The 115,343-nt window shown below is 71.2% G+C and carries 91 protein-coding genes, 1 tRNA gene, 1 pseudogene and 1 riboswitch (2 of these 94 running past the window's edge); of the genes and pseudogenes, 66 read left to right on the top strand and 27 right to left on the bottom strand.

The window, feature by feature from the left end:
• Positions 1-348 carry the 5' portion of a penicillin-binding transpeptidase domain-containing protein gene (locus tag ACZ6S6_RS14225; RefSeq protein WP_469705810.1) on the bottom strand. Its footprint begins 1,302 nt before the window's first position, so only the first 348 of its 1,650 coding nucleotides appear in the window; the start codon lies at positions 346-348; the stop codon falls past the left edge of the window.
• A 288-nt stretch (positions 349-636) separates the two neighbouring features.
• Here ACZ6S6_RS14225 and ACZ6S6_RS14220 point away from each other — a divergent pair, with 288 nt between their 5' ends.
• Positions 637-930 (top strand): hypothetical protein, encoded by a 294-nt coding sequence (locus ACZ6S6_RS14220; protein ID WP_362955125.1) that lies wholly within the window; start codon positions 637-639, stop codon positions 928-930.
• Between the two features lie 71 nt (positions 931-1,001).
• Here ACZ6S6_RS14220 and ACZ6S6_RS14215 read toward each other — a convergent pair whose 3' ends face one another.
• Positions 1,002-2,780 carry a dolichyl-phosphate-mannose--protein mannosyltransferase gene (locus ACZ6S6_RS14215; protein WP_469705809.1) on the bottom strand — a complete coding sequence of 593 codons (1,779 nt, stop codon included), beginning with the start codon at positions 2,778-2,780 and terminating at the stop codon, positions 1,002-1,004.
• Positions 2,781-2,833: 53 nt separating this feature from the next.
• Between ACZ6S6_RS14215 and rsmI the strand changes: the two genes are divergently transcribed.
• The 5 genes from rsmI to ACZ6S6_RS14190 all read left to right on the top strand — a co-directional run bounded on the left by rsmI (position 2,834) and on the right by ACZ6S6_RS14190 (position 7,170).
• On the top strand, positions 2,834-3,727 hold the full coding sequence (gene rsmI, locus ACZ6S6_RS14210) for a 16S rRNA (cytidine(1402)-2'-O)-methyltransferase (RefSeq protein ID WP_362955121.1): 894 nt from the start codon (positions 2,834-2,836) through the stop codon (positions 3,725-3,727).
• 160 nt (positions 3,728-3,887) lie between these two features.
• On the top strand, positions 3,888-4,283 hold the full coding sequence (locus ACZ6S6_RS14205) for a hypothetical protein (protein WP_362955119.1): 396 nt from the start codon (positions 3,888-3,890) through the stop codon (positions 4,281-4,283).
• Positions 4,284-4,316: 33 nt separating this feature from the next.
• Positions 4,317-5,183, top strand: coding sequence for a TatD family hydrolase (locus ACZ6S6_RS14200; RefSeq protein WP_469705808.1), 867 nt, complete (start codon positions 4,317-4,319; stop codon positions 5,181-5,183).
• A 122-nt stretch (positions 5,184-5,305) separates the two neighbouring features.
• Entirely contained in the window at positions 5,306-6,280 is a 975-nt protein-coding gene (rsmA, locus tag ACZ6S6_RS14195) for a 16S rRNA (adenine(1518)-N(6)/adenine(1519)-N(6))-dimethyltransferase RsmA (protein ID WP_469705807.1), read from the top strand.
• Positions 6,277-7,170, top strand: a complete 894-nt coding sequence (locus ACZ6S6_RS14190; RefSeq protein ID WP_469705806.1) for a 4-(cytidine 5'-diphospho)-2-C-methyl-D-erythritol kinase — start codon at positions 6,277-6,279, stop codon at positions 7,168-7,170. Before rsmA ends, ACZ6S6_RS14190 begins: the two co-directional genes overlap by 4 nt.
• A 30-nt stretch (positions 7,171-7,200) precedes the next feature.
• On the opposite strand, the gene ACZ6S6_RS14185 is transcribed toward ACZ6S6_RS14190, so the two are convergent.
• Positions 7,201-7,851 carry a lipoprotein gene (locus ACZ6S6_RS14185; RefSeq protein WP_469705805.1) on the bottom strand — a complete coding sequence of 217 codons (651 nt, stop codon included), beginning with the start codon at positions 7,849-7,851 and terminating at the stop codon, positions 7,201-7,203.
• A 211-nt stretch (positions 7,852-8,062) separates the two neighbouring features.
• Here ACZ6S6_RS14185 and ACZ6S6_RS14180 point away from each other — a divergent pair, with 211 nt between their 5' ends.
• The 8 genes from ACZ6S6_RS14180 to galK all read left to right on the top strand — a co-directional run bounded on the left by ACZ6S6_RS14180 (position 8,063) and on the right by galK (position 20,580).
• A complete protein-coding gene (locus tag ACZ6S6_RS14180) occupies positions 8,063-9,889 on the top strand; it encodes an ABC-F family ATP-binding cassette domain-containing protein (protein ID WP_469705804.1) in 1,827 nt (608 codons plus the stop codon).
• Positions 9,890-10,083: 194 nt separating this feature from the next.
• Entirely contained in the window at positions 10,084-11,916 is a 1,833-nt protein-coding gene (locus ACZ6S6_RS14175) for an outer membrane protein assembly factor BamB family protein (RefSeq protein WP_469705803.1), read from the top strand.
• A 258-nt stretch (positions 11,917-12,174) separates the two neighbouring features.
• On the top strand, positions 12,175-14,061 hold the full coding sequence (locus ACZ6S6_RS14170; RefSeq protein WP_469705802.1) for an outer membrane protein assembly factor BamB family protein: 1,887 nt from the start codon (positions 12,175-12,177) through the stop codon (positions 14,059-14,061).
• A gap of 110 nt (positions 14,062-14,171) precedes the next feature.
• Positions 14,172-16,049: an outer membrane protein assembly factor BamB family protein gene (locus tag ACZ6S6_RS14165; protein WP_469705801.1), complete on the top strand. Its 1,878-nt coding sequence runs from the start codon at positions 14,172-14,174 to the stop codon at positions 16,047-16,049.
• Between the two features lie 208 nt (positions 16,050-16,257).
• Positions 16,258-16,956, top strand: coding sequence for a response regulator transcription factor (locus ACZ6S6_RS14160; RefSeq protein ID WP_362955104.1), 699 nt, complete (start codon positions 16,258-16,260; stop codon positions 16,954-16,956).
• Between the two features lie 419 nt (positions 16,957-17,375).
• A complete protein-coding gene (gene galT / locus ACZ6S6_RS14155; RefSeq protein WP_362955102.1) occupies positions 17,376-18,419 on the top strand; it encodes a galactose-1-phosphate uridylyltransferase in 1,044 nt (347 codons plus the stop codon).
• On the top strand, positions 18,416-19,396 hold the full coding sequence (galE, locus tag ACZ6S6_RS14150; RefSeq protein ID WP_362955100.1) for a UDP-glucose 4-epimerase GalE: 981 nt from the start codon (positions 18,416-18,418) through the stop codon (positions 19,394-19,396). The genes galT and galE overlap by 4 nt, the downstream gene beginning before the upstream one ends.
• Entirely contained in the window at positions 19,393-20,580 is a 1,188-nt protein-coding gene (galK, locus tag ACZ6S6_RS14145; RefSeq protein ID WP_469705800.1) for a galactokinase, read from the top strand. The genes galE and galK overlap by 4 nt, the downstream gene beginning before the upstream one ends.
• Positions 20,581-20,593: 13 nt before the next feature.
• Here the strand turns inward: galK and ACZ6S6_RS14140 are convergent, their stop codons facing one another.
• Positions 20,594-21,037 (bottom strand): GNAT family N-acetyltransferase, encoded by a 444-nt coding sequence (locus tag ACZ6S6_RS14140; protein WP_469705799.1) that lies wholly within the window; start codon positions 21,035-21,037, stop codon positions 20,594-20,596.
• A 271-nt stretch (positions 21,038-21,308) separates the two neighbouring features.
• On the opposite strand from ACZ6S6_RS14140, the gene ACZ6S6_RS14135 reads away from it, so the two are divergent.
• Positions 21,309-22,127 carry a LuxR C-terminal-related transcriptional regulator gene (locus ACZ6S6_RS14135; RefSeq protein WP_469705798.1) on the top strand — a complete coding sequence of 273 codons (819 nt, stop codon included), beginning with the start codon at positions 21,309-21,311 and terminating at the stop codon, positions 22,125-22,127.
• Here the strand turns inward: ACZ6S6_RS14135 and ACZ6S6_RS14130 are convergent.
• The gene (locus ACZ6S6_RS14130; RefSeq protein ID WP_362955091.1) at positions 22,086-22,583 is read right to left on the bottom strand and encodes a MarR family winged helix-turn-helix transcriptional regulator; all 498 of its coding nucleotides are present in this window, start codon (positions 22,581-22,583) and stop codon (positions 22,086-22,088) included. The two genes, ACZ6S6_RS14135 and ACZ6S6_RS14130, sit on opposite strands and share 42 nt — an antisense overlap.
• A gap of 89 nt (positions 22,584-22,672) precedes the next feature.
• Here ACZ6S6_RS14130 and ACZ6S6_RS14125 point away from each other — a divergent pair, with 89 nt between their 5' ends.
• Positions 22,673-23,470, top strand: a complete 798-nt coding sequence (locus ACZ6S6_RS14125) for a trans-aconitate 2-methyltransferase (RefSeq protein WP_469705797.1) — start codon at positions 22,673-22,675, stop codon at positions 23,468-23,470.
• Positions 23,470-23,835, top strand: coding sequence for a VOC family protein (locus tag ACZ6S6_RS14120; protein ID WP_362955088.1), 366 nt, complete (start codon positions 23,470-23,472; stop codon positions 23,833-23,835). The genes ACZ6S6_RS14125 and ACZ6S6_RS14120 overlap by 1 nt, the downstream gene beginning before the upstream one ends.
• An 83-nt stretch (positions 23,836-23,918) precedes the next feature.
• Here ACZ6S6_RS14120 and ACZ6S6_RS14115 read toward each other — a convergent pair whose 3' ends face one another.
• The 3 genes from ACZ6S6_RS14115 to ACZ6S6_RS14105 form a co-directional block, all read right to left on the bottom strand.
• Positions 23,919-25,676: an FG-GAP-like repeat-containing protein gene (locus ACZ6S6_RS14115; protein ID WP_469705936.1), complete on the bottom strand. Its 1,758-nt coding sequence runs from the start codon at positions 25,674-25,676 to the stop codon at positions 23,919-23,921.
• 222 nt (positions 25,677-25,898) lie between these two features.
• Positions 25,899-26,582 (bottom strand): TetR family transcriptional regulator, encoded by a 684-nt coding sequence (locus tag ACZ6S6_RS14110; protein WP_469705796.1) that lies wholly within the window; start codon positions 26,580-26,582, stop codon positions 25,899-25,901.
• Entirely contained in the window at positions 26,579-27,553 is a 975-nt protein-coding gene (locus ACZ6S6_RS14105) for an acyl-CoA desaturase (protein ID WP_362955084.1), read from the bottom strand. Before ACZ6S6_RS14105 ends, ACZ6S6_RS14110 begins: the two co-directional genes overlap by 4 nt.
• A gap of 339 nt (positions 27,554-27,892) precedes the next feature.
• On the opposite strand from ACZ6S6_RS14105, the gene ppc reads away from it, so the two are divergent.
• The gene (gene ppc, locus ACZ6S6_RS14100; protein WP_362955082.1) at positions 27,893-30,622 is read left to right on the top strand and encodes a phosphoenolpyruvate carboxylase; all 2,730 of its coding nucleotides are present in this window, start codon (positions 27,893-27,895) and stop codon (positions 30,620-30,622) included.
• Positions 30,623-30,648: 26 nt separating this feature from the next.
• On the opposite strand, the gene ACZ6S6_RS14095 is transcribed toward ppc, so the two are convergent.
• The 6 genes from ACZ6S6_RS14095 to ACZ6S6_RS14070 form a co-directional block, all read right to left on the bottom strand.
• A complete protein-coding gene (locus ACZ6S6_RS14095; protein ID WP_362955080.1) occupies positions 30,649-31,119 on the bottom strand; it encodes a hypothetical protein in 471 nt (156 codons plus the stop codon).
• A gap of 98 nt (positions 31,120-31,217) precedes the next feature.
• Positions 31,218-31,811 carry an aminoacyl-tRNA hydrolase gene (pth, locus tag ACZ6S6_RS14090; RefSeq protein ID WP_362955078.1) on the bottom strand — a complete coding sequence of 198 codons (594 nt, stop codon included), beginning with the start codon at positions 31,809-31,811 and terminating at the stop codon, positions 31,218-31,220.
• A 128-nt stretch (positions 31,812-31,939) separates the two neighbouring features.
• Positions 31,940-32,524, bottom strand: coding sequence for a 50S ribosomal protein L25/general stress protein Ctc (locus tag ACZ6S6_RS14085; protein ID WP_469705795.1), 585 nt, complete (start codon positions 32,522-32,524; stop codon positions 31,940-31,942).
• Between the two features lie 186 nt (positions 32,525-32,710).
• Positions 32,711-33,685 carry a ribose-phosphate diphosphokinase gene (locus ACZ6S6_RS14080; RefSeq protein ID WP_362955075.1) on the bottom strand — a complete coding sequence of 325 codons (975 nt, stop codon included), beginning with the start codon at positions 33,683-33,685 and terminating at the stop codon, positions 32,711-32,713.
• Between the two features lie 120 nt (positions 33,686-33,805).
• Positions 33,806-35,254 (bottom strand): bifunctional UDP-N-acetylglucosamine diphosphorylase/glucosamine-1-phosphate N-acetyltransferase GlmU, encoded by a 1,449-nt coding sequence (gene glmU, locus ACZ6S6_RS14075; RefSeq protein WP_362955073.1) that lies wholly within the window; start codon positions 35,252-35,254, stop codon positions 33,806-33,808.
• Positions 35,255-35,362: 108 nt separating this feature from the next.
• Positions 35,363-35,434 (bottom strand) — tRNA-Gln (locus tag ACZ6S6_RS14070).
• Between the two features lie 277 nt (positions 35,435-35,711).
• Here ACZ6S6_RS14070 and ACZ6S6_RS14065 point away from each other — a divergent pair.
• Entirely contained in the window at positions 35,712-37,019 is a 1,308-nt protein-coding gene (locus ACZ6S6_RS14065; protein WP_362955070.1) for a sensor histidine kinase, read from the top strand.
• A gap of 81 nt (positions 37,020-37,100) precedes the next feature.
• Here ACZ6S6_RS14065 and ACZ6S6_RS14060 read toward each other — a convergent pair whose 3' ends face one another.
• Together ACZ6S6_RS14060 and ACZ6S6_RS14055 are read right to left on the bottom strand one after the other, a co-directional pair.
• Entirely contained in the window at positions 37,101-37,634 is a 534-nt protein-coding gene (locus ACZ6S6_RS14060; RefSeq protein WP_469705794.1) for an SUKH-3 domain-containing protein, read from the bottom strand.
• 8 nt (positions 37,635-37,642) lie between these two features.
• A complete protein-coding gene (locus ACZ6S6_RS14055) occupies positions 37,643-38,176 on the bottom strand; it encodes a YwqJ-related putative deaminase (protein ID WP_362955066.1) in 534 nt (177 codons plus the stop codon).
• Between the two features lie 303 nt (positions 38,177-38,479).
• Between ACZ6S6_RS14055 and ACZ6S6_RS14050 the strand changes: the two genes are divergently transcribed.
• The 3 genes from ACZ6S6_RS14050 (at position 38,480) to ACZ6S6_RS14040 (ending at position 42,954) form a co-directional block, all read left to right on the top strand.
• Positions 38,480-39,457 (top strand): SMI1/KNR4 family protein, encoded by a 978-nt coding sequence (locus tag ACZ6S6_RS14050; protein ID WP_362955064.1) that lies wholly within the window; start codon positions 38,480-38,482, stop codon positions 39,455-39,457.
• A 5-nt stretch (positions 39,458-39,462) separates the two neighbouring features.
• Positions 39,463-41,856 carry an SUKH-4 family immunity protein gene (locus ACZ6S6_RS14045; protein WP_469705793.1) on the top strand — a complete coding sequence of 798 codons (2,394 nt, stop codon included), beginning with the start codon at positions 39,463-39,465 and terminating at the stop codon, positions 41,854-41,856.
• Positions 41,857-42,060: 204 nt separating this feature from the next.
• Positions 42,061-42,954 (top strand): cellulose-binding protein, encoded by an 894-nt coding sequence (locus tag ACZ6S6_RS14040; RefSeq protein ID WP_469705792.1) that lies wholly within the window; start codon positions 42,061-42,063, stop codon positions 42,952-42,954.
• Here ACZ6S6_RS14040 and ACZ6S6_RS14035 read toward each other — a convergent pair.
• Complete coding sequence (locus ACZ6S6_RS14035) at positions 42,923-43,432, bottom strand: MarR family winged helix-turn-helix transcriptional regulator (RefSeq protein WP_469705791.1); 510 nt, start codon at positions 43,430-43,432, stop codon at positions 42,923-42,925. The genes ACZ6S6_RS14040 and ACZ6S6_RS14035 overlap by 32 nt on opposite strands.
• A gap of 171 nt (positions 43,433-43,603) precedes the next feature.
• On the opposite strand from ACZ6S6_RS14035, the gene ACZ6S6_RS14030 reads away from it, so the two are divergent.
• Positions 43,604-45,061: an MFS transporter gene (locus ACZ6S6_RS14030; protein ID WP_469705790.1), complete on the top strand. Its 1,458-nt coding sequence runs from the start codon at positions 43,604-43,606 to the stop codon at positions 45,059-45,061.
• A 52-nt stretch (positions 45,062-45,113) separates the two neighbouring features.
• Here the strand turns inward: ACZ6S6_RS14030 and ACZ6S6_RS14025 are convergent, their stop codons facing one another.
• Positions 45,114-46,715, bottom strand: a complete 1,602-nt coding sequence (locus tag ACZ6S6_RS14025) for an MFS transporter (protein ID WP_469705789.1) — start codon at positions 46,713-46,715, stop codon at positions 45,114-45,116.
• 401 nt (positions 46,716-47,116) lie between these two features.
• On the opposite strand from ACZ6S6_RS14025, the gene ACZ6S6_RS14020 reads away from it, so the two are divergent.
• The 13 genes from ACZ6S6_RS14020 (at position 47,117) to ACZ6S6_RS13960 (ending at position 67,202) form a co-directional block, all read left to right on the top strand.
• The gene (locus ACZ6S6_RS14020) at positions 47,117-47,905 is read left to right on the top strand and encodes an ABC transporter ATP-binding protein (RefSeq protein ID WP_469705788.1); all 789 of its coding nucleotides are present in this window, start codon (positions 47,117-47,119) and stop codon (positions 47,903-47,905) included.
• Positions 47,902-50,481, top strand: a complete 2,580-nt coding sequence (locus ACZ6S6_RS14015) for an ABC transporter permease (protein WP_469705787.1) — start codon at positions 47,902-47,904, stop codon at positions 50,479-50,481. The genes ACZ6S6_RS14020 and ACZ6S6_RS14015 overlap by 4 nt, the downstream gene beginning before the upstream one ends.
• A gap of 196 nt (positions 50,482-50,677) precedes the next feature.
• Positions 50,678-50,821 carry a hypothetical protein gene (locus ACZ6S6_RS14010; RefSeq protein ID WP_469705786.1) on the top strand — a complete coding sequence of 48 codons (144 nt, stop codon included), beginning with the start codon at positions 50,678-50,680 and terminating at the stop codon, positions 50,819-50,821.
• A gap of 9 nt (positions 50,822-50,830) precedes the next feature.
• Positions 50,831-52,612, top strand: coding sequence for an AfsR/SARP family transcriptional regulator (locus ACZ6S6_RS14005; protein WP_469705935.1), 1,782 nt, complete (start codon positions 50,831-50,833; stop codon positions 52,610-52,612).
• 4 nt (positions 52,613-52,616) lie between these two features.
• Positions 52,617-54,842: a TOMM precursor leader peptide-binding protein gene (locus ACZ6S6_RS14000; RefSeq protein WP_469705785.1), complete on the top strand. Its 2,226-nt coding sequence runs from the start codon at positions 52,617-52,619 to the stop codon at positions 54,840-54,842.
• Positions 54,832-56,808, top strand: a complete 1,977-nt coding sequence (locus tag ACZ6S6_RS13995; protein WP_469705784.1) for a TOMM precursor leader peptide-binding protein — start codon at positions 54,832-54,834, stop codon at positions 56,806-56,808. The genes ACZ6S6_RS14000 and ACZ6S6_RS13995 overlap by 11 nt, the downstream gene beginning before the upstream one ends.
• 28 nt (positions 56,809-56,836) lie before the next feature.
• A complete protein-coding gene (locus tag ACZ6S6_RS13990; protein WP_469705783.1) occupies positions 56,837-58,423 on the top strand; it encodes a nitroreductase family protein in 1,587 nt (528 codons plus the stop codon).
• A gap of 48 nt (positions 58,424-58,471) precedes the next feature.
• Positions 58,472-61,195, top strand: coding sequence for a lantibiotic dehydratase (locus ACZ6S6_RS13985; RefSeq protein WP_469705782.1), 2,724 nt, complete (start codon positions 58,472-58,474; stop codon positions 61,193-61,195).
• Positions 61,192-62,250 (top strand): lantibiotic dehydratase C-terminal domain-containing protein, encoded by a 1,059-nt coding sequence (locus ACZ6S6_RS13980; protein WP_469705781.1) that lies wholly within the window; start codon positions 61,192-61,194, stop codon positions 62,248-62,250. The genes ACZ6S6_RS13985 and ACZ6S6_RS13980 overlap by 4 nt, the downstream gene beginning before the upstream one ends.
• A complete protein-coding gene (locus ACZ6S6_RS13975; RefSeq protein ID WP_469705780.1) occupies positions 62,247-63,389 on the top strand; it encodes a site-2 protease family protein in 1,143 nt (380 codons plus the stop codon). The genes ACZ6S6_RS13980 and ACZ6S6_RS13975 overlap by 4 nt, the downstream gene beginning before the upstream one ends.
• Positions 63,390-63,432: 43 nt before the next feature.
• Positions 63,433-64,395 carry an ABC transporter ATP-binding protein gene (locus tag ACZ6S6_RS13970; protein WP_469705779.1) on the top strand — a complete coding sequence of 321 codons (963 nt, stop codon included), beginning with the start codon at positions 63,433-63,435 and terminating at the stop codon, positions 64,393-64,395.
• Between the two features lie 66 nt (positions 64,396-64,461).
• Positions 64,462-65,217, top strand: a complete 756-nt coding sequence (locus tag ACZ6S6_RS13965; RefSeq protein ID WP_469705778.1) for an ABC transporter permease — start codon at positions 64,462-64,464, stop codon at positions 65,215-65,217.
• Positions 65,214-67,202 (top strand): TOMM precursor leader peptide-binding protein, encoded by a 1,989-nt coding sequence (locus tag ACZ6S6_RS13960; RefSeq protein WP_469705777.1) that lies wholly within the window; start codon positions 65,214-65,216, stop codon positions 67,200-67,202. Before ACZ6S6_RS13965 ends, ACZ6S6_RS13960 begins: the two co-directional genes overlap by 4 nt.
• A gap of 95 nt (positions 67,203-67,297) precedes the next feature.
• Here the strand turns inward: ACZ6S6_RS13960 and ACZ6S6_RS13955 are convergent, their stop codons facing one another.
• On the bottom strand, positions 67,298-67,474 hold the full coding sequence (locus ACZ6S6_RS13955) for a thiazolylpeptide-type bacteriocin (RefSeq protein ID WP_073790073.1): 177 nt from the start codon (positions 67,472-67,474) through the stop codon (positions 67,298-67,300).
• A gap of 208 nt (positions 67,475-67,682) precedes the next feature.
• Here ACZ6S6_RS13955 and ACZ6S6_RS13950 point away from each other — a divergent pair, with 208 nt between their 5' ends.
• Positions 67,683-69,008, top strand: a complete 1,326-nt coding sequence (locus tag ACZ6S6_RS13950; RefSeq protein ID WP_469705776.1) for an amidohydrolase — start codon at positions 67,683-67,685, stop codon at positions 69,006-69,008.
• Positions 69,009-69,522: 514 nt separating this feature from the next.
• Here the strand turns inward: ACZ6S6_RS13950 and ACZ6S6_RS13945 are convergent.
• A complete protein-coding gene (locus ACZ6S6_RS13945; RefSeq protein WP_362955029.1) occupies positions 69,523-70,521 on the bottom strand; it encodes a helix-turn-helix transcriptional regulator in 999 nt (332 codons plus the stop codon).
• Between the two features lie 378 nt (positions 70,522-70,899).
• Here ACZ6S6_RS13945 and mfd point away from each other — a divergent pair, with 378 nt between their 5' ends.
• On the top strand, positions 70,900-74,430 hold the full coding sequence (gene mfd, locus ACZ6S6_RS13940; protein ID WP_362955027.1) for a transcription-repair coupling factor: 3,531 nt from the start codon (positions 70,900-70,902) through the stop codon (positions 74,428-74,430).
• Positions 74,431-74,516: 86 nt separating this feature from the next.
• Here mfd and ACZ6S6_RS13935 read toward each other — a convergent pair whose 3' ends face one another.
• Positions 74,517-74,909 carry an ATP-binding protein gene (locus ACZ6S6_RS13935; protein ID WP_362955025.1) on the bottom strand — a complete coding sequence of 131 codons (393 nt, stop codon included), beginning with the start codon at positions 74,907-74,909 and terminating at the stop codon, positions 74,517-74,519.
• Positions 74,910-75,060: 151 nt separating this feature from the next.
• On the opposite strand from ACZ6S6_RS13935, the gene ACZ6S6_RS13930 reads away from it, so the two are divergent.
• The 5 genes from ACZ6S6_RS13930 (at position 75,061) to ACZ6S6_RS13910 (ending at position 79,308) form a co-directional block, all read left to right on the top strand.
• Positions 75,061-75,609 carry a UTRA domain-containing protein gene (locus ACZ6S6_RS13930; protein ID WP_362955024.1) on the top strand — a complete coding sequence of 183 codons (549 nt, stop codon included), beginning with the start codon at positions 75,061-75,063 and terminating at the stop codon, positions 75,607-75,609.
• Positions 75,606-76,379, top strand: a complete 774-nt coding sequence (locus ACZ6S6_RS13925) for a GntR family transcriptional regulator (protein WP_362955023.1) — start codon at positions 75,606-75,608, stop codon at positions 76,377-76,379. The genes ACZ6S6_RS13930 and ACZ6S6_RS13925 overlap by 4 nt, the downstream gene beginning before the upstream one ends.
• Positions 76,380-76,533: 154 nt before the next feature.
• Complete coding sequence (locus ACZ6S6_RS13920; protein ID WP_362955021.1) at positions 76,534-77,289, top strand: HNH endonuclease family protein; 756 nt, start codon at positions 76,534-76,536, stop codon at positions 77,287-77,289.
• 142 nt (positions 77,290-77,431) lie between these two features.
• On the top strand, positions 77,432-78,040 hold the full coding sequence (locus ACZ6S6_RS13915) for an ArsR/SmtB family transcription factor (protein WP_469705775.1): 609 nt from the start codon (positions 77,432-77,434) through the stop codon (positions 78,038-78,040).
• Positions 78,037-79,308, top strand: a complete 1,272-nt coding sequence (locus ACZ6S6_RS13910; protein WP_362955016.1) for an MFS transporter — start codon at positions 78,037-78,039, stop codon at positions 79,306-79,308. Before ACZ6S6_RS13915 ends, ACZ6S6_RS13910 begins: the two co-directional genes overlap by 4 nt.
• A gap of 114 nt (positions 79,309-79,422) precedes the next feature.
• Here ACZ6S6_RS13910 and ACZ6S6_RS13905 read toward each other — a convergent pair whose 3' ends face one another.
• Together ACZ6S6_RS13905 and ACZ6S6_RS13900 are read right to left on the bottom strand one after the other, a co-directional pair.
• Positions 79,423-80,910, bottom strand: a complete 1,488-nt coding sequence (locus ACZ6S6_RS13905) for an FG-GAP and VCBS repeat-containing protein (RefSeq protein WP_469705774.1) — start codon at positions 80,908-80,910, stop codon at positions 79,423-79,425.
• A gap of 227 nt (positions 80,911-81,137) precedes the next feature.
• Positions 81,138-82,139 (bottom strand): hypothetical protein, encoded by a 1,002-nt coding sequence (locus ACZ6S6_RS13900; RefSeq protein ID WP_362955012.1) that lies wholly within the window; start codon positions 82,137-82,139, stop codon positions 81,138-81,140.
• A gap of 20 nt (positions 82,140-82,159) precedes the next feature.
• On the opposite strand from ACZ6S6_RS13900, the gene ACZ6S6_RS13895 reads away from it, so the two are divergent.
• From ACZ6S6_RS13895 to ACZ6S6_RS13845, 11 genes are all read left to right on the top strand, one after another.
• Positions 82,160-83,377: a CapA family protein gene (locus ACZ6S6_RS13895; protein WP_469705773.1), complete on the top strand. Its 1,218-nt coding sequence runs from the start codon at positions 82,160-82,162 to the stop codon at positions 83,375-83,377.
• 487 nt (positions 83,378-83,864) lie between these two features.
• Positions 83,865-86,099 carry a cache domain-containing protein gene (locus tag ACZ6S6_RS13890; protein ID WP_469705934.1) on the top strand — a complete coding sequence of 745 codons (2,235 nt, stop codon included), beginning with the start codon at positions 83,865-83,867 and terminating at the stop codon, positions 86,097-86,099.
• A 6-nt stretch (positions 86,100-86,105) separates the two neighbouring features.
• Entirely contained in the window at positions 86,106-87,911 is a 1,806-nt protein-coding gene (pgsB, locus tag ACZ6S6_RS13885; protein WP_469705772.1) for a poly-gamma-glutamate synthase PgsB, read from the top strand.
• Positions 87,908-88,390, top strand: a complete 483-nt coding sequence (locus tag ACZ6S6_RS13880; RefSeq protein ID WP_362955007.1) for a poly-gamma-glutamate biosynthesis protein PgsC/CapC — start codon at positions 87,908-87,910, stop codon at positions 88,388-88,390. Before pgsB ends, ACZ6S6_RS13880 begins: the two co-directional genes overlap by 4 nt.
• Positions 88,391-88,399: 9 nt before the next feature.
• Positions 88,400-89,479 (top strand): NlpC/P60 family protein, encoded by a 1,080-nt coding sequence (locus ACZ6S6_RS13875; RefSeq protein WP_362955005.1) that lies wholly within the window; start codon positions 88,400-88,402, stop codon positions 89,477-89,479.
• Positions 89,480-89,648: 169 nt separating this feature from the next.
• Positions 89,649-90,290, top strand: coding sequence for a hypothetical protein (locus ACZ6S6_RS13870; protein WP_469705771.1), 642 nt, complete (start codon positions 89,649-89,651; stop codon positions 90,288-90,290).
• Entirely contained in the window at positions 90,287-91,819 is a 1,533-nt protein-coding gene (locus ACZ6S6_RS13865; protein ID WP_362955001.1) for a serine/threonine-protein kinase, read from the top strand. The genes ACZ6S6_RS13870 and ACZ6S6_RS13865 overlap by 4 nt, the downstream gene beginning before the upstream one ends.
• A gap of 92 nt (positions 91,820-91,911) precedes the next feature.
• Positions 91,912-92,880, top strand: coding sequence for a glycosyltransferase family 2 protein (locus tag ACZ6S6_RS13860; protein WP_362954999.1), 969 nt, complete (start codon positions 91,912-91,914; stop codon positions 92,878-92,880).
• Positions 92,877-93,278, top strand: coding sequence for a GtrA family protein (locus ACZ6S6_RS13855; RefSeq protein ID WP_469705770.1), 402 nt, complete (start codon positions 92,877-92,879; stop codon positions 93,276-93,278). Before ACZ6S6_RS13860 ends, ACZ6S6_RS13855 begins: the two co-directional genes overlap by 4 nt.
• 202 nt (positions 93,279-93,480) lie before the next feature.
• Entirely contained in the window at positions 93,481-94,137 is a 657-nt protein-coding gene (locus tag ACZ6S6_RS13850) for a SurA N-terminal domain-containing protein (RefSeq protein WP_362954995.1), read from the top strand.
• A gap of 31 nt (positions 94,138-94,168) precedes the next feature.
• Positions 94,169-95,143, top strand: coding sequence for a nucleoside triphosphate pyrophosphohydrolase (locus ACZ6S6_RS13845; RefSeq protein WP_469705769.1), 975 nt, complete (start codon positions 94,169-94,171; stop codon positions 95,141-95,143).
• On the opposite strand, the gene ACZ6S6_RS13840 is transcribed toward ACZ6S6_RS13845, so the two are convergent.
• Positions 95,118-96,398 (bottom strand): cytochrome P450 family protein, encoded by a 1,281-nt coding sequence (locus ACZ6S6_RS13840; RefSeq protein WP_362954992.1) that lies wholly within the window; start codon positions 96,396-96,398, stop codon positions 95,118-95,120. The genes ACZ6S6_RS13845 and ACZ6S6_RS13840 overlap by 26 nt on opposite strands.
• A 181-nt stretch (positions 96,399-96,579) precedes the next feature.
• Between ACZ6S6_RS13840 and ACZ6S6_RS13835 the strand changes: the two genes are divergently transcribed.
• The 10 genes and pseudogenes from ACZ6S6_RS13835 (at position 96,580) to ACZ6S6_RS13790 (ending at position 108,257) form a co-directional block, all read left to right on the top strand.
• Complete coding sequence (locus ACZ6S6_RS13835) at positions 96,580-98,130, top strand: recombinase family protein (protein ID WP_469705768.1); 1,551 nt, start codon at positions 96,580-96,582, stop codon at positions 98,128-98,130.
• Between the two features lie 148 nt (positions 98,131-98,278).
• Positions 98,279-98,557, top strand: a pseudogene (locus ACZ6S6_RS13830) (hypothetical protein); the annotation flags it as partial.
• 105 nt (positions 98,558-98,662) lie between these two features.
• Complete coding sequence (locus ACZ6S6_RS13825; RefSeq protein ID WP_469705767.1) at positions 98,663-99,637, top strand: transglycosylase family protein; 975 nt, start codon at positions 98,663-98,665, stop codon at positions 99,635-99,637.
• 312 nt (positions 99,638-99,949) lie between these two features.
• A riboswitch (cyclic di-AMP (ydaO/yuaA leader) is annotated at positions 99,950-100,121 on the top strand.
• A gap of 4 nt (positions 100,122-100,125) precedes the next feature.
• Entirely contained in the window at positions 100,126-100,854 is a 729-nt protein-coding gene (locus ACZ6S6_RS13820; RefSeq protein ID WP_362954987.1) for a transglycosylase family protein, read from the top strand.
• A 275-nt stretch (positions 100,855-101,129) separates the two neighbouring features.
• Positions 101,130-102,416 carry a phosphopyruvate hydratase gene (gene eno, locus ACZ6S6_RS13815; protein WP_362954985.1) on the top strand — a complete coding sequence of 429 codons (1,287 nt, stop codon included), beginning with the start codon at positions 101,130-101,132 and terminating at the stop codon, positions 102,414-102,416.
• A 154-nt stretch (positions 102,417-102,570) separates the two neighbouring features.
• A complete protein-coding gene (locus tag ACZ6S6_RS13810; protein WP_362954984.1) occupies positions 102,571-103,041 on the top strand; it encodes an FtsB family cell division protein in 471 nt (156 codons plus the stop codon).
• Between the two features lie 64 nt (positions 103,042-103,105).
• A complete protein-coding gene (locus tag ACZ6S6_RS13805; protein WP_362954982.1) occupies positions 103,106-103,645 on the top strand; it encodes a DUF501 domain-containing protein in 540 nt (179 codons plus the stop codon).
• Between the two features lie 64 nt (positions 103,646-103,709).
• On the top strand, positions 103,710-104,651 hold the full coding sequence (locus ACZ6S6_RS13800) for a Ppx/GppA phosphatase family protein (protein ID WP_469705766.1): 942 nt from the start codon (positions 103,710-103,712) through the stop codon (positions 104,649-104,651).
• Between the two features lie 498 nt (positions 104,652-105,149).
• A complete protein-coding gene (locus ACZ6S6_RS13795) occupies positions 105,150-106,535 on the top strand; it encodes an NAD(P)/FAD-dependent oxidoreductase (protein ID WP_362954978.1) in 1,386 nt (461 codons plus the stop codon).
• 417 nt (positions 106,536-106,952) lie between these two features.
• Positions 106,953-108,257: a class I SAM-dependent methyltransferase gene (locus tag ACZ6S6_RS13790; RefSeq protein ID WP_469705764.1), complete on the top strand. Its 1,305-nt coding sequence runs from the start codon at positions 106,953-106,955 to the stop codon at positions 108,255-108,257.
• A 75-nt stretch (positions 108,258-108,332) separates the two neighbouring features.
• Here the strand turns inward: ACZ6S6_RS13790 and ACZ6S6_RS13785 are convergent, their stop codons facing one another.
• The 3 genes from ACZ6S6_RS13785 to ACZ6S6_RS13775 form a co-directional block, all read right to left on the bottom strand.
• Positions 108,333-110,861, bottom strand: a complete 2,529-nt coding sequence (locus ACZ6S6_RS13785; protein WP_362954975.1) for an ABC transporter permease — start codon at positions 110,859-110,861, stop codon at positions 108,333-108,335.
• A 108-nt stretch (positions 110,862-110,969) separates the two neighbouring features.
• Positions 110,970-111,740, bottom strand: a complete 771-nt coding sequence (locus ACZ6S6_RS13780; protein ID WP_362954973.1) for an ABC transporter ATP-binding protein — start codon at positions 111,738-111,740, stop codon at positions 110,970-110,972.
• A 304-nt stretch (positions 111,741-112,044) separates the two neighbouring features.
• Positions 112,045-113,064: a LacI family DNA-binding transcriptional regulator gene (locus ACZ6S6_RS13775; RefSeq protein ID WP_362954971.1), complete on the bottom strand. Its 1,020-nt coding sequence runs from the start codon at positions 113,062-113,064 to the stop codon at positions 112,045-112,047.
• 222 nt (positions 113,065-113,286) lie between these two features.
• Here ACZ6S6_RS13775 and ACZ6S6_RS13770 point away from each other — a divergent pair, with 222 nt between their 5' ends.
• Positions 113,287-115,020, top strand: a complete 1,734-nt coding sequence (locus tag ACZ6S6_RS13770) for an ABC transporter substrate-binding protein (RefSeq protein ID WP_469705760.1) — start codon at positions 113,287-113,289, stop codon at positions 115,018-115,020.
• A gap of 118 nt (positions 115,021-115,138) precedes the next feature.
• Positions 115,139-115,343, top strand: the 5' end (the start) of a protein-coding gene (locus tag ACZ6S6_RS13765) for an ABC transporter permease (protein WP_362954968.1). It continues 791 nt past the right edge of the window; 205 of the gene's 996 nt are visible here — the first part of the coding sequence; the start codon lies at positions 115,139-115,141; its stop codon lies beyond the right edge, outside the window.

Here is a 115,343-nt window from a genome sequence, read left to right as displayed (position 1 = left end):
CTTCGAGCCGGTCGGCGTGCCGGGGGTGATCACGGCCTTGGTCACATGCGCCGACTCGCTGTACTGCGTCAGAAGCGATTCGGCATCGCCCGCGTTGTTCGTGAGCTGGGACGCGACGGCCGCGTCGCCCTTCGCCCACGCCGCGAGGAACTTCTTCGAGGTCTCGGCTATCTCCTGCTTGGTGACCGGGCCGGTCCGCACCTCCTGCGAGGTGGTTTCGGTGTTCGTGCCGCCCCCGACGCCGCTGTCCCCGAGCCCGTCCAGGATGTTGTACGCCCCGTAGCCCACGCCGCCGACCACGACCGCGAACACTCCGCCGATCACGGCCACTTTCACTCCACTGCGCATGTGCGCGGTCCCCTCCCCAGGAGGCCCCCTTGAACAGGTTCAAGGGGGCTTTTTCGGGGACCCTACGGGACTGCTCCGACAGCGGAGTCGGTTGTTATCGGAAAGCGATCCGTTGTGGTGTGAACAGACCGGTCATATCCGGGTATCCAGCCCGTTCTTTTCCTTCCCCGTCAAGGAGGCACGCGGGCCCACCCGTTGGGATGACCATCCGGGTGCCTGGCACAACCGGCGGTGATCATGGTGAGTGAGGGCACACAGAAAGTGCCCCTGACATAGGAGACCCCCCACATGCGCCGAACCCTGATCTCCCTCGGCAGCGTTGCCGCTGCCGGAATGCTCGCCTTTGCCGGCACCCAGTCGGCATTCGCCGCGAGTGGCACGTTGATCGTCAACGGAGTGGCATACGACAACCCCGGCCCCGGCTGCTACGCGGCGGGCGACAGGGGCGCCGAGGTCGACAACCAGACCGACGCGGATGTCGAAGTCTTCCTCGACGCGGCCTGCACGGACGGGCCTGTGGGTGCCATCGGCTCCGGCGAGTCCGGGTCCGTCGACGCCGGTGGGAGCATCAAGTTGTCCTGACGCCCGCAGCGGCCGACAGACATGTGGAGGGCATGGCCACCGGCCACGCCCTCCACATGTCTATCGGCCGGCTAAATCCAGGTGTCCAGCCACATCCGGTCGCGCCAGGAATTCTCCGGAATGGGGGTCCCGGTATACAGCGGCCAGAAATAGATGAAATTCCAGACGATCAGCAGGACCAGTACGCCCGCCGCGACCGCCCCCACCGTCCGGCGCCGTTCTCCCGACGGGTCACCGGTCGCCAGGCCCAGTTCATGCTTTGTCCCGGTACCCGCCGCCGGCCCCAGCATCGCGCCGATCATCATCGCCACCGCGAGGCACAGGAACGGCACGAACACGACCGCGTAGAAAAGGAAGATGGTGCGTTCCTGGTACAGGAACCACGGCACCCACCCCGCGGCCACCCCGCAGGCGATCGCGCCCGCCCGCCAGTCGCGGCGGAAGAGCCAGCGCCACAGCACGTACAGCAGCGCGAAGCACGCGGCCCACCACAGCAGCGGTGTGCCGATGGCCAGCACCTCGCGGGCGCACTTGCCGGTCTCCGACGCGGCGCAGCCGTTCTGCTCCTCGTAGAAGTACGAGACCGGGCGGCCCAGCACGATCCAGCTCCACGGATTGGACTGGTAGGTGTGCCCGGACGTCAGGTTCACGTGGAACTCGTAGACCTGGTACTCGTAGTGCCACAGGCTGCGCAGCCAGTCCGGCAGCCAGGTCCAGCTGCCGCCCTTGCCGTCGGTCGCCGCCCAGTCCCGGTAGTAGCCGTGCCGGGCGGGGGAGTTGTGGATGATCCAGCCGGTCCACGAGGCGACGTAGGTCAGGATCGCCACCGGCACCGTGGAGACGAACGCCGGGACCAGGTCCCGCTTCAGCACCGCCACGTACGGCCGCACCGCGCCCGCCGTACGCCGGGCGCCCACGTCCCACAGGACCGTCATCAGGCCGAACGCGACCAGGATGTACAGGCCGTTCCACTTGGTGGCGAAGGCCAGACCGAGCATGAGTCCGGCCGCGATCCGCCACGGCCGCCAGCCGAGCCGCAGCCGCTCCGCGATCCGCGCGTCCGGCCGCAGCACCCCCTCCGCGTCGACCGGCAGCGCGGCCGCGAGCCGGCGCCGCGCCCAGTCCCGGTCGATCAGCAGACAGCCGAACGAGGCCAGCACGAAGAACATCAGCACCAGGTCGAGCAGCGCGGTGCGGCTCATCACGAAGTGCAGCCCGTCCACCGCGAGCAGCGCGCCCGCCAGGCAGCCCAGGAACGTCGAGCGGAAGAGCCTGCGGCCGATCCGGCACAGCATCAGCACCGACAGCGTGCCGAGCACCGCGACCATGAACCGCCAGCCGAACGGGGTGAAGCCGAAGATCTGCTCACCGATCCCGATGATCCACTTGCCGACCGGCGGGTGCACCACATAGCCGGGGTCGATCGGGATGCTCACCTTGGACGGGTCGTCCAGGATCAGCTTGTCGACGTCCTTGGGCCAGGCCCCCTCGTACCCCTGGTTGATCAGCGCCCAGGAGTCCTTGGCGTAGTACGTCTCGTCGAATATCACCGCGTGCGGGCTGCCCAGGTTCCAGAACCGCAGCACCCCGGCGACCAGCGTCACCAGCAGCGGACCGCCCCAGGCCGACCAGCGCAGCAGCCGGTCCGCGTACACCGGGGGCACCCCGAGCACCGCCCACAGCCGGCTCCCGGGGCGGGTGTACGGCGGAACCAGCCGTTCCCACAGCCCGATCCCGGGCCGCGGTGAATGACCGAAGCGGCGCAGCCGCTGCTGCCAGGAAGTCGGCTCCGGGCCGTACTGATCCCCGGCGTCTTGGCCCTGCCGGGCATCGGGCGCTGTACTCGTCACCGCGCCATCGTAGGGAACGCATCTGTGCGAGTGCTGCCGCCCGTGCTGGGAGGATGGGCGTTGTGACGGAGACGACTGGAACGCTGGTACTCGCAGGGACCCCCATCGGCGATGTGGCGGACGCCCCGCCACGCCTCGCCGCCGAACTGGAGACGGCGGACGTCGTCGCCGCCGAGGACACCCGCCGGCTGCGCCGGCTGACCCAGGCGCTGGGCATCCACACCACAGGGCGTGTCGTGTCCTATTTCGAGGGCAACGAGTCCGCCCGTACGCCGGAACTCGTCGAGGCGCTGACCGGCGGCGCCCGGGTGCTGCTGGTCACGGACGCCGGGATGCCGTCCGTATCCGACCCCGGCTACCGGCTCGTCGCCGCCGCCGTGGAGCAGGGCATCAAGGTCACCGCGGTGCCCGGCCCCTCGGCCGTGCTCACCGCGCTCGCCCTGTCCGGGCTGCCGGTGGACCGGTTCTGTTTCGAGGGCTTCCTGCCGCGCAAGGGCGGCGAACGCCTCGGCAAGCTCCGCGAGGTCGCCGGCGAGCGCCGCACCATGGTCTTCTTCGAGGCCCCGCACCGGCTCGACGACACCCTCGCCGCGATGGCCGAGGTGTTCGGCGCCGACCGGCGCGCCGCCGTCTGCCGGGAGCTGACCAAGACGTACGAGGAAGTGAAGCGCGGTCCGCTGGGCGAACTCGCCGCCTGGGCGGCCGAAGGCGTACGCGGCGAGATCACCGTCGTCGTCGAGGGCGCCGCCGACTCCGCCGAGGAACTGGACGCCGGGGAGCTGGTGCGCAGGGTGCAGGTGCGCGAGGAGGCGGGGGAGCGGCGCAAGGAGGCGATCGCCGCCGTCGCCGCCGCCGCCGGGCTGCCCAAACGCGAGGTCTTCGACGCGGTAGTGGCAGCAAAGAACGCGGCTCGGACCGGCCCGGCGGAGGGCAAAGGACTATCGTGAAAGGCAAAGCGAGAGCCGCGTACCGCCCCCTTTTGCCACGAGAAGGCCAAGACCGCTCCAACACTCGACAGGGCCCGGTGCGCTTCTGCCGGTAAAGGCGTCCACTGGATATCAGGACGCATTCTCCGGAGTGCTTGTCCGGCGGACAAGAGGAGCAGGCATGAGTGAGATCGCAGCGACAACAACCGTGCACGAGGCATATGCCTTCGCCTGCATGAGGTGCGGACACGGCTGGGAACAGGCCTACGAAATAGAGCACCACGTCGACGCTTCCAACAACGCTTTCGTGGTCTACAAGGCGGACGGCGAACGAGTGCCCTCCCCCCTTTCCACGCCCACCTGCACCAACTGCGGCGGGCACGTCGTGCGGATCATGCGGGCCGGCCGGGTCTCGACGGTTCAGCAGCTGCTCCAGAACCGCCGGCCCGCCGACGCCGTTGACGCCGCCGCCGACACCCGTGAACGCAAGGCCGAGGCCGTGGCCGCAACCGCCGCTCCGGCGGGCGAGCACCACTGGCACCTCGCCGGCCTGCTGCACCCCTTCCACCGCAAGTGAGCCGCGGGCCACGGTCCTCGTACGATCGTGGCCATGAGCCGTACCGAAGCCCCGCCGCTGCCCGAACCCCTCCGGGTACCGGTCGCCGATTCGCACACCCACCTGGACATGCAGGACGGCACCGTGGAGGAGGGCCTGGCCAGGGCCGCCGCGGTGAACGTGACGACCGTGATCCAGGTGGGCTGCGACGTGAAGGGCTCGCACTGGGCCGCCGAGACCGCCGCCGCTCACCCGGGCGTGCACGCCGCGGTGGCCCTGCACCCCAACGAGGCGCCGCGCATCGTGCACGGGGACCCGGACGGGTGGTCGCGGCAGGGGGCGCGCGAGGCGGGCGGGACGGCGGCTCTCCATGAGGCCCTCGCCGAGATCGACGCACTGGCCGCGCTGGACCAGGTACGGGGCGTCGGGGAGACCGGACTCGACTACTTCCGGACCGGCCCCGAGGGCATGGCGGCCCAGGAGGAGTCCTTCCGGGCCCATATCGAGATCGCCAAGCGGCACGGCAAGGCGCTCGTCATCCACGATCGCGAGGCGCACGCCGATGTGCTGCGCGTCCTGGCCGACGCGGGCGCCCCCGAGCGGACCGTGTTCCACTGCTACTCCGGCGACGCGGACATGGCCCGGATCTGCGCGGACGCCGGGTACTTCATGTCCTTCGCGGGCAACATGACCTTCAAGAACGCCCAGCCGCTGCGCGACGCCCTGGCCGTCGCGCCCACGGAGCTGGTCCTGGTCGAGACGGACGCACCGTTCCTGACCCCCGCCCCCTACCGCGGGCGGCCCAACGCGCCGTATCTGATTCCGGTCACGCTGCGCGCCATGGCGGCGGTGAAGGGCATCGACGAGGACACCCTGGCTTCGGCGATCGCCGACAACACGGCTCGCGCTTTCGACTACTGACCGCGTCTTCACGACGTTGGGTGGTTGCGCTGCCCCGGAGGGTTATGCGGACGCGGTCCCCGTCGGCGTCCCGGGCGCCAAGGGCGAGATCCCGGGCCGCCCGGCGGCCGTAGGCTTGACGGGTGAGCACCACAGAGCCCGACGCCCTCCTGGGCCCCGCAGACATCCGCGAGCTGGCCGCGACGCTGGGCGTACGCCCCACCAAGCAGCGCGGCCAGAACTTCGTCATCGACGCCAACACGGTCCGGCGGATCGTGCGGACCGCGGAAGTCCGCCCCGACGACGTGGTGGTCGAGGTCGGCCCCGGTCTCGGCTCGCTGACCCTGGCACTGCTGGAGGCGGCCGACCGGGTCGTCGCCGTCGAGATCGACGACGTGCTCGCGGGCGCCCTGCCGGCCACGGTCGCCGCCCGGATGCCGGGGCGCGCGGACCGGTTCACCCTCGTCCACGCGGACGCGATGCAGGTACGGGAACTGCCGGGCCCGCCGCCGACCGCGCTGGTCGCCAACCTTCCGTACAACGTCGCCGTGCCCGTACTGCTCACCATGTTCGACCGCTTCCCGACCATCGAGCGGACCCTCGTCATGGTCCAGGCCGAGGTCGCCGACCGGCTGGCCGCGCGGCCGGGCAACAAGGTCTACGGAGTGCCGTCGGTGAAGGCCAACTGGTACACGGACGTCAAGCGCGCCGGCTCCATCGGACGCAAGGTCTTCTGGCCCGCCCCGAACGTCGACTCGGGACTGGTGTCCCTGGTGCGCCGGGCCGAGCCGGTCGCGACCACGGCGAGCAAGGCCGAGGTCTTCGCGGTCGTCGACGCCGCCTTCGCCCAGCGCCGCAAGACCCTGCGCGCGGCCCTGTCCGGCTGGGCGGGCTCCGCGCCCGCCGCAGAAGCCGCCCTGGTCGCGGCCGGGATCTCGCCGCAGGCCCGCGGCGAGGCACTGACCGTCGAGGAGTTCGCCGCCATCGCCGAGAACAAGCCCGCGCGGCCCGTGAGCGACACCGCCGAGAACAAGCCCGCCGGGGACCTCCCGGCCGCCGACGAGCCCGCCGGGGACCTCCCGGCCGCCGAGAACAAGCCCGCCGGGAGTGCCGAGTGAGCGTCACCGTCCGGGTACCGGCCAAGGTCAACGTCCAGCTCGCGGTCGGTGCCGCGCGCCCCGACGGCTTCCACGACCTGGCCAACGTCTTCCTCGCCGTCGGCCTCTACGACGAGGTCACCGTCACCCCGGCCGACGAGCTGCGCATCACCTGCTCCGGGCCGGACGCCGCCCAGGTCCCGCTGGACGCCACCAACCTCGCCGCCCGCGCCGCGATCGCCCTGGCCGGGCGGCACGGCATCGACCCCCGGGTGCACATCCACATCGACAAGGACATCCCGGTCGCGGGCGGAATGGCGGGCGGCAGCGCCGACGGGGCCGGCGCCCTGCTGGCCTGCGACGCGCTCTGGTCCACCGGCGCCACCCGCGACGAGCTCCTGGCCATCTGCGCGGAGCTGGGCAGCGACGTCCCGTTCAGCCTGGTCGGCGGCGCGGCCCTCGGGGTGGGACGCGGCGAGCGGCTGACCCCGGTCGAGGTCGGCGGCACCTTCCACTGGGTCTTCGCGGTCGCCGACGGCGGCCTCTCCACCCCGGCCGTGTACCGCGAGTTCGACCGGCTCACGGCGGGGACGCCGGTGCCCGAGCCGGCCGCTTCCGGCGCGCTCCTGGACGCTCTGCGGGCCGGGGACCCCGCCGCCCTCGCCGCCGCCCTGAGCAACGGCCTCCAGCCCGCGGCGCTGTCGCTGCGGCCCTCGCTGGCCGACACCCTGGCGGCGGGCACCACCGCCGGTGCGGCGGCCGCGCTGGTCTCCGGTTCCGGGCCGACCACGGCGTTCCTGGCCGAGGACGAGGCGTCCGCCCGCAAGGTCGCCGACGCGCTGATGGCCTCGGGGACGTGCCGCAACGCCCGGATCGCCACGTCCCCGGCGCCGGGCGCAACGCTCCGCTGACGGGGGGCGCCGGGGAGGCGGCGGCCCGGCTCAGCCGAGCCGCAGGCTCCGCTTCGCCAGCTCGTACGCGGGCAACATGGCCCGGTGCTCCTGGGAGTCCAGCCCGCCCAGGTGCACCACGACCGGTCCGTCCGGGGTGGCGACGGCGAAGGCCCGCGCCTCGCGCGACTCCTCCATGACCTTGCTGTGGACGGTGTAGGAGACCTCGGTCACGGCCAGCTTCCCGACCGTGCTCCGGGTGTACGCCGTCTTCGACGCGTTCTCGTCGGCCGCCACGAAGCCCTCCAGCGCCTGACGCGGTGTGCCGCCCTTGCCGTCGCCCTGCCACACCCGCAGGAACCCGAGGTGCCCGGCGGGCTTCGCGTCGATCTCACAGACCATGGAGACCGGGCCCTGCGTGCCCAGGGCGGCGTCCACGGGCGAGTCGGACTCGATGGTGACGGCCTGCGCCTTCCACCGCTCCGCCACGTCGAAGGTGACACGCAGCGCGCACCCGGAACCGGCGCCCCCGACCGTGCCGCCCTTGGCCGCCACGGTCTTCCCGGCAGCGTTCCCGGCCGTCGCTCCACCGCCCGGTGACGCCCCCGCCCCGGCGCCTTCGTCCGACTCCGTCGAACATCCGGCCAGCGCTCCCGCGACCAGCAGTACGGGGACGAGCCCCCGAACCGTACGACCCACCATGAAGTTCCCCACCCCGGCGAAATCCCGGGCCCGGCCCCCCGGGCCTTGATCATTTCGGGCAAGGTACCGCACGTGCCGGGAAACGGCCCCTGTGGCCTGCGGAGGCCGGTCCCGGACCCGCCCCCGTACGGGTGGAACGGGCGCTCGTACGGAGCTCCGCACCGTGGCGACTACGCTGAAGGTCAGTGTTTTCCTTCGAGCTGGAGCGTACGTGGCCGTCAACCTCGTCAATGTCGAGCAGGTCAGCAAGGTGTACGGCACCCGTGCGCTGCTCGACGGTGTGTCCCTCGGCGTGTCCGATGGAGACCGGATCGGTGTCGTCGGTCGTAACGGAGACGGCAAGACGACCCTCATCCGGATGCTCGCCAAGCTGGAGGACGCGGACACCGGCCGCGTCACCCACAACGGTGGGCTGCGTCTCGGTGTCCTGACCCAGCACGACTCGCTCGACCCGCGGGCGACGGTCCGCCACGAGGTCATCGGCGACCTGGCCGACCACGAGTGGGCGGGCAGCGCCAAGATCCGCGATGTGCTGACCGGGCTCTTCGGCAGCCTCGACCTGCCGGGCTTCGAGCACGGCCTGGACACCGTCATCGCCCCGCTCTCCGGCGGAGAGCGCCGCCGGATCGCGCTCGCGAAGCTGCTCATCGCCGAACAGGACCTGATCGTCCTCGACGAGCCGACCAACCACCTCGACGTCGAGGGGATCTCCTGGCTGGCCGGCCATCTGCGCGCCCGCCGCTCGGCGCTGGTCTGCGTCACCCACGACCGGTGGTTCCTCGACCAGGTCTGCACGCGCATGTGGGACGTCCAGCGCGGCACGGTCCACGAGTACGAGGGCGGCTACAGCGACTACGTCTTCGCCCGTGCCGAACGGGAGCGGATCGCCGCCACCGAGGAGGGCAAGCGGCAGAACCTGATGCGCAAGGAGCTGGCCTGGCTGCGGCGCGGCGCCCCCGCCCGTACGTCCAAGCCGCGCTACCGCATCGAGGCGGCCAACGAGCTGATCGCCGACGTGCCGCCGCCCCGCGACACCAGCGCGCTGATGAAGTTCGCCAACGCCCGGCTCGGCAAGACCGTCTTCGACCTGGAGGACGTGACCGTCCAGGCCGGGCCCAAGACGCTGCTCACCCACCTCACCTGGCAGCTCGGCCCCGGCGACCGGATCGGCCTGGTCGGGGTCAACGGCGCGGGCAAGACCTCGCTGCTGCGGGCACTGGCCGAGGCCGCCCGCACCCAGGGCGAGGAGCAGCCCGCGGCAGGGAAGATCATCGTCGGCAAGACGGTCAAGCTGGCCTACCTCTCCCAGGAGGTCGCGGAGCTCAACCCGAACCTGCGGGTGCTCGAAGCGGTGCAGCAGGTGCGCGACCGGGTCGACCTCGGCAAGGGCCGGGAGATGACCGCGGGCCAGCTCTGCGAGCAGTTCGGGTTCACGAAGGAGAAGCAGTGGACCCCGGTCGGTGACCTGTCGGGCGGTGAGCGGCGGCGGCTCCAGATCCTGCGGCTGCTGATGGACGAGCCCAACGTCCTCTTCCTCGACGAGCCCACCAACGACCTCGACATCGAGACCCTGACCCAGCTGGAGGACCTGCTCGACAGCTGGCCCGGGTCGATGATCGTGATCTCCCACGACCGGTTCTTCATCGAGCGGACCACGGACCGGGTGCTGGCGCTCCTCGGCGACCGCTCGCTGCGGATGCTGCCGCGCGGCATCGACGAGTACCTGGAGCGCAGGCGGCAGATGGCGGCGGCGGGCACCCCCGCCGCCGTCGCTCCCACGTCGGCCTCGCAGCCCGCCGCCGCCGCACCGGCCCCGGGCGTTTCGCCGCAGGAGGCACGTGCGGCGAAGAAGGAACTGCAGAAGGTCGAGCGGCAGCTCGACAAGATGTCGACCCGTGAGACGACGCTGCACGCCCAGATCGCCGACAACGCCACGGACTTCGAGAAGGTGGCGAAGCTGGACGCCGAGCTGCGTGAACTGGTGGCGGAGCGCGATGTGCTGGAGATGCGCTGGCTGGAACTGGCCGAGGACGCCTGACACCGCATCAGCCGCACCCTAGGGCCTGTAGTGGGTTGTCCCGCGCAACTGGCGGGGCGGGTGCGGCTGATGGGGCTTGTGGGGTCTGTGGAGTCTGTGAGGCCTGTGGGGCAGATGGTAGAAAGAGATCTTGCCCGGCGCGGTAGCCGGACCGCGCCACACCGCAGGTGACAAAGGAACAGGGGGACGGGCCGATGAGCCAGCCGCCCGGACAGCAGCCGCCGCAGGGTGAGTTCGGGGCCCCGTACGGCCCGCCGCCCGAGACGTTCCCGCCACCGGGTCAGGGCACGGCACAGCCGTCCGGCCCGTACGCGGCGCCCGCGCAGCCCGGCCCGTACGGACCGCCCGCGCCACCCGTACAGCCCGTACAGCCCGTACCGCCCGCGCCGGTCCACGGCCAACCGCCGCAGCCCGCACCGGGATACGGGTATCCGCCGCAGCCCGGCCCGTACGGGCAGCAGCCGCAGGGCTACGGCTATCCGGGCCAGCAACCGCAGCCGCAGGGCTACGGCTATCCGGGCCAGCAGCCGCCGCCGTCGCAGCCGCCGCGGTCCGGCGGGCCTCGCGGCGCGGGGCGTTTCCGCGGCCGGACCGGGGCGGTCGTCGGTGCCGTGCTCGCGGTGGCGCTCCTGGCCGGCGCCGGCATCTGGTTCGCCCTCGACGGGGAGGGCGGCAGCGGAAAGCCCACGGCCGGACCGGAGTCGAGCTCCGGGCCGCCGGACTCCTCCCCCTCGCCCTCGCCGAGCAAGCGGAAGAACTATAACGACGACCAGCTCCGCCCCGACGCGGAGACCGCCGCGGTCAACGCCGAGCGCAAGCCCGGCGAGGCGAAGATGCTCTGGCTCCAGGAGAGCGGCGTCGACCTGCCCGAGGGCGGCGAGGACGTGTACGGCCCGTGGATCTTCGGCGACACCATCGTCAAGGCGATGTACCACACCGTCACGGGCTACGACGTCACGAACGGCAAGCTGAAGTGGAGCCTGCGACTGCCCAGCAACGCGTGCGGGGCGCCCTCGCAGGCCACCGCCGACGGCAAGATCGTCCTGGGTCTCAGGCACACCACCTCGCGTGACTCGGAGTGCAACGCCCTCCAGATGATCGACCTCGGGACCGGCAAGGCCGGCTGGCACAAGACGTACGTCCGCCAGGGCGTCTGGGACGGGCTCTCCGATCTCAGGATGGCGACAAACGGCGACACCGTGACCGTGGGGCGCACCTCCAGGACCGACGCCTTCCGGGTCAGCGACGGCAAGGTGCTGTTCGGGAAACTGCCGGGCAACTGCCAGCCGTTCGGATTCGCCAGTGGCGATGTGGCCATCGCGGCGGCCAGCTGCCAGACCGCCGCGGACGACCACAAGGAGCAGCTGGTCCAGAAGATGGACCCGGTCACCGGCAAGGTGCTGTGGTCGTACAAGGTCAAGAAGGGCTGGGAGATCGCGCAGATCTACTCCGCCGACCCCCCGGTGATCTCGCTCAAGAAGCCGGACAAGTGGGCGATCCTGGCGCTCAACACGAACGGCACCTACCGTTCCCAGCTCTCGGGCGGACCCGGCGACTACGCGCCCAAGTGCGACAAGGACGTGATCGTCCAGGGCTCCAACCTCGACAACTGCCTCGGGGTGGCCGCCGACGCGAACACCTTCTACATGTCGACCGGGCCCGTCGACATCAAGGTCGGTGACGGCAACAAGGTCGCCGCCTTCGATCTGGCCACCGGCAAGCACAAGTGGACGGTCTCCTCCCCGGCCGAGCAGTCCCTCAGCCCGATGCGGACGGAGGGCGGCAAGCTGCTGATGTATCTCGCGCCGAGCAAGGGCAAGGGGGGCGGCATCGCCTCGCTCCCGCCCACCGGCGGGAAGTGGGAGATGGTGGTGCGGCACCCGGCTTCGGGTGCGGAGGTCGAGCGCCAGTTCATCCAGCCGCGCATCGTCTACGCGGACGGACGCACCGTCATCGGTCAGACGAGGATCAGCGGTATGAACGACGAGGAGATCAGGACGCGGTCGATGGTCGCCTTCGGCAGCTAGGTCATGTCCAGGCCCTTGGCGTAACGGCGGCATCACGGGCCGGTCCTCCCTTGGGCACAGGGGTGGACCGAACCGGGGGACGCGGTGGGGCGGGTGGTACAAAGAAGCCCCGCTCGACTGTCGTAACACTGCGGGATCCATGCCCGATTCGCTCCATTTCGCTGGGGATTCAGGGGGTCTTGTCCGACTCCCGGAACCCCGGCGGAATCGCGGGGGAGTCCGGAACGGGCACCGGACCGCACGAAGGGGGACGCGCTGATGACCCAGCCGCCCAGCCAGCAACCGCCGCAGGGAGGCTTCGGCGCTCCGCAGGAGCCGCCGCATGGGGTACCTCAGCCGCCCCAGGGCCCGCCGCAGTCGCCGCCGCCGCCCGCGCAGCCGCCCCAGGCACCGGCCGCCCCGCCGGGCCCGCCGTCCGCGCAGCCCGGCTACGGCTACCCGCAGCAGCCGGGCCAGCCGCAGCAGCCCCCGTACGGCCAGCCGCAGCCCGGCCCCTACGACCAGCCGCAGCAGCCGGGTCCGTACGGCCAGCCCCAGCAGCCGGGCCCCTACGCCCAGCAGCCCGGCCCGTACGGTCAGCCGCAGCAGCCGGGTCCGTACGGTCAGCCGCAGCAGCCCGGTTACGGCTATCCGCAGCAGCAGTACCCCGGCGCACCCGTCGCCGGCGGACCGGGGGGTCCCGGCGGCCGCGGGCCCTTCAAGGGGAAGCCCCTGGCGATCATCTGTGCCTCGGTCGCGGCCCTCCTGGTCGTCGGCGGCGGTGTCTACCTGGCCACGAGCGGGGGCGACGACGACAAGAAGCCCGTCGCGGAGAAGAGCGACGGCGTCCAGAAGCCGTCCTCCTCGCCGTCCGTGGACGAGGGCGACGGCAACGGCACCGGCCGCGAGGGCGACGACGACCTGAACGGCGGGCGCAAGCAGGGCGAGGCGAAGGTCCTCTGGCTCCAGAAGAACGACGTCGACCTCCCGCGCAACGGCGCCGACGTGTACGGCCCGTGGATAGTCGGCGACACCGTCGTCAAGGGCATGTACCGCACCGTCTCCGGCTTCTCGGTGGCCGACGGCAAGCAGAAGTGGACGCTGAAGCTGGGCACGGACATCTGCTCCGCGCCGGCGCAGACCACCACCGACGGCAAGATCGTCATAGCGGTGAAGAACGGCACCACCTCCAAGGCGGACTGCTCGGACCTCCAGCTGATCGACCTCAACACCGGCAAGACCGGCTGGAAGAAGTCGATCAAGAGCAGTGGCCTGTTCGACATGCTGTCGGACATCGCCCTCGCGATCAGCGGCGACACCGTGACGGTCGGCCGCACCAACGGCTCCAACGCCTTCCGGGTGAGCGACGGCAAGGAGCTGTTCGGCAAGCGGGACGGCAACTGCCAGCCGTTCTCCTTCGCGGGCGGTACCAAGCTGATCGCCGCCACCAACTGCCGCACCGGCGACGTCGAGAACCCGCAGCACGAGGTCGAGGAGGTCGACCCGGTCACCGGGAAGCCCAAGTGGACGTACAAGCCCGCGCGCGGCTGGGAGATCGACCGGTTCTACTCGGTGAGCCCGCTCGTCGTCTCGCTGACCAAGGGCAGAGGTGAAAGCAAGAAGTGGAGCATCCTCGCGCTCAAGGAGAACGGCTCGCTCCGCTCCCAGGTGGTCAGTGAGGAGGGCGACAAGTTCGCGACCGGCTGCGGCAACGCCTTCGCCATCTTCGGCAAGTCCGTGGACGGCTGCGCAGGTGTCGCGGCCGACGCCAACACGCTCTACATGGCGACGCAGGACGACACGAGCGGCTCCGCCCGGACCAACAAGGTCGTCGCGTTCAGCCTGAACACCGGCAAGACGAAGTGGAAGGCGAACGCCCCGGCCGAGCAGACGATGCGGCCGCTGCGGATGGAGGGCGGCGACCTGCTGCTCCGCGTGGACGCCGGTTACAGCAAGGGCGGCGGGATCGCCAGCCTGGCGCAGACCGGCGGCACCCCGCGGATGCTGCTCAAGCACCCGGACTCGACGTCGGCGATCGAGAGCTCCTTCTACAACGAGAAGGTCCTCTACGAGGGCGGCCGTTCGTTCATCGCGAGCGGGCGGGTCAGCGCCAGTAACGACAAGGAAGAGCTGGAGACGAAGACCATGATGGTCTTCGGCAAGTAACGGCTCCCCACGGCACCCGCAGGAACCCGGCCGGCCGCGGACGGCAGAACCGCCCGCGGCCGGCCCCGGCCCACCGACTCGACTCCCCTTCTCCAGAGGTACGCAACGCCATGACGCAGCCGCCCCAGCCGCCCCAGCCGCCGCCCAACGAGCCGCCCCAGGGCGGGTTCGGCGCACCGCAGGACCCGCCGCCCGGTGGTTTCGGCGCGCCGACGCCGCCGCCCGCCGACCCGCTCGGCAAGCCGCCGGCCACCGCGCCGACCCCGCCTCCGGGCGGATACGGCACCCCGCCGCCCGCCGGCGAGCCCGCGCAGCAGCCGGGCTACGGCTACCCGCAGGCGCCCCCGCAGGGCCAGCCGCCGCAGCCCGGCTACGGACTCCCGCAGGGCCAGCAGCCGCAGCAGGGCTACGGCTATCCACAGCAGGGCTACGGCTATCCGCAGCAGGGCCAGCCGCCGCAGCAGGGCTACGGGTACCCGACCACCCCGATGCAGCAGCCGTACCAGCCGCCGGGCGGGAACGGGCCGAAGAAGTTCTCCACCCAGGCGCAGATCATCGTGGCCGCTGCGGTCGCCGTGGTGCTGATCGTCGGCGCCGGTGTCTGGTACTCCTCCAGCGGGGACGACGGCGGCAAGAAGAAGGACGAGGCGTCCACGTCCGCCGGCACCGAGGGCGAGAGCAAGGGCGGCGACGGCAAGGGCCTCGGCGGCAGCGGCAAGGAGAAGGTCCCCTCGAACACCAAGGGCATGGTCGCCTTCCAGCTGCCGCAGCCCAAGGTCACCGAGGTCACCACGGTCGACGGCTCCTGGCTGACCGACAAGGCGTACGTGAAGACGGGCGTCAACGAGGTCATCGGCTACGACCCGGCCAAGGGCACCAAGCTCTGGTCGATCGCGCTGCCCGGCCAGCTCTGCGCCGCCTCCCGGCACATGACCAAGGACTTCAAGACGGCCGTCGCCTTCGAGGAGGGCAAGCGGACCGCGTCGAAGAAGTACCAGAGCTGCAACCAGGTGGGTGCCCTCGACCTGAACACCGGCAAGCTCATGTGGAGCAAGTCGGTGACCGCCGCCACCGGCGGCGACGCCCCCGTCCGGTTCGATGAGGTCACCCTCAGCGGCACCACGGTCGCCGCGGCCGGCAGCGACGGCGGTGCCGCCTTCGACCTGAACACCGGCGCCGAGCGCTGGAAGCCGAAGGTCAGCACCGACGGCTGCTTCGACACCGGGTACGGCGGCGGCGAGGCACTCGCCGTGGTCCGCAAGTGCGGTAAGTACGACGACCCCCAGCTCACCATCCAGGCGCTGAACCCGACCACGGGCGCCCCGCTCTCCTCGTACAAGATGCCGCCCGGTGTCGAGTACGCGAGCATCGTCTCCACCAAGCCCCTGGTCGTCGCCGCCGACGTGGGCGACACCGCGGGCGACGGCAGCGGGATCTCCGACTTCTTCTCGATCGACGCGGCCACCGGCAAGCTGCTCGTCAGGATCCCGGCCGACGCGGAGAAGTACGCGGCGAAGTGCGGGTCCACCGAGGTGGAGAGCTGCCAGCAGCTCGCGGTCGGCAACAACCGCATCTACCTGCCGACCGAGGAGCACGAGGGCGGCGGCGAGTACGGCGACACCAACGAGATCGTCTCCTTCGACCTGACCACCGGCAAGCAGACCGGTGACCGGGCCGACGCGGGCGACCGCTACACGATGTTCCCGCTCCGCATGGACGGCGGCAACATCATCGCGTACAAGGAGCCCCCGTACGACAAGGGCGGCCAGGTCGTCTCCATCGACGGCAGCACCTTCAAGGAGACCGTGCTGCTGGAGAACCCGAGCGACGAGTCGGTCCGGGACGCGGAGACCAGCTTCTCCGCGGACTACGCCGAATTCCGTTACAGCGGCGGGCGGCTGTACATCTCCGAGAAGATGATCAGCAAGCCGCGGGAGAGCTCGCTGGGCGACAAGGAGTACCTCGTCGTCGCCTTCGGCGCGAACTGACGAGTAGTCAGTACCGCAACGGGCCCTGCCGGTCGATCAGTCGACCGGCAGGGCCGGTCGTTTTCCGACCCTCAAGTGAGCCTGAATGACACCCGATGCGGCATTCCGTGGGCCTTCTGCCGGCTAAGGCGCGCGCGGCGTCGAACATGCGTGTAACTTGCCGGGTCTAGCGGGCCGGGGGGCCTGGCGTCGGTAGGGGGGTTGCTCGATGGCCGTGCGGCTGATGGTGGTCGATGACCACCGACTGCTCGCCGAGGCGCTCGCCTCGGCACTCAAGCTACGTGGTCACCGGGTCCTCGCCGCCGCCGCGCCCACCGCCGGAGCGGCCGACCTGGTGGTCAGCAGGGCCCCCGAGGTCTGCCTGTTCGGCACCGCGGCCCCCGCCGAACCGGGCACCTTCGACCCGATCGTGCGGATCAGGCGCGAGCGCCCGCAGATCGCCGTGGTGGTGCTCGGACCGGTGCCGAGTCCGCTGGGTATCGCGGCCGCCTTCGCGGCGGGCGCCGTCGGCTACGTCCGTCACGACGAACGCATCGAGGGCGTCGAGCGGGCGATCACCAAGGCGCGGGCCGGTGAGGCGGCGGTCGCGCCGCAACTGCTCCAGGCCGCCTTCGCCGAGCTGCTCGACCCGGCGGTCCAGCCGGACGACGAGGGGCAGCGGCTGCTCCAGCTGCTCACCCCGCGCGAGGTCGAGGTCCTGGTCAGGGTCGCGGAGGGGGAGGGCACCCGGCTGATCGCGGCCGGTATGCGGATCGCGCCGAGCACCGCCCGTACCCATGTGCAGCGGGTACTGATGAAGCTGGGCGTCGGCTCCCGGCTGGAGGCGGCGGCCCTCGCCGCCCGCACCGGCCTGCTGGACCGGGCGGCCGTGGGCACGCGGCAGGGGCCGGACCCCGCCGGCGGCTGACGCTGTCCGGGCCGGGGGCGCTGAGGAGCGTGACGGCGGCCCTCGCGACCGCACCGGCGACGAACCCGGCGATCGCGGAGACGGAGCAGGCGCCCCGGTCGCCGGGATGCCGATGACGCCCTGCCGCGGATGACGGCGTAGTCGGCCACCGCCGCATCAACGGCGGGATCGCGTCGTTGTACGTCGTGCCCCGGCCGGCGGCGGCGATGTTTGATCGTGATCATTTCACCCGGAAGCCCGGCCTCAATCCACGAGAGCCCACGAGAACCCACAAGAACCCCACAAGAGTCGCGCGAGGGCCGTGTCCGACGGCCGCGCGAGATCCCGCTCACATCCGGCCGCACTTGGTTGACGTCGACTCATTGACGCGCCTGTTGATTTGTGGTTCATTGTGTTCGGTTATGTTTGGGAGGAGTCTGGTGAAGAAGACGGTTACGACGCTCGCCGACGGCCGGGAGCTGCTCTACTACGACAGCCGTGACGACGTGGTCCGCGACGCCGTCGACCGGCGGCCGCTCGACGCCGTGGCGACTTCGTCCGAGATCCGCCGGGACCCCCTGCTGGGGGACAGCGTCGCCATCGCCTCGCACCGCCAGGGCCGTCCGTACCACCCGCCGGCCGACGAGTGCCCGCTCTGCCCCTCCCGGGAGGGACGGCTCAGCGAGATCCCCGACGACCACTACGACGTCGTCGTCTTCGAGAACCGCTTCCCCTCGCTCGCCGGCGACTCCGGCCGCTGCGAGGTCGTCTGCTTCACCTCCGACCACGACGCGTCGTTCGCGAGCCTCAGCGAGGAGCAGGCCGGCCTGGTGCTGGAGGCCTGGACCGACCGCACCGCCGAGTTCGCGGAACTTCCGCAGGTCAAGCAGGTGTTCTGCTTCGAGAACCGGGGCGCCGAGATCGGCGTGACGCTCGGCCACCCGCACGGGCAGATCTACGGCTACCCGTTCGTCACCCCGCGCACCGAGCTGATGCTCCGCTCGATGCGGACGCACCGCGCGGAGACCGGCGGCAACCTCTTCGACGACATCGTCGCCCGCGAGCTGTCCGACGGCGACCGGATCGTGCTCTCCGGCGAGCACTGGGTGGCGTTCGTGCCGTACGCGGCGCACTGGCCGTACGAGGTCCATCTGTACCCGCTCCGGCGCGTCCCCGACCTGCGGGACCTCGATGACGCGGCGCGCACAGAGTTCGCACAGATCTATCTGGAACTCTTGAGGCGGTTCGACCGGATATTCGGACCCGGCCACCCGCCGACGCCGTACATCTCGGCCTGGCACCAGGCACCGTTCGGGATCGCCGGGCGGGAGGAGTTCGCGCTCCACCTGGAGCTCTTCACCGTCCGGCGGACCCCCGGCAAGCTGAAGTTCCTCGCGGGTTCCGAATCCGGCATGAGTGTGTTCATCAACGACGTGCCGCCGGAGGCCGCGGCCGCGCGACTGCGAGAGGTAGCGAGCGAGTGAGCGAGTCCCCCAAGAAGTACCTGGTGACCGGCGGTGCGGGATACGTGGGCAGCGTGGTCGCCCAGCACCTGCTGGAGGCCGGTCACACCGTCACCGTCCTCGACGACCTCTCCACCGGTTTCCGCGCGGGCGTCCCGGCCGGCGCCGAGTTCATCGAGGGCCGCGTCCAGGACGCGGCGAAGTGGCTGGATCCCTCCTACGACGGGGTGCTGCACTTCGCCGCGTACTCCCAGGTCGGCGAGTCCGTCACCGACCCGGAGAAGTACTGGGTCAACAACGTCGGCGGCTCCACCGCCCTGCTCGCCGCCATGCGTGACGCCGGGGTGCGCACCCTGGTCTTCTCCTCCACCGCCGCCACCTACGGCGAGCCGGTCTCCAGCCCCATCACGGAGGCCGACCCCACCGCTCCGACCAGCCCCTACGGCGCGACCAAGCTCGCCGTCGACCACATGATCACCGGCGAGGCGGCCGCCCACGGACTGGCCGCCGTCTCGCTGCGCTACTTCAACGTGGCCGGCGCGTACGGCAGCTGCGGCGAACGGCACAGCCCCGAGTCCCATCTGATCCCGCTGGTCCTCCAGGTCGCCCTGGGGCAGCGCGAGTCGATCTCCGTCTACGGCGACGACTACCCCACCCCCGACGGCACCTGCGTCCGCGACTACATCCATGTCGCGGACCTGGCCGAGGCCCATCTCCTCGCCCTTGACGCCGCCACCGCGGGCGAGCACCTGATCTGCAACCTCGGCAACGGCAACGGCTTCTCCGTCCGCGAGGTCATCGAGACGGTCCGCGAGGTCACCGGCCACCCGGTCCCCGAGACCGCGGCCCCCCGACGCGGCGGCGACCCGGCCGTCCTCGTCGCCTCCGCCACCACCGCCAGGGAGCGCCTCGGCTGGCAGCCGTCCCGCGCGGACCTGGCCGCGATCGTCTCCGACGCCTGGACGTTCGCCCGCCGAGAGGAGCCCACCGCACCATGACCGACACCGCTGAGCCGACCGCCGCCTCCACCGAGCTCGCCGCTTCCTTCACCGAGCTGTACGGAAGCGAGCCCGAGGGAATCTGGGCCGCCCCCGGCCGGGTCAACCTGATCGGCGAGTACACCGACTTCAACGACGGCTTCGTGATGCCGCTCGCCCTGCCGCACACCGCACGGGCCGCCGTCGCCCGCCGCACCGACGGCGAACTGCGGCTGCACTCCACCGATGTGCCCGGCGGTGTCGTCCAGCTCCGCGTCGACGAGCTGGCCCCGCACTCCGGACACGGCTGGGCCGCCTACCCGGCCGGGGTCGTCTGGGCGCTGCGCGAGGCCGGCCACCCGGTCACCGGCGCCGACATCCAGCTGACCTCCACCGTCCCCACCGGCGCCGGGCTCTCCTCGTCCGCCGCCCTCGAAGTGGTCACCGGGCTGGCTCTGAACGACCTGTTCGGGCTCGGCCTCACCGCCCAGGAACTGGCGGTCCTGGCCCAGCGCGCGGAGAACGCCTTCGTCGGCGTCCCCTGCGGCGTCATGGACCAGATGGCCTCGGCCTGCTGCACCGAGGGCCACGCCCTGCACCTGGACACCCGCGACCTCACCCAGCGCCAGGTCCCCTTCGACCTGGCCGCCCACGGCCTGCGGCTCCTCGTCGTCGACACCCGCGTCAAGCACGCACTCGGCGACGGCGCGTACGCCGAGCGGCGCGCGGCCTGCGAGGAGGGCGCCCGCACCCTCGGCATCCGTACGCTGCGCGAGCTTCCGTACGAGGGCCTGGGCGCCGGGCTCGACACACTGGCCGAGGCCGGCGCGGACGAGTCCGTCGTGCGGTGCGTCCGCCATGTGGTCAGCGACAACGAGCGCGTCGAGCAGGTCATCGCGCTGCTCGACGGGGGTGACGTGCGCGCGGCCGGTCCGGTCCTCACGGCGGGCCATGTCTCGCTCCGGGACGATCTGCGGGTCTCCTGCGCGGAGTTGGACCTGGTGGTCGAGACGGCGAACGCGGCCGGGGCGCTCGGTGCGCGGATGACCGGCGGCGGCTTCGGCGGCTCGGCGATCGTGCTGGTGGAGGAGGCGCAGGCGGACCCGGTCACCAAGTCCGTGCTGGAGGCGTTCACTTCGGCGGGCTACGCGGCCCCCGGCGTCTTCCCCGCGGTTCCCTCGGCGGGCGCCCGCCGGATCGTCTGAACGGCCGGACGGCTCAGCCGAGCCGCTTGGTGAGGGTGAACTCGGTGATGCCCGGCGGGTAGTTCTCGACCCGCCCCGTCACCTCGTAGCCCCGCTTCCGGTAGAAGTCCGGGGCCTGGAAGTCCCAGGTCTCCAGCCGGGAGCGGGTGCAGGACCGGTCCCGGCGGGCCACCCGTTCCGCCTCGGCGAGCAGCCGCGAGCCGAGGCCGCAGCCGCGGTGCCGGCCGTCGACCCAGAGCATGTCCACATGGAGCCAGTGCGCCCAGGTGCGCCCGGTCAGCCCGGCGGCGACCTGCCCGTGGGCGTCCAACGCCCATACCTCCAGCGGGACTTCATGCGCGGCGGGGCCCTCGCGCAGCGCCCGGATCTCCGGCGAACCGGTGGTGTTGTCCTCGCGGAGCCGCCTGCTCAGGAGATGACGACGCTCTTTGTCCACTTCTGTCTCAAAACGGAACATGAACAACACCCTAGGTCGTGTCCGCGCCCCCAGTTCTGTGAATCGCCTCCCGCCCCGCGCGGCCGCCCGTACCCTGATGTACAGCACCGGCGGGGGCCGGTGCTGATTCAGGGGTACGAGACAGCCGGGTGCGACACCCGGGCGGGGTGGGCAGTCGGTGCACGGCGGCGGCCGGGGCACCGTGGTCCTGCTCCCCGTTCCGGGTGTCGCACCCGCGCCGGTCCGTCGCTGCCGGGGGGCGCACGCTACGGGGCGCCCCAGAACACACAGCATGGGGGTGTCTGTGGTCCGTATCCGGGTTCTCGTGGTCGACGACCACCGCATTTTCGCCGAGTCGCTCGCCGCGGCGCTCGCGGCCGAGCCTGACGTGGACGTGGCGGCGGCGGGCAGCGGCCCGGCCGCCCTGCGCTGTCTGGAGCGCGCGGCCGCCGAGGGGCGCGGTTACGACGTGATGCTGGTCGACGCCGAGCTGGGCGTCCTGGCCCCGGCGGGCGGCCGCAGGGCCGTCGGCCCGGTGCCGGTGTCCGCTCCCGGCGCCGGGAACGGGCCGGCCGACGGCATCTCGCTGGTCGCCGGGGTCCGTGCGGCCCGGCCCTCGGTGCGCACGGTGGTGCTCGCCGAGAAGGACGACCCGCGCCGGGCCGCGCTCGCGCTCCAGGCCGGGGCCTGCGGCTGGGTCGCCAAGGACTGCTCGCTCCAGCGGCTGCTGGCGGTCGTCCGGGGTGTGCTGCGCGACGAGACGCATCTGCCCGCCGCCCTGCTCACCGGGGTGCTGCGGGAGCTGCTGGCGGACCGCAAGCACCGCAGCGAGAGCGAGCGGCTCGTCGAGTCGCTGACCCCGCGCGAGCGCGAGGTGCTGCGCTGCATGGTGGCGGGGCTCGGCCGCAAGGCGGTGGCGGAGCGGCTCTTCCTCTCCCCGCACACCGTGCGTACCCATATGCAGAACGTGCTGGGCAAGCTGGGGGTGCACTCGACGCTGGCGGCGGTCGCGCTGGCCAGGCGGGCGGGCGTCGGCCCCGCCGATCCGGTGGCGCCCCGGGCGCCCGGTCTAGCCGGGGATGTTGTCGAACGGGGCAGTCAGCCGGCGTAGCAGCCCCGCCAGTTCGCCGCGCTGGTGGCGGGAGAGCTCGCCGAGGATGGCGCGCTCCTGGGCGAGCAGGCCGGCCAGTGACTGGTCGGCCTTGTCGCGGCCCTCGGCGGTGAGCCGGACCAGTACGCCGCGGCGGTCGCTGGGGTCGGGCAGCCGCTCGACGAGGTTCTTCTTCGTCAGCCGGTCGATGCGGTTGGTCATGGTGCCCGAGGTGACCAGGGTCTGGGTGAGCAGCTGGCCGGGGGAGAGCTGGTACGGATCGCCGGCGCGGCGCAGCGACGTGAGGACGTCGAACTCCCACGGCTCCAGACTGTGCTCGGAGAAGGCGATCCGGCGGGCCCGGTCGAGGTGGCGGGCCAGGCGGGAGACGCGGCTGAGGACCTCGAGTGGTTCCACGTCGAGGTCGGGGCGCTCTCGGCGCCATGCAGCGACCAGTCGGTCGACCTCGTCCTCCATATGGATCAGTGTAAAGGGTCTGTCGACATGAAGTCTCTTGAATTCGAGTGTCTTGACATCAAGATACTTTCGGGATGATCCTGGATCCCATGACCGCACCCACCTGGGACCCGCAGCAGTACCTGCGCCACGCGGACCACCGCACCCGCCCCTTCCACGATCTGCTGGCCCGCGTCCCCCCGCTCCCCGGCGCCCCCGCCCCCCGGATCGCCGACCTCGGCTGCGGAGCGGGCAACGTCACCGCCCTGCTCGCCGAACGCTGGCCCGGAGCCCGCGTCACCGGTTACGACAACTCCCCGCAGATGCTGGAGCGGGCCCGCGCCCACACCGCCGCCCTGCTGGACTTCGCCGAGGCCGACGCCGCGACCTGGACACCCGGGGAACCGTACGACCTGATCGTCTCCAACGCCCTGCTCCAGTGGGTGCCCCGGCACGCCGACCGCTTTCCCGACTGGCTCGCCGCCCTCACCCCCGGCGGCACGTTCGCCCTCCAGGTCCCCGGCAACTTCGAGCAGCCCAGCCACGCCCTGATGCGCGAACTCGCCGAGTCCCCGCGCTGGCGCTCCCGGCTGGGCGGCCTGCTGCGCCACTCGGACGCGGTACTGAGCCCCGCCGCCTACCTGGACCGGCTCACCGCCCCCGGCCGCACGGCGGACGTCTGGGAGACCACCTACCTGCACCTGCTGCCCGGCGAGGACGCCGTCCTTGACTGGGTCAAGGGCACCGGCCTGCGCCCCGTCCTCACCGCCCTCGCCGACGACACGGAGGCCCGGAGCGCCTTCCTCGCCGAGTACCGCGACCTGCTGCGCGCCGCGTACCCCGTAGGCCCGCACGGCACCGTCTTCCCGTTCCGCCGTATCTTCGCCGTCGCCCACCGGGAGAAGTGATGATCGCCGCCGTCGACCACGTCCAGCTCGCCGCCCCCGAAGGCTCCGAGGACGCGCTGCGCGACTACTACGTGCACGCCCTCGGGATGACCGAACTCCCCAAGCCCCCGGTCCTGGCCGCCCGCGGCGGCTGCTGGTTCCAGGCGGGCCCGGTCCAGCTCCACCTGGGTATCGAGGCGGACTTCCGCCCGGCCCGCAAGGCGCACCCCGGCCTGCGTGTGACGGACATCGGGGCGTACGCGGCCCGGCTGGCGGAGCACGGCGCCGAGGTGCGGTGGGACGAGGACCTGCCGGGCCACCGCCGCTTCTTCAGCCACGACCCGGTGGGCAACCGGCTGGAGTTCCTGGAGCCGGTGACCGGCTGACGGGGACGCGGAAGCGCCCCGCCCCCGCAGATCCGGGGACAGGGCGCTTCGATGCCTCTTGCGGGGCGGGCCGGGCGGGACGCTCAGTACATGTTGTTGTAGATGTCCCAGCCGTAGCCGATCTTCACGCGCTTGTCGATCTTCCCGGTGCCGGTGGACGTGTAGAGGTACACGTCGCCCTTGCCGTCGACGCCGATCAGATCGGCCTTGCCGTCACCGTTGATGTCACCCGGTGCCACGAACTTCTTGTAGATGTTGTAGCCGGTGCCGATCTTGATACGTGCCTTGAAGGGCTTGGTGGCCGATCCCGTCCCCGGGTAGAGGTACAGGGTGCCGTCCGACGCGCGGGCCACCATGTCGTTCAGACCGTCGCCGGTCAGGTCACCGGCGCCGACGATCTTGTACGACTTGTAGCCGTAGCCGACCTTGATCTTGGCGGAGAAACCGGTGCCGGAGCCGTTGCCCCGGTAGAGGTACAGGTCGCCCGAGGTGGTGCGGGCGAGCAGGTCGCCCTTGCCGTCGCCGCTCAGGTCACCGGGACCGACGAGGGAGTTGTAGGCGCCCCAGCCGCTGCTGACGGCCGAGCCCTCGTTGTAGAGCGTGCCGCTGTACTTCTCCAGCAGGTCCGCGTAGCCGTCGTTGTCGAGCGACGACGGGAAGCTGATGTCGGCGCCGGCCCAGCCGCCGCTGTCACTGGCCTGGACGCGGGCGCTGAGCTTGCCGTTGTTCTTCGCGTAGTACCAGTAGAGCGTGCCGCCCGTGGTGCGGGCCATCAGCTCGTTCTTGCCGAAGTCCGGGTTACCGCCCTGGCCCGCGAAGAGCGACGCGGCGTTCCAGCCGGTGGCGATCTCGGTCCGCTTGAGGAAGGTGCCGTACCCGGTGGACTCGTACGCGTAGAGCGTGCCGCCCGGCGTACGGCCCATCAGGTCACCGAGGCCGTCACCGGTCACGTCGTCGGTGGCGATGAGCTGGTTGTACGTGTCGTAGCCGTAGCCGACCTTGACGCGCGCCTTGTAGGGCGCCGAGGCCGATCCGGTACCCGCGTAGTAGTACAGGTCGCCGGCGGGCGTACGGGCGTAGAGGTCACCGATCCCGTCACCGTTGACGTCGTTCGCGCCGACGATCTGGTCGTACGAGCCCCAGCCGTAGCCCACCTTGACGCCGGCCTTGAAGGGGGCGCTGGTGACGTTGCCGGTGCCCGCGTACAGGAAGATGTCGCCGGACGGGGTGCGGGCGAGCAGGTCGCCCTTGCCGTCGCCGGTCAGGTCGCCCGCGGCGATGACCTTGTTGTACTTCTGCCAGCCGGTGCCGGACCAGTCGGCGTAACCGGCGCCGTCGGCGCTCCACGCCTGGTGGAGCGAGAGCTTGCCGGCCGCCGACAGGGTGAGCAGCTCGGGCCTGCCGTCGCCGTTCAGGTCGCCCGGCGTGATGACGTCCTTGAACTTCTCGTTCGGGTCATCGGGGTTCAGGGAGAACTCGTAGGAGTTCGTCCCGTTCGTCGGGATGACGTAGTAGTGCCCGTCGATCCCGCGGTACAGGGTGTCGCTGTAGCCGTCGCCGTCCACGTCGAAACGCGGCTTGGCGGGAATGACCGCGGCCTTGGCGCCAGGCGCGGCAGCGGCCGGCGACTTCTTCTTCGCGGTGTGCTTCGGCAGCGTCAGCGAGGGCTGCGCCTCGGCGGCGGGCACGCGGGGCTGGGTGGCGCGGTGCGGCGCGGGCGACGAGTCATCGGCCGAGGCCGGGGCCGCCAGCAGCATGCCGGCGGAGAGAACGAGCGCGGTGCAGGCCGCGATCCGCCGCGCGCGCTTCGAGCGCGCGGGAACGGAACGGCCGGGTTCCACAGAAGACAAAGCCCCCCCAGGGGTACGTGGTGGAACCGGGAGAAACGTCTTCACAGGTGCGTCACACGCAGGGTGAAGAGTTCCCGGGATGTTCACAGACTCTACAACTGTGACCCCCGCGACTGAAGTGGTTTAGCAATGGAGCAATGTCTCGGCTTGGACACACCAACGCCCAACCCCCGTGCGCCATCCGGCCCGTGCCGCCCGCCCCATGTCGCCCCCTCAGTTCTTGCGGTGGCCGATCAGCCGAGGCTTCGACTCCAGGTTCTCCAGCCCGTGCCACGCCAGATTCACCAGATGCGCCGCCACCTCGGCCTTCTTCGGCTTGCGGGCGTTCACCCACCACTGACCCGTCAGCGCCACCATGCCGACCAGCGCCTGCGCGTACAGCGGAGCCAGCTTCGGATCGAAACCCCTGGCCTTGAACTCCAGCCCCAGAATGTCCTCCACCTGAGTGGCGATATCGCTGATGAGCGAGGCGAACGTGCCGGTCGACTGAGCGACCGGCGAATCACGCACCAGAATCCGGAACCCGTCCGTGTACGTCTCGATGTAGTCCAGCAGCGCGAACGCCGCCTGCTCCAGCAGCTCACGCGGATGCCCGGCGGTCAGCGCACTGGTCACCATGTCCAGGAGCTGACGCATCTCCCGGTCCACCACCACCGCGTACAGCCCCTCCTTGCCGCCGAAGTGCTCGTAGACCACCGGCTTGGAGACCCCGGCACGCGCCGCGATCTCCTCCACCGAAGTGCCCTCGAAACCCTTGTCGGCGAAGAGGGTGCGACCGATGTCCAGCAGTTGCTCGCGGCGTTCCTTGCCCGTCATCCGCACCCGCCGGGCCCGCCGGGCGGGTGCGCGGGATTTCTCGCTGCTCGTGCTGCCGTCGGTCGCCACATCGTCAATCATGCCGCGTCGGCCTCCGCCGGGTGGCGCCGGGACTCGATACGGGCGGCATCGGGCCAGCGCACATCGCTCGCCCAGCCCAGCTTCTCGAACCAGCGGATCAACCGGGCACTCGAATCGATCTGACCCCGCATCACGCCGTGCCGCGCACTCGTCGGGTCCGCGTGGTGCAGGTTGTGCCAGGACTCACCGCACGAGAGAACCGCGAGCCACCACACGTTCCCGGACTTGTCGCGGGACTTGAACGGACGCTTGCCGACCGCGTGACAGATCGAGTTGATCGACCACGTCACATGGTGCAACAGCGCCACCCGGACCAGAGAGCCCCAGAAGAACGCCGTCGCCGCACCCCACCACGACATCGTGACCAGACCGCCGACCAGCGGCGGGATCGACAACGACACAATCGTGAAGGACAGGAAGTGACGGGAGATCCCGCGGATCGCCGGATCCCTGATCAGGTCAGGCGCGTACTTCTGCTGAGGTGTCTGCTCCTCGTCGAACATCCAGGCGATGTGCGCCCACCACAGACCCTTCATCAGAGCCGGCAGCGTCTCACCGAAACGCCACGGGGAGTGCGGATCGCCCTCGGCGTCCGAGAAGCGGTGATGCTTGCGGTGATCGGCTACCCAGCGCACCAGGGGACCCTCCACAGCGAGCGAACCGGCCACGGCCAGGGCGATACGGAGCGGACGCTTCGCCTTGAACGAACCATGGGTGAAATAGCGGTGGAAGCCGATCGTGATGCCGTGGCAACCGATGAAGTACATCGCCACCAGCAGACCCAGATCGAGCCAGCTGACACCCCGGCCCCAGGCCAGCGGCACAGCCGCGACCAGGGCCAGGAAAGGCACGACGATGAACAGCAGGAGCGCGAACTGCTCGATCGACCGTTTGTTGTCCCCGCCGAGCGTGGCGGAGGGAGGACCGTCGGCCGCCGGAGCGGCCTCGATCACATCGGGGCTGGTCTTCATGGGGAGTCCCCTGTGGGGTGAGACGCGACGGATTTCCTGGCTACGCATCCGTAACCTACGGCGTCGTAAGTATGGCAGCGCGGAGCCCCGCCACAAGAGGGAGCGGCCGACCGGGCACAGAGTGACGTCATACGGGGTAGGGGACACAGCGCGTACCCCGCGGGGACCCGTCTTGAAGTGCGGACACCTTTCGGGGCGCGAACAGCACCCAAAGCACGGACACCTATCCTGAAGAGGTCGGACAGCGCGGTCCGCACTCTGCCCGGGGGTGGCGTGGCACCCGCTGCCAGCCGCAGGGCCCCGGAACCCGTGCTCAACCACTGCAAGGAGCCGCACACTGTGAGCAGTGCCGACCAGACCCCTGCCGCCAGCCCCGAGCTGCGCGCCGACATCCGCCGCCTCGGCGACCTGCTGGGCGAGACCCTCGTACGCCAGGAGGGCCCCGAACTCCTCGACCTCGTCGAACGGGTCCGCGCCCTGACCCGCACCGACGGCGAAGCGGCGGCCCAGCTGCTCGGCGACACGGACCTGGAGACCGCCGCACAGCTCGTGCGCGCCTTCTCCACCTACTTCCACCTCGCCAACGTCACCGAGCAGGTCCACCGCGCCCACGAGATGCGCGACCGGCGCGCCGCCGAGGGCGGGCTCCTCGCCCGCACCGCCGACCGCCTCAAGGACGCCGACCCCGAGCACCTGCGCGCCACCGTCAAGAACCTGAACGTACGGCCCGTCTTCACCGCGCACCCCACCGAGGCCGCGCGGCGCTCCGTACTCAACAAGCTCCGCCGCATCGCCGCACTCCTGGAAACCCCCGTCATCGAGGCCGACCGGCGCCGCCAGGACATCCGGCTCGCCGAGAACATCGACCTCATCTGGCAGACCGACGAACTCCGCGTCGTCCGCCCGGAACCCGCCGACGAGGCCCGCAACGCCATCTACTACCTCGACGAACTCCACGCCAACGCCGTGGGCGACGTCCTGGAGGACCTGGCCGCCGAACTGGAGCGCGTCGGCGTCGAACTGCCCGCCGGCACCCGCCCCCTCACCTTCGGCACCTGGATCGGCGGCGACCGCGACGGCAACCCCAACGTGACGCCCGCCGTCACCTGGGAAGTACTGATCCTCCAGCACGAGCACGGCATCACCGACGCCCTCGAACTCGTCGACCAGCTGCGCGGACTGCTCTCCAACTCCATCCGCTACACCGGAGCCACCGACGAGCTCCTCACCTCACTCCAGACCGACCTGGAACTGCTCCCCGAGATCAGCCCCCGCTACAAGCGGCTGAACGCCGAGGAGCCCTACCGCCTCAAGGCCACCTGCATCCGGCAGAAGCTCGTCAACACCCGAGAGCGCCTCGCCTCCGGCACCCCGCACCGCCCCGGCTGCGACTACCTCGGCACCGCCGAACTCATCGCCGACCTGGTCCTCATCCAGACCTCACTGCGCGAGCACAGGGGCGGCATCGTCGCCGACGGCCGGATGGACCGCACCATCCGCACCCTCTCCGCGTTCGGCCTCCAGCTCGCCACCATGGACGTACGCGAACACGCCGACGCCCACCACCACGCCCTCGGCCAGCTCTTCGACCGCCTCGGCGAGGAATCCTGGCGCTACGCCGACATGCCCCGCGACTACCGGCAGAAGCTCCTCGCCAAGGAGCTCCGCTCCCGCCGCCCGCTCGCACCGACCCCGGCCCCCCTCGACGCCGCCGGCGAGAAGACCCTCGGCGTCTTCCACACCATCAGGGAAGCCTTCGAACGCTTCGGCCCCGAAGTCATCGAGTCCTACATCATCTCGATGTGCCAGGGCGCCGACGACGTCTTCGCCGCCGCAGTCCTCGCCCGCGAGGCAGGCCTCCTCGACCTGCACGGCGGCTGGGCCAAGATCGGCATCGTGCCGCTCCTGGAGACCACCGACGAGCTCAAGGCAGCCGACGTCATCCTCGATGAAATGCTCGCCGACCCCTCCTACCGCCGCCTCGTATCCCTCCGCGGCGACGTCCAGGAGGTCATGCTCGGATACTCCGACTCCTCCAAGTTCGGCGGCATCACCACCTCCCAGTGGGAGATCCACCGCGCCCAGCGCCGGCTGCGCGACGTCGCCCACCGCTACGGCGTCCGCCTGCGCCTCTTCCACGGCCGCGGCGGCACCGTCGGCCGCGGCGGCGGCCCCTCGCACGACGCGATCCTCGCGCAGCCCTGGGGCACGCTGGAGGGCGAGATCAAGGTGACCGAGCAGGGCGAGGTCATCTCCGACAAGTACCTCATCCCCGCACTCGCCCGCGAGAACCTGGAACTCACCGTCGCGGCCACCCTCCAGGCCTCCGCGCTGCACACCGCACCCCGCCAGTCCGACGAGGCCCTCGCCCGCTGGGACGCGGCCATGGACACCGTCTCCGACGCCGCCCACGGCGCCTACCGCAAGCTCGTCGAGGACCCCGACCTGCCGACGTACTTCCTCGCCTCCACCCCGGTGGACCAGCTCGCCGACCTGCACCTGGGATCGAGGCCCTCCCGCCGCCCCGGCTCCGGCGTCTCCCTCGACGGCCTGCGCGCCATCCCGTGGGTCTTCGGCTGGACCCAGTCACGGCAGATCGTCCCCGGCTGGTACGGCGTCGGATCCGGCCTCAAGGCCCTGCGCGAAGCCGGCCTCGACACCGTCCTCGAAGAGATGCACGAACACTGGCACTTCTTCCAGAACTTCCTCTCCAACGTCGAGATGACCCTCGCCAAGACCGACCTGCGCATCGCCCGGCACTACGTCGACACCCTCGTCCCCGACGAGCTGAAGCACGTCTTCGACGCCATCGAGGCCGAGCACGCCCTCACCGTCAGCGAAGTCCTCAAGATCACCGGCAACACCGAACTGCTCGGCACCAGCCCGGTGCTCCAGCAGACCTTCGCCATCCGTGACGCCTACCTGGACCCGATCTCCTACCTCCAGGTATCCCTGCTGGCCCGCCAGCGCCAGGCCGCCGAACGCGGCGAGGAAGCCGACCCGCTGCTCGCCCGCGCCCTGCTGCTCACCGTCAACGGAGTAGCCGCCGGACTGCGCAACACCGGCTGATCAACGCCGCCGCGGGTGCGGCCCTGTCACAGCGCGAAGAACGTCGCCACCAGCAGGACCGCACCCGCGATCCCGGCACCCCACGCGATCCGGGGCAGCCGCAGACCGCCACCGATCACCAGCGCCGCAAGAACCAGCGCGCCGCCCAACGGCACCCACGCGTGCAGGAAACCCGGCGTCCCCGTCCGCACCACCTCGAAGGTGCCCGGCTTCACGACGACGGGGAAACGGTCCCCCTTCTTCGCCGCCACGGACTTCTCGACCGACACCCGCGAACGCCCGGACCCGTCGTCGGCCGGCGTGTAAGGCCCCGTACAGACCTCACTGCCGCACCCGGTGACCGTCATCGTGCCGTGCTCACGGCCCTTGGCCAGCACGATGTGATGCGCCGTGTCCCACGAGGACAGCACACCCGCCACCAGCAGCAGCAGGACGACACCGCCGAGCGCGGCGCTGCGGCCGAAATGCAGGGCACGTTGGGAGGAGCTGCGCTTCATGGGGGCCGATCCTTGGCCAGCGCCCCGCACCCGGTCAAGCCGTGGCTGAAAACAGCACGATTACCGGTAGGTATGTCGGGATTCGCGCCCACCGGAGCTCAGGAGTTGTACGCGCTCTGCGCGCGCTCCAGACCCTCCGCCAACAGGCACTCCACCGAATCCGCCGCCCGGTCCACCAGGAAGCCGAGCTCCTTGCGCTCCGTCGACGAGAAATCCCTCAGAACGAAATCGGCGACCTGCATCCGGCCCGGCGGACGCCCGATCCCGAACCGGATCCGGTGATAATCCGGCCCCATCGACTTCGTCATCGACTTCAGCCCGTTGTGACCGTTGTCGCCACCGCCCAGCTTCAGCCGCAGCGACCCGTAGTCGATGTCCAGCTCGTCATGGACCGCCACGACATGGTCGAGCGGCACCTTGTAGAAATCGCGCAACGCCGTCACCGGGCCGCCGGACAGGTTCATGTACGACATCGGCTTCGCCACCACCACCCGGCGGCTCAGCGGACCCGGCGGACCCATCCGGCCCTCCAGCACCTGCGCCTGGGCCTTCGGCGCCCGCTTGAACTTCCCGCCGATCCGCTCCGCGAGCAGCTCGGCGACCATGAAGCCCACGTTGTGCCGGTTCGCCGCGTACTCGGGACCGGGATTGCCCAGGCCCACGATCAGCCAGGGGTCGGTGGCGTCGGACATCGCGCTGGGTCTCCTCGCGTACGGGTGGGTCGCAGACAGGGAAAACGGGGCGGCGGATCCCCCGGAGGGAGACCGCCGCCCCGTCAGTCAAGCAGGTGGGGCAAGGCTCAGAGGCCGCGGGCAGCCTCTCAGGCCTCGGAACCCTCGCCCTCGCTGTCGGACGCCTCCTCGACCTGAGCGGCGACGACCGCGAGAACGACCGCGTCCGGGTCGGCCTCGGCCAGCACCGAACCCTTGGGCATCGGGATGTCCTTGGCGAGGATCGAGGCACCGGCGTCCAGGCCCGCGATGGAGACCGTGACCGAGTTCGGGATGTGGGTGGCCTCGGCCTCGACACGCAGGGTGTTCATCACGTACTCCAGCAGGTTGCCGCCCGGGGCCAGCTCGCCCTCGACGTGCACCGCGACCTCGACGTTGACCTTCTCGCCGCGCTTCACGGTCAGCAGGTCGACGTGCTCGATGTTGCCCTTGATGGCGTTGCGCTGCACGGCCTTCGGGATGACCAGCGCGTCCTTGCCGTCGATCTCCAGACCGATCAGGACGTTGGCCGTACGCAGCGCGAGCTGAAGCTCGTGAGCCGGCAGCGTGATGTGGACCGCTTCGGCGCCGTGGCCGTAGATGACGGCGGGAACGAGGCTGGCACGACGGGTGCGGCGGGCAGCGCCCTTGCCGAACTCGGTACGGACCTCGGCGTTGAGCTTGATCTCGGCCATGACTGCACTCCTCGTAAGGTGACAAAACTCCGATTGGTCACCCGGCCCACGACAGGCCTGCTACGAAGAGCGCGTCGATAACGGACCGCCGTACCCATGAGTACGGCCTCCCTCGCCGAGCAACTCGCTGAGTCTACCCGGCGGGGAGGCCGCACCCCAAAGTGGATCTTCTGTGACGCTCTTCGCCTACTGCTCCTCGAAGAGGCTCGTGACCGAACCGTCCTCGAAGACCTCGCGCACCGCGCGGGCGATCGTCGGCGCGATCGAGAGCACCGTGATCTTGTCGATCTCCAGCTCGCCCGGGGTCGGCAGGCTGTCCGTGAAGACGAACTCGCTGACCTTCGAGTTCTTCAGCCGGTCGGCGGCCGGACCCGAGAGCACGCCGTGCGTCGCCGTCACTATGACGTCCTCGGCACCGTGCGCGAACAGGGCGTCGGCGGCGGCACAGATCGTGCCACCCGTGTCGATCATGTCGTCGACCAGGACACAGACCCGGCCCTTGACGTTGCCCACGACCTCGTGAACGCTCACCTGGTTCGGCACGTCCTTGTCGCGGCGCTTGTGCACGATCGCCAGCGGGGCGTCCAGACGGTCGCACCAGCGGTCGGCGACGCGCACCCGGCCGGCGTCCGGCGAGACGATCGTCAGCTTCGAGCGGTCGACCTTCGCACCGACGTAGTCGGCCAGGATCGGCAGCGCGAAGAGGTGGTCGACCGGACCGTCGAAGAAGCCCTGGATCTGGTCGGTGTGCAGGTCGACGGTGAGAATGCGATCAGCACCCGCCGTCTTCATCAGGTCCGCGATCAGGCGGGCCGAGATCGGCTCGCGGCCGCGGTGCTTCTTGTCCTGGCGGGCGTAGCCGTAGAACGGCACGATCACCGTGATCGAACGGGCCGACGCGCGCTTCAGCGCGTCCAGCATGATCAGCTGCTCCATGATCCACTTGTTGATCGGGGCCGTGTGGCTCTGGATCAGGAAGCAGTCGGCGCCGCGGGCGGACTCCTGGAATCGGACGTAGATCTCACCGTTGGCGAAATCGAAGGCCTTCGTCGGCACGAGGCCGACACCCAGTTGGTGTGCAACCTCCTCGGCCAGCTCGGGGTGGGCGCGGCCGGAGAAGAACATCAGTTTCTTCTCGCCGGTCGTCTTGATCCCGGTCACAGCACAGTCTCCTCAGACGTGTTCCTGGCGCTGCACGCAGATGTCCCGATGTGCAACGAGCCAGCCGAAATGGGGTGAGCATCTATCACGGTACGCCGTGCGCGACGCGCCTGATTCCGGTCAGCTTTCGCCGCCGGTCTCCTCCGCCGCGGCCTGGGCCGCCTGCGCGGCCGCGCTGCCCGGACGCTTGCGGGCCACCCAGCCCTCGATATTCCTTTGCTGGCCACGGGCCACGGCCAGTGAACCGGACGGCACGTCCTTCGTGATGACGGACCCGGCCGCGGTGTAGACACCGTCCCCGACCGTGACGGGCGCCACAAACATATTGTCCGACCCGGTACGGCAGTGCGAGCCGATCGTCGTGTGGTGCTTGGCCACACCGTCGTAGTTCACGAACACGCTCGCGGCACCGATGTTGGTGTGATCGCCGATCGTCGCGTCACCGACGTACGACAGGTGGGGAACCTTGGTGCCCTCGCCGATCGTCGCGTTCTTCATCTCCACGTACGTACCGGCCTTGGCCTTCGCGCCCAGCCGCGTACCCGGCCGCAGATAGGCGTACGGACCGACCGTCGCACCGGCGCCGACCTCGGCCCCGTCCGCGACGGTGTTGTCCACCCGCGCGCCCGTACCGACGACGGTGTCCTTGAGCCGCGAGTTCGGGCCGACCTCGGCGTCCTCCGCGAGATGCGTCGTACCCAGCAGCTGGGTACCCGGGTGCACGATCGCGTCCCGCTCGTACGTCACGGTGGCATCGATCAGCGTCGACGCCGGGTCCACCACGGTCACGCCGGCGGTCATCGCCCGCTCCAGCAGCCGCTGGTTCAGCAGCCGGCGGGCCTCCGCGAGCTGCACCCGGTTGTTGATCCCGAGGATCTCGCGGTGGTCGCCCGCGACCGAGGCGCCGACCCGGTGCCCGGCCTCGCGCAGGATGGACAGCACATCGGTGAGGTACTCCTCGCCCTGGCTGTTGTCCGTACGGACCTTGCCGAGCGCGTCCGTGAGGAGCTGCCCGTCGAACGCGAACACCCCGGAGTTGATCTCCCGGATCGCGCGCTGGGCCTCGGTGGCGTCCTTGTGCTCGACGATCTCGGTGACCGCGCCGGTCGCCGGGTCGCGGACGATCCGGCCGTAGCCGGTCGAGTCGGGGACCTCGGCGCTCAGCACGGTGACGGCGTTGCCGTCGGCGGCGTGGGTGACGGCGAGCGCGGTGAGCGTCCCGCCGGACAGCAGCGGGGTGTCGCCGCAGACCACGATGACGGTGCCCGCGACGGTCCCGCCCAGCTCGTCGAGCCCGACGCGCACCGCGTTTCCGGTGCCCTTCTGCTCGGCCTGGTAGGCGGTGCGCACCTGGGCGTCCGCGGCGGTGAGGTGAGCGGTGACCTGCTCACTCGCGTGGCCGACGACCACGACGAGGTGCTGGGGCTCCAGCTCGCGGGAGGCCGCGACGACATGTCCGACGAGCGAGCGCCCGGAGATCTCGTGCAGAACCTTGGGGGTCTTCGACTTCATGCGGGTGCCCTCACCCGCTGCGAGGACGACGACGGCTGCCGGGCGTTCGGAGCTCACGGATATGCCCTTCGGCTTCGGGTGGTGGACATCCGCAGGATACCGGGGGGTGTTGGACCGGACATGAGTGCGGGCCCCGACCGGTGAGGTCGGGGCCCGCACTCCGAGCTCCCCCACCAGGACTTGAACCCGGACAAATAGCACCAAAAGCTACTGTGCTGCCAATTACACCATGGGGGAATAATCCGGACAGAACCGGACATTGTTCCGGGTCGCCGGATCGGCACCCAACACTATGCCGTACCAAGCCCCTTCGACGCGACGACAAAGGTCGGCGCTCTTGGCCACGTAGATGACGAGGCGGTCATGGTAGGTGCCGAAAAGCGGACATCCGCCGGGGACTCGGTGCGTGTTCGCCGGATCGGGTGATGAGCACATGATTCGAATCAGTTCGACGCCGGGACGTGCTGTCCGGGTCCCCCGAAAATGAGATGCGCCCGCCCGTACGCTGGATGCCATGACCGCAACGGGGGCAGACCGGGAAGCGGCGGGACCGACCACCCGCGGCTACTGGTGGTGGGAACGGCGACGGAGTGTCGCACTGGATGTGGGGCTGGCGCTGTTCTCGGCGCTGGAGTGTGCGTTGGAAGGGGTGGAATTCGCGGGGGACACCGGGCTGCCGGTGCCGCTGGGAGTGGTTTTCGGGTTCCTCGCGGGGGCCGTGCTGCTGGTGCGCCGGCGGTGGCCGATCGCCGTGGTGCTGGTGTCGGTCGCGACGACACCGGCCGAGATGGGCTTCCTGATGGGCCTGGTCGGCCTGTACACGCTGGCCGCGTCCGACGTGCCGCGGCGGATCACCGTGGTGCTGATGAGCATGTCGCTGGTGGGCACGTTCATCGTCACGTACGTACGGCTGCGCCAGGGCGTCTCGGCCAGCGCCGACTTCGGGCCCGGCGACTGGTACGTCCCGATGCTGTCCCTCTTCATGGCGGTGGGGCTCACCGCGCCGCCCGTGCTGTTCGGCCTCTACATAGGGGCCCGGCGCCGGCTGATGGAGAGCCTGCGGGAGCGGGCGGACTCGCTGGAGCGGGAGCTGTCGCTGCTCGCGGACCGCGCCGAGGAGCGGGCCGAGTGGGCGCGTACGGAGGAGCGGACCCGGATCGCCCGCGAGATGCACGACGTGGTCGCCCACCGGGTGAGCCTGATGGTGGTCCACGCCGCCGCGCTCCAGGCGGTCGCGCCCAAGGACCCGGCGAAGGCGGTGCGCAACGCGGCGCTCGTCGGTGACATGGGGCGCCAGGCGCTGACCGAGTTGCGCGAGATGCTCGGGGTGCTGCGCACGGGGGAGCCGATGGTGGCGCGGGTGACCAAGGTGCCGCTCGCCTCCGTCGGCCGGGCGGCCGCGGTCGCGCCGGAGGACGGGCCCCGGCTGCACGAGGTGGAGACGCTGGTCGGGGAGTCCCGGGCGGCGGGGATGACGGTGGAGCTCTCGGTGGAGGGCGACACGCGTCCGTACGCGCCCGAGGTCGAGCAGACGGCGTACCGGGTCGTGCAGGAGGCCCTGACGAACGTGCACAAGCACGCGGCCGGCGCGAAGACGTGGGTGCGGCTGGCGCATCGGGGGGCGGAGGTCGCCATGCAGGTGGAGAACGGCCCCTCGGACTCGGCCACGGCGGACGCGGGGCTGCCCAGCGGGGGCAACGGGCTCGTGGGGATGCGGGAGCGGGTGCTCGGTCTGGGCGGGGTCTTCGTCTCCGGCCCGACGGACGCCGGCGGCTTCCGGGTGTCGGCGGTGCTGCCGGACGTGGACGGGGCCGGTGCCTGAGGGCGCGTCCCCGCCCGGCCCGTCCGGTGTTCGGGGCGGACGGGCCGGAGAAGGGTGTCGCGGACGGGCTTCGAGGCGGGTTCAGCCCGAGGTCAGGCGTTCCGGCTGGGCGCCCGTGACCAGGGTGGACAGGGCCGAGTCGATGTCCGGCCCGAGGTACCAGTCACCGGTGTGGTCGACGCTGTAGACGCGTCCCTCGGTGTCGATCGCGAGCACCGCCTGCCCGTCCCCTTCCTCCCCCAGCGGGGCGACCTCGGTCTCCAGGGCGCGTCCCAGGTCCGCCAGGGTCCGGGCCAGGTGCAGTCCGCGCAGGGGGTCGATCCGTACCGCCGCCGGTGCGATCTGGCGGCCGGGCGCGGTCGCGGTGAGGTGCAGGCCGCCGAATTCGGCCCAGGCCTCCACGGCCGCCGGGAAGACGGCGTGCTGGTGGCCGGCCGGCGAGGCGTGCGAGCGCAGCGCGTCGGCCCACTCCTCGGCCTGCCGGATGTCCCAGCGGCCGGGCTGCCACCCCGCGGTGCGCAGGGCGGCGTCGACGGGGGCGGGGAAGCGGGTGGAGGCCGGGCGGTCGTGATTCGCCGGGCCCGCCTGTTCGGGGAAGTCGTTTCGGTCGGCCATGGGGGCGGTCAGCCCTTCTCGGCGGTGGTCGCCGCTCCGGTCGTGGTGAGGTCGACGGGTCGTACGCCGAAGTGGGCGAGCATCACCGAACAGGAGCGGCAGGGCGGTGCGTAGCTGCCGTGCAGGGGGTCGCCGTCCTCGCGGATACGGCGGGCGGTGAGGCGGGCGTGCTTGAGCGCGCGGCGGGCCTCGCCATTGGTGAGGGGCTTGCGCTGGGCGCGCTTGGAGCGGCCGGCCTCCGCGGCGGAGAGGTGCCGGGAGAGCAGTATCGCTTCGGGGCAGCGGCCGGTGAAGCGCTCGCGCTGGCCGCTGGTGAGGGTGTCGAGGAAGTCCTGGACGAGGTGGTGCAGTACGGGCGCCTGGTCACCCTTGCCCGCGGTGCAGGTGAGCGTTTCACCGCGTACGGACAGGGCTGCGGCCACGGCGGGCAGGATGCCGTCGCGGCGGTGGGTCAGGCGGGGTGCGTGGCTGGTTTCGGTGCTGCTCCAGCTGAGTCGTGGGTCCCCGGATGTGACGGTGTGTGCAGAGTGTGCGGTGTGCATGGTGCGTTGTCCCTCCCGTGCCCGCAGCGGCCGCTGCCGAATGTGCACGCCCCCGTGTATGCGGTGACAGCCTGCCAAATGTGTCGGGTCGTGTGAAAGCTGGGTCGGGAAAACGTGTGCGCGTGTCGCCCGAAGGTGGCCTGTTGGTCGCTCATTCGGCACATCGTTGTGACGGTTCGTGACGGAAGTGGCCGGCGGCCGGTGGGGCGGGGCCCGTTCTTGCGGCACCGCATAGGCTGTGCCCGGACCGCCCCCATGGGCAGGTCGGTCCTCATCAGCCAGACGCAGCAGGGGGCAACCGCCATGACGACAGGTCGGCTCGGGCAGCAAGCCGCGCCACCGAACGGGGCCTACGCCGGGCAGCTCGTGCACTTCCCGGATCCTGTCCGGGCGTCCCGCCACCCCAGAGGTGTGCGCATGGACGGGAACGGCTGTCCGGAGTTCTCGCCGTACGCGCGCGCCGTCGCCGAGATCGCCGAGCCTCCACAGGGCTTCGGTGTCGACGAACTGCGGCTCACGGACTACGTGTCGGCGAACGCGGCACTGGCGGCCAGTGGCCATGAGCTGTGGGACACGATCGCGGCGGTGGCCACCCCGCACGGCTGGACCTGGCACCACGTGCCGGGCGGCCGGCGGATGGAGCTGGTCCCGGTCGAGGTGAAGGCGCTGCTGCGGCATCACGGCGGTCTCGCGACGACCGCGGTGGACCAGAACAAGCGGGGTACGCGTCCGCTCCAGGAGACCAGGCCCGCGCACTTCCGGCTCCCGAAGGGGTCCGTGGCGGTGAGCGAGCAGCAGATCCAGGGTGTCGAGGAGGACCTCGGCTACCGGCTGCCCGGTGCGTACCGTTCGTTCCTGAAGGCGGCGGGCGGTTCGGCCCCGGTGGGTGCGGCGCTCGACGCGGAGCTCGGTCTGCTGGTCGACCAGCCGTTCTTCACGGTGCGCGACGAGGCCGCCGTGAACGATCTGGTGTACGTCAACAAGTGCTTGCGGGACCATCTGACCAAGGACTACCTGGGGGTCGGTTTCGTCCAGGGCGGCATTCTCGCGGTGAAGGTCCGGGGCCAGGACATCGGTTCGGTCTGGTTCTGCGCGTATGACGACGCGCGGGATCAGGACGGCTGGAGCGTCCAGGAGCGGGTGGAGCGGCTGCTGCTGCCGTGCGGTGCGGACTTCGATGCCTTTCTGCAGCGTCTCGCGGGTAATCCGCCGGAGCTGGAGACGGTGGCGAACCTGATGGTGGACGGCGGCTTCGCGCGCGCTGTCCCGGTGGAGGGGTGAGCGCGATGGTGACCTTTGCGCAGGCGCAGGAGCGCGCGGACGAGTGGGTCAACGGTGACGTTGCGGCGTATCAGCACCGCGAGGTGCGGGTGCGTGAGTTCGAACTGGGTTTCGTGGTGTGGGCCGAGGACCGGGTGGACGGCCCGGTCTCGGACGGCGGCCGGCAGCGGCTGGTGATCGCCCGGGACAGCGGTGAGGCGACGTTGTGGCCCGGACTGCCGGTCGGTGAGGTGATCCGGCGGTACGAGGAGGAGTACGGCGCCCCGGATGGGGCGCAGGCCGCTCCGGAGCCGCCGCAGCGCATCGATCTGAATCAGACGTCGTTCCTGTTGAGCCCGCCCGAGTGGCTCCAGGAGGCGGCGGACAAGCTCGGCATCCCGGACCGGCGGGCGGACCATGCCGGGGAGCGGGTGCCGCCGCAGGCGGCCGCCCCCGCGCCTGCTGCTCCTGCTCCTCTTCCTCCCCCTTCTCCTCTTCCCCCTCCTCCTTCTCCGTCGGACGGGCCGGGCGCGTACGAGCCGACCGCGTTCGAGGGGGTTCCGGCGTCCTCGCCGCAGTCGCCGGCCGGGGCCACGCCGTGGGCGGGGACCGATACCAACGCCGGTTCCGACGAGGGGGAGGTGGGGCTGCCCGCCACGGTGTTCGCGCCGCCGCTCTCGGGTGCGGACGACGAGGGTGCGCCGCCCAGGGTGGTGCCGGCCGATGCGCCGACCGCGCTGATGTCCGGCGGCAGCCAGCTGCCCCGGACGGCGATCGTGCCCGGTCTCGACGCGCAGGGTCCCGGTTCGGGGGACATCTCGCAGGAGGCCACCAGCAAGGCGGCCGTTTCGCCGCGGGGCGGGCGTGGTGGGGGTTCGACGACTCCGCCGCCGCCCGGGGCGCCCGGCATTCCGGGTGCGCAGCTGCCGCCGCCCTCGGGACCGGGTGTACCCGGTGCCCCGGCGGGCGGGTACATGCCGACGCAGCTCGCCCCGCAGCAGGGTCCGCCCGGCGCACCCCGGCCGCCCGGCCCGCCCGGTCCGCCGGCGCCGCCGGTGCCCGGTGGCGACGTGCACCAGGCGGCCACGATGTTCGCGGCCCCGGGCCAGGTCGGTCCGCCGGTCCCGCACCCGCCCGGTCCGCCCGGTGTTCCGGGTGCGCCGCAGCCTCCCGGTCCGCCTGGCGCCCTGGGTGCCCCGGCCCCGCAGCCGCCCGGTCCGCCCGGTCCGCCGACGCCTCCCGGCGGCGGTGTGCACCACGCCGCGACGATGCTCGCGGGGCCGGCTCAGATGGGCCCGCCGGCTCCGCAGCCTCCGGGTCCGCCCGGCCCGCCCGGTGCGCCGATGGGGGGCGCCCCCGGTCCGGTGCCGCCGCCCGGCCACACCCCGCCGCCCGGTCATACGCCGCCGCCCCCGGCGTACGGGTATCCGCAGGCGCCCGTCGGTCAGCCGACGGTCGGCCCCGGTTACCAGGCGGTGCTGCGCTACCGCGGCCCCGACGGCAGCGAGCAGCAGCTGATCCGCCGTTCGGCGCCCGGCACCCCGCACCCCGAGTGGCAGATGCTGCACGAGCTGCGGGCCATGAACGTGCCGCCGCAGCAGGTCATCGAGCTGCACACGGAGCTGGAGTCCTGTGAGCTGCCGGGTGGTTACTGCGCCCGGATGATCCGGGAGACCTGGCCGCAGGTGCGGATCACCAGCGTCGCCCCGTACGGCACCGATCACGCGAGCCGGCAGCAGGGCATGCAGCATCTGCTCACCCACCAGGGTGAGCTGCACCAGGTCGCGGACGGTCCGGCGCGGCCGGCGCCGGTCCGGGCGCCGCTGCCGCAGCTGCCGCCCGCGCCGCCGGTGCCGGCGGAGGCCGTCGCGGAGGAGCTGCTGCAGACCTTCGGTCCGCAGGGTGTGCTGCGCTTCGATCAGCGTGCGGTGTCCCGGCAGGGCGTGCCGGAGGTCGTGGCGCGGACGCTGGTGTGGGCGGGGCTGCCCGCCGACTTCGGGCCGTTCTTCTGGGCGCAGCCGGGGCAGCCGGTGGTGCCGACGCTGGCCGAGCTGGCCGTGCAGCGTCAGGTGCAGCCGGCGTCCGACGCGGGGTCGTACCTGGTGATGGGTTCGGACTTCGGCCGGGCGATCTGTGTGCAGTACGGGACGGCGAACATCGTGGCCGTGCCGGTGGAGGCGGGGCCCGGCGGGCAGTCGGTGCCGCCGCAGTTCGTGAACACCGGGTTGCCGGAGTTCACCCGTTCGCTGGCCCTGCTGGGCCGGATGTGGCGGCTGCGGTTCGGGCTCAACCCGGAACAGGCCGGCCGCTGGACGGTCGACTTCCAGGCGCAGCTCGTCGCGCTGGACCCGGCGGCGCTCGCGTCGCCGGAGAGCTGGTGGTCGGTGCTGCTGGAGCAGATGTGGGACGGCTTGATCTGATCGTCCGGCCTGCGTCGTACTTCTTCGGGCGTGGCGCCCTGTTCCTTGTCGGGAGCGGGGCGTCACGCCTTTGCCGTCTGTGATGCCCGTCGCTTCCGTCCGGAAAAGCGTCGAAAGGATTCCGACTTCTCAGCCAATTGCCGCATCCTTGGCGTATTACCCGATGCTCGGGTCGGGTCGGAGAGTCGGAAAGAGGCGTCAGGGATGAGTTCTGCACCGGTGTCCGCGCACGGCTTCGTCGGCGTGCGCGGACGTGGCTACCGTCCGGAGCAGGTGGACCGCATGGTGGCCGAGGTGTCCGCCGAGCGGGACGGTGCCCAGGAGCAGGTGGCGCGGCTGACGGCGCTGGCGGAGGAGCTGGTCGCGGAGTCGGCCCGGCTGGACGAGGCCGTCGCGGTGCTGGCGCCGCAGGACTACGCGTCGCTGGGGGAGCGGGCGCAGGAGATTCTGGCGCTCGCTCAGGGCGAGGCGGAGGCCGTGCGGGGTGCCGCGCTGGAGGATGGGCAGTCCTTGCGGGACGCGGTGGACGCGGCGGCGCGGACCTTGCGCGAGTCGGCCCGTGCGGACGCGGAGGCGATGCGGGCGGCCGCGGTGGCCCATGCCGAGCGTTCGCTGGCCGCGGCGGAGGGTTCGGCCGGTGAGGCGCTGGCCGCGGCCCGGCTGGAGGCGGGGGCGGTGCGTGAGGAGGCGGGCGCCGCGATGGAGGCGACGCGCAGCCGTACCGCGAGTGTGCTGGCGCATCAGGAGCAGGAGCACGCCGAGCGGGGGAAGGTGGCCGGGCAGGAGCTGGCGGACGCCGAGTCGGCGCAGTCCGCGGAGCACACGGAGCTGACCGGGCGGGCGGAGGCCGCTCTTGCCGAGGCGCGCCGGGCGCTGGCGGAGGCGGAGGAGGCCGCGCGGCACGGTCAGGAGGACGCCGAGGCGCGGGGTGCGGAGCTGGTTGCCGCGGCCCGGGTGCGTGAGGAGCGGGTGGTCCGGGAGACGGAGCGGGTGCTGCGGGAGCACGAGGAGGGCCGCGAGGAGGTGCAGGCGCACATGGCGCATGTACGTAATTCGCTGGCGGCGCTCACCGGTCGGGTGGCCCCGGCGGAGGACTGAGGGGCCCCTGTTCGGCCCGTTGGCGGGGGCGCGGCCAGGGCTGCCTGGAGAGGTGCTCGATGCCGCTGTTGAAGCGTTTGAGGTAGCCGGCGAAGGTGGCGATGTCCTCTTCCGGCCAGTCGTTCATGACCTGGTCCAGGGCGCGCACGACGCGTTCGCGCTCCTGGTCGAGGAGTGCGGCGCCCCGGTCGGTGATGCGGAATTTGCGGGCCATGCCGCCGTCGGGGTCGGCGATGCGTTCGGCGAGTCCGGCGCGGGTGGCCGCGGCGGTCTGGCGGTTGAGGGTGGAGGCGTCGAGGCCGAAGGCCGCGCTCAGTTCGCCGTTGGACATGGGGCCCTGGATCCGGATGCGGCTCAGCAGGATGTAGGCGCTTCGGTCCATGAGGGCGTACTTGTGCCGTCCGCCCCGGTGGTGGGCGAGGTCGTGTCGCCCGAGCAGCATCTGCTCGTACTCCACTTCGTCCGTGGGCCTGGACATGTCTGCGGCCTCCTGCTCGTGCTCCGGGGGCGATCGCGCGTCGGTCTGGGAGCGCGGGCTCATGCTCTCATGCGGCGTGCATCAGCCATGTGGTGTGTATGACACATTCGGCATGTACGATGCACATCGCTATTCGGCGCACGAGACGACGACCCCTAGGAGTTCCACCTCATGGATGCCCCCCAGCCGACAGCCAGAACGGGCGGTGTGGTCGCGACTCTCGCCTTCGCCGGCACCGTGGCGGCGGTCATGCAGACCCTGGTCACCCCGCTCATCGCGGAACTGCCGAAGCTCCTCAACACGACGTCCTCCAACGCTACTTGGGTGATCACCGTCACCCTGCTGGTCTCGGCGGTGTGCGTGCCGGTCTCCGGACGGCTGGGTGACCTGCTGGGCAAGCGCCGGATGCTGCTCGTGTGCGCGGTGCCGCTGTTCATCGGTTCGGTGGTGTGCGCCCTCGCGTCCTCCGTCGTCCCCATGATCATCGGGCGCGGTCTGCAGGGCATGGGCATGGGCATGGTGCCGCTCGGCATCGCCCTGCTGCGTGACGTGGTGCCGAAGGAGAAGCTGAGCTCCTCCATCGCCCTGGTCAGCGCCTCCCTCGGCATCGGCGGCGCCCTCGGCCTGCCGATCGCTTCGGCGGTCGCCCAGTACGCGAGCTGGCGGGTGCTGTTCTGGGGCTCCGCCGCGCTGGCCCTCACCATCGCCGCGCTGATCTGGTTCCTGATCCCGGACGTCCCGGCCGGCGCCAAGGGGCAGCGTTTCGACATGCCCGGCGCCCTCGGTCTCGCCGTCGGTCTGGTCTGCCTGCTCCTCGCCGTCTCCAAGGGCGCCGAGTGGGGCTGGGCCTCCTCGACGACGGTCGGCCTGTTCGCCGCCTCCGTCGTGGTGCTGATCGGCTGGGGATTCTGGGAACTGCGGACCAAGGACCCGCTGGTCGACCTGCGCACCACCGCCCGCCCCCGGGTGCTCATCACCAACCTCGCGTCGCTCTTCGTCGGCTTCGGCATGTACGCCGGAATGCTGATCGCGCCGCAGCTGCTCCAGTCCCCCGAGGCCACCGGCTACGGCCTGGGCCAGTCGATGCTCGCGGCGGGCCTGTGGATGGCCCCCGGCGGCATCATGATGATGATCGTCTCCCCGTTCGGCGGAAAGCTCACCGACGCCCGCGGCCCGAAGTTCACGCTGATCTCCGGTGTGCTGGTCATCGCCGCGGCCTACGGCCTCGGCATCCTCCTGATGGGCTCCGCCTGGGGGCTGATGCTGTTCCTCATGGTCAGCAGCAGCGGTGTCGGCCTCGCCTACGGCGCGATGCCCGCCCTGATCATGAGCGCGGTCCCGGCGTCCGAGACGGCCGCCGCCAACGGGTTCAACACCCTCATGCGCGCGCTCGGCACCTCGATCGGCGCCGCCGTGATCGGAGCGGTCCTCTCGCAGATGACCACCGAGACGGGTGGCTTCACCCTCACCTCCGAGGCCGGGTTCCGTACCGGCCTGATGTTCGGCTGCGCCGTCGCCGTCATCGCCGCGGCGATCTCGGCGTTCATCCCGGCCGTGCGCGGGTCCGCCGCCACCGGCGGGAAGGCCGACGCGTCCGCTTCACCGGAGGTCGCCGCGGTCAAGGCCTGACCCCCATGTACGGGTACGCCTGACCGGCCACGGTCTCTCCCTCAGCGCCCCCTCAGCCTGCCGGTCCGGCGGCCGAGGGGGCGCTGTCGGGCTCCTCGGCCAGGATCGGGAAGCGGCGCGGGGCCACGAAGACCAGGACCAGCAGAGCGACGAAGGCCGCCGCGGCCGCCCCGAGGTAGACCCGGTCGACGGCGGCGTCGACGGCCCGGCGCAGATAGTCCGTCGCCGCCGCGCTCAGCGCCCCCGGATCGTCCAGGGCGTGCGAGACGGAGTCCAGATCGCCGGGCAGGCCGGGGACGGGGGCGTCGGCGAGCCGGGAGGCGAGGACCCCGTTGGCGACGGCGCCGAACAGCGCGGCGCCGATGCTCTGGCCCAGCTGGCGGCAGAAGAGCACGGAGGCCGTCGTCGTACCGCGTTCGGCCCAGCCGACGGTCGACTGGACGCCGACGATCAGCGGGAGCTGGAAGAGTCCGAGCGCGGCGCCGAGCAGCAGCATGATCAGGGCGGGCTGCCAGGCCCGGCCCGGGTAGGGCAGCAGCGGGAACGCGAGCAGGACCAGCAGGGCGCCGGACATCCCGATGATCGCGGTGCGGCGGAAGCCGACGCGGTTGTAGACCCGGTTGGAGAACGCCGCCGACACCGGCCAGCTCAGCGTCATCACCGAGAGCACGAAACCCGCGGCGATCGGCCCGAGGCCCAGCACCGACTGCGCGTACGTCGGCAGGAACACGGTCGGCGCGACCATCAGCAGCCCCATCGCGCCCAGGGCGAGGTTGACGGAGGCGATGGTGCGCCGCCGCCACACCCAGCCGGGGATGACCGGCTCGGCGGCGCGCCGTTCGATGAACACGGTCAGCGCGGCGAGTGCGGCGGTCGCCGCCAGCAGTCCGAGGGAGGGCGCCGACAGCCAGGGCCAGGCGACCCCGCCCTGGACGAGCGCGGTCAGCAGCAGGGCGCCGGTGGCGAAGACGGCGAGGGAGCCCGCCCAGTCGATGCGGGGGCGGGGGGCGCCGGCCGCGCGGCGGACGCGGGACGGCTCGTGGAGGTGGCGGGCGACGAGCCAGAGGGCGAGCGCCCCGACCGGCAGGTTGATCAGGAAGATCCAGCGCCAGTCCGCGTACACCGCGAACAGCCCGCCGAGCACCGGTCCGGTGACCGCCGAAGTGGCCCAGACGGTCGACAGTTTGGCCTGGATCTTGGGGCGTTCCTTGAGCGGGTAGAGGTCCGCCGCGATGGTCTGGACGGTGCCCTGGAGGGCGCCGCCGCCGATCCCCTGCACGACCCGGAAGGCGATCAGCGCGGCCATGCTCCAGGCGGCGGCACAGAGCACCGAGCCGAACAGGAAGAGGATCACGCCGGCGATCAGGACCGGCTTGCGGCCGAAGGTGTCGGAGAGCTTCCCGTACACCGGCAGGGTGACGGTCACGGCCAGCAGATAGCCGGAGAAGAGCCAGGAGAAGACGGAGAACCCGCCCAGGTCGCCGACGATCTGCGGGATCGCGGTGGAGACGATGGTGCCGTCGATGGCGGACAGCGCCATGCAGAGCATCAGGGCCGCGACGACGGGACCGCGGCCGCGGGGTTTCGCGGGGGAGGGGGCGGGGCCGAGCCCCGACCCCGATATCGCTTCCGTACCGCCGCTCGCGCCGCTCACCGAGATTCCTTCCCCATGCACGTAATTTCGGCCACTGTCTCACCTGCGGCTCTCGCGGGGCAGAGGGCAGCGGCGGCGGACGCACGGGGCGGGGCGCTCCACCCGCCGTGTGCCCCCTTGGGACCAGGCCCCTCAGCCGGCCCTCCATCCGGGGGCCGAGACCCCTAGGGGTAGCTCCTTACTTCTGTCCAGGGGCCGTTCCTCCCGGCGGAGGACGTGCCCGGTCCCGCCCGCTCCGTAGCGTGGTTGACACACCGCGATTGCGGCTGGCCGCAGGGGGTGGGGTGGGGAAAACCCCACCGGAAGACTGCGCTGGGCACCAGCGCGCCGGACCCCCTCAGGACGACAGACTTCAGAGCAGACAGCGACAACTGGGCGCTGACCGACATAGGAGAGAAACCGTGACAACGGCTGTGACCATTCCCAGGCACGCGGGCACTGGAAGGCGTACGGCTGTTGCTGCGCGAGCGCGGCAGGTCGTCAAGGCGTACGGGGTGGGGGAGACCCGGGTCGTCGCGCTCGACCACGTCGATGTGGACATCGCACGCGGGCAGTTCACGGCCATCATGGGCCCGTCCGGCTCCGGCAAGTCGACACTGATGCACTGCCTGGCCGGGCTGGACACCGTGACGTCCGGTCAGATCCACCTCGCCGAGACCGAGATCACCGGTCTCAAGGACAAGAAGCTGACCCAGCTCCGCCGCGACCGCATCGGGTTCATCTTCCAGGCGTTCAACCTCCTGCCGACGCTCAACGCGCTGGAGAACATCACGCTGCCGATGGACATCGCGGGCCGCAAGCCGGACGCCGCCTGGCTGCGGCAGGTCGTGGAGACCGTGGGCCTCTCCGACCGGCTCAAACACCGGCCGACCGAGCTCTCCGGCGGCCAGCAGCAGCGGGTCGCGGTGGCGCGGGCGCTCGCCGCCCAGCCGGAGATCATCTTCGGTGACGAGCCGACCGGGAACCTGGACTCGCGGGCCGGCGCCGAGGTGCTGGACTTCCTGCGCAAGTCCGTCGACGACCTGGGCCAGACCATCGTGATGGTCACCCACGACCCGGTCGCCGCCTCCTACGCGGACCGGGTGCTGTACCTCGCGGACGGGCGCATCGTCGACGAGATGCTCAACCCGACCGCCGACCAGGTGCTGGACCGGATGAAGGACTTCGACGCACGCGGGCGGACCTCATGACCGTCTGGAAGACCTCGATGCGCAACTTCTTCGCGCACAAGGGGCGAATGGCGCTCTCCGCCGTCGCCGTCCTGCTGTCGGTGGCGTTCGTCTGCGGCACACTCGTCTTCACCGACACGATGAACACCACGTTCGACAAGCTCTTCGCCGCGACCTCCGCCGACGTCACCGTCAGCCCGAAGTCCGCGAAGCTCGAAGACAACCCTGAGAACGGCAGGCCCGAGTCGCTGCCCGCCTCCGTCCTCGCACAGGTCGAGAAGGCTGACGGGGTGAAGAAGGCCGAGGGCGCCATCTCCAGCATGGCCGTCACGGTCGTCGACAGCCACAACAAGAACATGGGCTCCGAGACCGGCGCCCCCACGATCGCCGGCAACTGGACGCAGAACGAACTCCGTTCCATGGAGATCACCTCCGGCCACGCACCGCGCGGCCCCACCGACGTGATGGTCGACGCCGACACCGCGGACAGGCACCACCTGAAGATCGGTGACGAGCTGCGCACCATCGCCGTCACCGGCGACATCCGGGCGAGGATCAGCGGCATCGCCGCCTTCAAGGTCACCAACCCCGGTGCGGCGATCGTCTACCTCGACACCGCCACCGCCCAGCAGAAGCTGCTCGGCGCCCCCGACGTCTTCACCCAGATCTCCGTCACCGCCGAACCGGGCGTGGACGACGCCCAGTTGAAGCGGAACGTCGCCACCGCACTGGACGGCTCGGCCGCGTACAAGCTCCAGACGCAGAAGGAGGCCGCGGACGCCAACAAGGACTCCATGGGCTCGTTCCTCGACGTCATGAAGTACGCGATGCTCGGCTTCGCCGGGATCGCCTTCCTCGTCGGCATCTTCCTCATCGTCAACACCTTCTCGATGCTGGTCGCCCAGCGCACCCGCGAGATCGGCCTGATGCGGGCCATCGGCTCCAGCCGCAAGCAGGTCAACCGGTCCGTGCTGCTGGAGGCGGTGCTCCTCGGCATCGTCGGATCGATCCTCGGCGTCGCCGCCGGGGTCGGACTCGCCGTCGGGCTGATGAAGGTCATGAGCGCCATCGGCATGGAGCTGTCCACCCAGGACCTCACCGTCGCCTGGACGACCCCGGTGATCGGGCTCGCCCTCGGCGTCATCGTGACCGTGTTCGCCGCGTACATCCCGGCCCGCCGGGCCGGCAAGGTCTCCCCGATGGCCGCCCTGCGTGACTCCGGCACCCCGGCCGACGCCAAGTCCGGCTGGATCAGGGCCGGAATCGGCCTGGTCCTCACCGGCGCGGGCACGGCGGCGCTGTGGGCGACCACGCAGGCCGACAAGTCGAGCGACGGATCGCTCTTCCTCGGCCTGGGCGTGGTCCTCACCCTCATCGGCTTCATCGTGATCGGCCCGCTGCTCGCCGGTGTCGTGGTGCGGGCGCTCAGCGTCCTCGTCCTGCGGCTGTTCGGCCCGGTCGGCCGGCTGGCGGAGCGCAACGCGCTGCGCAACCCCCGGCGCACCGGCGCCACCGGTGCGGCCCTGATGATCGGCCTCGCCCTGGTGGCCTGCCTCTCGGTGGTGGGCTCCTCCATGGTCGCCTCGGCCACCGACGAGCTGGACAAGTCGGTGGGCGCGGACTTCATCGTGCAGTCGTCCACCGGTCAGCTGATCGTGCCGCAGGCCGCGAAGGCGCTGGAGACCGCGCCCGGCATCGAGCACGTCACGAACTACAAGGCCATCAGCGCGAAGCTCACCAACCCCGACGGCTCGACGACGGACGAGCACGTCACCGCCGCCGACCCGACGTACCCGCAGGACCTGCGGCGCGAGACCGTCGCCGGTGACCTGACCGCGGCCTACGGCAAGAACGCCATGTCGGTCGGGGAGGAGTACGCCACCGCGCACGGGATCAAGGTCGGCGAGACGGTCACGGTCGCGTTCAAGGCCGGCGAGACGGCGAAGCTGAAGGTCGCCGCGATCACCTCGGACGACACGACCGTGGATCAGGGCGCGATGTACCTGAGCACCGCGACCGCCGAGCGGTACGTCCCCGCCGACAAGATGCCCAAGAACGTGATCATGTTCGCCAAGGCGCAGGACGGCAAGGAGAAGGAGGCGTACGCCGCCCTCAAGAGCTCGCTCGCCGAGTACCCGCAGTACAAGGTGCAGAACCAGGCCGACTTCAAGCAGGACCTGAAGGACCAGATCGGCCAGCTCCTGAACATCGTGTACGGACTGCTCGCCCTGGCGATCATCGTCGCGGTGCTCGGTGTCGTGAACACCCTGGCCCTCTCGGTCGTCGAGCGGACCCGCGAGATCGGCCTGATGCGCGCCATCGGCCTCTCCCGCCGCCAGCTGCGCCGGATGATCCGGCTGGAGTCCGTGGTCATCGCCCTGTTCGGCGCCCTGCTCGGCCTCGGCCTGGGCATGGGCTGGGGCACCTCGGCCCAGAAGCTGCTGGCCCTGGAGGGCCTCGGTGTCCTGGAGATCCCGTGGCCGACCATCATCTCGGTCTTCGTCGCCTCGGCCTTCGTCGGACTGTTCGCGGCCCTGGTCCCGGCCTTCCGGGCCGGCCGGATGAACGTGCTGAACGCCATCGCCACGGACGGGTGAGGCGGCGGTCCACGTAGACTGACGGTTCCGGCCCCGGGCGTTCCTCCAAACGCCCGGGGCCGGATCCGTGCTTCCTGCACGAAGCTGCCGCCGCCGTGCAGCAAGCTGACACGGCGGCACGGACCCTGTCCCGTCCCCCGCTGGCATCGTCGTTCTGCCGGGAGTCCCCGGCCGTACGCAACCGCCGGAGGGAAACGTGTCCAGGTCCTCGCTCTCGCGGCAGCCCGACGGTGTCGCGCACCCCGTCGCCGTCGCCGTCGCCGTCGCCGCCACCGCTTCCGCCGCAGCCCTTCCCGCCGTCCCCGGCCGGGAGCGCGAACCGGTCAACGGCCGGGAGTAGGCGGCCGTGATGCGGTTCCAGCTGCTCGGGCCGCTGACCCTCGCGGACGGCCACGAGGCCGTGGTGCTCCAGCCGTCGAAGCCGACCATCCTGCTCGCCGCGCTGCTGCTGCACGCCAACACCGTGGTCTCCGCCGAGTACCTCCAGCGGGCCGTGTGGGGGCAGGAGCAGCCCGTCACCGCCAGGGCCGCTCTGCAGACGTGCGTGCTGCGGCTGCGCAGGCTCTTCACCCGGCACGGGGTGACCGGGACGGTGATCGAGGCCGTGCCCGGCGGCTACCGGATCACCGCCGCACCGCACACGCTTGACCTGCTCGGCTTCCGCGACCAGGTGCGCCGGGCGGTGACGCTGTCGGGCGACCCGGACGCGGAGCTCGCCACCCTCAAGGACGCGCTGGCGCTCTGGCAGGGCTCGCTGCTGGCCAACGTGCGTTCCGACGTGCTGCACCGGGACGAGGTCCCGCGGCTGGCCGAGGAGCGGCTGCGCAGCGTGGAGCGGGTCTGCGATCTGCTGCTCGGGCTGGGGCGCTGCGGTGAGGCACTGGTGGAGCTCTGGTCCGCCACCCGGACGTACCCGGAGAACGAGCGGCTCCACGAGCAGTTGATCGAGGCCCTGTACCGGACGGGCAGGCAGACCCAGGCCCTTGCCGAGTACCGCAGGGTCAAGGCGTTCCTGCTGGACGAACTCGGCGTCGACCCCTCGCCCGCCCTCCAGCAGCTGGAACTGGCGATCCTGCGGGGCGAGGACCTCGGTACGGGTCACGGCCCGGCCGCGCTGCCGGCCGCCGACCCGGTGCGCACCGCCGAGGCCGGGGCAGCCGCCGGCCACGGTGCCCGTCCGGTGCCCGTCGTGCCCAACTTCACCGGCCGGGAGGGCGAGACCGCGGCCATGGTGGCCCGGCTCACCGCCCCCGCCGAACCCGGCGAAGAGGCCCCGCACCCGCTCACCGTCCTGGTGTCGGGGCCGCCCGGCATCGGCAAGTCGGCCCTCGCCCACCATGTCGCGCACCTCGTGCGGGACGCCTTCCCCGGCGGCCGGTGGCTGGTGCCGGTGACCCGTCCGGACGGCGGGGCGCGCCGATGGGACGACATCGCCGCGGAGGTGGCCGACGCGTTGCGGGCCGGTCCGGACGGCGAACGGGTCCTGCTGGTCCTGGACGATGTGGTGGACGCCGATCAGGTGCGCCCGCTGCTGCCCGCGATCGCCGGGGCGCAGGGGGCCGTGATCACGACCAGCCGGATGGGGCTCGCCGGGCTCATCGCCACCCACGGCGGATGGGTGCACCGGCTCACCGCCTTCACCGAGGCGGAGTCGTACGCCCTGCTGCTGTCGGTGCTCGGCGCCGAGCGGGTCGAGGCGGAGCCGGACGCGGCGCACCGCCTCGCCCGGCTGTGCGGGCACTTCCCCTTCGCCCTGCGGATCCTGACGGCCCGGCTGCTGACCCGACCGGGGCTGCGGCTCGCCGACGCCGTCGGCTGGCTGGGCGAGGACCCACTGGCCCGGCTCACGCTGACGGACTCGCCGGACATCTCCGTGCGGGCCCTGCTCGACGGTGCGCTGAACCGGCTCGGACCCCGGCTGTCCGAGGCGTTCCAGCGGGTCGCGGCGGCGCCGGGGGAGACCTTCGCCGCCGAGGACAGCCCGGCCGTGACCGAGGCGGTCCTGGAACAGCTGGCCGACGCCGGACTGCTGGAGGACGGCCCGCCGGGTCCCTACCGGGTCCATGAACTGCTCCGCAGCTACGTACGCAGAACCGCCCCGGAACACATCCGCCGCACAGAGAAGGTGTGACCCCATGGCCGCGAACACCCCGATTGCCGCACCCTCGAACGCCGTTGCCGGCCCGGCCGGTACCGGTACGTTCGACGCGCTCGCCGCGACCCGGCCGCGCATCCGACGGGACGTGCTGTTCACCGAGACCCCCGGCGGGGTGCTCTTCCACAACGCCGACGGCGGTTTCCACCTGACCGGCCGCACCGCCTACCGCTTCGCCTCCCTCGTCGTCCCGCACCTGACCGGCCACCACCGGCTCGCCGAACTCTGCGCCGGGTTCGGGCCGGCCCAGCGCGCGATGGCCGCCGAGCTGGTCAAGACGCTGTACGAGCGCGGCTTCGCCCGTGACGTGCCCGAGCCGCCGAGCGCGGCGGACCCGGTGCCGGACGAGGCCGCCGCACAACGGTTCGCCGCGCAGATCGCGTACGTCGACCACTACGCCGACGGCGCCCCCGAACGCTTCGCCCGGTTCCGTGCCACGCGGGTCGCCGTGCTCGGCGACGACGAGATCGCCCGCTGGTGCGCACTGAGCCTGCTGCGCAACGGGTGCGCGGAGATCGGCACGGTCACCGGCTCCGACGAGATCGCGGCCGAGGCGGCGGGGGCCGGGGCGCGGGCCGGCCTCATCGGCGCGGGTGCCGGAGCGGGCTGGGACGCGCTCGACGGCTACGACGTCGTCGTGGTGACCGGCACCGGGGCCGGGGCGCGTACCCACCGGCTGCTGGCCGCCGGGATACCCGGGGGCCGCACCCTGATACCCGCCTGGCTGTTCGGCGAGCGCGTGGTCGTCGGCCCGCTCGCCACCACCGACTCCACGGGCTGCTGGTCCTGCGCGGTGCTGCGGCTGGGCGGCAACGTGTCCGCCGCCGACGCCGCCGCGCTGTGGGGCGAGGCCGCGGGGGTCACCCCGGAGTCCGGCGACAGGGTGTCCGGGCCGGTCGCCGCGATGGTCGGCAACCTCATCGGCTACGAGATCTTCCGCCTCACCACCGGCGCGCTGCCCGCCGAGACCGACGGCCAGGTACTGGTCCAGGACCTGGCCTCGCTGGACGTACGGGCCGAACCCGTGCGGCCCCACCCGCGCTGCGGCCGCTGCGCCGCGCTCGACACCGGGCAGCCGCCCGCCGCGCTGCCGGACGGACTGGCGCTGCCGGTCACCGCGACCGTGGAGACGGCCCGGGACGCGGAGGCGATGGTCGAGGAGCTGAACCGGATCAGCACGGCGCTGGTCCGCCCGTACACCGGGGTCTTCAGCCGGTACGACGACGAGGCGCTGACCCAGACCCCGCTGAAGGTCAGCCGGGTCGAGGTGGCGCTCGGCGCGGGGGTGCGGCGGCTGGTCGCCGCCTTCGACGTGCACCATCTGGCGGGTGCGCGGATGCGGGCGCTGTACGCCGCCGCGACCGCGTACGTCGAGCACGTGGTCCCGCCGGCCGGGGCGGCGGACGCGGGGGCCGGGGCGGACCGGGTGCTGGGCGCCGAGGCGTTCACCACCTTCGGCGGCAGCGGCGCGGCCCCGGCCGCCTGGGCCGTCGCGACCTCGCTGCTCACCAAGGAGCCCGTGCGGGTGCCCGCCGAGGCGGTGCGGACCTTCGGGGCGCGCAACCACCACCGGGTGCACCTCGCGACCTCCGCCGGATCGGGCGCGGGCCCCGGTGCGCGGGAGGCCGCGGGCACCGGCCTGATGTCGGCCCTGGCGCACGACGCGCTGCTGCGGGCGGTCCGCGGCGCCACGGCCGTCAGCCCGGTCGCCGCCGACGGGGACGACCCGGAGCTGGTGTTCCTGCTGAAGTCCGCGGCCAACCTGGACCTCGCGGTGGAGCTGCTCGACCTCGGTGAGGCGGAGCGCACCGGTGCCCACGCGGTGCTGGCCCGTGAGGCCGACGGGCCTTCGGGTAACGGGCGTTGGGCGATCGGCGCGGGCCTCTCGCGGCGGGCGGCGGTCTGTGCGGCGCTGCGGGATCTCCTGGGGCAGGCGCAGCTGGCCGCTGAGGACCCGGCGGGCGTCGTGGACCTGGGCGACCCGCTGGTCCGCGATCTCGCCGCCGCGGCCGTCGCGGTGAGCGGCGCCCCGGTCACGGCGGGCGGGCCGGCGACCACGTTCGACGCGGTGCTGGAGCGGCTGCGGCTCGCCGGACGCGACGCGCTGTACGTGGACACCACCCCGGCGGACCTGGCGGCGGCCGGCATCGCCACGGCCAGGGTGCTGCTCACGGTGGACGGTGCGGGTGCCCCCGATGTCCGTTGAGACGCCCGTGCGTGCCGCCGGCCCGGCACAGGAGTCCGCGCACCTGCTGACGGACCTCCTGCACGAGGCGCTGAGCCGGCACGGCACACCGCCGCCGCTGGACGTGGCGCCGCTGGGCGTGAGCGACGCGTTCGCGCCCGTGGCCGCCGCCCCGGCCGGCCCCGTGCCCGCCCACGTCAACACCACCACCGCCGTGCCCGTCCGCTTCTACGGCCGGCACGCCGTCGTCGGCCCCTTCGCGACCTCACGCGGGAGCGGCCCGCAGCCCTGTGCCCACTGCCTCGAACGGCGCTGGCAGGCCGTGCGGTCCGTCGCGCTGCGCGAGGCCCTGGAGCTCGGCTCCGGTACCAGGGCGGCCGGGGAATCCCCCTACATCACACCGTTCACCGCCCACACCATCGCCGGCCTCGTCGCCGCCGGAACCGCCGGGGACGGACCGGACACCGGCGCCTTCCCTGCCGTGCACCTGGTGGACCTGGAGACCCTGACGGTCCGGCACTACCCGCTCGTACCCGACCCGGAGTGCCCGCGCTGCGGACACGTCGAACCGGACACCGCCGAGGCCGCCGTGCTCACCCTGCGGCCCGCGCCCAAGGCCCGGCCCGGCACCTTCCGGGTCCGGGACATCGAGACGTACGAACTGCCCGTCGAGCCGTACGCCAACCCCGTCTGCGGCTCGCTCGGCCCCTCCGTCGTGCAGGACGTCTCCTCGACGTCGACCTCGGCCACCATCGGCTGCTTCTCCATGCGTTCGGGCGAATACCTCCGCGAGACGTACTGGGGCGGGCACGCCGACACCTTCGCCGAGAGCATGCGGATCGGGGTGCTCGAAGGCCTGGAGCGGTACGCGGGCATGCGCTCCCGGTCCAAGCGCGCGCAGACGCGCGGTTCGCTGGACGCGCTGCGCGGCCGCGGTGAGCGGGCCCTCGACCCGCGCGTCTGCGGGCTGTACTCGGACGCCTTCCACCGCGCCAACCCCCGCGTCCCGCCGTTCTCCCCGGACCGCGAGATCCCCTGGGTGCACGGCTACTCACTGCGCGACAACCAGCCGGTCCTGGTCCCGGAAGTCCTCACGTACTACCACGCACCCGGCCTGGAGAACCGCTTCGTGCAGGAGAGCTCCAACGGCTGTGCCTCGGGCGGCTGCCTGGAGGAGGCGGTCTACTTCGGCCTGATGGAGGTCATCGAACGCGACGCGTTCCTGCTGACCTGGTACGGGCGGGCCGCCCTGCCCGAGATCGATCCGCGCACCAGCCGCCGCCCGGCCACCCGGCAGATGGTCGACCGGCTGGAGATGTACGGCTACGAGGCCCGCTTCTTCGACACCCGGATCTCCTTCCCCGTCCCCGTCGTCACCGGCGTCGCGGTGCGGCCCGACGGGGGCCTGGGCCGGATGTGCTTCGGCGCGGGCGCCGGGCTCGACCCGGAGGCGGCCCTGGCCGGTGCGCTCTGCGAGATCGCCACCGACGCGGTGAACCTGCGGCGCCGCACCGAGCGCGATCTGACCCGGCTGCGCGCCATGGCCGACGACTTCGGACGGGTCGAGGCGCTGCACGATCACCCGCTGGCCTACGGAATCCCCGAGATGGGCAGCCACGCCCACTTCCTGATCGGCGAACCGGGAGCGCCGCGCCCGCCCGCCCGGTCCTTCGCCGAGCTGTACGGGGACGGCTCCGTGCCCCCCGTCTCCGACGACCTGCGGGAGGACCTGGCGAGTTGCGTGGACGCGGTCACCGCCGCCGGCTTCGACGTGATCGTCGTCGACCAGACCATGCCGGAACAGCGTGAACTGGGTCTGACCACGGTCTCCGTCATCGTGCCGGGGCTGCTGCCGATCGACTTCGGCTGGACGCGGCAGCGGGCGCTGGCCATGCCGAGGCTGCGTACCGCGCTGGGTGCGGCCGGGCTGCGTCCGGGCGAACTCACCGACGCCGAACTGAACCTCGCCCCCCACCCCTTCCCGTGATCCGTCACCCGTGACCAAGGAGCCTGCCATGGGGTACGCCCATGAATACGCCGACGCGATCCTCGCGCGAAACCGGGTCCCGATGGAGCCGGCGGACTACGTGCCGAACTGGGCGGACGGCCCGCGCAAGGGCAAGCACTACCCGGGCGTCGACAGCATGCCGCTGCCCGCGTCCGGTTACCCGGCCGACGCCTCGCTCGACCGCGGCCTGGACCAGGACGCCGCCAGGGACGGGGAGTTCGACCTTCCCGCGCTCTCCGGAATGCTCCGTGACTCGTACGGGCTGACCGGCCGCAGGCTCGGCGTCCAGGCCAACACCGATCTGAGCGCCCTGCCGCACTACCCGCTCGCCAACTGGTCCCGGGGCTCCGCCTCCGGCGGCGGCCTCTACCCGGTCAGCGTGTACTGGGTGTCCGGGGCGAGCGGGCCCGTACCGCCGGGCGTGCACTACTACTCCACCCGCCACCACGCCATGCAGCGGCTGCTGACCGGCGAGGTGTCGCACGAGGTGCGGGCGGCGCTCGGGGACGGAGCGCCGGGGCCGGACACCGACCAGTACCTGGTCCTGGGCATCAAGTACTGGCAGAACGCCTTCAAGTACAACAACTTCTCCTTCCACGCCGTGTCCATGGACCTCGGCGCCTGCCTCCAGACCTGGCGGATGTGGGCGGGCGCCAGGGGGCTGTCCGTCGAACCCGCGCTCTGGTTCGACGAGGAGCGGCTCGGGCGGCTGCTCGGCGTGGACACACAGGAGGAGGGCCTCTTCGCCGTCGTCCCGCTGAAGTGGGCGGGCACCGGCCCCCGCCCGGAGCCGGCCCCCGCCCCGCCGGCCGAGGTCTCCGTACGCCACCGGGACCAGGAGCGTTCGCGCACCGTGCTCACCTTCGACGCGCTGCGCCGGATGCAGGCGGTCACCGCCGGGCACGCCGCGGACCGGCCGGGCCCCGCGGATCTCGCCCCCGCCGCGGCGCATCCCGTGGACCGGGCCCGCCCCGAGGTGGCGCTGCCGCCTGCCGGGCCGCTCGGCACCGACGTACGCACCGCCCTGCGTGACCGGCGCAGCAGCTTCGGCCGCTTCGACGCCCAGCACCCGCTGACCGGGGAGCAGTTGGCGTCCTGCCTGGCGGCCGCCGCGGCCGGTTCGCGGATCGGCGGGGACGGCGGCGGACAGCGGCTGGCGAAGCTGTACGCGTTCGTCAGCCATGTCGAGTCGCTCACCCCGGGGGCGTACGAATACGACCCCGAGGCGCACAGCCTGCGGCTGGTGAAGGCGGGCCGGCCCGGCGAGTTCCTCCAGCGCAACTACTTCCTGACGAACTACAACCTGGAACAGGCGGGCGTCGTCCTGGTGTCCACCGTCCGTACCCACGCCGTGCTCGACGCCGTCGGCGACCGGGGATACCGCCTGGTCAACGCCACCATCGGGGCGATCGCCCAGACCGTGTACACGGCCGCGTCAGCCGTGCGCACCGGCTGCGGGGTGGCACTCGGCTTCGACAACCTCAGTTACGCCGAGGAGCTCGGACTCGAAGGGACGGGCGAGGCACCGCTGCTGATCATGATGATCGGCAACGAGCGGCCCGCCCCGGCCGACTTCCGGTACGAGATCGCCTGAGCCCCACCACCGTCGACGATGCCCGTAACCGGAAGGGGAAGCCCCGAAATGACCTCGGACAACCCGCCCACCGCCGCCGTCACCCGGCCCCGCTTCATGCTGCGGGTCGCCGGGCTGCCGGTGGAGTGCGTGCAGGCGCTGCGCTGCCCGGAGAGCCGCCGCTGGACCGATGAACTCCTCGACTCGACCGAGCGGTCGAGGGCCGAGGGGCAGGCGCTCGGCGACCTGATCCACGGTCTGGTCGGCGGCAGCGAGGACGAGGCGCTGCGCCGGACGCTGCTCAAGCTGCGCCGCGACGTCTTCAACAACCGGCTGCCCCGCCCCGACGCCGCCGAGCGGTCCCTCGCCCTGGTGCGGGGCCTCGACCCGGCAACGGGTGCGGCACTGGCCGGCTGGCTGACCGCCAGGCACCGGCTGGACGGGCACCGGGCCGTCGGCGCCGGGCTGCTCGCCGAGGAGACCGGCCGGGCCCGCGAGGCGCTGCGCCGGACCGCGGGCGAGGAACGGCTGCGCAACGGGCTGCTGCTGGCATCACCCACGCTGGACGCCCAGCTCGACGCGTACACGCGAAACGGCGGCGGCCCGAACCCCGACCGCAAGCAGCGCAAGATCGAACGCTCGCTGCTCTCCTACGTGTACCGCACGGCCTGCAAGACCAGCCCCTTCTCCACGTTCACCGGGGTGGCACTGGGCACCCTCGGCGAACCGGACGCGGACGGCGGCGGGCTCGGTGTCCGGGTCGACGACGTCTGGAGCGGGCGCATCCGGCTCAACGTGGTGGCCGTCGGCCGGCTCGCCGAAGCGGTGATCGCCGATCCGGTGCGCCGCGCCGACCTGCCGGTCGCCCCGGCCTCCGGCTGGGGCCGCGACGACGACCGGGTCCGCTATGTGCGCCGCTGGGTCACCCAGGGCGACGAGGACACCGCCGTCACCTTCGACGCGGTGAAGGACCGGCTGTTCTTCCTCCACCGCAGCGGCACCCTGGAACGGCTCCTCGCCATGTTCGAGGAGCACGGCACCCTGCGCTACGGCGAGCTGGTGAGCTGGCTGGCGAAGGACCGGGGAGCGGGCGAGGAGGAGTGCGCCCAGTACCTCAAGGCACTCCTGGACCTCGGCATGGTGCAGGTCCCGTGCCTGCGCACCGAGGTCCACGACACCGACCCGCTGGGTGCCTTCCAGTCGTCCCTGCGAGGGCTCGGCCGGCCCTGGGCGGACCGGCTGGCCGCACGCCTGGACACCCCGATGTCCTGCATCGACCGGTTCGCGGACGCGGACCCGGCCGGGCGCCGGGCGCTGCTCGACGAGGTGCGCGGCTCGCTGCGCACCCTCCAGGAGGAGGAGCTCGGCGTCGCCGCGGCGAAGATCCCGCAGACCCTGCTCTACGAGGACGCGGCGGCCGGGCACACGGCCCGGCTGTCCGCCCCGGACTGGGAGCGGCTGGCAGCCGGTCCGCTCGGCGCCGTGGAGCGCGTCCTGCCCGCGTTCGACCTCACGCTGCCGCAGCGCGTGACGTTCAAGGGGTTCTTCCTCGCCCGGTACGGGCAGGGCGGGCGCTGCGACGACCTGCTGAAGCTGGTCCACGACTTCCACGAGGACTTCTTCGACCAGTACATCTCGTTCACCTCGAAGCACACCACGTTCGACGAGGACGGGAACTACGTCCCCGAGGAGAACTGGCTCTCCCTGCCGCAGCTCAAGGCCCTCGACACGGCCCGGCTGGCCTTCGTCGAGCGGATGCGCGCCCTGTGGGCGGCCACCACGTCGGCCCCTGGCCCGGTCCCGGACGAGATCCGGATCGACGACGGCTTCCTCTCCGAGGTCGCCGCCGAACTCGAACCGCTGGCGGAGGACTTCACCCCGCTCACGCACCATGTGCAGATCGTGGACCGGCCCGTCGATCCGCTGGTCGTCCTGAACCGTTCCTACGGCGGGGTGTCCTTCCCGTTCAGCCGGTTCACCCATCTCTTCGACGGCCTGGACGAGCGGCTCCTCGACGCCACCACACCTCTCGTGCCCGAGGGCGCCGTCCTCGCCGAGGTCACCGGGGGACCGGTCACCAGCAACCTCAACCTGCACGGCCGGCTCACCGGGTACGAGATCGTCTGCCCCGGTGAGCGCGGCACCCTGTCCCCGGACCGCCGCATCCACCTGGACGACCTGTACCTCGTCCACGACCCGGACTCCGACCGGCTCACGCTGCGCTCCATCCGCCTGGACAAGGAGGTCATCCCGGTCTACCTCGGCTACCTCGTCCCGCTCGCGCTGCCCGAACTGCCCCGCACCCTGCTGCTGCTCTCACCGACCTCGATGTCCCCGCTCCACGTCTGGGGCGGCGTCCCCGAGGGCGCCCCCGTCAACGGGGTGACCAGCAGGCCGCGTGTCCGGCACGGCAGCGTGGTGCTCAGCCGGCGCAGCTGGACCGCGCTCGCCCCGGCCCTGCCGCTGCGCGGTCCCGGGACGGCGGACGACGCGTGGTTCCTGGACTGGCACGCGTTCCGCCGCGCCCACGCCCTGCCGGACCGGATGTTCGTCACCGTCTCGGACGGCGGGGCGCGCGGGGCGACCGGGGCCAAGCCGAGCTACCTCGACTTCGACAGCCCGCTTTCGCTGGCGGCGTTCGAGGCGCTGGTCAGGAGCCCGGGTGCGCGGGTCGTGTTCCGGGAAATGCTGCCCGACGAGGACTCCCTGCACACCGTCTCCGCCCACGGCCACCACGTCGCCGAGCTCGCGCTGGAGACCCTCGCCCCCGTCCGAGAGAGGAACCACCCATGAGCTCAGCCCTCACCGGCCCCGCCCCCGCGGACACCCGCCGGGCGGGAGCCTGGCAGGCCACCCACATCTTCTACGCCGCCAACCCCCGCCCCATGCTCACGCACTGCGTCCGCCCCCTGATCGCCGCGCTGGAGGCCGACGGGCTGCTCGCGGGGTACTTCTTCATCAACTACTGGCTGGAGGGTCCGCATGTGAGGCTGCGGATCAGGCCCTCCGGCCCGGAGGCCGAGGCAGAGGTCCGGCGCCGCACGGAGGAGGCCCTCGACGCGTTCCTGACCGAACGCCCCGCCCTGTACGAAGTGGACTCGGGGTTCCTCAACGAGTTCTACAACGCCCTGTTCGACATCGAGTTCCCCGGCGCCGAACGCGGCCCGTACATGGACGACCGGGGCCGGATGAACCTGCGCCCCAACAACTCGCGCAGCGAGGAGAGTTACGACCCGGAGTACGCCAAGTACGGTGGCCCGGCCGGGATCGAGCTGGCCGAATGGCACTTCCGGAACTCCAGCGACCTGGTCATCGACGCCTTCCGGTCGAAGAACCTGCACCTGCGGACCGTACTGCTGGGCACCTCCGCCCAGCTGATGATGGTGATGTCGGCGACCTTCCTGCCCGACCGGCGGAAGCTGGCCGACTACCTCGACAGCTACTACGAGTTCTGGCACCGGGCGTTCCCCGGGACCGGCTTCATCGGCAGCGACGAGTACGACAGCAACTACGCCTCGATGGCCGCCGGCCTCGCCGCCCGCTTCGACCGTGTCCGCGCCGCCACGGCGGGCGAGGGCGGCGCTGCCCGGCTGCCCGGCTTCCTCGCGGGATGGGCCGAGCACTGCGCCGAACTCCGGGAGCGGGTGGTCACGCTGGCCCGCGACGGCGATCTGGTGTTCCCGTCCCGCGACGGCGACGGCGAGGAGCCGGTCACCGCCCCCTCGGCCGCGCTGCCGATGCTCCTCTCCCCGTACATGCACATGACCAACAACCGGCTGCATGTGACGATCAGGGACGAGGCCTACCTCTCGCACGTGCTCGGCCGCGCCCTGCGGGAGTCCGGATGAGCGCCGTCGCGCCCGGCTCCGCCGAGGCCCTCGCCGCCTACCGTCCCGCGCTGCGGCCCGGAGTCCTGCTCAGCGAGGCGCTGCTGCACGGCGCCGCGACGGTGCACCTGATCAAGGACACCGACAGCGACAGTTCCTTCAAGGTCGGCGCCAAGGAGCACTTCCTCATCGCCCGGATGGACGGCGAGCACACTCTCGGAGAGATCGGCGAGGCATACGCGCAGGCCTACGGCCGCCGGCTCGACCAGGCCCGCTGGCAGCAGATCCTCCGGATGCTCGGCACCCGCGGCCTGCTGGCCGGGGGACCCGCCCGGACGTCAGCCCAGGCCGCGGGCGGCCCCGGACCCGTCGCGCCCGCACCGCCGCGACGGGGCGTCCTGCGCGGCAGCATCCGGCTGGTCGCCGACGCGGACGCCACCGCGGCCCGGCTGCACCGGGCCGTGGGCTTCCTCCTCGCCCCGGGGTGGATGGTGCCGCTGCTGACGGCCCTCGTGGCGATGGAGGCGCTGATCACCCTGCGGGCGGGCGAACTCCTCCAGGACACCCGCGAGGTCTTCACCAATCCGGTGCTGCTGACCGGCCTGGCCACGCTGCTGTGGTTCAGCACCGCCCTGCACGAACTGGCCCACGCCGTCGTCGCCCGGCACAACGGCGGCAAGGTCGCCGAGATCGGCCTGCGCTGGCGGTTCCCCGTGCTCATCATGTACTGCACGGTGGACAACTACCTGTACCTGGGCTCCCGCAGGCAACGCATCAACACCGCGCTCGCCGGAGCGGTGATGAACCTGCTGTTCCTGCTGCCGTTCTGCGCTCTGTGGCTGTTCGCCCCGCTCGACGATCCCACACACGACGCGTTCGGCGCGCTGCTGCTCCTCGGCAGCGTCCAGGCACTCGCCATGCTGGTGCCCCTTCCGCCGCTCGACGGCTACCGGATCGCCGGACAGCTGTGCGGGGCCACCGAACTGGCCGCCTCGACCGCCACGTATCTGCGCCTGGCCGCACGCCGCGACCCGGCCGCCGCCGATTACCCGCGGCGCGCCCGGACCGCGTATCTCGGCTACGGAACGTGCGCGGTGCTCGCCCTCGTCCTGGTCGTCGCCGCCGTCGTCGCGGCCGTTGTCCACCTGCTCCCCGCCTGACCGCCGCCCGACCCGCCGATCAGTGGCGGACAAGGAGAAGCCCATGACCCCCACCGCCCCGTCCACCGCCTCCGGAGCCCAGGCCGGCCCGGACCGCGACCACCCGGCCGCCGTCGTCCTCGACGGTGTGCACAAGCGGTACGGCGACACCCGTGCCGTCGACGGGGTGTCGCTCACCGTGCCGTGCGGCGAGTTCTTCGGCCTGCTCGGACCCAACGGGGCGGGCAAGACCACACTCGTGGAGATCATGGAGGGCCAGCGCAGGGCCGACTCCGGGACCGTGACCGTCCTCGGCGGCAGCCCCTGGCCACGCAACGCCGCGCTGCTGCCCCGGCTCGGCGTACAGACCCAGAGCTCGGCGTTCTTCGTCAGGCTCACCGCCCGCGAGCACCTGCGCACGGTGGCGGCGCTGTACCGGACGGACGACGCGGCGGCCGAACGCGCCCTGGCCTCCGTAGGCCTCACCGAACACGGCGACACCCGGGTCGGCGACCTCTCCGGCGGCCGGCGCCAGCGGCTCGCCATCGCCTCCGCACTGGTCCACGAACCGGAACTGATCTTCCTCGACGAGCCGACCGCCGCCCTCGACCCGCAGGCCCGACGCGATCTGTGGCACGTGCTGCGCGAGCTCAAGGGGGCGGGCCGCACCATCATCTACACCACCCACCACCTGGACGAGGCCGAGGCGCTCTGCGACCGCGTCGCCATCATCGTCGACGGTTCCATCGCCGCCCTGGACAGCCCGGCCCGGCTCATCGCCGGCTCGAACCCCACCACCCGGCTGCTGGTCCCGCCGGGCCGGCTGGACGCCGCACGGGCGCGCGAGATCGACGGCGTCGACCGGGTCACCGAGGAACCCGACGCACTCGTCCTGGAGACCCTCGAATCGGGCCGGGTGCTGTCCGCGATCGACCAACTGACCGGTCTCCAGGGCGTGCAGACACGCACGGCGAGTCTTGAGGACGTCTACCTGACGCTCACGGGCGCCACCACGCCCACGCCTTAGCAACGCCTGCTCCCCGTCATGCCGCCCCGTCCCCACCACCCCGCTTTCAGCGATACGGAGACTCCGATGAGCGCATACGCGGCGCTGACCACGGCCGGATACCGGGCCTGCACACGCGACAAGACCACCCTGTTCTTCACGTTCGCCTTCCCGCTCGTCTTCCTGGTGGTCTTCGGCCTGATCTTCCACGGCCAGACGGTCGAGGAGAGCGGCAGGCCCTACATCAACTACATCGCCCCCGGCGTGCTGTCCTGGGGCATCGGGAACGCGGCCGTCTTCAGCGTCGGCTTCACCCTCATGCAGTGGCGGCGCGACGACGTCCTGCGCCTCATCCGGATGACCCCGACCCCGCTCTCCGCCATCCTCGCCTCCCGCTACGTCCTGGCGATCGGCATCGGGGCCGTGCAGGCCGTGCTGTTCATCTCGGTCTCCCTGCTGCCGGTGTTCGGCCTCCAGCCGGCCGGCCGCTGGCCGCTCGTCCTGCCGGTGCTGGTCATCGGCATCACGGCCTTCCTCGCGATAGGGGTCATCGTCGGCAGCAGCGCGAGCACACCGGAGGCGGTCGCCGCCGTGGCCAACTGCCTGATGGTTCCGATGGCGTTCCTGTCGGGCTCGTTCTTCCCGCTGGACTCCATGCCGGCCTGGATGCAGAACCTGTCGTACGTCCTGCCACTGCGCTACCTCAACGACGGGATCTCCGGAGCGCTCACCGGAAACGGCACCACCGGCCACATCGCACTGTCCTGCGCGGTGCTGGCCGGATTCGCCGTCGTCCTGTGCGTGATCGCGGCGAGGACCTTCCGCTGGAGCGACAAGTCATGAACACAGCCACCGCTACCGCCACGGCCGCAGCCACCACCCGCCCGCTGCCCGGGGAGAGCCCACTGGAGTCGGCCCGCACCGGACTTCAGCACGAACTGACCGCCAGACACGGGCGGTTGGCCGCCCCCGGAACGCTCCCCGCACCTCTCGTCGTCCCGTTGGGCGCCGCCGACACCCTCGGGCACGGCCTCCCCGACCCGTACGCGGACAGCCGCCCGGCCGCCAACGTCCAGCTCACCTCGCGGGCCGTGCTCATCGGCCCCTGGGGCGGCGACGGCACCGCGACCGCCTGCGGGCAGTGCCTCGCCATGCGCTGGCAGCGGCTGCGCAGCCGCTCCGAGCGCGAGGCGCTGGAACTCGGCCGCGCACCGCAAGGCGCCACCCACTGGCCGGTGCTCACCGGGTACACCGTCGACGCGGCCTGGGCCGTCTACCGCGCGGTCCTGGGCGGCGGCCACGACACCCCCGAGGCGGCCCCCGCCGACCGGGCCCTGCCCCGCGTCACCCGCATCGACCTGGCGACCCTGGCCACCGCCACCTTCCCCCTGCTACCCGAACCCCTGTGCCCCCACTGCGTCCACGAGGTCCCCGACACCGCGCAGGCGGCCCGGATGACGCTGGGCCCGGCGCCCAAACCCGACCCGGACGGCTACCGGCTGCGCTCCCTCTCCTCCTACGCGCTGCCGACGGCCGCGCTCGCCAACCCGGTGTGCGGCGCCCTCGGCGCCGACACCTGGATCAACCCGACGTCCACCACCACCGCCCCGGTCGCCGGTACGCACTTCGTACGCGGCTACGCCGGACTCAACGACGTGACGTGGAGCGGCCAGGCCAACAGCTACGCCACCAGCCGCGTCCTCGCACACCTGGAGGGCCTGGAGCGGTACGCGGGCACCACGCGCCGGCGCGGCACCTCACCCGTGACCGACAGCTGGACCAACCTCGCGGACCGGGCGCTGAACCCCGCCGACTGCGGCTTCTACGCCCCGGACACCTACGCGAACGACCCGATGGTCTCCCCGTTCGACCCGGACCGGCCCATCCCCTGGGTGTGGGCCCACTCCCTGCGCACGGACCGCCCCGTCCTCGTACCCGCCAGGCTGGCCCACTACAGCGCCGGCGTCGAGGCCGACAACTTCGTCTTCGAGTGCTCCAACGGCTGTGCCACCGGCGGCAGTCCGCAGGAGGCCATCCTGTTCGGCCTCCTCGAACTCATCGAGCGGGACGCCTTCCTCCTCGCCTGGTACGGCCGCACCCCGCTGACCGCGATCGACCTCACCACCTGCCGCTCGGCCGCCGTCCGCAGCATGATCGACCGGGCCGGGCTCCAGGGCTACGACGTCCACGCCTTCGACACCCGCATGGACCTCGACATCCCCGTCGTCACGGCGCTCGCCGTGCGCCGGGACGGCGGCCCGGGAACGCTGTCGTTCGCCGCGGCGGCCGGATTCGACCCGGAGGGGGCCGTTGAGTCGGCCCTGTCCGAAGTGCTCACGTACATCCCGCACCTGCCCTACCAGGTGGCCGAGCGGTACGACGAACTCACCGCGATGTCCGGCGACTTCACCAGGGTGCGTCAGCTGAAGGACCACGCCCAGCTGTACGGCCTGCCCGCGATGTCCCTCCATGCCAGGGAGTACCTGGAGCCCGTCGGAGTACGGTCACTGGAGGAGACCTTCGCCGACTGGCAGGCGCGGCGGCCGCGCACCGGGGACCTGCTGGACGATCTGAACCTGCTGCGGGACGGGCTCACCGCCGCCGGGCACGATGTCATCGCCGTCGACCAGACCACCCCCGAGCAGCGCCGGATGGGTCTGCACACCGTCGCCACGATCGTGCCCGGCCTGCTGCCGCTCGACTTCGGCTGGACGCGGCAGCGGGCGTTGCTGATGCCCCGGCTGCGGACCGCGCTGCGGGCGGCCGGCCGGCGCACGGACGAGCTGCCGGAGACCGGGGTCAAGCGCGTGCCGCACCCTTTCCCGTGACCTCAGGGGCGGCGGGACGGTGCCGGCACGGCATGCGACAGCCCCCTCGCGCGCAGCTCGCGAGGGGGCTCCCGTGCGTACCGGCCGGGCGTGGATCAGGCGCAGCAGGAGGTGGTGCTGGTGGTGCTGGAACAGGTCGACGTCGAGGAGCAGGACGTGGAGCCGGCGAGCACGACCTCCGCGGCGTCCGAGTAGTCCGAGATCTCGAAGGTCTCCGACTCCAGCTCCAGGATCTCGTCGGCGAGGGTGGCGAGCTCGGTCTTGGGGGCCATGGTGTTCTCCTCGGGTTCTCGGGGGCGGACCGGCTGTTCCGGCACCGTTCCCCTGCGCTGATGGCATTCCAGCCCCGGCCGCTGTCAGATCGGCCGCGGTTTCGCTGTCACCCCGCTGGCACCCGGTGACAGCGGAACGCCGTACTCACGCCGCGGGGGCGGCGCAGGCTCGGTACCGAGACCCACCGAACGGAAGAGGCGAGCCCATATGCCAGCCCGTGTGCCGGCCCGTGCGCCAGGCCAGACGCCAGCCCGTGTGCCGGCCCAGGTGCCGGCCAGTGGGCCGCGGACCCCCGCCTCGCCCCGGCCCCCGGCCGTCCCCCGTGAGGTGCTGCGCCCCGCGCTGGAGTTCTGTCTCGACGTGCACGCCCACCCCGAGCTCTCCGGGGCCGAGCGGCGTACCGCGGACCGGTTCGCGTTACGGCTGGAGGCGAGCGGCTGCACCGTCACCCGAGGGGTCGGCGGCGGCCACGGTGTCGTCGGCGTGCTGCGCAACGGCGAGGGCCCCACCGTGATGATCCGCGCCGAGCTCGACGCCCTCCCGGTGACCGAGCGGACCGGCCTGGCCTACGCGAGCACCGTGCCCGGTGTGATGCACGCCTGCGGCCACGACGTCCATCTCGCGGCGGCCGACGGTGCGGTGGCCGAGCTGGCCCGTACGCGCTCCGCGTGGCGCGGCACCGTCCTGGTGGTGGGCCAGCCTGCCGAGGAGACCCTGTGCGGTGCGCGGGCGATGCTGGCGGACGGGCTGTACGAACGGTTCGGCACCCCGGACGCCGTCCTCGCCCAGCACACCTCGCCCGCCCCGGCCGGCACCCTGGCGCACGCGGCGGACCCGCGCACGCCGCTGCTGGCGGCCAGTACGGCGCTGGACGTCACGCTGTACGGCAGGGGCGGTCACGCGGGCACCCCGCACCTCGCCGTCGATCCGGTACTGGCGGCGGCCGCCACCGTCATGCGGCTCCAGTCAGTGGTCTCGCGGGAGACGTCGCCGGCCGAGCACGCGGTGCTGACCGTCGGTTCGATCCATGCCGGCGAACGCGGCAACGTGATCCCGGACACCGCTGAACTCTCGCTGTGCGTAAGGGCGTTGTCCGATCCGGTGCTCCACCGGATGGTGGCGGCCGCGGAGCGGATCGTGCGGGCCGAGTGCGCCGCGTCCGGCTGTGTGCGGGAACCCGGCCTCACCGTCACCTCGCGGTCGCCCGCGCTGCTGCCGGACCCCGCCGCCACCGCCGCCGTACGCGGGGCGCACGAGGCCCTGTTCGGGCCGGACCGGGTCACGGACTGTGGGCCCCTCACGGCCACCGAGGACTTCGCGTGGTTCGGTGAACAGGGGGTGGCGACGGTGTACTGGATGCTCGGTGTCACCGGGGCCGGGCCGTGGCGCGCGGCCAGAGCCGGAGGACCGCCCGTACCGGCCAACCACGCACCGGAGTTCGCCCCCGACCTCCGTACCGCGCTGCCGACCGGGATCACGGCGATGGCGGCGGCGGCCCGGCAGATCCTGGACGGCGAGGGGGACGGCCGGTGACGAGCGGGGCCGGTCGGGATCACGGCACGGACCCGGCCCACGGCCATGTCCCCGCGGACGCCCCCGCCCACGTGCCCGTCCGTCTCCGCGGCCACGTCCCCGGACCTGCCCCCGGCCACGTCCCCGTTGACGCCCCCGGCCAGGGCTCTGCCCATGTCGACCTGGTGGCCGTGCGCGTCGACCGCACCGCCCCGGCCGGCGGGACCACCGTCCTGCGCCTGCTGAGCCTGCTGCCGCCCCACTGGGACTGCGCACCGCGTTCGGTGGCATCGGACCGGATCATGCTGCGGATCGCCCCGGGGCCGTCGGCGGACCGGGGCACGGTCCGCCGCACGGTACGCGGAGTCCTGGCCGACCGGGCGTTGGCGGGCTGGGCGGTGGGGGAGCCGGGCGGAGGGGGACTGGGCGGAGGAGGGCCGGGCGCGCGGTGCGCGGGAGCGGTGACGGCCGTCGCGCGGCACCGCCATGACCGCCCCGCGCGGGGCCGGAGCCGGTCACCGGCTGCCCTCCCGTGTCACACCCACCCGCGCTCCCGCGCCAGCAGCGCCGCCTGGGCCCGGCTCGTGGCGCCGAGCATCTGGATCAGCTCGGCGACATGACGCCGGTACGTCCGTACCGAGACGCCCAGCTCACGGGCGCCCGCCTCGTCCTTGCCCACGGTGCACATCGACACGAGCACCCGCCGCTCCGCCCCGGACAGAGCCGCGTCCGCCGGCCCGCCGCCCTCGTCATCGGCGTGTGCGAGGTCCACGCACTGGTCCCAGATCTTCTCGAAGAGCGCGACGATGTTGGAGACCAGGCCGCTGCGATGGGCGAGCAGCACGCCGCGCGAGGGGTCGCGCGGGTCCAGCGGGACGAGGGCGGTCCGGCGGTCGTACACGAGCAGCCGTTCGGTGGTGTCGGAAGTGACCCGGATCGCGGCGCCGTGCGCGGCCAGCTCCCGCAGACGGGCGGCCGTCGCCGGATCCTCCAGTGCGGTCCGCGCGACGACGGACCGGATGCGTACGCCGCGGCGCAGACATCGCAGATCCATGGGGCGGGAGCGGGCGATGCTCTCGGGGGAGAGCCTGGTGTACGGCTCCACGGAGAGGATCTCGTCCCGCGCGAAGAACGCGAGGTCGTCGATCCGGTCACGTATCCGGTCCACCCCCTCCAGCTGTTCGATGCCCACCGGCGGGGGTCTTCGGCCACCCTGCTCCGCGCGTAGACCATCAATGAGGTGGCGCGATCGGGTGACCCGCTGCAGCTCCTGGTGGAGGATATTCAGCCGCAGGTCGACCAGCCGGGCCAGCGCGATGTCCGGGTCTGCCGGGAAGATCCCCGGATCAGTGCTCTCGGGGTGGAGCAGCCCGAGCTCCCGGAGCCGGGCGACGCAGGCGCGTAACGCCTGTGGGTCGGTGTGCAGCAGCAGGTGCAGGCCGTCGGTACCGGCGCCGGGGTTGCGCAGGAAGTGCCGGTAGACGTCCTCCTCGGCCTCCGAGACCCCGAGTACGGACATCTCGTTCTTGCCCACGTATACCCCCACTGCCTGGTCTGTGTGCAGCCGAAATTTCGGGTATTGCCGTTGAATAGGTGCAGGTCGACGATGCCGTCCGCCGCTGCCTGGGCAACGGCTCACGGGCTCGGTAGCGTACCCGCTGCCATGTGCGCCGCGTCAGTGATCGTGCCCGTCCGCGGGTGGCGTATTCCCGCCGTGCGGCCCCGCCCGTTCCCGATCGCGGGAGCGGCTGTCCGACCGGAGTCGTACGCTGGACACCACCCGGCCCGCCCGGGGGGTGCTTTCCGGATCAGGCCGGAAACCGCCCTCCAAACACGTGTCGGGCCCTTCGCGTTGCCCCTGTCAGCAGCCGGCTGCCAGATCTCGCCCTCATTACCCGGACGGAAGCCCTTCATGAGCCTGCACGGTCTGCTGGATGTCGTCGTACGTGACCCGGCACTGTCCGAAGCGGTGAAGGCCGCCGGGGACGGCCACCGGATGCACATCGACCTGGTGGGCCCGCCCGCCGCCCGGCCCTTCGCCGTGGCGGCGCTGGCCAGGGACGCCGGGCGGACCGTGCTCGCCGTCACCGCGACCGGACGCGAGGCCGAGGACCTGGCGGCGGCGCTGCGCACGCTGCTGCCGCCGGACACGGTCGCGGAGTTCCCGTCCTGGGAGACGCTGCCGCACGAGCGGCTCTCGCCCCGCTCCGACACCGTGGGCCGCCGGCTGGCCGTGCTGCGCCGCCTCGCGCACCCGAGGCAGGACGACCCGGAGACCGGGCCGGTCTCCGTCGTCGTCGCGCCGGTGCGCTCCGTGCTCCAGCCGCAGGTCAAAGGGCTCGGCGACCTGGAACCCGTGGCGCTGCGGATCGGGCAGAGCGCCGATCTGGGCGAGACGGTCGAGGCGCTCGCGGCTGCCGCGTACTCCCGGGTCGAGCTGGTCGAGAAGCGCGGTGAGTTCGCGGTGCGCGGCGGCATCCTGGACGTCTTCCCGCCAACCGAGGAGCACCCCCTTCGGGTGGAGTTCTGGGGCGACGACGTCGAGGAGATCCGCTACTTCAAGGTCGCCGACCAGCGCTCGCTGGAGATCGCCGCCCACGGGCTGTGGGCGGCGCCCTGCCGCGAGCTGCTGCTGACCGACGAGGTCCGTGAGCGGGCCGCCGCGCTCGCCGAACAACACCCCGAGCTGGGCGAACTGCTCGACAAGATCGCCGAGGGCATCGCGGTGGAGGGCATGGAGTCCCTCGCACCGGTCCTCGTCGACGACATGGAACTGCTGATCGACGTACTGCCCCGGGGCTCGATGGCCGTGGTCTGCGACCCGGAGCGGGTCCGGACCCGGGCCGCCGACCTGGTCGCCACCAGCCAGGAGTTCCTGGAGGCGTCGTGGGCGGCCACCGCGGGCGGCGGCGTGGCCCCGATCGATGTCGGCGCGGCCTCGCTGCGGGGCATCGCGGACGTCCGCGACCGGGCCCGCGAGCTGGAGATGATGTGGTGGTCGGTCTCCCCGTTCGCCGCCGACGAGGACCTTGACGATGACACCCTCAAGCTCCGGATGCACGCCCCGGAGGCGTACCGGGGCGACACCGCCCGCGCGCTCGCCGACACCAAGGGCTGGCTGGCCGACGGCTGGCGCACGGTGTACGTCACCGAGGGCCAGGGCCTCGCCTCGCGCACCGTCGAGGTGCTGGGCGGCGAGGGCATCCCGGCCCGCCTCGACCAGGACCTGGCGGACATCTCGCCGTCCCTGGTCCACGTCTCCTGCGGCGCCATCGACCACGGCTTCGTCGACGCGGAACTCAAGCTCGCCGTCCTGACCGAGACGGACCTGACCGGCCAGCGCACCGCCATCAAGGACCTGGGCCGGATGCCGGCCCGCCGCCGCAAGACCATCGACCCGCTGACACTGGAGACGGGCGACTACATCGTCCACGAGCAGCACGGCGTGGGCCGCTACATCGAGATGGTGCAGCGCACGGTGCAGGGCGCCACCCGCGAGTACCTCCTCGTCGAGTACGCCCCCGCCAAGCGCGGCCAGCCCGGCGACCGGCTCTACATCCCGACCGACCAGCTGGAGCAGGTCACCAAGTACGTCGGCGGCGAGGCACCCACCCTGCACCGGCTCGGCGGCGCCGACTGGACCAAGACGAAGGCGCGCGCCAAGAAGGCCGTCAAGGAGATCGCCGGCGACCTGATCAAGCTCTACGCGGCCCGGATGGCGGCCCCCGGCCATGTCTTCGGCCCGGACACCCCCTGGCAGCGCGAACTGGAGGACGCCTTCCCGCACGCGGAGACGCCCGACCAGCTCACCACCATCGCCGAGGTCAAGGAGGACATGGAGAAGTCCGTCCCCATGGACCGGCTGATCTGCGGCGACGTCGGCTACGGCAAGACGGAGATCGCGGTCCGGGCGGCCTTCAAGGCGGTCCAGGACGGCAAGCAGGTCGCCGTCCTCGTCCCCACGACCCTCCTGGTCCAGCAGCACTTCGGCACGTTCTCCGAGCGGTACGCCCAGTTCCCCGTCAACGTGCGGGCGCTGAGCCGCTTCCAGTCCGAGTCCGACTCCAAGGCGACCCTCGAAGGGCTGCGCGAGGGCTCCGTCGACCTGGTCATCGGCACCCACCGCCTCTTCTCCTCCGAGACGCGGTTCAAGGACCTGGGCCTGGTCATCGTCGACGAGGAACAGCGCTTCGGCGTCGAGCACAAGGAGCAGCTGAAGAAGCTCCGCGCCAACGTGGACGTCCTCACCATGTCCGCGACGCCCATCCCCCGTACGCTCGAAATGGCCGTGACCGGCATCCGCGAGATGTCGACGATCACCACCCCGCCCGAGGAGCGCCACCCGGTCCTCACCTTCGTCGGCCCGTACGAGGAGAAGCAGATCGGCGCGGCCATCCGCCGTGAACTGCTCCGCGAGGGCCAGGCGTTCTACATCCACAACCGCGTCGAGTCGATCGACCGCGCCGCCGCCCGGCTGCGGGAGATCGTCCCGGAGGCGCGGATCGCCACCGCGCACGGCCAGATGTCCGAACAGGCCCTGGAACAGGTGGTGGTGGACTTCTGGGAGAAGAGGTTCGACGTCCTGGTCTCCACGACGATCGTCGAGTCCGGCATCGACATCTCCAACGCCAACACCCTGATCGTGGAGCGCGGCGACAACTTCGGCCTCTCCCAGCTCCACCAGCTGCGCGGCCGCGTCGGCCGTGGCCGCGACCGCGGTTACGCCTACTTCCTCTACCCGCCGGAGAAGCCGCTCACCGAGACGGCCCACGAGCGCCTCGCCACGATCGCCCAGCACACCGAGATGGGCGCGGGCATGTACGTGGCCATGAAGGACCTGGAGATCCGCGGCGCGGGCAACCTCCTGGGCGGCGAACAGTCCGGCCACATCGCGGGCGTCGGCTTCGACCTGTACATCCGCATGGTCGGCGAGGCGGTCGCCGGCTACCGGGCGTCCCTCGAAGGCGGCGTGGAGGAGGAACCGCCGCTGGACGTCAAGATCGAGCTCCCGGTCGACGCGCACATCCCGCACGACTACGCCCCCGGCGAGCGGCTCCGCCTCCAGGCGTACCGCTCCATGGCCTCGGCCAACTCGGAGGAGGACATCAGGGCGGTCCGCGAGGAGCTCACCGACCGCTACGGCAAGCTCCCGGAACCGGTGGAGAACCTCCTCCTGGTGGCCGGCCTGCGCATGCTGGCCCGCGCCTGCGGCGTCGGAGACATCGTCCTCCAGGGCCCGAACATCCGCTTCGCCCCGGTGGAGCTGCGCGAGTCCCAGGAACTCCGCCTGAAGCGCCTCTACCCCAAGACGGTCATCAAGCCGGCCCTCCACCAGATCCTGGTCCCGCGCCCCACGGCCGGCCGGATCGGCGGCAAGCCGGTGGTGGGCCGCGAACTCCTGGCGTGGACTGGGGAGTTCCTCACCACGATCCTGGGGTCGTAGCGACGGGGGCGGGGCCGCCGCGCCGCAGGCCCGTAGCCCGTACCGGCCCCGCCGGGCATCCGGCGGGGCCGGTGCCGTGCCCGGGGTCAGGGCGCGGCAGGTTTTTCGAACGTCAGCCACACGGTCTTGCCGACGACGTGGTGGTCGACGCCGAACTCCGCGGCGAGTTCACCTACGAGGAACAAGCCGCGTCCCGAACAACTGTCCTCTTCCGGCTGCCGGGCCACAGGTAGGCCGCTGCCGCTGTCTCTTACTTCGAGGCGTACGAGTTCCTCCGTCGTGCGCAGGAGGACGGCGAACTCCCGCCCTGGCGGCACGCCGTGGAGCACGGCGTTGGTCGCCAGCTCCGAGACGCAGAGCCGTATGTCGTCGATCAGGGGCGTGAGCCGCCACTCCGTGAGAACACTGACGACGAAGTCGCGTGAGGCACCGACGGAAGTGCGCCGTCGGGGGAAACGCCGTTGATGCGACAGAGACACGGTGGTTCACCGCCTTGCTCGTGGGTCGTAACGCGTTCACCGTACTGCTATTCGCGAAAGGCGGCAAGGTATCCTTTGGGGGAGTCCGGCCGCGTCGCCTACCGTGTGCTTCGGTGGGGGCCGCCGGGCATTGACGGTGAAGGAGAAGGCCATGGGTGAAGGCGAGCGGGCCGGCACGTCCGCCCGGTACCTGACGCCGCCCGTTCAGGGCGGGGGCGATGCCTGGGGAGCCGAGGCGGCGGCCGCCGGGCGACGCGGTACGCAGCGGATCGTGCGGGCCGGAGAGGTGATCGCCCCCGACCGGGTGGCCGATCTGCTCCGGCTGGAGCGGGGACGGCACGTGGTCGAGCGCCGGCGGATCATGTATCTCGACGGTGAGGCGTGCGAGTTGACCGACACCTACTATCCGGTGGAGATCGCCCGGGGTACGGGCCTGGCCGGCACGGGAAAGATCCGGGGAGGGGCCGTCCGGCTGCTGGCCGATCTGGGCTACGCCGGTGTCCGGGCGCAGGAGTGCGTGGTGGCCCGTATGCCGTCCGGTAGTGAGCGGGCGGCTCTGTCCCTGGCGGCGAGCGAGCCGGTGCTCGAACTGACGCGGCTCACACTGGACGGGGACGACCGGCCCATTCAGGCCGACGTGATGGTGATGCCGCCGCGAGGCCAGGAACTGCGGTACGAGATCAGGATCGGACGACTGTGACCGGACCGGACGCGGAAGCTGCGGACCGCCGCTCCCTGCACGAGCGGATCGCGGCGGACCTGCGGGACGAGATCATGTCCGGGGACCTGGCGCCGGGAGCCAGCCTGCCGTCCACCGTGCACCTCAAGGAGCGCTTCGACGTCTCGAACGCGACCGTGCAGAAAGCCCTGCACCTACTCAAGGAAGAAGGGCTGGTGATCGGCAGGGCGGGTGCCGCCGTCACGGTCCGGGACCACCGGCAGCGCACCGTTCGCCCGGCCTCGTACATGACCCCGGCACCCTCGGGGGAGCCGTACCGCTGGCTGACGGAGGCCGCGAAGAACGGCTCCCGCGCTCGCATCTCACTTCTCGAAGTCGCTGAGACCGAGCCGCCTGCGGATGTCGCCGAGGCGCTGCGGCTTCCCGCTTCCGGCACCGCGCTCCTGCGGCGCCAACTCCTCCTGATGGACGACGAGCCGGTCGAACTGGTCGCGTCCTACTACCCGCTGACGATCGTCCGCGGCACGGCGATGACGGAACGCCGAAAGATTCCGGGCGGCACGCCGACCCTCCTCGCGGAGCTGGGGCACCCGCCACGTCTGAGCGTCGACCGGGTCTCCGCACGTGTCCCCACCCAGGACCAGTACCAGGCGCTGAGGCTTCCCGGCTCCCTGCCGGTGCTGCGTACCCTGCGCGTCGTGTACAGCGACGACGAGCGTCCGATCGAGGCGACCGTCATGGTCAAGGCCGGCCATCTGTACGAGCTGCAGTACGAGTTCACGGCCGAGTGAGCCCGGCCGGGCCGTGTGATCCGGGACGCATCCGCGGCGGACATCGGTCATCGATGCGTCCGAACGGGGCAGACGTCCGTAGGATTCCCGGGTTGGTTCGGCTTTCTCCCCGTCAGGACGGCTCCGAGTGATATCTCCCCGCGCTTATCGAGTGATGGTGCCCGCCCTCGGCATGGCCGCCGTGCTGGCCCTGGCCGGCTGTGACCCCGAGAAGATCACGTCCGGTGCCGAGTCCCCGGGCACCGGCTCGAACGGCGGCGGCGGGTCGGTCACCGGCTTCGGTGCCAGCCCGCTCGACAACGCCGACGGCACGAAGCCGGGGCTGGCACCGCTCACCTCCGACGCGGACCGGGCGGCGGCCCGGAAGGTCATCGGGAAGGTGGCCACCAAGGGACGCGGCCCCAAGACCGGGTACGCGCGGGACAAGTTCGGGTATGCGTGGAAGGACACCGTCGACGGCATACCGCTCTCGCGCAACGGGTGCGACACCCGCAACGACCTGCTGGCCCGGGACGGCAAGAAGGTCGAGCTGCGGTCGGGGTCCGACTGTGTGGTCGTCGCCATGACGCTCAAGGACCCGTACACCGGCTCGACCATAGAGTGGCGCAAGCAGCAGGCCACCAAGGTCCAGATCGACCACGTCATGCCGCTGTCGTACGACTGGCAGATGGGCGCCGCCCGCTGGAACGAGGCGAAGCGGCAGCAGATCGCCAACGACCCGCTCAACCTGCTCCCGGTGGACGGCCCGGCCAACAACGCCAAGCGGGACTCGGGCCCCGCGTCCTGGCTGCCGCCGTACAAGCCGGTCCGGTGCTCGTACGCGCTGCGGTTCGCCCAGGTGTCGCTGAAGTACCAGCTCCCGGTCACGACGGCGGACAAGAAGGTCATGCTGGAGCTGTGCGGCGGCTGACCGCGCGGCCGAACCCGCCCGGCGCTTCGTACCCGTCCGGGCGGGTCCGCACTTTTCGTCCAGGGGGAGGGGAGGTCCTGAACTGACCGCGCGCAGATGTGAGAGTTGACTCTCACGAATCGTGAGAGGATGCTCTCACGTCATGACCTCCCATAACCCCCTGGGTGATATCGAGATCACCGATCCGCAGGCGATGCGCGCGTTGGCGCATCCCGTGCGGCTGGCGATCCTCGACCACCTCCACCGGCACGGGCCCGCGACCGCGACGGAACTCGCGCCCGACGTGGGAGCGACGCCGTCGGTGACCAGCTGGCATCTGCGCCACCTGGCGGGCTTCGGGCTGGTCCGCGACAGTGAGCCGGGCCCGGACCGGCGCCGGCGGCGCTGGGAGGCCGTGGCGCGCGGTTTCCGGTTCGAGGCACCGCAGGACCCGGCCGACGAAGAGGGCCGGGCGGCCGCGCGGGTGCTGTCGCAGCAGATGTTCCTGCGCTATGCGGACGTCCCCGCCCGGTGGGCCGCCGAGGTCGAGCCCGAACTCGATCCGGCGTGGCGCGGGGCGGCCGGACTGGCCGACACCCGCGTCGTCGTCTCCGCCGAGGAACTGGCCGCCATCGAGGACGGGATCGAGCGCGTTCTCGCGCCGTACGTGACTCGCGACGCGGCCGAGCGGCCCACGGACAGCCGCGGCGTCCGGCTGATGCGCTACGTCCTGCCGGAAGCCGCCGAGGAGCAGACCGGGCCGACGCCGTGAACAGCCCGGACGGGACCGCCGCGATATCGCTGTGGCGGGATCGACGGTTCCGCCGCTTCTGGGCCGGTCAGTCGGCCTCGCAGTTCGGCGACAGGATCACCGAACTGGCCCTGCCCCTGATCGCCATCAGCACCCTGAACGCCTCGGCCAACCAGGTGGCGTGGCTGACCGCGCTGATCTGGACCCCGAATCTGCTCGCGATCCTGCTGGGGGCATGGGTCGACCACCGGAGCGACAAACGCCGCCTGATGATCCTTGCCGACCTGGTGCGCGCCGCGGTGCTGCTCAGTGTCCCGGCGGCCTACCTGCTGGGGGCGGTGACGCTCGGGCAGCTGTACGCGGTGGCGCTGCTGACGGGCACGGCCGGGGTGCTGTTCAACACCGCCTATCCGCCGTTCTTCGTACGACTCGTTCCGCGCGCTTCCTATGTCGACGCGAACAGCAAGCTCAGCGCCGGCCGGTCGGTGTCATACGTCGCCGGCCCGGCCATCGGCGGCGTTCTGGTGCAGGCGCTCACCGCACCCGTCACCCTTGTCCTGGACGCCCTGAGCTTCCTGGTGTCAGCGGTCCTGGTCGGGCGGGTGTCGGTCGACGAACCGCCTGCGGTCCCCGGTAGTACTGCGGCGTTCTCGCTGTGGCGGCGCGCCCGGGAGGGAATGTCGTTCGTCGTCCGTCACCCGGTGCTGCGGGCGGCCCTCGGATGCGCGGCGACCGTCAACTTCTTCACCTTTGTCGCGGGCAGCGGGCTGATCGTCCTGTTCGCCAACCGGAGCCTCGGACTGTCGGCGGGCGCGATCGGCATCGCGTTCGGGATCGGTGCGACCGGCTCCCTCCTCGGCGCGGTGTCCGCCCCGAAGATCTCGCGACGCTTCGGCGTGGGCCGCAGCATCGTCGTCGGCGCGGTGCTGTTCCCGGCACCGATCGCCCTTGCCGCCGCCGCGGGCGGCCCGCTCTGGCTCCGTGCCGGAGCCCTGGCGGCCGCCGAGTTCCTGTCCGGCTTCGGCGTCATGCTGTTCGACGTCAACCTCAACTCCCTCCAGGCCGCGGTGATCCCCGACGGCATGCGCAGTCGCGTCGCCGGCGCGTACAGCACGATCAACTACGGCGTACGCCCCGTCGGCGCCGTCGTCGGCGGGCTGCTCGCCACCTTCGTGGGCCTGCGGGCGACCCTTCTCGTCGGCGCTGTCGGCGGAGCCCTGTCACTGCTCTGGCTGCTGCCCTCGCCGATTCCCCGTACCCGCTCGCTGACGCGGCCCGACCCGGCCTGACCCCGGCCCGGGGCGGCAGGAGACGGTGGTGTGCCTCCACCGGCGGCGCGGCATCAACGCGACGGCGGGTACGAATGTGCCGCCGCCGGCCGCCGGCTGGCGACCCGCTGCCCGTCAGCCGATGCCCGGCCCGTTGTCGTTGGACAGGTTCAGACCGAACCGGGCCCCCGGCACGAGGGCGCCCAGGTCGACCGGGTTGAACGCGAAGGCGCCCGTCGTGGTCAGGCCGGCGGCGGCGCCGCGCAGCGACCACACCGCACCGCCGTCCGCGACCGCGTCGAGGTCCTCGTCGGGGGCGCCGGCCGCCAGTTCCGCCTTGCCGTCGCCGGTGACGTCGAGCAGCCGGACCGAGCCGCCGAAGTGGTCACCGCTCTCCGCCACCCCGGGCATGCCGGTCGTGTCCTGGTGGAACGACTTCGCGCCGGTGCCGCTCAGACCGCCCGCGCCGCCCTTCAGCAGCACCACCGCGCCCGCTCCCTTGACCGATTTCAGGGCCTCGAAGGGCACCCCCACGGCCAGGTCGGCGTACCCGTCGCCGTTCACGTCACCCGCCCCGAGACGGGCGCCGAACTGGTCGCCCTTCTCGCTCACTCCTGGCACGCCCGTGGTGTCCTGGGTGATCGTCCTGGTCCGGGTGGTGCTCGGCCCGGACGCGGAACCGTAGAAGATCTTGACGGTCCCGGGGTCCGTGGGCAGGTCCTCCGTGATGCCGTTCGGAATCACCCGGGTGGCGAGGTCGTCCTTGCCGTCCTTGTCGAAGTCACCGACCGCTGTGGCCGCGGCGCCGGGGAGCGGGGTGGACTTCGTGGACAGGCCCTTCGGGGTGCCCAGCCACAGCTTGCCGCCCTCGGCGTGGTTCTCGTACTCGTAGAACGTGCACAGGTCGTCGATGCCGTCGCCGTTGAAGTCCCCGGCCGCGGTGTTCGACATGGAGTTGTCCGTATTGAACATGTTGATCGACTGCTCGCGGGCGGGCGCCCCGGCCCGGGTGAACGGCCCGTAGAGCACGCTGCGGAAATCCCCGTCGTCGCCGTGAAGCATCATCAGGTCCGTCGTCCCGTCGCCGTCGAAGTCACCGGCGGTGAGGTTGTCCCCCACCTGGGTGTCACTGAAAGCCGGTATACGGACCGCGCCCTGCCCGGTGATGCCGCCGGTGCGGCCCCACAGCACGATGACGGAGCCGTTGATGGCGGAGCCTTCGAACAAGAACGATTCATGGGTGACCAGGGCGAGGTCGGTCAGCCCGTCGTGGTCGAGGTCCTCGGCGAACATCCGGTAGCCGAAACCGTGATCGTCACCGGGCACCCCCGGCACGCCCGGGGTGTTCTGATCGATGACCGTGGTCTTCGCTGTCGTCAGGCCCTTGGCGGAGCCGTAGCTGACGGTGATGTAACCGGCCCAGGAATGGCCGGCCACCTTGGCGGCGGGGGCGGCGACGGCGAGGTCCTGATAGCCGTCCCCGTTGAAGTCCTCGCGCACGGTGGTGGCTGCGGTACCTCCGGCCGTACCCGCGGACGTGCCGCCGGGAGCTGCGACGGCCGTGCCGCCCGACAAGGCCGTGGCAGCACAGACGGCTATGGCCAGCGTGGTGCGAATGCTCACAGAATTCTCCTCGGTCGCGTACGCGGAGCCAGTGGCGTACGAGGTGTGAGAGCTCGCATAGGAGACACCCGCGACGCGTGGAAGGTTGCCCCGTGAACGGAAGGTGAACTCGACGGGCGGGAACGGGAGTCGGGGCCGGGGCCGGTCACCGTGCGTAGGCGCGGGGGCGGCCGGGGCCGTCCCCGCACCTACGCACGGTGACCCAGCCCTGATCCAGACGGAAGACCCTAGCGCTCCACCCGCGCGGGAGTACCGCTCTGCGCGGTGTGGTCCGCCGCCGCCTCCCTGATCGCCGCCTCCCTGATCGCCGACACCGCGTCGGCGGTCCGGCGCGGCGACGCCCGGACCTTGCGGCTGAATTCCACGTGCAGGAAGGGGAGTTCGGCGTCGGCCGCGTCCCGTCCCTGGACGTTCGTACGGCCCTCCAGGGAGCAGCGGCGTATCCAGACCCGGCAGACCTCGAAGCCCTCCTGCCGCAGTGCCGCCGACAGGCCCTCGCCCCAGGCGCGGCCGTGGTCGCCCTTCCCGGTGGAGACGATCACGTCGTAGTCCGGTTCGGTGGAGTCGGCGTAGCCGTGGAGCTGGATGCCGGGCAGCCGGTGGGTGACCAGTTCGGCGCAGACCGCGTGGAAGACGGTGTCCCGGCGGTGGGCGACATCCGCCGCACCGTCTTCGCCCGCCCTGCGGTTCGCGCCCGCCAGGACCATGACCCCGCCCGGCGTGGCCCGCCAGGCGCCCACGCCCAGCTTCTCGCTGTCGGCGTCGGCGACCGGGTGCGGGACCTGGACGGACCAGGTCGCGGTGGGGCGGGACAGGTCGATGTACACGCGTCCCCAGCCACGGGTGGATTCCCGGGCCCGGTCGGCGATCTCGGCGAAGGGCCGGCCGGTGGCCGTGTCCGTGAACGTGGCCACCCCGAAGTCGACCTCGGCGAGGCGCCGTGCGGCGTCCTTGTGGCGGCCGTCGAGGTAGAGGCCGACGCCGTCGGCGACGGTGCGGCGGTCCAGGTCCGTCGGCGGGTGGAAGCCGCTGCGGCGGATCGTCTCCCGGGTGTAGTCGTCGATCCGGGCCGCGAGGTCGACGCCGTCCCGGGGGCGGGCACGCTGCGGCCGGTCCCCGTCGGAACCCCCTCCTCCGGAGGGGGTGACGAGCACCACAACAGCCGCTACGACGGCTGTGACCAGCAATGTTGCAGAGATCGCCGAGTTTTTGGCCCATTTGCTCGTCATATTCAAGTAAAAATACATGGGTGACCCGACGTCCTTATGCTCCCTTCACCTCTCGCGCCGCCCTGGTGGGGCTCCTCGCGCTGGCTCTCACCGGCTGCTCCCTCCTGGGCGGTGACGCCGATTCCGGCGCGAGCGGTCCGGCCAAGGGCGGAGGGCCGTCGTTCACCGTCGCCGCGGCCGGTGACATCCTGATCCACCCGCCGCTGATCGAGCAGGCCCGCAAGGACGCGAAGGCCGAGGGGCAGCAGGGGCTGGACTTCTACCGGCTCATGGCCGGGGTACAGCCCGTCATCTCCCGCGCCGACCTGGCGATCTGCCACTTCGAGCCGGTGGTGGGCAAGCCGAACGGACCGTTCCGCAGCTTCCCGGACTTCCTGGTGCCGCCGCAGATCACCACCGCGGTGAAGAAGATCGGCTACGACACCTGCTCGACCGCGTCGAACCACACGCTCGACCACGGCCGGGCCGGAGTGAAGCGCACCCTCGACGCCCTCGACGAGGCCGGGCTGAAGCACACCGGCTCGGCGCGCAGCAAGGCCGAGGCCGACAAGCCGCTGATCATGGACGTCAAGGGCGTCAAGGTGGCGCAACTCTCGTACGCCTTCGGCTTCAACGGGCGCGAGGTCCCGACGGCCACGCCCTGGGTCGTCAACCAGAACGACTTCGCCCGGATCAAGGAAGCCGAGAAGGGGGCCCGCGCGGCCGGCGCCGAAGTGGTCATCCTGAGCATCCACTGGGGGCGCGAGCACCACCCCGAGCCCAGTTCGGGGCAGATCAAGCTGGCGCGCAGGATCGCCCGGGAGACCGGCATCAACCTGGTGATCGGCCATCACGCCCATGTCGTGCAGCCGATGGAGAAGGTCAACGGGACCTGGATCGCGTACGGGATGGGCAATCAGGTCGCCCGGCACGAGGTGCCGTCCGGACTGACCGAGGAAGGCATCATCGGCTGGTTCGAGTTCCGCAAGCGCGGCGGGTCGTGGGACGTGCAGGCGCGGTACGTGCCCACGCTCGTCTCCATTCCGCCCACCGAGACGGACGCGGCGAAGACGGTGCCGGCCGACGCGGTGCAGGACCACCGGCTCATCGATGTGGCCGCGGCACTGCGCGACGACAAGAAGCTGACGCCCGAGGAACGGGCCCGCTACCGGCTGGCGTTCGAACGCACCCAGGGCACGATGCTCAACCGCGGGGCCGCGCAGGACGGCCTGAAACCGCTGGAAAGCCTGCCCGGCTGACCGCGGGCGGGGGCGGGCCGTCAACGCGGTCCGGGACGGCGTCGGTGATGGCGGTCGCTGAGAGGCATCGGTGCTGTCGGCCGGGTGAATACGGGATGTCGCCCGGGTTCATCTGGCCATCCCCGTGGCCTGATTCGAGTGGTCTGCATCACAACTGCTTTTTCCACTACAACCGTTCGGAATACGAACGAGTCATGATCTTCCGTGTAGACGTTCGATTCCTCGGGCATGTCGACGCGCCCTGAAGTTCGAAAATTCCCGAAAGGGACAGAAGCCGCAGAAGTGTAGAAGCCGTAGAAGTACAGAAGCCGCAGAAGTTCCGCACCGAGCGAACGTTCCGTTCGCTCCCGCAGGGCCGACCGCTCCTGCCGCATGCCGACCGCCCCCGCAGTGCCGAAGTACCAGAAAACGTAAGAAGTTCCAGAAGGGATGCACCATGGCCGCCTCGCCTGTGAAGCGGCGACACAAGGTCCGCCGCCGGGCCGACATGTCGCTGCTGGGTGGAATACGGCCGCCCATCGCGGTCCTCTCGGTCCTGCTGCTCTCGCTGGCCGCCATCACCGCGCTCGGTCTGGGCCGCACGGTGCAGGACCGCGTACCCGAGGCCGTACTGACCTCCCAGCAGGAGTTCGCCGAGGACGGCGCCATCGCCCTGCGCGCCTCCATCGACGAGAGCTTCACCGACCTGGGGCGGACCGCCGGCCTGTTCAACGCCGCGGACCAGGTCTCTCCCGACGCGGTGCTCGACAAGATCAGCAGCGTCTACCAGAAGTGGACCGGCACGGCGGTCGTCGAGATCTCCTCCGGCAAGCTGCTCGCCGCCCGTGGCGAGAACGTCCCCCTCACCGCGATCGACACCTCGAAGCTCAGCGGCAAGGACGCGCTCGGCCCCCGCATGGTGAAGCTGGCCAACGGAGAGACCCGGCTGCTCTCCTTCGCGCTGCTCTCCTGGCCCGGCGCCCCGCAGCAGCTCCTGGTCGCCTCCAGCAATCTGCGGTTCCCCGGCATCAGCCTGGGCCAGTTCCGCTCCATCGCGGTCATCGACGCGGACGCCGCCATCCTCTCCAGCGACGGCATCCCGCAGCCCGAGCAGCTCCTCACCGACACCCAGCGCGCCGACGCCAAACGCGCCGCCAAGCAGCTGAAGAGCTTCGCGGAGACCGCGTCCGTCAAGGTCCGCCAGCACCCGCTGTCCGCCAAGGAGCCCGGCTCCGGCGGCTTCCCCGGCGTCAGCGGCAGCCTGCTCGGCAGCGTGCACTCGGGCGACCGCAACGTCGCCGGCTACGCCTCGCTCGCAGGACCCCAGCCCGGCGAACCCACCATCGCCACCGGACTCGGCCTCAGCGTCGTCGCCATGGTCCCGGTGGCCGAGAACCCCACCGCGGTCGCCGGACCGTTCTTCGGCCTGGTGGCCGCGGGCTGCCTGGTCGTCGTCGGCGCACTCGCCGTCGCGCTGCTCCTGGGCACCGTCCAGCGGCCGCTGATCCGGCTCTTCCTGGAGAGCCGGCGGCTGACCCGCGGCGACCTCACCCGACCGGTCAGCGCCCCCTCGTACGGCGAAGCCGCCCGGATCGGGAACTCCCTGGAACGGCTGCGCCGCCAGCTGCTCGGTGAGGCCCGGTCCGAGGAGCCGCCCCGGCGCGGCCGGTTCGGCAGCCGCGGACTCCTCGTCGTCTGCGGGGTGCTCGTACTCGCCTGGTGCGCCCCGATGCTGCTCCTCCTCAACCGGGCCGACGCCACCGCCGTCGTACCGCAGCAGCTGGTCAACGACCAGCGCGAGCGCACCGACACCCTCACCGACCGGGTACGCCGGGCCCTCAACGAGGGACAGGCCGACCTCCTGTCGGTGGCCACACTGATCGGCGCCGACACCTCGCCCGCCGACATGCGCACCGTCCTGGACCGCACCCGCCTGGAGCACGACCGCTACCAGTCGCTGTACGTCGTCGACGCCTCCGGGAAAGTCGCCGCGCACGCCGGCGACACCCCGCACCAGCCGGTCGGCAAGGCATCCGCCGACCAGCTGATCCGGGTGCTCAACGACTCCGGCAAGAAGCCGGTCATCGTCGCGCAGGCCGGAATACCCGGCCGCGACGGCGCCACCGTCGTCGGCGAGTTCCGCATCGAGTTCGTCAACGGCCTGCTCAAGCGGCCCGGCCTCGGCCAGGTCAGCATCGTCGACGACAAGCAGCGGATCATCGGCGGCAACTCCGGCTACCGCGCCTTCCAGGAGCTGTCCGGCGAACGGCTGCGGACCCTCGTGGCCGGCACCAACCAGAAGACCGGTGTCAGCACCCACCCCAGCGGCATCCTGTACCGCGACGGCGGCAAGGTGCAGATCGCCGCGGCCGCGCCCTTCGTCGGCGGCGGGGCGGCGAAGTCCCTCGGCTGGACCGTGGTCAGCCGGCAGCCCGCCAGCTCCCTCGCCATCCCCGAATACCGCAGGCAGAACCTCACCGTGCTCGCCGGGCTGCTGGGGATGGCCGCGGCCATCGCCTGTCTGGGCTGGCTGCACATCGTCGTCGTACGCCCGCTGCGCGCCCTCGCCGACCAGGCCGAGGCGCTCGCCGGCGGTGACCGGCGCACCGTCCTCTATCCGCGCCACCACGACGAGGTCGGCGCCGTCACCCGCTCCCTGGAGCTGGTACGCCAGCAGCTCCCGGCGCAGCAGAAGCGCGATACCGCGCCGACGACGCCCACGACCTACGCCGAAAGGACCTGACCGGCCGTGCTGTTCCTTTACACCGTGCTGGTGGTGTGCTGCGCGATCCTGCTGACAGCGGGCATCGTCGAGCAGCGACGCCACTTCATCAACCTGGAGCGAATACCCGCCCGGGTCCTGGTGAACGGCATCCGCGGTAAGTCCTCCATCACCCGGCTCTGCGCGGGCGCCCTGCGCGGCGGCGATCTGGTGACCGTCGCCAAGACCACCGGTACGGCGGCCCGGTTCATCCACCCGGACGCCACCGAGGAACCCGTCTACCGCAAATTCGGCCTGGCCAATGTCGTCGAGCAGATCGGCATCGTGCGCCGCGCCGCCTCGTACGAGCCGCAGGCCCTGGTCATCGAGTGCATGGCGGTGATGCCGGCGCTCCAGGAGATCAACCAGTCCAAACTGATCCGCTCCACGATCGGCGTGCTCTGCAACGTGCGCGAGGACCACCTCGCCGAGATGGGCCCGACCCTCGACGACGTGGCCCGCTCGCTCTGCCGCTCCATGCCGGAGGGCGGCATCTGTGTGACCGCCGAGGTCGAACGGTTCGCGATCCTCCAGGAGGAGGCCGACGCCCGCGACTGCGAGCTCATCTACGCCGACCCCGAGACCGTGAGCGACGCGGAACTGCGCGGCTTCAGCTGGTTCACCTTCAAGGAGAACGTGGCCATCGCGCTGAAGGTCGCCGAACTGCTCGGCGTGGAGCGGGAGACCGCGCTGAAGGGGATGTACGACGCCCCGCCGGACCCGGGCGTCCTCTCCGTCGAGAGGTATGTGACACCGGACGGCAAGAAGCTGCGCTTCGCCAACGTCTTCGCGGCCAACGACCCCGAGTCGACGCTGATGAACGTCAACCAGCTGCTGGACCTGGGCGCCGTCCACCGCCCGCTGAACGTCGTCATCAACTGCCGCCCTGACCGGGTCGAACGCAACGGCCAGATGGGCGAGATCATCCCCGACCTCCAGCCCGACAAGGTCTTCGTCATCGGCCACCCGGCCAAGAGCGCCATCGACGCGATCCCCGCCGAGTGGCGCGGCCGCGCGGTGGACCTGGGCGGTGACCGGCGCGACCCGGAGGAGTTCATGCGTGAGCTGCTCGGCGGGCTCGGGCCCGACTCGTCACTGATCGCCATCGGCAACATCCACGGCCAGGGCGAACTCCTGCTGGAGCACCTCAGCGAACTCCCGCCCGACGAGACCCCGGACGAGCAGTCCGACCGGGCCCCGGACGAGCAGGCCGAGGAGACCCCGGACGAGCAGGGCACGCAGCCCCCGGACGAGCAGCCGGCCGCGCACACCCCGCACGCCCCGCAGCACATCCGCCACGACGAGACGCTGCCGCTCCAGCAGTACCGGCCGCATCTGGACCCGTACGCGCCCTACCCGGAGGCGTACGAGACCCGCTACCAGCCGCACCCCACGGTCCAGGTCCAGATCCCGGTCCAGACACCGCTCCAGGCACAGGCACCGGTCCAGGCACAGGTCCAGCCTCCGGTCCAGGCACAGGCACCCGTGCCGGCACAGCCCCGGCAGCGCGGCATGTTCGAGCCCGCGCTGCCCCCGGACAGCCAGCCCCCGGAACGCCGGCAGCAGCCGGAACACCAGCAGCACCAGCCGGAACACCAGCACCAGCAGCCGGAACAGCCGGAGCACCACCAGCAACAACCGGAGCACCAGCAGCCCGTACAGCCGTACCAGCACGGGCAGCCGTATCCGCACGGGCAGCAGCCCCCGGGGCAGCAGGGCCCGCCCCAGGCCCCGTACCCGCCGCAGGACCCCTACCAGCAGAGCCGGCAGAACAGCGCAGGAGACCCCCGTTGATCCCCACCGTCCTGACGCCCGAGATCGCCGCCATCGGTATCGCGCTCGGCCTGATGTTCTCCCTGGTCTGCTATCTGACGACCAACCTCTCACCCGGCGGCATGATCACCCCCGGCTGGCTCGCGCTGACCCTCGTCGAGGACCTCCAGCGCGCGGCCATGGTGGTCGGCGTCACCGTCCTCACATACGTCTCCGTGCTGCTGCTCCAGAAGGTCGTCATCCTCTACGGGAAGCGGCTGTTCTCCGCGGTGGTGCTGACCGGAGTCATCCTCCAGGCGACGCTGATGATCGTGCTCCAGGTGGAGTTCCCGCTGATGTACGCCAACCAGACCCTCGGCTTCATCGTCCCGGGTCTCATCGCCTACCAGCTGGTCCGCCAGCCGAAGGGCGCGACGCTGCTGGCCACCGGCTCGGTCTCGCTGCTCGCCTACGTCGTCCTGACCGCCGGCATCCTGCTCGGCGCCCTTCCGTCCGCCTGAGGTGATCTCATGACCGCTCCCCGTACCAAGCAGTCCAAGCGCCCCCGCCAGATCCTGCACGCCGTCACGGTGGTCGCACTGCTCGCCGGCAGCGCGTACTTCACCGTCGAACTCCGCAAGGACGAACAGGCCAAGGCGCCCGCCGTCCAGGCCATCACGGACAAGCCGGCGGGAGCCGCGCTGACGCCCGGGAAGCAGACCTGGGAACGGCTGAACGCACCCGCCCGTACGGTCCTGCGCGACGTCGGCGGCAAGGTGATCGCCACCTTCACCGACCACGCCCGCACCGCCACGCTCACCGGCCCCTCCCGTACCTTCGCCGAACCCACCAGCACCAAGTCCCGGGTGATCACCGAGAACTGGGTGCGGCTGATGCCGGAGAAGTGGAAGAAGGGCTCCGAGAAGCAGCAGTGGTTCAAGGACTGGTTCAAGACCTACTACGGCAGCGAGGAGGACGACCTGTTCGCCTTCGCCTTCCAGTACATCGAAGGGGCGCCGGTCAAGAAGGACGACGAGGGCGTCTCCTACGCCGGGGACGCCCAGTTCGGACCCATCAACCCGGTCGGCAGCGAGGGCAACGACCTGCGCCTGGAGGAGTCGGACTTCTTCGACTACCTGGGCATCCCCTACACCTTCCGCAACGGTGTCACCCGCCAGCCCGACAAGGCCCGTTACCGGGCCATCGACTGCTCGGGCTTCATGCGGACGATCTTCGGCTACCGCGCCCGCTACCCGCTCGCCCCCCTCGACGGCCAGGGCGACGGACTGCCCCGCACCGCCAACGGCATCGGCCGCTCCAAGCTCGGCGCGGACGTCATACCGCTCAAGGGCATCACGCCCGCGGACCGGCCCACCTCGATCGACGTGCTGCAACCGGGCGACCTGGTCTTCTTCAAGCTCGACCAGCGCACCGGCCAGCGGCTGGACCACATCGGCATGTACATGGGCCATGACTCGGAAGGCCACCTGATCTTCGTCTCCAGCCGGGAGGAAGTGAACGGCCCGACGATCGGCGACAAGGGCGGCACCTCACGCCTCGACGGCAACGGCTACTACGCGGCGACCCTGCGCAGCGCGAAGCGGCTCTAGGGACAGGGCGAAGCGGCTCCGGGGAGCGTCCGCAAGCGCACGCGGGGCTGTGCGGAACCACAACGGTTCCGCACAACCCCGGTCCGCCGGCCGGTGCCGCCCTCTACCCTCGGAGCTGCGCGTACGCCCGTGCGCGCGGACCTTCACGACCAGGTATCCAGGAGCAGCCATGTACGCGCCGGGTTATCCGCCGACCGTTCCGCCCAGAGTCCCGGGGCGGGCCTGGATCGTGTCGATGCGGGTGCTGTTCTGCGCGCTCTCGGTGCTCTCCATAGGGATACTGCTCTGGGCCCCGCTGCTCCGGCTGGCGATCGTGCGCCGCAGGGCCTTCGACTGGTGGCTGACCGGCGGCGCGTTCGTGGCCGTCGTCGCGATCATGATGGTCATCGGCCGGGACGAGGGCGAAGCCCACGGCATCGACTTCCTCCTCATCCCCCTGCTGCTCCTGGGCATGGCGGCCGCTCCCGTGTACTACCTCGTCGCGGACATCCGCCACTACGGGCCACGCGGGGCGAAGCAGCACGCCATGGGCGGATACGTGCCACCGGCGCCCGGATACGCGTACGCGACCACCACCCCGGTGACCGCCAAGCCGGGCCCCGCCCCGCAGCCCCCGCACCAGCAGCAGCCCTTCCCGCAGCAGCCCTTCCCGCAACAGCAGTACGAGCAGCAGCCGGCCCCGCCGCACGCCCCGGCCCCGCCGCACACCCCGTACCCGCAGCAGCCCCACCCACAGCCCCAGCGCATCGACCAGGTCCGCGCCGAACTCGACGAGCTGAGCGACTACCTGCGCAAGGAGGAAGGCCGGTGAACGGCCGCCTCATCGGCGGGCGGTACGAGCTGTCGGCCATACTCGGCCAGGGAGGCATGGGGCAGGTCTGGACGGCCTACGACCAGCGACTGGACCGCCGGGTCGCCGTCAAGCTGCTGCGCCCGGACCGGGTCACCGGCCCCATGGGCAGCGAAGCGGCCGCCGAACTGCGCCGCCGCTTCGTCCGCGAATGCCGGGTCACCGCCCAGGTCGACCACCCCGGCCTGGTCACCGTCCACGACGCCGGCAGCGACGGCGACGAGCTCTTCCTCGTCATGAGTTACGTCGAGGGCGCCGACCTCGCCGACCATCTCGCCGAGCACGCCCCGTACCCCTGGCAGTGGTCCGTCGCCGTCGCCGCCCAGCTCTGCGCCGTCCTGAGCGCCGTGCACGCGGTGCCGATCGTCCACCGCGACCTGAAACCCCGCAACGTGATGGTGCGCCCCGAAGGCACCGTCCTCGTCCTGGACCTCGGGGTCGCCTCCGTCCTGGACACCGACACCACCCGCCTCACCCACACCGGCTCACCCATCGGCTCCCCGGCCTACATGGCCCCCGAGCAGGCGATGGGCGGTACCGTCGGCCCCTACACCGACCTGTACGCACTCGGCGTCCTGCTGCACGAACTCCTCAGCGGCGACGTGCCGTTCGCCGGCTCCACCGCCCTGGGCGTGCTCCACCGCCACCTCTACGAAGCACCGGTCCCCGTCCGGCAGATCCGGCGCGACATCCCCGAGGCACTCGAAGCGCTCGTGCTGCGGCTGCTCGCCAAGGACCCGCAGCACCGCCCGTCCGGCGCCCAGGAGGTCTACGAGAGCCTCGCCCCGCTGCTCCCCGTCCGGGGCGACGGACTGCCCGGCGGACCGCTCGACCCGACCCGCCCCTTCCTGCGCCCCCACGCCCCGTGGCCCGACCGCGTCACCACCCCGCCCGCCGGCAGCCCCGCACCGGCGCCCGCGCGGCCCGATGTCGCCGCCGCCGTCGACGAGGTCAAGAAACTGCTCGGCGAGGGCCGGATCACCCACGCCGTCGACCTGCTCGGCGGCATCCTCCCGGCCGCCGCGGAACAGCACGGCGAGAGCTCCCCGGTCGTCCGTATCCTGCGCAAGCAGTACGCGGCGACCCTGATGGACGACGGCCAGTACCGCCGCGCCCTGCCCGAACTGCGCCGCCTCGCGGCCGACCGCGCAGCCGAGGCCGGACCCGCCGACCCGCAGACCCTCCAGTTCCGCCAGGACACCGCGCAGTGCCTGGAGCAACTGGGTGAGCCCGCCGCCGCGCTCGCGGAGTACCGCGCAGTCCTCCCGTACTACGAGAACCGCTACGCGACGGGCGACGACCCGGCCCGCTCCTACGAGATCCGCCACCGCATCGGCCACCTCCTGCTCGCGCTCGGGGACCACGCGGCGGCCATCGGCGGACTCCAGTCGCTGCTCTACGACACCGAGCGCAGCTACGGGCCGAACCACCCGCTGCCCGCCGAACTCCGCCGCCAACTGGACCGCCGCCAAAAGGTCCGGGGCGGCTGAATCCCGGGCGCCACGGACCAGTTCACCCAATGGCCGCCCCCCGGCCACACCCGGCATCCGCTCCCGACATATCGACCGGATGATCTGCATGCGTGCTGATCTCGCTGGTGGTGCCTTGTTTCAACGAGGAAGAGATCCTCGAACGCTTCCATGAACGCGTGACGGACGAGATGACCCGGCTGGGTCACGCGTTCCAGCTCGTGTACGTCGACGACGGGAGCGCGGACCGGACCCTGCCGATCCTGCGGCGGCTGGCCGCCGCCGATCCACGGGCCCGCTACGTCTCCTTCAGCCGCAACTTCGGCAAGGAGGCCGCCATGCTGGCCGGTCTCCAGCACGCCGAGGGCGACGCCGTCGTCATCATGGACGCCGACCTCCAGCACCCGCCGGAGCTCATCGGCCGCATGCTGGAGGAGCACGCGCACGGCCACGACCAGGTGATCGCCCGCCGTACCCGCAAGGGCGACCGCGTCACCCGCACGCTCACCGCCCGCGCCTACTACTGGCTCATCAACCGCCTCGTCGACGTGGAACTCGTCGACGGGGTCGGCGACTTCCGCCTGCTCTCCCGCCGGGCAGCCGACGCCGTACTCGAACTCACCGAATACAACCGGTTCTCCAAGGGCCTCTTCGCCTGGGTCGGATTCCCCACCACGACGTTCAGCTACGAGAACGCCGTCCGCGAGGAGGGCCGGTCCGCCTGGACCTTCGGGAAGCTGCTGAACTACGGACTCGACGGGCTGCTCTCCTTCAACAACAAGCCGCTGCGCGCCGCGCTCTACCTCGGCCTGCTGCTGCTCTCCCTCGCCCTCGTCCACTCCGGGTGGATCGTCGGCGTCGCCCTGGTGAAGGGGGTCGACACCCCCGGATACGTCACCCTCCTCGTCGTCGTCACCGCCCTCGCCGGGGTCCAGATGGTGATGGTCGCAGTGGTCGGGGAGTACGTCGGCCGCATCTACTACGAGGTGAAGCGCCGCCCGCACTACCTGGTGCAGGACACCAACACCCGGCCCCGCGGGCCGGCCCCGGAGCCGGAACCCCTGGAGTTCGTACGCCGATGACGGTCAAGGCACAACTGGCACGCTTCGCACTCGTGGGCGTCGTGAACACCGGCACGTACTACGGCTGCTACCTCGCCCTGCTGACCCGGCTGCCCTACCTGGCGGCGCACGTCGCCGCGTTCGCGCTCAGCATGACCGGGTCGTTCTTCCTCAACAGCTGGTTCACCTACCGGACCCGGCCCACCTGGCGGAAGTTCCTGCTCTTCCCGCTCACCAACGCCGCCAACTTCGTCATCACCACCGGCGGGGTCTACCTGCTGGTCGACCTCGCCGGATTCAGCAGCCGGTACGCCCCACTGGCCGCGGCCGCCGCGGCCGTCCCGATCACCTTCGTGATCTCGCGCACGATCATGCTGCGGCCGGACGTACCGCCGAAAACGACCCTGCCGGCGCGCTGACCGGGGCTCCGGGGAGACCACATCCCCAACTCCTTCCGAATCGTTGGTCGAATCAGTGGCCCGGACCGGTTCTCAATCCTCCGCCTCGCAGCTGCACGCACCCAGACCCGCACCTTTTCCCACCCCCCAAGTGCCGGATGCTCTAGCATCGATCACCGCAAGGCCTTTGTGCACCGCCGCACAATCTCCTCGGGAGGCTCCTTTGCACCGCCGCAGTCGCACCGCGCTCACCGTCTCCGCCGCCGCTCTCCTCGCAGCGCCACTTCTCTCCGCCTGCGGCAGCCAGGCCCACCCCGGCGCGGCAGCCGTCGTGGGCGGGGACCGGATCGCGGTGTCCACCGTGCAGGCCCAGGTGGCGGACGTGCGCGACGCACAGGACAGCTCCGCGCAGTCCGCCCAGGGCGCCGACCAGTCCGGCCAGCTCGGCCGCGCCAAACTGCACGGGATCATCCTGGACCGGGTCCTGGACCGGGCCTCGGCGGACGCCGGGGTCACCGTCAGCCGCGCCGAGATCCAGCAGATGCGCCAGTCGGCCGTCGCCCAGTACAAGGGGGAGAAGGGGCTGCGGGCCGCGGTGCTCCAGGAGCGCTGGATCGCCCCCGGCCAGATCGACTCCTTCCTGCGCGAGCAGATCCAGCTGACCAAGCTCTCCCAGGCACTCGGCGCCGACCCGTCGACCCCGGCCGGCACGAAGATCCTCGGCGACGCGCTGACGAAGGCGTCCAAGGAGCTGAAGGTCGACGTCAACCCGCGCTACGGCACCTGGAACAACAAGCAGATCCAGCTCGCGGACTACAAGGCCCCCTGGATCAACCAGGTCACCAAGCCCGCCCAGCCGGCGGCGGAGGCCGGGGCGTAGCAGCGGCCGGGCGGCCGGGTAGATTCGCAGCGTGAACGCTGAAGACCCCGGCCGTATCGTCCTGCTCACCGCCAGCCACCGGGTCGCGCCGGGACTGCTGTCCTGGCCCGCCTGGCAGACGCTGCACGCCGCCGACCGGGTGCTGTGCGCCGAACCGGACCAGCCACAGCTGCCGTATCTGCGCGAGGCGGGCATCACCGTCGAGCCGGCCGTCCCCGACGCCCAGGAGCTCGTCGGCGCCAGCGCCGGGGGCCGGACCGTGGTGGTGCTCAGCGGCGGCGAGGGGAACCAGCCGCTGACGGACGGCCTGGCGAGGCTGGCGGGTTCGGGGCGGGTACAGATGCCGAACCTGGAGCTGCTGCCCGGCTCGTACGACCTGCCGGGCGCCCGGCTGCTGGATCTGGTCCAGGTCATGGACCGGGTCAGGGCCGAGTGCCCCTGGACCTCGCAGAAGACCCACGAGGGCCTCGCCAAGTACGCCATCGAGGAGGCGTACGAACTCGTCGAGGCGATCGAGGACGGCAACCGCGAGGAACTGCGCGAGGAGCTCGGCGACGTACTGCTCCAGGTCGTCTTCCACGCGCGCATCGCCGAGGAGGACGAGACGGAGCCGTTCTCGGTGGACGACGTCGCCGCCACGCTCGTCGAGAAGCTGATCCACCGCCACCCGCACGTCTTCGGCGACGAGACCGCCGAGACCCCGGAGGACGTCCACGCGCACTGGCTGCGGACCAAGGCGATCGAGAAGCAGCGCGAGTCCGTCACCGACGGGGTGCCGCTCGGCCAGCCCGCCCTGGCACTCGCGGCGAAGCTGGCCGGCCGGGCCCGTACTGCCGGACTCGACGTCCCGCTGCCGCGGCCGCAGCCGCACGGCGAGGACATCGGCTACCGGCTCCTGGAGCTGGCCGTACGCGCGCAGGAGGACGGCATCGACCCGGAGGCCGCCCTGCGGGCCGCGGGCCGCGCCTACCGGGACGCCATCAGGGCGGCGGAGGGCAACGGCTGACGTCCGGGCCGGCGGACACGGTCGTGGGGGTGAACTCCACCGGGAGCGTCCGCAGACCACGCATGATGAGCCCGCCCCTCCACCGCAGGTCGACGGGGTCCACAGCAAGCCGGAGGTCCGGCAGACGGCGGAACAGGGTCTCCAATGCGGTGCTGCCCTCCAAGCGGGCGAGGGGAGCGCCCAGGCAGTAGTGGATGCCGTGCCCGTACCCCAGGTGCTGGTTGTCCCGGCGGGACAGATCCAGCGTGTCCGGCTCCGCGAAACGGGCCGGATCACGGTCAGCCGCTGCGAGGACCACGAGCACTGGATCACCCTCGCGGATCCGCTTTCCTCCGATTTCGAGCGCTTCCGTGGCGTAGCGCCAGGTGGCCAGCTCCACCGGGCCGTCGAAACGCAACAGCTCCTCGACGGCGCTGTCCAGGAGGTGCCTGTCGCCTCGCTGGACCGCGCTCTGGAAAATGGCACGCTGTGGGGGGTTACGGAAGAACGCGTGGGCGCTGTTGCCGATCAGGTTGATGGTGGTCTCGAAACCCGCAAAGAGGATCACGAAACACATCGCCGCGGCTTCGTTCTCGGTGAGGTGCTCGCCGTGGTCGCTGGCCCGGATCAGGCCGGAGATCAGGTCGTCGCCGGGGTTCTGCCGCTTTCTGTGGATCAGCTCGGCAAGGTAGGCGCGGATCTTCTTCACGGACCGGGCGACCCCGCCGCGCGGCCCGCCGCCGTGCCGGATCATCATGCCCGCCCAGTCCCGGAAGTCGTCCTGGTCCTCCTCGGGTACGCCGAGCAGATCACAAATGGCGTAGATGGGGAGCGGGAAGGCGAAGGCGTGGATCAGGTCGGCCTCCCCCTTCTCCGCGAAATCGTCGATGAGCCGATCAGCCAGCTCCTGCACGCGGGGTCCGAAAGCGGCGATCGTCCGGGGCGTGAACGCTTTGGAGACCAGTCGGCGAAGTCGTGTGTGGTCGGGCGGATCGATGTTCAGCAGATGCGTCATGAGGTTGGCGCTGCGCTCGCCCGGGATGCCGGTTTTGCTCTTTCCCTGGGCGTCCTTCGCGTGGTGCGCGGGGTTCTTCGAAAGGCGGCCGTCGGCGAGGGCCTGCCGGGCGTCCGCGTATCGGGTGACGAGCCACGCCTCGACACCGCTGGGCAATATCGTCTGGTGTACGGGACTGTGCTCCCTCAGCCAGGCGTAGGCGGGGTACGGGTCGGTGGCGAACTCCCAGGTGAAGAGTTCTGGCGGCGGGGTGTGGTTCACGTGACGACGGTATCGGGCGTCCGCGGGTCGGCCTGCGCTGCCGCGCTTCTCGCCGGCCGTCGGTATCGGGCCCCATCGGCGGATGCGGCAGCAACACGGACGGCAGGAAGCCGAGGCGTAACCCGGACCCTTGAGCGGCCCTCGGCCGGCACGCCCGCGCCTGCCTGAACCTGCCGCGATCGTGGTGGCGAAGTACGCCCGCGTTTCCACCCTCGACCAGCTCGACGGGTTCGGTCTCGAAGACCAGGAGAAGATCTCCAACGGGTGGCTCGACCGTCATCCAGAGGCCACTGTCCACGACGAGTACGTGGACGAGGCAGTGTCCGGCGCGCTGGAGAGTCGCCCCGAGATGGACCGCCTCGTCCGCGACGCGTATCGGCAGCACTTCAACCGCATCCTTGTCCCCAAGGTGGACCGCATCGGCCGCACGGCCCGTGCCGCCTACCAGTGGGCGTGGGCCATGGCAGACCTCGGTGTCTACTTCATCTCGGTCGGCGAGAACATCGACACCAGCACAGAGTCTGGCTGGTCCCAGTTCATGCAGCACGTCACCTTCTCTGAGATGGAGTGGCGACGCATCAAGGAACGGACCCTCGCCGGACGGGAGTTAAAGATCAGTTACGGTGGCTGGCCCGGCGGACCCGCTCCCTACGGATACAAGATCGCGCAGGACACCTCCGCGGTGGGCGAGCGACGGAAGAAGTTCAGTGTTCTGGTCACCGATGAGCACGAATCAAAAGTGCTCTTCGTCGCCACCGAACTCATCGTCGACCAGGGTATGAACATCTCCGAGGCCTGCGACGAACTCAACAAGCGCTCGCTCCGCACCCGCAGCGGCGTCCCGTGGAGCCCGGCGAACCTCCGTAACCGCCTCCACGGCGACACCATTCACAGCGGCTACGTCGTCTACCGCAAGACCAACCGAGGCACCGGCAAGAACACCACCCGGCGCCGCGAAGACGGCAGCCCGGTCCACGGCGACCAGGTCAGGATCGGCGTCCCGCCCATCCTGTCCGAGGAGCGTGCCGAGCTCCTCATGGGGACGCTCAAGAAGATCGGGTTCCAGAACGGCCGCACCGGCGACCGGATCTACCCCTTGAGCGGACGGATCGACAGCCTCTGTGGCTCGGTCTACGTCGGCTCCGGCAGGCGCGGTGAGAAGGCGCGCTCCTACCGCTGCAAGGGCTTGACCAAGAAGGGGGAGTCCTGCGGAGAGCCGTACTTCAACGCGGCAGAGATCGAAGGCGTCGTCTGGACCGAGCTGGCCGAACTCGTGAAAGACGAATCCCAACTCCTGGTGATGGCGTCCGAGTGGGTCAGCAGCCGGCCGGGGGACAGGGAGAAGTACGAGAAGCGTGTCACCGACTTCGCCGGGAAAATCGCGAAGCAGGAGGACCTCATCCACCGGCAGGTCCCCGCGTACATGAAGGCCGGCGTCGACCCCCTCGTACTCAAGGCGGGGTTGAAGGAGATGCAGCAGGAGCTGGGCCCCCCGACCCGACGGACGAGGAGTGGGAGGCGGTTCTTGCGGTCCTGCGCAAGGCCGTCTCCGGGAAGTCGAAGAATCACTTCACTTCGAAGTACGACATCCGCGCGCAGTTCTCCGGCATGCTCCACAGGCTCCGGCAGGGGCTGTCATGGGTCGACATGCCCCTTACCTGGGGCCCGATCAATCCCATGCGGGAACGCCAGCTCTTCTGGTGGAAGCGAGGTGTCTGGCCCGAGTTCATGACGGTTCTGGGCGCGGACCGCAGGGGAGTGGAGGCGTACCGGCGCCCGACCCTGCCGCAGGTCACAGTCACCGGCCGGTTCCGTGCCGGTCGGCCGGTGGAGGTGCGAAGCGAGGCTCCCAAGGACAAGGGGACGCCGTGACCTCCCAGCGGCTCCAGCGGTCCCTGGCGGCGGGGGAGACGGAGCTGCTGGCCACCGTCGTCGAGGAACTGCTGCGTTACGACGGCCCGGTGGAGCTGGCGACCTGGCGGTTCGCCACCGAGGCGCTGACCACGCTGCTGAAACGCCTTCCGGACCTGCGGCTTGCGGTGGAACCTGCCGATTTGCGCTGGCGTGGCGGGCTCATCATGCGCGGACTGCGCACGCTTCCGGTGGAGTTCACCCCCGGGCCCGTCCTCAGCGAAGGTGACACTCTGTCAACTCTGTGACTTTTACGTGATCTCCGCTGCATCGACTTGTGACACACGTTCGTGTCCCGCTAGGTTCACCGTTCGACTCACCAGTCACTCGTCAGTCACACGGAAGGCATCCCCATGGGCTCCGCGAACGGCAGACACCGTCGCCCTCGGCAGGCACCCGCGATCCTCGTCGCCGCAGGCGTGACCGGCTCGGCCATTGCCATCCCGCTGCTCGGCGCGGCAGGCGCGCACGCCGCCGACGCCTCGACCTGGGACCGGGTGGCGGAGTGCGAGAGCGGCGGCATGTGGAGTGCCGACCTCAGCAACGGCTACTACGGCGGCCTGCAGTTCTCGCAGGAGGTCTGGAAGTCCTACGGCGGCGAGTCCTACGCCCCGCGCGCGGACCTCGCCAGCCGCTCGCAGCAGATCGCCGTGGCGGAGAAGGTCCTGGACGACCAGGGGGCGAAGGCGTGGCCCAGTTGCGCGGTCATCTCCGGCCTCGCCGTGGACGGGTCCCTGCCGGGCGTCGATCCGGGCAGTACTCAGTCCGCCGACCCGGCCGAGAGCGCGGATCCGGCCGCGAGTGCCGATCCGTCAGAGAGCGCCGACCCGTCGGGCGACGCGTCCAAGGACGCGTCCAAGGGCGCGACGAAGACCCCGTCGGACGACGCCACGGCCGACACCGCTGACAAGGACCGTACGCCGGACGCCTCGGCCTCCCCGTCCGCCACGCCCTCGGCATCCGGCTCCTCCGGCGCGACCGACCCCTCGGGCGCCCCGGACGCTCCGGATGCCCCCGACGGGTCCTCCTCGGACGGGGAGACGGGCGGCAGGCACCGCGGCACGCCGGCCCCGGAGGGGGCCGGCGGCGACCGGGACGGAGGGCGGCACGCCTCGCGAGGTGAAGGTGACGCACGCGACAAGGGTGCACCGGCTGCTGACGGTACGTACACCGTCCGGCCGGGCGACAACCTCTGGGCGATTGCTGACGCACAGAAGCTGCCCGGCGGCTGGACCGAGCTGTACGAGGCCAACAAGGTGACGGTCGGTTCCGACCCGGACCTCATCCTTCCTGGCCAGAGCCTCGATCTCGGCGTGAAGGCCGGATGAGAACGGCCGCGGAAACGGTCTGATCAACAGCTGAAAACACCCAGAATTCAGGGTACTTAAGAGGCCTATGTCCCACTTTTGACTAAGTGAGACATGGGTCTCTTCGTGTGAACTGGCATGTCTTGTCCGGGAGCTCCCTCCGCATCCGTCCCGACCTGCGCAAACATATGTTTTTCAGATGCAAGTAAGAGCTGTTTATCCGGTATGTCCTTCTTTGAATGTGGGGGTTGGGTGTGTTTACGGTCGGAACCGCTCGCACCGCGGGCCCCGTCGATCGTCACGCCGAATCCTGCCGTCGGTCGAAGGGAACAGACGCGTAAAGCGCCGTAGGCAGGAGCGGGGGACCCAGGTAAGTGCCGGGCCCGATCGTCGCAAGACGCATCAGGACCGGCTTGGGGTTAAGTCGTGCGCTAGGACGTGCGACCGGGCAACTCACTTGGCCCGAACCCGACAGCTCACCTCGTAGGCGTCGGTGAGGAGAAGTCTCGATGCTGCTGAACAGCAAGGGCAACAAGCACCGCCGCCCGTCCAAGGCCGTCCGTTTCGCCACGCTCGCCGGTGTGACCGGTGCCGCGATCGCCGTGCCGCTGATGGGTGCCACCGGCGCCTCCGCGGCCTCCGTCTCCACGTGGGACGCGGTCGCCCAGTGCGAGTCCGGCGGCAACTGGTCCATCAACACCGGCAACGGCTACTACGGCGGTCTGCAGTTCTCGCAGTCCAGCTGGGCCGCCGCCGGCGGTACGCAGTACGCGGCCCGCGCCGACCTGGCCAGCAAGTCCCAGCAGATCGCTGTGGCCGAGAAGCTCCTCGACATGCAGGGACCGGGCGCCTGGGCCTGCGCCGGTGCCGGCAACCTGAGCAACGACGGTGTCGACCCGGGCGTCGACACCGGCTCCAAGACCGAGACCGCTCCGAAGCAGGAGTCGGCTCCGGCCCAGCAGGCCGAGCCGAAGAAGGCCGAGCGCACCGAGGCCCCCGCCACCAACCGCTCGGACCGCCCCGAGGCCGGGCAGAAGAAGACCGTCACCACCCCGACCGGCGAGAAGGTCAAGAAGGGTGACGGCGAGTACAAGGTCGTCACCGGCGACTCGCTGAGCCAGATCGCGGCCGACCACGACGTCAAGGGCGGCTGGGAGAAGCTGTTCGAGCTGAACAAGGACATCGTCAAGGACGCCGACATGATCTTCCCGGGTCAGCAGCTCCACCTGGTGAAGTAGTTCGGCACTCTCCTCGCCGAGCGCCCCGGCCCGGCCGCACCTCCCCCCGTGCGGCCGGGCCGGGGCTCACCGCTTTCCCGTGTTGATTGTTCAACTGTTGTAGTTACTGGCCAGTAAATTTCTGGCCGTTTGCCCTGCTGTGCCCGCTCTTGGGTCCTTTTTCGTCCCAGGGGACGGGCGCGCGGCCGACTGAGACGGCCGGGCCGGTTAGGCTCTTGTCGCAAGGCCAAAGTGACCCTGCACAACCAGCGTCATATCCCAGAAGGAGATGCCTCGTGCCGTCCATCGACGTCGTCGTAGCCCGGGAAATCCTCGACTCCCGGGGCAACCCCACGGTCGAGGTCGAGGTTGGCCTCGACGACGGCAGCACGGGTCGTGCTGCCGTTCCGTCCGGAGCCTCCACCGGTGCGTTCGAGGCCATTGAGCTTCGCGACGGTGACCCCAACCGCTACCACGGGAAGGGCGTCGAGAAGGCGGTCCTGGCCGTGATCGAGCAGATCGGCCCGGAGCTCGTCGGCTACGACGCGACCGAGCAGCGGCTGATCGACCAGGCCATGTTCGACCTGGACGCCACCGAGAACAAGGGCTCGCTCGGCGCCAACGCCATCCTCGGCGTCTCGCTCGCCGTCGCCCACGCCGCGTCCGAGGCCTCGGACCTGCCGCTGTTCCGCTACCTCGGTGGCCCGAACGCGCACCTGCTGCCCGTCCCGATGATGAACATCCTCAACGGTGGGTCGCACGCCGACTCCAACGTGGACATCCAGGAGTTCATGATCGCCCCGATCGGCGCGGAGTCCTTCTCCGAGGCCCTGCGCTGGGGCGCCGAGGTCTACCACACGCTGAAGAAGGTCCTGAAGACCAAGGGCCTGTCCACCGGTCTCGGTGACGAGGGCGGCTTCGCGCCGAACCTGGAGTCCAACCGCGCCGCGCTCGACCTCATCCTTGAGGCGATCAAGGAAGCCGGCTACGCCCCGGGCAAGGACATCGCGCTCGCGCTCGACGTCGCCGCGTCCGAGTTCTACAAGGACGGCAAGTACGAGTTCGAGGGCAAGTCCCGCTCGGCCGCCGAGATGACCGAGTACTACGAGGAGCTCGTCGACGCGTACCCGCTGGTCTCCATCGAGGACCCGCTGTACGAGGACGACTGGGCCGGCTGGAAGGTCATCACCGACAAGCTCGGCGCCAAGGTGCAGATCGTCGGCGACGACCTCTTCGTCACCAACCCGGAGCGCCTGGCCCGCGGCATCGAGGAGGGCTCCGCCAACGCCCTGCTTGTCAAGGTCAACCAGATCGGTTCGCTGACCGAGACCCTGGACGCCGTCGAGCTGGCCCAGCGCAACGGCTTCAAGTGCATGATGTCGCACCGTTCCGGCGAGACCGAGGACGTCACCATCGCCGACCTCGCGGTCGCCGTGAACTGCGGCCAGATCAAGACCGGCGCCCCGGCCCGCTCGGACCGTGTCGCCAAGTACAACCAGCTGCTGCGCATCGAGGAGATCCTCGACGACGCCGCGGTGTACGCGGGCCGCTCGGCGTTCCCCCGGTTCCGCTCCGCGAACTGACGAACCCGGCAGGGGCTGACCCGTACGGCAGGACTGACCCGTACGGCAGGGTCCGGCAAGCCCGACGGGGTCCAGCGCCCCGGCCTCCGTCCGTCCCCGCACTCGGTCCCGTACCGTGTGCGGGGACGGACGTGCGTAATGGGGAGGCGGAGACATGGCCGCGAAGGACCGGGACCGGTTCTCCACCGCGACCCGGCTGAGGCTGCTCGGTGAGCAGACCGCAGCCCGTGTCTACAGGTCCCAGAACCGCCGTCAGGCGCACCGCTCCCGGCTCACCGGCCGGGCGGCCTTCCTGGCCCTGATCGTCTGCTCCCTGGTCGTCGCCCTCGCGTACCCGATGCGGCAGTACGTGTCGCAGCGCGACGAGATCGCCGACCAGCAGCGGCTCGCGCAGGAGGCCGAGGCGCGCACCGAGGAACTGCGCGACGAGAAGTCGCGTCTCCAGGACGACGCGTACATCAAGCGGCTGGCCCGCGAGCACCTGCATTACCTTCTTCCGGGAGAGACCGGCTACACGGTGGTCGACCCCGACGCGGTCAAGGAGCGCAACGGAAAGCCGGGCGAGTCCGGCCGGCCGTGGCACTCCAACCTGTGGGACGGCGTCGACAGCGCCGACCGCGGCTGACCCGTATTCCCTCGCTCATCTGCGCGACCGCAGTTCGAGCAGCCCGATCAGAACCTAGGCAGGCATGGAAACGCCCCCTCCCCAGACCGAGTCCACCGCGCCCACCGACGCGGACATCGCCGCGTTCCAGCAGCAGCTGGGGCGCCCGCCGCGCGGGCTGCGGGCCATCGCGCACCGCTGTCCGTGCGGAAACCCGGACGTGGTCGAGACGCAGCCCCGGCTGGAGGACGGCACGCCGTTCCCGACGACGTATTACCTGACGTGCCCGCGTGCGGCGTCCGCGATCGGCACGCTGGAGGCGAACGGGGTCATGCGGGAGATGACCGAGCGCCTCGGTACGGACCCCGAGCTGGCGGCCGCCTACCGGGCGGCGCACGAGGACTACCTCGCGCGGCGTGACGCCATCGAGGTGCTGGAGGGCTTCCCGAGCGCGGGCGGAATGCCGGACCGGGTGAAGTGCCTGCACGTGCTCGTGGGGCACTCGCTGGCCGCGGGTCCTGGGGTGAACCCGCTGGGGGACGAGGCGATCGCGATGCTGCCGCAGTGGTGGCGCAAGGGGCCGTGCGTGTCGCCCTGCGGCGCGCCGGGCGGGGACGAGAGCTGAGGTTCCCCCTCGGGGGCTCCGCCCCCGGACCCCCGATCCTCAATCGCCGGAGAGGCTTGAAGACATGACGCGCGTGGCCGCCATCGACTGCGGTACCAACTCGATCCGTCTGCTGGTGGCGGATGCCGACCCCGGCACCGGGGAGTTCGCCGAGCTCGACCGGCGGATGGAGATCGTCCGGCTCGGGCAGGGCGTCGACCGGACCGGACGGCTCGCCCCCGAAGCGCTGGAGCGGACGTTCGCCGCCTGCCGGCAGTACGCGGCGGTGATCAAGGAGCACGGCGCCGAGAAGGTCCGCTTCGTCGCCACCTCCGCCTCCCGCGACGCGGAGAACAGGGACGAGTTCGTCCAAGGGGTGCTGGACATCCTGGGCGTCGAGCCCGAGGTGATCACCGGTGACCAGGAGGCGGAGTTCTCCTTCGCCGGGGCCACCAAGGAGCTCGCCGGCCGCGACGACCTCGCGAAGCCGTATCTGGTCGTGGACATCGGAGGCGGCTCCACCGAGTTCGTCCTCGGCGACGACCGGGTGCGGGCCGCCCGGTCCGTGGACATCGGCTGCGTCCGGATGACGGAGCGCCATCTCTCGCGGGACGGCGCGGTCGTCGACCCGCCCACGCCGGACGCGGCCGACGCGATCCGCGCGGACGTCGCCGCCGCCCTGGACCTGGCCGGGCAGAGCGTCCCGCTCACCGGGGCGGGCACGCTCGTGGGGCTCGCCGGCACGGTCACCACCGTGGCCGCGATCGCGCTGGGCCTGGAGGAGTACGACTCCGCGGCGATCCACCACTCCCGGGTCTCCCTGGAGCAGGTCCGGGAGATCGCCGGGCGGCTCCTCTCCTCGACCCACGCCGAGCGTGCCGCGATCGGCGCGATGCATCCGGGACGGGTCGATGTGATCGCCTCCGGCGCGCTGATCCTGCTGGCCGTCATGGAGCGGACCGGGGCCCATGAGGTCGTGGTCAGCGAGCACGACATCCTCGACGGGATCGGCTGGTCCATCGCGTAGCGGACCCCTTCGGGGGCCGGGGCCGCACAGCGCCCTTCTGGGGCCCTCGGGCGGGGGCCCCGGGGCCCTGTGCCGGGAGGTGCGGGAACGTCGCTCATACGCATTCCTGCCTGCACCTTTGAGTCGCTGAGGGCCACCCGGGGGACCCGTTCCGGGCCACGTCGCGACGAACTTCGTGAACTTCTTCACAAGGAATTGCGCTCTTGGGAGCGGACTTCTGCTCCGGGCGGGCTTCCGGGAGGGTGTGCGGGGTCACAAGGGGCGGGAACGGGGCGGTTCCGGGGGTGTTGCGTGAGTGTGGACGGAGGGGGTGGTCCACCTCGCCCGGCGGCTCAAGGGCCAGCTCACAGGGGGTGAACAACGTTCGCCACGGTGTCGTGGTTCCCTTCCGGGACCATGACCTGGGTCACGTGGGCGGCGAAGTGTAGCAGAGGGTGGGGCATACCTTGTGAAGGGGCTCACGAGGCCTCCCCCCGGGTGGGGTGGATACTCGATGGCATGAGCACCACGGAGCGTCCCAGGATCCTCGTAGTAGGCGGTGGGTACGTAGGCCTGTACGCAGCTCGGCGCATTCTGAAGAAGATGCGCTACGGAGAGGCGACCGTCACGGTCGTCGACCCCCGTTCGTACATGACCTACCAGCCCTTCCTCCCCGAAGCTGCCGCCGGCAGCATCTCGCCCCGGCATGTCGTCGTCCCGCTGCGGCGCGTGCTGCCGAAGGCCGAGGTCCTCACCGGCCGCGTCACGACCATTGACCAGGACCGCAAGGTCGCCACGGTCGCGCCGCTCGTCGGCGAGGCCTACGAGCTGCCCTTCGACTACCTGATCATCGCGATGGGCGCCGTCTCGCGCACCTTCCCGATCCCCGGCCTGGCCGAACAGGGCATCGGTATGAAGGGCATCGAGGAGGCCATCGGCCTGCGCAACCACGTTCTGGAGCAGCTGGACAAGGCTGACTCGACGACCGATGAGGACGTCCGCCGCAGGGCGCTCACCTTCGTCTTCGTGGGTGGCGGGTTCGCCGGTGCGGAGACCATCGGCGAGGTCGAGGACATGGCGCGCGACGCGGCCAAGTACTACACGAACGTGAAGCGCGAGGACATGCGCTTCGTGCTCGTGGACGCCGCCGACAAGATCCTTCCCGAGGTCGGCCCGAAGCTGGGCGCCTGGGGCCGGGAGCACCTGGAGTCGCGTGGTGTCGAGGTCTTCCTCTCGACCTCCATGGACTCCTGCGTCGACGGTCACGTGGTGCTGAAGAACGGTCTGGAGGTCGACTCCAACACCATCGTGTGGACGGCCGGCGTGAAGCCGAACCCGGCGCTGGCCCGCTTCGGCCTGCCGCTCGGTCCGCGCGGTCACGTGGACACCTCCGAGAAGCTCCAGGTGCAGGGCACCGACTACGTCTGGGCCGCGGGCGACAACGCCCAGGTTCCGGACCTGGTCGGCCGCAAGGCCGGCAACCCGAACGCCTGGTGCCCGCCGAACGCCCAGCACGCACTGCGTCAGGCCAAGGTCCTCGGTGACAACGTCATCTCCGGGATGCGCGGCTTCCCGCAGGCCGACTACAGCCACGCCAACAAGGGCGCGGTCGCCGGTCTGGGCCTGCACAAGGGCGTCGCGATGATCGTCGTCGGCAAGATGAAGATCAAGTTCAAGGGCCGCCTCGCCTGGTACATGCACCGTGGCTACCACGGCATGGCGATGCCGACCTGGAACCGCAAGATCCGGATCTTCGCCGACTGGACCCTCGCGATGTTCCTCAAGCGCGAGGTCGTCTCGCTCGGCGCCATGGAGACGCCGCGCGAGGAGTTCTACGAGGCCGCCAAGCCGGCTCCGGCCCCCGCCGCAGCCCAGCCGGTGGCCGAGACGGCCAAGGCCTCCTAGGGCCTCTCGTTTGGATCATGCTGGGCTCGCGGGGTCCAAACGAAAGACCCTAGCGCGCACCCGGGACCGGAGGCCCAACACCTCCCGGTCCGCCCGCGGATACCCGTATCCGCGCGGAGCAGTCGTACAACGCCCGAAGGGGCCGTCCGCCATCCGTGGTGCGGGCGGCCCCTTCGGCGTATCGGCGCGGCGCGGGGCGGGGCACAGTACAGGGGGACCGGGACCAGTGGCCCGGCGGATGCATGGTTCGTACAGGTATTTTGCCGTTCCATTGCGCGGTAGCGGGATGGCCCGGCCGCCGGAAACTGTTGAGGGGGGTGTACCTCGCCGCGGTGCCAACGGGTGCCGGGGCGTGGTCCGAGACATGTGTGGGCATGTCTGGGCACGTTGGGAAACACCATCACGGAGGTGTGCGCCATGGCAGACGCCGCGTTGCGGCTGACCGCTCTCGCCCAGGAGTTGCTGGGAGAACCCCTACCGGTCCGCATCCGGGCCTGGGACGGCAGCGAATCCGGACCGCCCGATGCTCCCGCCCTCGTCATCAGGAACCGTCGCGCCCTGCGCCGGCTGCTGTGGAAGCCGGGCGAACTGGGCCTCGCCCGCGCCTGGGTGGCCGGGGAGCTGGACATCGAGGGCGATCTGTACGAGGCCCTGGACCTGGTGGCCGGGCTGATCTGGGACCGCGGTGCGGAGGCGAAGGACAGCGTCCACCCGGTCCGCGACCCGAAGGTGCGAGCAGCGGCCAAGGGGCTGCTGCAACTGGCCGGACCCTGGCCGCCGCCCCCTCCACCACCGGAGGAGGTACGCCGCCGCACCGGTGCCCTGCACACCAAGCGCCGCGACAAGGAGGCCATCAGCCACCACTACGACGTGGGCAATGACTTCTACGAACTGGTCCTCGGCCCGTCCATGGTCTACTCCTGCGCCTACTGGGAGGACAGCGGGAACCTTGAGGACGCCCAGCGCGACAAGCTCGGCCTGGTCTGCCGCAAGCTGGCTCTCAAGGAGGGGGACCGCCTCCTGGACGTCGGCTGCGGCTGGGGCTCCATGGCCATTCACGCCGCCCGCGAGTACGGCGCCCGGGTCACCGGCGTGACCCTCTCCACCGAACAGGCCGCCTTCGCCAGGAAGCGCATCGCCGAAGAGGGGCTGACCGACCGGATCGAGATCCGGGTCCAGGACTACCGGGACGTCAGGGACGGCCCGTACGACGCCATCTCCTCCATCGGTATGGCGGAACACGTCGGCTCGGTCCGCTACCGCGAGTACGCCGACGACGTCTACGCACTCCTCAAGCCCGGCGGGCGTCTCCTCAACCACCAGATCGCCCGCCGCCCGGAGAAGGACGAGTCCGCGTACCACGTGGACGAGTTCATCGACGCCTATGTCTTCCCGGACGGCGAGCTGGCCCCGCTGGGCCGGACCGTCGCGACCCTCGAAGAGGCCGGTTTCGAGGCCCGCGACGTCGAGTCGCTCCGCGAGCACTACGCGCTGACCCTGCGCCGCTGGGTCGCCAACCTGGAGAAGGAGTGGCCGCGTGCGGTGAAGATGACCTCACCCGGCCGGGCCAGGGTGTGGCGCCTGTACATGGCCGCCTCCGCGCTCTCCTTCGAGCACAACAAGATCGGCGTCAACCAGATCCTGGCCGTGCGGCCGGCGGCGGGCGGTTCCGCCCGGATGCCGCTGCGCGCCCGCGACTGGAAGGCGTCCGCGACCGGCTGAGCCGGACGTGACTCGGCAGAGGGCCGGTACCCGCGGTGGCGGGTACCGGCCCTCTGCCGTGTCTGCGGTCCGGTGCTACTCGGTCTTGATGGCCGTGAGCATGTTGAGCCTGGCGGCGCTGCGGGCCGGCCACATCGCGGCCAGCACCCCCACCAGTCCGGCCAGCAGCAGGAAGAGCGCGATCCGGCCCCACGGCACGACCAGGGCGTACTGCGGGATCTCGGACGACGCGGCCTGACCGATCGCCCAGCCGAGGAACAGGCCGAGCCCGATGCCGACCACCGCGCCGAACAGTGAGATGACCACGGCCTCCAGCCGGATCATGCGCTTGACCTTGCGCCGGTCCAGGCCGATCGCCCGCAGCATGCCGATCTCCTGCTGGCGTTCGAAGACCGACATGGCCAGGGTGTTGACGACCCCGAGCACCGCGATGATCAGGGCCATCGCCAGGAGCCCGTACATGATGTTCATCATCAGGTTGATGGTGCCGCCGAACATGTCCCGGATGTCCTGGCGGTCCATGATGCTCATGCCGGGGTTGTCGCCCAGCGCGTTCACCACGGACCGCTCGTTGGCCGCGCTCGCGCCGCCGTCCGTCTTCACCCAGATCTCGCGGATGTCCGCAAGCTCCTCGTGCGGGGCCACCTTCTCGCGGGGGATCAGCGCCTGCGAGAGGAACTCGTTGTCCTTGTAGAGCGCGCCGACCTTCAGGTTCTCCTTCTTCTTGTCGTCGTAGGTGACCGGGAGGCTGTCCCCGGTCTTCCAGCCGTTCTCCTTCGCGGTCTTCTCCGAGACGGCGATCTCGCCGCTGCCCAGGGAGTCCATCGAGCCCGAGAGGGTGTCGACGTTGAGGACCTTCTGCACATCGCCGGGCGTCACGCCGGACGCCGAGAGACCGGCCTTGCCGACCGTCAGCCAGACGGACTGCTGGGGCGAGACCGCGGTGACGCCGTCGGCCTTCTCCAGGGCGGTGAGCGCCGACTCGTCGAGCGAGTCCCCGCTCGCCATCGACACCATGTAGTCGGCCTTGATGTTGTCCGTCGTCATCCGGTCGACCGCCTGGCCGAGGGTGACGCCGAGGACCGAGATGCCGGTGACGAGGGTGAGGCCGATCGCCAGCGCGGAGGCGGTGGCACCGGTGCGCCGCGGGTTGCGGACCGCGTTCTGCGCGGCGAGCTTGCCGGAGACCCCGAACAGCCGCTGGAGCAGCGGGCGGACCAGCGCGATCACCGGGCGGGACAGCAGCGGGATGAGGATGATGATGCCGATCAGCGCCAGGAAGGCACCGGCCGCGATGACGGCCTGGGCCGTGTTCCCGGACTGTGCCGCACCGGCCACGACCGCCGCCGCGCCGAGCAGGGTGATGACGGCGCCGATCGAGTTGCGCACCACCAGGGACTTCACGGTGGCCGCGGAGTACATGCTGTTCATCGCCGCGACCGGCGGGATCTTCGCGGCCCGGCGGGCGGGCAGCCAGGCGGCCAGCACGGTGATCAGGACGCCGACACCGAAGGCGGTGGCGACGGTGGCCGGGGAGACCACCAGCGGCCCGGCCGGGATCTTGCCGCCGATCAGGCTCATCGCGGAGCGCAGTCCGGTGGCGAGGCCGAGGCCCAGCGCGAATCCGATGACGGAAGCGAGCAGACCGACCACGGCGGCTTCGAGCAGCACCGAGCGCTTGACCTGGCGGCGCGAGGCGCCGATGGCGCGCATGAGCGCCAGTTCCTTGGTGCGCTGGGCGACCAGCATGGTGAAGGTGTTGGCGATCAGGAAGATGCCGACGAAGAGGGCGATGCCCGCGAAGCCGAGCAGCAGCTTGCTCAGGCTGCTCATGCTGGACTCGATCTGCTTGGCCTGCTCGTCGGCGCGCACCTTGCCGGTCTTGGCCTCCGCGTCCTTGGGCAGCAGCGGCTTCACCGCGGCCAGCAGCTGCTGGTCGGAGGCGCCGGCCTCGGCGGTGACGGAGACGTCCTGGAACTGGCCCGGCCTGAGGAACAGCTTCTGGGCGACCTCGGTGTCGAAGAGCACCAGGCTGCCGCCCGCGTTGACCGCGCCGTCCTCGGTGGTGAAGACCCCGGACAGGGTGTACTCCTTCACCGGCCCGTTCGTGGCGACCCGTACCTTGTCGCCGACCTTGTACTCGCCCTTCTCCGCGGTGTCCGCGTCGAGGGCGATCCGGCCGTCCGCGGTCGGTCCGGTGCCGTCGGTGAAGGCGTACTGCGCGTCCTTGCCGCCCTTGCCGGGGGAGAAGTTGGCACCGGTGTTGGACCAGCCGTTGCCGATCAGCTTGCCGTCCGGGTCGGCGACCCCGGCGAAGCCGGAGACCCGGCCGGTGGCGCTCTTCACCCCGTCCAGGGCCCGGATCTTCTTCAGGGTGGCGGTGTCGACGCCGGACGTCTCCGGGTCGCGCGGGCCGGCGTAGGTGTTGACCGCGACGGCGACGTCGTCGTAGTTCTTCGCCGACTGGTTGCGGAAGGCGTTCGAGAGGGTGTCGGTGAAGACCAGGGTGCCGGAGACGAAGGCCACGCCGAGCATCACGGCGAGGACGGTCATCAGCAGCCTGGCCTTGTGCGCGAGCACATTGCGCAGGGCGGTACGGAACATGTCTGTCAGTCCTGGGAGGGGAGAGGTTCCGGAAAGGGCAGGGTTCGGCCGCCGCGCGGCACGGGTGCGGGGCGGTGCGGCGTCGGGGCCCGGGGAGGGGCCAGGGGCTCAGCTGGTGCGGCCCTTGGCGTCGAACGCCTTCATCCGGTCCAGCACCCCGTCCGCGGTGGGGTGCATCATCTGGTCCACGATCGCCCCGTCCGCGAGGAAGATCACCCGGTCCGCGTAGGAGGCGGCCGCCGGGTCGTGGGTCACCATGACCACGGTCTGGCCCAGCTCGCGCACCGAGTTGCGCAGGAAGCCGAGGACCTCGGCGCCGGAGCGCGAGTCCAGGTTCCCGGTCGGCTCGTCACCGAAGATGATCTCCGGCTGCGAGGCCAGGGCGCGGGCCACCGCGACGCGCTGCTGCTGGCCGCCGGAGAGCTCGGTGGGCCGGTGCTTCAGCCGGTCGGAGAGGCCCACCATCTCGATGACCTTGTGCAGCCAGTCCTGGTCGGGCTTGCGGCCGGCGATGTCCATCGGCAGCGTGATGTTCTCCAGCGCCGTCAGCGTCGGCAGCAGGTTGAACGCCTGGAAGATGAAACCGATCTTGTCCCGGCGCAACTGGGTGAGCTGCTTGTCCTTGAGCGACCCCAGCTCCGTCTCGCCGATCCGGACCGAACCGCTGCTGAAGCTGTCGAGGCCGGCCACGCAGTGCATCAGCGTGGACTTGCCGGAACCCGAGGGGCCCATGATCGCGGTGAACTCGCCCTGCGGGAAGTCCACGGAGACCCGGTCCAGCGCGGTCACCTTGGTCTCGCCCTCTCCGTAGACCTTCGACAGTTCCGTGGCGCGGGCAGCCACCGCGGTGGCGCGGTGAGCGGTGGTCATGGTGGTCACGGGAGACTCCAGGGTCGGGTTCGTACGGGAGGGACGGGTCTTCGGTCCGGGTCCGGAGGGAAGGCGCCGCCGGGGGCAGCGCCTCTCGCGAAGGCACTGCTCCATCGTCTCCGCCGCTCCGCCGCGGATCGTCAGTCCCGGTGCCCGTTCCGGGGGCCGCCTTGAGTCGCACCGCGGGGCCCTGGCGTCCTCCTGCGGTATGACACCGCCCCTGAGAGGGGTGACGCCGTCCGTGGGCCCTGGGCCGTGTCCGTGAAGTCCCGTCCGGCGCTCCGGGCGTACGAGGGGACTTCGCGGCCCCGTCCTACCGGGGCGCGGCCGTTGACCCGCGCGGGACCAGCCGGGCCGCCGCGTCCTCGAATCCGTCCGCCGCGCCGTCGGTGACCAGGGTCAGCAGGGTGCGGGCCGCGTGGCCCCCGTACGCCGGGATGTCGCGGCTCAGCGCGGTCAGCGGCGGCCGGACCACCCGGGAGAGCTGGGAGTCGTCCCAGGCGACCAGGGAGAGGTCACCGGGCACGTCCAGCCCCATCTCCTGGGCGACGGAGAGCCCGGCGACGGCCATGATGTCGTTGTCGTAGATGACCGCGGTCGGCCGCTCGGGGGCGCTGATCAGCCGCCGGGTCGCATGCGCCCCGTCCTCGCCGGAGTAGTCGGTGTGGACGATCACCGGCTCACCGAGCCCGAGTTCGGCGCAGACCTCGCGCTGGGCCCGGTCGCGCAGCGCGGTGTGGTTCAGCTCGGGCAGCCCCGCGACCCGGGCGACCGACCGGTGCCCCAGCGCGGTCAGATACGTGAGGGTGTCGCGTACCGCCGCCGTGTCGTCCGACCACACGGAGGTGAGCGGGCCGGCCGCCGACGGATGGCCGATCACCACGGCGGGCAGGCCCAGTTCGGCGATGCCCTCGATCCGCGGGTCGGGGCTGCGCAGATCGGCGAGGAACACCCCGTCCACCCGGCCCTCGCCCCACCAGCGGCGGTAGACCTCCAGCTCCTGGGCCGGGTCGCTGACGACCTGGAGGAGCAGGGCGCAGCCGCGCGGCGAGAGTTCGCTCTCGATGCCGCTGATCAGCTCCATGAAGAACGGCTCCATCCCGAGCAGCCGGGCGGGCCGGCACAGGGCGAGGCCGACCGCGTCGGCCCGCGCCCGGGTGAGGGCGCGGGCCGCGCTGTTGGGCCGCCAGCCGATCTCCTGCGCGATGGCCTTGATCGAGGCGCGGGTCGCCGGGGAGACGCCGGGCCGGTCGTTCAGCGCGTAGGACACCGCGACCTTGGAGACGCCGGCGCGGCGTGCGATATCGGCGATCGTGGGGCGGTGCCTGGGCATGCGACCTCGCTTAACCGGTTCGTGTACGACGGCCATCCTATGCGCCGAAGCTGTCGCGGACGGCTCCGCGTCATGAGGTGATGATCACTCAACTCCCTGTACAGGTAAACGAATGGGAGCGCTCCCGCACTCTTGACAGGCCTTCCGCGCGGCCTTAACTTCACGGCACTTACCCGGTTCAGTAACTCCGTCCGGCAGGTGCGACGGGGAGAAGGAGGGACGATGGGCACGGGATTCCGGGGACGGATCGCGATCACGCTCGCCGTGATCGGACTCGCCGCCACCGCGTGCACGGGGGGCGGCTCCTCGGCGGGCGGCTCGGGCACAAGCGGCGGCGGGGGCGGTGCGCTTCCGCGCAACGAGACGCTCTACACCACCGGTACGCAGTGGGGGCCGCCGGCCAACTACAACCCGCTGCACGACTGGGACCACGCCACCGGCACCAAGGGACTGGTCTACGAGACGCTGTTCCACTTCGCCCCCGACGCGGGCGAGCTGACGCCCTGGCTGGCGGAGTCGGGCAGCTGGACGGGCGACAAGACGTACGAGCTGAAGCTCCGTCCGGGCATCACCTGGTCCGACGGAAAGCCGCTCACCGCCAAGGACGTCGCGTACTCCTACGGGCTCGGCAAGATCGAGGCCTCGTCCTTCCACACGCTGTGGAGCTGGCTGTCGGACGCGAAGGCGGTGGACGCCACGACCGTCCGCTTCACCTTCAAGGAGGCCCGCTACCAGGAGTGGGACTACACCCTCTACGGCCAGCCGATCGTCCCCGAGCACATCTGGGGCAAGCGCTCCGAGAAGGAGATCCTCGACGGCGTCAACGACAAGCCGGTCGGCACCGGCGCGTACACGCTCAAGAGCCACTCCCAGGACCGGGTCGTCTGGCAGCGGCGCGACGACTGGTGGGGAGTCGAGGCGCTCTCCATGAAGCCCGCGCCCCGCTACATCGTCGACGTCTCCAACCCCAGCAACGAGGTCGTCATCGGCCAGCTGGGCCAGGGCCAGCTGGACCTGAGCAACAACTTCCTGCCCGGCGCCGCCTCGCTGGTCAAGAGCAAGAAGGTCGTCTCGTACTACGACAAGCCGCCCTACATGCTCTCCGCCAACACCGCCTGGCTGGTGCCCAACACCACGAAGAAGCCGATGGACGACGCGGCGTTCCGCAGGGCGCTCGCCGCCTCCGTCGACGTCGGGAAGATCGTCAAGGGCGTGTACGGGGAGCTGGTCAAGCCCGCCGACCCGACCGGGCTGCTCCCGCAGTGGAACAAGTTCGTCGACAAGGCCCTGGTGGCCGGTGAAGGCTTCACCTTCGACACCGCCAAGGCGAAGCAGACCCTGGCCGACGCCGGGTACAAGGACACCGACGGCGACGGCCTGGTGGAGAACAAGGACGGCTCGAAGATCAGCCTGAAACTGGCCGTGCCCACCGGCTGGACCGACTGGATGGAGGCGTCCAAGGTCATCGCCTCGTCCGCCAAGGCCGCGGGCATCAGCATCACCACCGAGTTCCCCGACCAGAACGCCCTCAACGAACAGCGCGGCAAGGGCGATTTCGACCTCGTCGTCAACAACGAGCGCCAGCTCTCCAACACCCCGTGGACGTACTACGAGTACATGTTCCAGCTGCCTGTCCAGAAGCAGCAGAACACGGTGAACTTCGGCCGCTACGAGAACAAGGAGGCCTGGAAGCTCGTCCAGCAGCTCGGCGGGGTGAAGACCGACGACACCGAGGGCATGAAGAAGATCATCTCGAAGATCCAGGACATCCAGCTCAAGGAGATGCCGGTCATCCCCCTCTGGTACAACGGCCTCTGGGCCCAGTCCACCACCGGGAGCTGGACGAACTGGCCGTCGGACGCCCCGGGTGCGCCCAAGTACGCACCGGCGCTGTGGCGCAACTGGCTGGAGATGGGCGGCTTCGAGACGCTCACCCAGCTCAAGCCCGCCAAGTGACACGGCGGTTCTGAGAGCCACCGGCCCGTGCCGGCAGCTCCGATTCGATGACCGCCCCGCCGTGTGTGTGCCGCCCTGACCGCTGCCCGCACGGCGGGGCTCTCTCCGGGGAGCCCCCTTGCGCCGCTACTTCGCCCGAAAACTTCTGGTCTACGCACTGACCTTCGTCGTCGCCGTCACCGTCAACTGGATGATCCCGCGCTTCATGCCCGGCGACCCGGTCGCCGCCATGGTGGCCCGCGCCAGGGTCTCCCAGCCCGAGGCCGTCGACGCGATGCGCGCCTACTACAACAACCTCTTCGGCTTCGACGAGCCCGTCTGGC

It is taken from the genome of Streptomyces sp. NPDC048671 (assembly GCF_055587045.1).
This window is presented reverse-complemented; position numbering and strand designations above follow the sequence as displayed.

Bases quoted from the DNA above. Each gene is read 5' to 3' on its own strand.
- ACZ6S6_RS13800 (WP_469705766.1), top strand. From the start codon at position 103,710: ATGACGCGCGTGGCCGCCATCGACTGCGGTACCAACTCGATCCGTCTG.
- ACZ6S6_RS13960 (WP_469705777.1), top strand. From the start codon at position 65,214: ATGAACACAGCCACCGCTACCGCCACGGCCGCAGCCACCACCCGCCCG.
- ACZ6S6_RS14000 (WP_469705785.1), top strand. From the start codon at position 52,617: ATGGCCGCGAACACCCCGATTGCCGCACCCTCGAACGCCGTTGCCGGC.
- ACZ6S6_RS13965 (WP_469705778.1), top strand. From the start codon at position 64,462: ATGAGCGCATACGCGGCGCTGACCACGGCCGGATACCGGGCCTGCACA.
- ACZ6S6_RS13785 (WP_362954975.1), bottom strand. From the start codon at position 110,861: ATGTTCCGTACCGCCCTGCGCAATGTGCTCGCGCACAAGGCCAGGCTG.
- ACZ6S6_RS14200 (WP_469705808.1), top strand. From the start codon at position 4,317: ATGAGCCGTACCGAAGCCCCGCCGCTGCCCGAACCCCTCCGGGTACCG.
- ACZ6S6_RS14065 (WP_362955070.1), top strand. From the start codon at position 35,712: ATGACCGCAACGGGGGCAGACCGGGAAGCGGCGGGACCGACCACCCGC.
- ACZ6S6_RS14035 (WP_469705791.1), bottom strand. From the start codon at position 43,432: ATGTCCAGGCCCACGGACGAAGTGGAGTACGAGCAGATGCTGCTCGGG.
- ACZ6S6_RS13975 (WP_469705780.1), top strand. From the start codon at position 62,247: ATGAGCGCCGTCGCGCCCGGCTCCGCCGAGGCCCTCGCCGCCTACCGT.
- ACZ6S6_RS13955 (WP_073790073.1), bottom strand. From the start codon at position 67,474: ATGGCCCCCAAGACCGAGCTCGCCACCCTCGCCGACGAGATCCTGGAG.
- ACZ6S6_RS13805 (WP_362954982.1), top strand. From the start codon at position 103,106: ATGGAAACGCCCCCTCCCCAGACCGAGTCCACCGCGCCCACCGACGCG.
- ACZ6S6_RS14140 (WP_469705799.1), bottom strand. From the start codon at position 21,037: ATGTTCCGTTTTGAGACAGAAGTGGACAAAGAGCGTCGTCATCTCCTG.
- ACZ6S6_RS14135 (WP_469705798.1), top strand. From the start codon at position 21,309: ATGGGGGTGTCTGTGGTCCGTATCCGGGTTCTCGTGGTCGACGACCAC.
- ACZ6S6_RS14050 (WP_362955064.1), top strand. From the start codon at position 38,480: ATGACGACAGGTCGGCTCGGGCAGCAAGCCGCGCCACCGAACGGGGCC.
- ACZ6S6_RS13920 (WP_362955021.1), top strand. From the start codon at position 76,534: ATGGTGCCCGCCCTCGGCATGGCCGCCGTGCTGGCCCTGGCCGGCTGT.
- ACZ6S6_RS14220 (WP_362955125.1), top strand. From the start codon at position 637: ATGCGCCGAACCCTGATCTCCCTCGGCAGCGTTGCCGCTGCCGGAATG.
- ACZ6S6_RS13825 (WP_469705767.1), top strand. From the start codon at position 98,663: ATGGGCTCCGCGAACGGCAGACACCGTCGCCCTCGGCAGGCACCCGCG.
- ACZ6S6_RS14160 (WP_362955104.1), top strand. From the start codon at position 16,258: ATGGCCGTGCGGCTGATGGTGGTCGATGACCACCGACTGCTCGCCGAG.
- ACZ6S6_RS14125 (WP_469705797.1), top strand. From the start codon at position 22,673: ATGACCGCACCCACCTGGGACCCGCAGCAGTACCTGCGCCACGCGGAC.
- ACZ6S6_RS14175 (WP_469705803.1), top strand. From the start codon at position 10,084: ATGAGCCAGCCGCCCGGACAGCAGCCGCCGCAGGGTGAGTTCGGGGCC.
- ACZ6S6_RS13855 (WP_469705770.1), top strand. From the start codon at position 92,877: ATGACGGTCAAGGCACAACTGGCACGCTTCGCACTCGTGGGCGTCGTG.
- ACZ6S6_RS14030 (WP_469705790.1), top strand. From the start codon at position 43,604: ATGGATGCCCCCCAGCCGACAGCCAGAACGGGCGGTGTGGTCGCGACT.
- ACZ6S6_RS14095 (WP_362955080.1), bottom strand. From the start codon at position 31,119: ATGAAGCGCAGCTCCTCCCAACGTGCCCTGCATTTCGGCCGCAGCGCC.
- ACZ6S6_RS14185 (WP_469705805.1), bottom strand. From the start codon at position 7,851: ATGGTGGGTCGTACGGTTCGGGGGCTCGTCCCCGTACTGCTGGTCGCG.
- ACZ6S6_RS13875 (WP_362955005.1), top strand. From the start codon at position 88,400: ATGACCGCTCCCCGTACCAAGCAGTCCAAGCGCCCCCGCCAGATCCTG.
- ACZ6S6_RS13995 (WP_469705784.1), top strand. From the start codon at position 54,832: ATGTCCGTTGAGACGCCCGTGCGTGCCGCCGGCCCGGCACAGGAGTCC.
- galK (WP_469705800.1), top strand. From the start codon at position 19,393: ATGACCGACACCGCTGAGCCGACCGCCGCCTCCACCGAGCTCGCCGCT.
- ACZ6S6_RS14060 (WP_469705794.1), bottom strand. From the start codon at position 37,634: ATGGCCGACCGAAACGACTTCCCCGAACAGGCGGGCCCGGCGAATCAC.
- ACZ6S6_RS14120 (WP_362955088.1), top strand. From the start codon at position 23,470: ATGATCGCCGCCGTCGACCACGTCCAGCTCGCCGCCCCCGAAGGCTCC.
- pth (WP_362955078.1), bottom strand. From the start codon at position 31,811: ATGTCCGACGCCACCGACCCCTGGCTGATCGTGGGCCTGGGCAATCCC.
- ACZ6S6_RS13900 (WP_362955012.1), bottom strand. From the start codon at position 82,139: ATGACGAGCAAATGGGCCAAAAACTCGGCGATCTCTGCAACATTGCTG.
- ACZ6S6_RS13870 (WP_469705771.1), top strand. From the start codon at position 89,649: ATGTACGCGCCGGGTTATCCGCCGACCGTTCCGCCCAGAGTCCCGGGG.
- ACZ6S6_RS14045 (WP_469705793.1), top strand. From the start codon at position 39,463: ATGGTGACCTTTGCGCAGGCGCAGGAGCGCGCGGACGAGTGGGTCAAC.
- ACZ6S6_RS13950 (WP_469705776.1), top strand. From the start codon at position 67,683: ATGCCAGCCCGTGTGCCGGCCCGTGCGCCAGGCCAGACGCCAGCCCGT.
- ACZ6S6_RS13795 (WP_362954978.1), top strand. From the start codon at position 105,150: ATGAGCACCACGGAGCGTCCCAGGATCCTCGTAGTAGGCGGTGGGTAC.
- mfd (WP_362955027.1), top strand. From the start codon at position 70,900: ATGAGCCTGCACGGTCTGCTGGATGTCGTCGTACGTGACCCGGCACTG.
- ACZ6S6_RS14165 (WP_469705801.1), top strand. From the start codon at position 14,172: ATGACGCAGCCGCCCCAGCCGCCCCAGCCGCCGCCCAACGAGCCGCCC.
- ACZ6S6_RS13890 (WP_469705934.1), top strand. From the start codon at position 83,865: ATGTCGCTGCTGGGTGGAATACGGCCGCCCATCGCGGTCCTCTCGGTC.
- ACZ6S6_RS13820 (WP_362954987.1), top strand. From the start codon at position 100,126: ATGCTGCTGAACAGCAAGGGCAACAAGCACCGCCGCCCGTCCAAGGCC.
- ACZ6S6_RS14170 (WP_469705802.1), top strand. From the start codon at position 12,175: ATGACCCAGCCGCCCAGCCAGCAACCGCCGCAGGGAGGCTTCGGCGCT.
- rsmI (WP_362955121.1), top strand. From the start codon at position 2,834: ATGGGCGTTGTGACGGAGACGACTGGAACGCTGGTACTCGCAGGGACC.
- ACZ6S6_RS14205 (WP_362955119.1), top strand. From the start codon at position 3,888: ATGAGTGAGATCGCAGCGACAACAACCGTGCACGAGGCATATGCCTTC.
- ACZ6S6_RS13990 (WP_469705783.1), top strand. From the start codon at position 56,837: ATGGGGTACGCCCATGAATACGCCGACGCGATCCTCGCGCGAAACCGG.
- ACZ6S6_RS13770 (WP_469705760.1), top strand. From the start codon at position 113,287: ATGGGCACGGGATTCCGGGGACGGATCGCGATCACGCTCGCCGTGATC.
- ACZ6S6_RS14040 (WP_469705792.1), top strand. From the start codon at position 42,061: ATGAGTTCTGCACCGGTGTCCGCGCACGGCTTCGTCGGCGTGCGCGGA.
- ACZ6S6_RS13915 (WP_469705775.1), top strand. From the start codon at position 77,432: ATGACCTCCCATAACCCCCTGGGTGATATCGAGATCACCGATCCGCAG.
- ACZ6S6_RS13810 (WP_362954984.1), top strand. From the start codon at position 102,571: ATGGCCGCGAAGGACCGGGACCGGTTCTCCACCGCGACCCGGCTGAGG.
- ACZ6S6_RS14055 (WP_362955066.1), bottom strand. From the start codon at position 38,176: ATGCACACCGCACACTCTGCACACACCGTCACATCCGGGGACCCACGA.
- ACZ6S6_RS13775 (WP_362954971.1), bottom strand. From the start codon at position 113,064: ATGCCCAGGCACCGCCCCACGATCGCCGATATCGCACGCCGCGCCGGC.
- ACZ6S6_RS14105 (WP_362955084.1), bottom strand. From the start codon at position 27,553: ATGAAGACCAGCCCCGATGTGATCGAGGCCGCTCCGGCGGCCGACGGT.
- ACZ6S6_RS13980 (WP_469705781.1), top strand. From the start codon at position 61,192: ATGAGCTCAGCCCTCACCGGCCCCGCCCCCGCGGACACCCGCCGGGCG.
- ACZ6S6_RS14130 (WP_362955091.1), bottom strand. From the start codon at position 22,583: ATGGAGGACGAGGTCGACCGACTGGTCGCTGCATGGCGCCGAGAGCGC.
- ACZ6S6_RS13985 (WP_469705782.1), top strand. From the start codon at position 58,472: ATGACCTCGGACAACCCGCCCACCGCCGCCGTCACCCGGCCCCGCTTC.
- ACZ6S6_RS14085 (WP_469705795.1), bottom strand. From the start codon at position 32,524: ATGGCCGAGATCAAGCTCAACGCCGAGGTCCGTACCGAGTTCGGCAAG.
- ACZ6S6_RS14015 (WP_469705787.1), top strand. From the start codon at position 47,902: ATGACCGTCTGGAAGACCTCGATGCGCAACTTCTTCGCGCACAAGGGG.
- ACZ6S6_RS13970 (WP_469705779.1), top strand. From the start codon at position 63,433: ATGACCCCCACCGCCCCGTCCACCGCCTCCGGAGCCCAGGCCGGCCCG.
- ACZ6S6_RS14110 (WP_469705796.1), bottom strand. From the start codon at position 26,582: ATGATTGACGATGTGGCGACCGACGGCAGCACGAGCAGCGAGAAATCC.
- ACZ6S6_RS13930 (WP_362955024.1), top strand. From the start codon at position 75,061: ATGGGTGAAGGCGAGCGGGCCGGCACGTCCGCCCGGTACCTGACGCCG.
- ACZ6S6_RS14005 (WP_469705935.1), top strand. From the start codon at position 50,831: ATGCGGTTCCAGCTGCTCGGGCCGCTGACCCTCGCGGACGGCCACGAG.
- ACZ6S6_RS13790 (WP_469705764.1), top strand. From the start codon at position 106,953: ATGGCAGACGCCGCGTTGCGGCTGACCGCTCTCGCCCAGGAGTTGCTG.